The organism is Nocardia sp. NPDC004718, from assembly GCF_053601535.1.
The window spans coordinates 57,672-170,251 of the sequence record NZ_JBSGCA010000002.1; the positions used below are offsets into that span (position 1 = coordinate 57,672).

109 protein-coding genes, 1 pseudogene and 1 riboswitch (2 of these 111 cut by a window edge) are annotated in these 112,580 nt (G+C 68.6%); of the genes and pseudogenes, 42 read left to right on the plus strand and 68 right to left on the minus strand.

Going from position 1 to position 112,580, the window contains the following annotated elements; translation table 11 throughout:
• Together ACWEH3_RS02315 and ACWEH3_RS02320 are read left to right on the plus strand one after the other, a co-directional pair.
• Positions 1–209, plus strand: the end of a protein-coding gene (locus tag ACWEH3_RS02315; RefSeq protein ID WP_450019323.1) for a helix-turn-helix domain-containing protein. Its footprint begins 376 nt before the window's first position; 209 of the gene's 585 nt are visible here — the last part of the coding sequence; its start codon lies beyond the left edge, outside the window; the stop codon is at positions 207–209.
• Positions 210–345: 136 nt separating this feature from the next.
• Positions 346–651 carry a DUF6881 domain-containing protein gene (locus tag ACWEH3_RS02320; RefSeq protein WP_450019325.1) on the plus strand — a complete coding sequence of 102 codons (306 nt, stop codon included), beginning with the start codon at positions 346–348 and terminating at the stop codon, positions 649–651.
• A 16-nt stretch (positions 652–667) separates the two neighbouring features.
• Here ACWEH3_RS02320 and ACWEH3_RS02325 read toward each other — a convergent pair whose 3' ends face one another.
• Positions 668–865 carry a type II toxin-antitoxin system VapB family antitoxin gene (locus tag ACWEH3_RS02325; protein ID WP_355079063.1) on the minus strand — a complete coding sequence of 66 codons (198 nt, stop codon included), beginning with the start codon at positions 863–865 and terminating at the stop codon, positions 668–670.
• A gap of 107 nt (positions 866–972) precedes the next feature.
• Here ACWEH3_RS02325 and ACWEH3_RS02330 point away from each other — a divergent pair, with 107 nt between their 5' ends.
• Positions 973–1,494, plus strand: coding sequence for a DUF4396 domain-containing protein (locus tag ACWEH3_RS02330; RefSeq protein WP_450019327.1), 522 nt, complete (start codon positions 973–975; stop codon positions 1,492–1,494).
• 128 nt (positions 1,495–1,622) lie between these two features.
• Positions 1,623–2,519 carry a phenylalanine 4-monooxygenase gene (locus ACWEH3_RS02335; protein WP_450019329.1) on the plus strand — a complete coding sequence of 299 codons (897 nt, stop codon included), beginning with the start codon at positions 1,623–1,625 and terminating at the stop codon, positions 2,517–2,519.
• Positions 2,520–2,535: 16 nt separating this feature from the next.
• On the opposite strand, the gene ACWEH3_RS02340 is transcribed toward ACWEH3_RS02335, so the two are convergent.
• Positions 2,536–3,147 (minus strand): TetR family transcriptional regulator, encoded by a 612-nt coding sequence (locus ACWEH3_RS02340; protein WP_450019331.1) that lies wholly within the window; start codon positions 3,145–3,147, stop codon positions 2,536–2,538.
• Positions 3,137–4,651, minus strand: coding sequence for an MFS transporter (locus ACWEH3_RS02345; RefSeq protein WP_450019333.1), 1,515 nt, complete (start codon positions 4,649–4,651; stop codon positions 3,137–3,139). Before ACWEH3_RS02345 ends, ACWEH3_RS02340 begins: the two co-directional genes overlap by 11 nt.
• A 120-nt stretch (positions 4,652–4,771) precedes the next feature.
• On the opposite strand from ACWEH3_RS02345, the gene ACWEH3_RS02350 reads away from it, so the two are divergent.
• A complete protein-coding gene (locus ACWEH3_RS02350) occupies positions 4,772–6,073 on the plus strand; it encodes a D-alanyl-D-alanine carboxypeptidase family protein (RefSeq protein ID WP_450019335.1) in 1,302 nt (433 codons plus the stop codon).
• 4 nt (positions 6,074–6,077) lie between these two features.
• On the opposite strand, the gene yhjD is transcribed toward ACWEH3_RS02350, so the two are convergent.
• The 3 genes from yhjD to ACWEH3_RS02365 all read right to left on the minus strand — a co-directional run bounded on the left by yhjD (position 6,078) and on the right by ACWEH3_RS02365 (position 9,172).
• Complete coding sequence (yhjD, locus tag ACWEH3_RS02355) at positions 6,078–7,106, minus strand: inner membrane protein YhjD (RefSeq protein WP_450019379.1); 1,029 nt, start codon at positions 7,104–7,106, stop codon at positions 6,078–6,080.
• A gap of 80 nt (positions 7,107–7,186) precedes the next feature.
• On the minus strand, positions 7,187–8,218 hold the full coding sequence (gene trpS / locus ACWEH3_RS02360) for a tryptophan--tRNA ligase (RefSeq protein WP_450019337.1): 1,032 nt from the start codon (positions 8,216–8,218) through the stop codon (positions 7,187–7,189).
• A 21-nt stretch (positions 8,219–8,239) separates the two neighbouring features.
• Entirely contained in the window at positions 8,240–9,172 is a 933-nt protein-coding gene (locus tag ACWEH3_RS02365) for an oxygenase MpaB family protein (protein ID WP_452358256.1), read from the minus strand.
• A gap of 143 nt (positions 9,173–9,315) precedes the next feature.
• Here ACWEH3_RS02365 and ACWEH3_RS02370 point away from each other — a divergent pair, with 143 nt between their 5' ends.
• On the plus strand, positions 9,316–9,951 hold the full coding sequence (locus tag ACWEH3_RS02370) for a TetR/AcrR family transcriptional regulator (protein WP_450019341.1): 636 nt from the start codon (positions 9,316–9,318) through the stop codon (positions 9,949–9,951).
• A 9-nt stretch (positions 9,952–9,960) separates the two neighbouring features.
• Here ACWEH3_RS02370 and ACWEH3_RS02375 read toward each other — a convergent pair whose 3' ends face one another.
• The 6 genes and pseudogenes from ACWEH3_RS02375 to ACWEH3_RS02400 all read right to left on the minus strand — a co-directional run bounded on the left by ACWEH3_RS02375 (position 9,961) and on the right by ACWEH3_RS02400 (position 11,948).
• On the minus strand, positions 9,961–10,455 hold the full coding sequence (locus ACWEH3_RS02375; protein ID WP_450019343.1) for a barstar family protein: 495 nt from the start codon (positions 10,453–10,455) through the stop codon (positions 9,961–9,963).
• On the minus strand, positions 10,455–10,949 hold the full coding sequence (locus ACWEH3_RS02380; RefSeq protein ID WP_450019345.1) for a ribonuclease domain-containing protein: 495 nt from the start codon (positions 10,947–10,949) through the stop codon (positions 10,455–10,457). Before ACWEH3_RS02380 ends, ACWEH3_RS02375 begins: the two co-directional genes overlap by 1 nt.
• Positions 10,946–11,074 (minus strand): annotated as a pseudogene (locus ACWEH3_RS02385) (exodeoxyribonuclease III); the annotation flags it as partial. The gene ACWEH3_RS02380 and the pseudogene ACWEH3_RS02385, both read right to left, overlap by 4 nt.
• Positions 11,075–11,246: 172 nt before the next feature.
• Positions 11,247–11,417, minus strand: a complete 171-nt coding sequence (locus ACWEH3_RS02390) for a hypothetical protein (protein ID WP_450019347.1) — start codon at positions 11,415–11,417, stop codon at positions 11,247–11,249.
• A gap of 247 nt (positions 11,418–11,664) precedes the next feature.
• Positions 11,665–11,796: a hypothetical protein gene (locus tag ACWEH3_RS02395; RefSeq protein ID WP_450019349.1), complete on the minus strand. Its 132-nt coding sequence runs from the start codon at positions 11,794–11,796 to the stop codon at positions 11,665–11,667.
• Positions 11,796–11,948, minus strand: a complete 153-nt coding sequence (locus tag ACWEH3_RS02400) for a hypothetical protein (RefSeq protein WP_450019351.1) — start codon at positions 11,946–11,948, stop codon at positions 11,796–11,798. Before ACWEH3_RS02400 ends, ACWEH3_RS02395 begins: the two co-directional genes overlap by 1 nt.
• A 247-nt stretch (positions 11,949–12,195) precedes the next feature.
• On the opposite strand from ACWEH3_RS02400, the gene ACWEH3_RS02405 reads away from it, so the two are divergent.
• Genes ACWEH3_RS02405 through ACWEH3_RS02415 form a run of 3 tightly spaced genes read left to right on the plus strand, consistent with a single transcriptional unit; the run spans position 12,196 to position 13,902 of the window.
• The gene (locus ACWEH3_RS02405; protein ID WP_450019353.1) at positions 12,196–12,561 is read left to right on the plus strand and encodes a hypothetical protein; all 366 of its coding nucleotides are present in this window, start codon (positions 12,196–12,198) and stop codon (positions 12,559–12,561) included.
• Positions 12,542–13,063, plus strand: coding sequence for a DUF6879 family protein (locus tag ACWEH3_RS02410; protein WP_450019355.1), 522 nt, complete (start codon positions 12,542–12,544; stop codon positions 13,061–13,063). Before ACWEH3_RS02405 ends, ACWEH3_RS02410 begins: the two co-directional genes overlap by 20 nt.
• Positions 13,060–13,902 (plus strand): helix-turn-helix domain-containing protein, encoded by an 843-nt coding sequence (locus ACWEH3_RS02415; RefSeq protein ID WP_450019357.1) that lies wholly within the window; start codon positions 13,060–13,062, stop codon positions 13,900–13,902. Before ACWEH3_RS02410 ends, ACWEH3_RS02415 begins: the two co-directional genes overlap by 4 nt.
• Here ACWEH3_RS02415 and ACWEH3_RS02420 read toward each other — a convergent pair.
• The gene (locus ACWEH3_RS02420) at positions 13,830–14,720 is read right to left on the minus strand and encodes an exodeoxyribonuclease III (protein WP_450019359.1); all 891 of its coding nucleotides are present in this window, start codon (positions 14,718–14,720) and stop codon (positions 13,830–13,832) included. The genes ACWEH3_RS02415 and ACWEH3_RS02420 overlap by 73 nt on opposite strands.
• 62 nt (positions 14,721–14,782) lie before the next feature.
• On the opposite strand from ACWEH3_RS02420, the gene ACWEH3_RS02425 reads away from it, so the two are divergent.
• Positions 14,783–15,673, plus strand: a complete 891-nt coding sequence (locus tag ACWEH3_RS02425) for an alpha/beta fold hydrolase (RefSeq protein ID WP_450019361.1) — start codon at positions 14,783–14,785, stop codon at positions 15,671–15,673.
• 404 nt (positions 15,674–16,077) lie between these two features.
• On the opposite strand, the gene ACWEH3_RS02430 is transcribed toward ACWEH3_RS02425, so the two are convergent.
• The 5 genes from ACWEH3_RS02430 to ACWEH3_RS02450 form a co-directional block, all read right to left on the minus strand.
• Positions 16,078–17,328 carry an acyl-CoA dehydrogenase family protein gene (locus tag ACWEH3_RS02430; RefSeq protein ID WP_450019363.1) on the minus strand — a complete coding sequence of 417 codons (1,251 nt, stop codon included), beginning with the start codon at positions 17,326–17,328 and terminating at the stop codon, positions 16,078–16,080.
• Positions 17,329–17,354: 26 nt separating this feature from the next.
• Positions 17,355–18,230: an SDR family oxidoreductase gene (locus tag ACWEH3_RS02435; protein ID WP_450019365.1), complete on the minus strand. Its 876-nt coding sequence runs from the start codon at positions 18,228–18,230 to the stop codon at positions 17,355–17,357.
• 75 nt (positions 18,231–18,305) lie between these two features.
• Positions 18,306–19,181: a MaoC/PaaZ C-terminal domain-containing protein gene (locus ACWEH3_RS02440; protein WP_450019367.1), complete on the minus strand. Its 876-nt coding sequence runs from the start codon at positions 19,179–19,181 to the stop codon at positions 18,306–18,308.
• Positions 19,182–19,401: 220 nt separating this feature from the next.
• Positions 19,402–19,839 carry a type II toxin-antitoxin system Rv0910 family toxin gene (locus ACWEH3_RS02445; RefSeq protein WP_450019369.1) on the minus strand — a complete coding sequence of 146 codons (438 nt, stop codon included), beginning with the start codon at positions 19,837–19,839 and terminating at the stop codon, positions 19,402–19,404.
• Between the two features lie 32 nt (positions 19,840–19,871).
• Positions 19,872–21,089, minus strand: a complete 1,218-nt coding sequence (locus ACWEH3_RS02450) for a lipid-transfer protein (protein ID WP_450019371.1) — start codon at positions 21,087–21,089, stop codon at positions 19,872–19,874.
• A gap of 356 nt (positions 21,090–21,445) precedes the next feature.
• Between ACWEH3_RS02450 and ACWEH3_RS02455 the strand changes: the two genes are divergently transcribed.
• A complete protein-coding gene (locus ACWEH3_RS02455) occupies positions 21,446–22,075 on the plus strand; it encodes a TetR/AcrR family transcriptional regulator (protein WP_450019381.1) in 630 nt (209 codons plus the stop codon).
• Positions 22,076–22,181: 106 nt separating this feature from the next.
• On the opposite strand, the gene ACWEH3_RS02460 is transcribed toward ACWEH3_RS02455, so the two are convergent.
• Together ACWEH3_RS02460 and ACWEH3_RS02465 are read right to left on the minus strand one after the other, a co-directional pair.
• The gene (locus ACWEH3_RS02460; RefSeq protein WP_450019373.1) at positions 22,182–23,402 is read right to left on the minus strand and encodes an MFS transporter; all 1,221 of its coding nucleotides are present in this window, start codon (positions 23,400–23,402) and stop codon (positions 22,182–22,184) included.
• Positions 23,399–23,575, minus strand: a complete 177-nt coding sequence (locus tag ACWEH3_RS02465) for a hypothetical protein (RefSeq protein WP_450019375.1) — start codon at positions 23,573–23,575, stop codon at positions 23,399–23,401. The genes ACWEH3_RS02460 and ACWEH3_RS02465 overlap by 4 nt, the downstream gene beginning before the upstream one ends.
• Positions 23,576–23,634: 59 nt before the next feature.
• On the opposite strand from ACWEH3_RS02465, the gene ACWEH3_RS02470 reads away from it, so the two are divergent.
• The gene (locus ACWEH3_RS02470) at positions 23,635–23,763 is read left to right on the plus strand and encodes a hypothetical protein (RefSeq protein ID WP_450019377.1); all 129 of its coding nucleotides are present in this window, start codon (positions 23,635–23,637) and stop codon (positions 23,761–23,763) included.
• Positions 23,764–23,935: 172 nt separating this feature from the next.
• Here ACWEH3_RS02470 and ACWEH3_RS02475 read toward each other — a convergent pair whose 3' ends face one another.
• Positions 23,936–25,153: an NADP-dependent isocitrate dehydrogenase gene (locus ACWEH3_RS02475; protein ID WP_450015120.1), complete on the minus strand. Its 1,218-nt coding sequence runs from the start codon at positions 25,151–25,153 to the stop codon at positions 23,936–23,938.
• A gap of 354 nt (positions 25,154–25,507) precedes the next feature.
• Positions 25,508–27,052 carry an MFS transporter gene (locus ACWEH3_RS02480; RefSeq protein WP_450015119.1) on the minus strand — a complete coding sequence of 515 codons (1,545 nt, stop codon included), beginning with the start codon at positions 27,050–27,052 and terminating at the stop codon, positions 25,508–25,510.
• Positions 27,053–27,133: 81 nt separating this feature from the next.
• Between ACWEH3_RS02480 and ACWEH3_RS02485 the strand changes: the two genes are divergently transcribed.
• Positions 27,134–27,847 (plus strand): TetR family transcriptional regulator, encoded by a 714-nt coding sequence (locus ACWEH3_RS02485; protein ID WP_450015118.1) that lies wholly within the window; start codon positions 27,134–27,136, stop codon positions 27,845–27,847.
• A 52-nt stretch (positions 27,848–27,899) separates the two neighbouring features.
• Positions 27,900–28,010, plus strand: a riboswitch (SAM riboswitch).
• Between the two features lie 217 nt (positions 28,011–28,227).
• The gene (metX, locus tag ACWEH3_RS02490) at positions 28,228–29,385 is read left to right on the plus strand and encodes a homoserine O-acetyltransferase MetX (RefSeq protein ID WP_450015117.1); all 1,158 of its coding nucleotides are present in this window, start codon (positions 28,228–28,230) and stop codon (positions 29,383–29,385) included.
• A 225-nt stretch (positions 29,386–29,610) separates the two neighbouring features.
• Here metX and ACWEH3_RS02495 read toward each other — a convergent pair whose 3' ends face one another.
• Positions 29,611–29,856, minus strand: a complete 246-nt coding sequence (locus tag ACWEH3_RS02495; RefSeq protein ID WP_355079114.1) for a DUF3017 domain-containing protein — start codon at positions 29,854–29,856, stop codon at positions 29,611–29,613.
• Between the two features lie 217 nt (positions 29,857–30,073).
• Between ACWEH3_RS02495 and ACWEH3_RS02500 the strand changes: the two genes are divergently transcribed.
• A complete protein-coding gene (locus tag ACWEH3_RS02500) occupies positions 30,074–30,538 on the plus strand; it encodes a tRNA (cytidine(34)-2'-O)-methyltransferase (protein ID WP_355079013.1) in 465 nt (154 codons plus the stop codon).
• 12 nt (positions 30,539–30,550) lie between these two features.
• Here the strand turns inward: ACWEH3_RS02500 and ACWEH3_RS02505 are convergent, their stop codons facing one another.
• The 4 genes from ACWEH3_RS02505 to ACWEH3_RS02520 all read right to left on the minus strand — a co-directional run bounded on the left by ACWEH3_RS02505 (position 30,551) and on the right by ACWEH3_RS02520 (position 35,685).
• Entirely contained in the window at positions 30,551–30,814 is a 264-nt protein-coding gene (locus ACWEH3_RS02505; protein WP_450015116.1) for a DUF167 domain-containing protein, read from the minus strand.
• Positions 30,741–31,733, minus strand: coding sequence for a DUF4349 domain-containing protein (locus ACWEH3_RS02510; protein WP_450015115.1), 993 nt, complete (start codon positions 31,731–31,733; stop codon positions 30,741–30,743). Before ACWEH3_RS02510 ends, ACWEH3_RS02505 begins: the two co-directional genes overlap by 74 nt.
• A gap of 88 nt (positions 31,734–31,821) precedes the next feature.
• Positions 31,822–35,175, minus strand: a complete 3,354-nt coding sequence (locus tag ACWEH3_RS02515) for an error-prone DNA polymerase (protein WP_450015114.1) — start codon at positions 35,173–35,175, stop codon at positions 31,822–31,824.
• Positions 35,176–35,229: 54 nt separating this feature from the next.
• Entirely contained in the window at positions 35,230–35,685 is a 456-nt protein-coding gene (locus ACWEH3_RS02520; protein WP_450015113.1) for a hypothetical protein, read from the minus strand.
• A gap of 226 nt (positions 35,686–35,911) precedes the next feature.
• Between ACWEH3_RS02520 and ACWEH3_RS02525 the strand changes: the two genes are divergently transcribed.
• Positions 35,912–36,868: an SDR family NAD(P)-dependent oxidoreductase gene (locus ACWEH3_RS02525; RefSeq protein ID WP_450015112.1), complete on the plus strand. Its 957-nt coding sequence runs from the start codon at positions 35,912–35,914 to the stop codon at positions 36,866–36,868.
• Positions 36,869–36,906: 38 nt separating this feature from the next.
• On the opposite strand, the gene ACWEH3_RS02530 is transcribed toward ACWEH3_RS02525, so the two are convergent.
• Positions 36,907–37,662, minus strand: a complete 756-nt coding sequence (locus tag ACWEH3_RS02530; RefSeq protein ID WP_450015111.1) for an alpha/beta fold hydrolase — start codon at positions 37,660–37,662, stop codon at positions 36,907–36,909.
• Positions 37,663–37,858: 196 nt separating this feature from the next.
• Here ACWEH3_RS02530 and ACWEH3_RS02535 point away from each other — a divergent pair, with 196 nt between their 5' ends.
• Positions 37,859–38,557: a class I SAM-dependent DNA methyltransferase gene (locus ACWEH3_RS02535; protein WP_379252044.1), complete on the plus strand. Its 699-nt coding sequence runs from the start codon at positions 37,859–37,861 to the stop codon at positions 38,555–38,557.
• Positions 38,558–38,563: 6 nt separating this feature from the next.
• Here the strand turns inward: ACWEH3_RS02535 and ACWEH3_RS02540 are convergent, their stop codons facing one another.
• Positions 38,564–40,150 carry a DNA polymerase Y family protein gene (locus ACWEH3_RS02540; RefSeq protein WP_450015110.1) on the minus strand — a complete coding sequence of 529 codons (1,587 nt, stop codon included), beginning with the start codon at positions 40,148–40,150 and terminating at the stop codon, positions 38,564–38,566.
• A 25-nt stretch (positions 40,151–40,175) separates the two neighbouring features.
• On the minus strand, positions 40,176–40,862 hold the full coding sequence (locus ACWEH3_RS02545; RefSeq protein ID WP_450015125.1) for a hypothetical protein: 687 nt from the start codon (positions 40,860–40,862) through the stop codon (positions 40,176–40,178).
• A gap of 529 nt (positions 40,863–41,391) precedes the next feature.
• Here ACWEH3_RS02545 and ACWEH3_RS02550 point away from each other — a divergent pair.
• On the plus strand, positions 41,392–42,513 hold the full coding sequence (locus ACWEH3_RS02550) for a serine/threonine-protein kinase (RefSeq protein WP_450015109.1): 1,122 nt from the start codon (positions 41,392–41,394) through the stop codon (positions 42,511–42,513).
• 28 nt (positions 42,514–42,541) lie between these two features.
• On the opposite strand, the gene ACWEH3_RS02555 is transcribed toward ACWEH3_RS02550, so the two are convergent.
• Complete coding sequence (locus ACWEH3_RS02555) at positions 42,542–43,177, minus strand: response regulator (RefSeq protein WP_157111826.1); 636 nt, start codon at positions 43,175–43,177, stop codon at positions 42,542–42,544.
• A 96-nt stretch (positions 43,178–43,273) separates the two neighbouring features.
• Positions 43,274–44,593, minus strand: coding sequence for an ATP-binding protein (locus ACWEH3_RS02560; RefSeq protein ID WP_450015108.1), 1,320 nt, complete (start codon positions 44,591–44,593; stop codon positions 43,274–43,276).
• Between the two features lie 211 nt (positions 44,594–44,804).
• On the opposite strand from ACWEH3_RS02560, the gene ACWEH3_RS02565 reads away from it, so the two are divergent.
• The 3 genes from ACWEH3_RS02565 to ACWEH3_RS02575 all read left to right on the plus strand — a co-directional run bounded on the left by ACWEH3_RS02565 (position 44,805) and on the right by ACWEH3_RS02575 (position 46,962).
• A complete protein-coding gene (locus tag ACWEH3_RS02565; RefSeq protein ID WP_452358257.1) occupies positions 44,805–46,523 on the plus strand; it encodes a PspC domain-containing protein in 1,719 nt (572 codons plus the stop codon).
• Positions 46,516–46,734 carry a hypothetical protein gene (locus ACWEH3_RS02570; RefSeq protein ID WP_450015106.1) on the plus strand — a complete coding sequence of 73 codons (219 nt, stop codon included), beginning with the start codon at positions 46,516–46,518 and terminating at the stop codon, positions 46,732–46,734. Before ACWEH3_RS02565 ends, ACWEH3_RS02570 begins: the two co-directional genes overlap by 8 nt.
• Before the next feature lie 93 nt (positions 46,735–46,827).
• Complete coding sequence (locus tag ACWEH3_RS02575; RefSeq protein WP_450015105.1) at positions 46,828–46,962, plus strand: hypothetical protein; 135 nt, start codon at positions 46,828–46,830, stop codon at positions 46,960–46,962.
• A 54-nt stretch (positions 46,963–47,016) separates the two neighbouring features.
• Here the strand turns inward: ACWEH3_RS02575 and guaA are convergent, their stop codons facing one another.
• Entirely contained in the window at positions 47,017–48,591 is a 1,575-nt protein-coding gene (gene guaA, locus ACWEH3_RS02580; protein WP_450015104.1) for a glutamine-hydrolyzing GMP synthase, read from the minus strand.
• A 119-nt stretch (positions 48,592–48,710) separates the two neighbouring features.
• Here guaA and ACWEH3_RS02585 point away from each other — a divergent pair, with 119 nt between their 5' ends.
• A complete protein-coding gene (locus ACWEH3_RS02585; RefSeq protein WP_355078982.1) occupies positions 48,711–49,511 on the plus strand; it encodes an alpha/beta fold hydrolase in 801 nt (266 codons plus the stop codon).
• Between the two features lie 208 nt (positions 49,512–49,719).
• Here ACWEH3_RS02585 and ACWEH3_RS02590 read toward each other — a convergent pair whose 3' ends face one another.
• Both ACWEH3_RS02590 and guaB read right to left on the minus strand, forming a co-directional pair.
• Positions 49,720–50,883 carry a GuaB3 family IMP dehydrogenase-related protein gene (locus ACWEH3_RS02590; protein WP_450015103.1) on the minus strand — a complete coding sequence of 388 codons (1,164 nt, stop codon included), beginning with the start codon at positions 50,881–50,883 and terminating at the stop codon, positions 49,720–49,722.
• Positions 50,884–51,173: 290 nt separating this feature from the next.
• Positions 51,174–52,718 (minus strand): IMP dehydrogenase, encoded by a 1,545-nt coding sequence (guaB, locus tag ACWEH3_RS02595; protein ID WP_355076308.1) that lies wholly within the window; start codon positions 52,716–52,718, stop codon positions 51,174–51,176.
• A gap of 224 nt (positions 52,719–52,942) precedes the next feature.
• On the opposite strand from guaB, the gene ACWEH3_RS02600 reads away from it, so the two are divergent.
• Positions 52,943–53,356, plus strand: coding sequence for a DUF5319 domain-containing protein (locus ACWEH3_RS02600; RefSeq protein ID WP_039795739.1), 414 nt, complete (start codon positions 52,943–52,945; stop codon positions 53,354–53,356).
• 234 nt (positions 53,357–53,590) lie between these two features.
• Here the strand turns inward: ACWEH3_RS02600 and ACWEH3_RS02605 are convergent, their stop codons facing one another.
• The 3 genes from ACWEH3_RS02605 to ACWEH3_RS02615 all read right to left on the minus strand — a co-directional run bounded on the left by ACWEH3_RS02605 (position 53,591) and on the right by ACWEH3_RS02615 (position 56,341).
• Entirely contained in the window at positions 53,591–54,763 is a 1,173-nt protein-coding gene (locus ACWEH3_RS02605; RefSeq protein ID WP_450015102.1) for an anti-sigma-D factor RsdA, read from the minus strand.
• A complete protein-coding gene (locus tag ACWEH3_RS02610; RefSeq protein ID WP_039795737.1) occupies positions 54,756–55,334 on the minus strand; it encodes a sigma-70 family RNA polymerase sigma factor in 579 nt (192 codons plus the stop codon). The genes ACWEH3_RS02605 and ACWEH3_RS02610 overlap by 8 nt, the downstream gene beginning before the upstream one ends.
• Before the next feature lie 134 nt (positions 55,335–55,468).
• Entirely contained in the window at positions 55,469–56,341 is an 873-nt protein-coding gene (locus tag ACWEH3_RS02615; RefSeq protein ID WP_450015101.1) for a hypothetical protein, read from the minus strand.
• Between the two features lie 627 nt (positions 56,342–56,968).
• On the opposite strand from ACWEH3_RS02615, the gene ACWEH3_RS02620 reads away from it, so the two are divergent.
• The 3 genes from ACWEH3_RS02620 (at position 56,969) to ACWEH3_RS02630 (ending at position 58,521) form a co-directional block, all read left to right on the plus strand.
• Positions 56,969–57,262, plus strand: a complete 294-nt coding sequence (locus tag ACWEH3_RS02620) for a WhiB family transcriptional regulator (RefSeq protein WP_355076302.1) — start codon at positions 56,969–56,971, stop codon at positions 57,260–57,262.
• A gap of 430 nt (positions 57,263–57,692) precedes the next feature.
• Entirely contained in the window at positions 57,693–58,268 is a 576-nt protein-coding gene (locus ACWEH3_RS02625; RefSeq protein ID WP_355076300.1) for a sigma-70 family RNA polymerase sigma factor, read from the plus strand.
• A 1-nt stretch (position 58,269) separates the two neighbouring features.
• The gene (locus ACWEH3_RS02630; protein WP_355076299.1) at positions 58,270–58,521 is read left to right on the plus strand and encodes an RskA family anti-sigma factor; all 252 of its coding nucleotides are present in this window, start codon (positions 58,270–58,272) and stop codon (positions 58,519–58,521) included.
• Between the two features lie 209 nt (positions 58,522–58,730).
• On the opposite strand, the gene groL is transcribed toward ACWEH3_RS02630, so the two are convergent.
• A complete protein-coding gene (gene groL, locus ACWEH3_RS02635; protein ID WP_450015100.1) occupies positions 58,731–60,341 on the minus strand; it encodes a chaperonin GroEL in 1,611 nt (536 codons plus the stop codon).
• A gap of 177 nt (positions 60,342–60,518) precedes the next feature.
• On the minus strand, positions 60,519–60,821 hold the full coding sequence (groES, locus tag ACWEH3_RS02640; protein WP_028479292.1) for a co-chaperone GroES: 303 nt from the start codon (positions 60,819–60,821) through the stop codon (positions 60,519–60,521).
• 587 nt (positions 60,822–61,408) lie between these two features.
• Between groES and ACWEH3_RS02645 the strand changes: the two genes are divergently transcribed.
• Positions 61,409–62,947, plus strand: coding sequence for an Hsp70 family protein (locus tag ACWEH3_RS02645; protein ID WP_450015099.1), 1,539 nt, complete (start codon positions 61,409–61,411; stop codon positions 62,945–62,947).
• Between the two features lie 88 nt (positions 62,948–63,035).
• Here the strand turns inward: ACWEH3_RS02645 and tsaD are convergent, their stop codons facing one another.
• The 7 genes from tsaD to ACWEH3_RS02680 form a co-directional block, all read right to left on the minus strand.
• Entirely contained in the window at positions 63,036–64,079 is a 1,044-nt protein-coding gene (gene tsaD, locus ACWEH3_RS02650; RefSeq protein WP_450015098.1) for a tRNA (adenosine(37)-N6)-threonylcarbamoyltransferase complex transferase subunit TsaD, read from the minus strand.
• Entirely contained in the window at positions 64,076–64,579 is a 504-nt protein-coding gene (rimI, locus tag ACWEH3_RS02655; RefSeq protein WP_355076292.1) for a ribosomal protein S18-alanine N-acetyltransferase, read from the minus strand. The genes tsaD and rimI overlap by 4 nt, the downstream gene beginning before the upstream one ends.
• Before the next feature lie 5 nt (positions 64,580–64,584).
• Positions 64,585–65,301, minus strand: a complete 717-nt coding sequence (gene tsaB / locus ACWEH3_RS02660) for a tRNA (adenosine(37)-N6)-threonylcarbamoyltransferase complex dimerization subunit type 1 TsaB (RefSeq protein ID WP_450015097.1) — start codon at positions 65,299–65,301, stop codon at positions 64,585–64,587.
• A 55-nt stretch (positions 65,302–65,356) separates the two neighbouring features.
• A complete protein-coding gene (gene tsaE / locus ACWEH3_RS02665; protein WP_355076288.1) occupies positions 65,357–65,809 on the minus strand; it encodes a tRNA (adenosine(37)-N6)-threonylcarbamoyltransferase complex ATPase subunit type 1 TsaE in 453 nt (150 codons plus the stop codon).
• Entirely contained in the window at positions 65,802–66,890 is a 1,089-nt protein-coding gene (locus ACWEH3_RS02670; protein ID WP_450015096.1) for an alpha/beta fold hydrolase, read from the minus strand. The genes tsaE and ACWEH3_RS02670 overlap by 8 nt, the downstream gene beginning before the upstream one ends.
• Positions 66,887–68,014, minus strand: coding sequence for an alanine racemase (gene alr, locus ACWEH3_RS02675; RefSeq protein ID WP_450015124.1), 1,128 nt, complete (start codon positions 68,012–68,014; stop codon positions 66,887–66,889). Before alr ends, ACWEH3_RS02670 begins: the two co-directional genes overlap by 4 nt.
• Positions 68,015–68,119: 105 nt before the next feature.
• Positions 68,120–69,628: an NAD(P)H-hydrate dehydratase gene (locus ACWEH3_RS02680; RefSeq protein WP_450015095.1), complete on the minus strand. Its 1,509-nt coding sequence runs from the start codon at positions 69,626–69,628 to the stop codon at positions 68,120–68,122.
• A 42-nt stretch (positions 69,629–69,670) separates the two neighbouring features.
• Between ACWEH3_RS02680 and ACWEH3_RS02685 the strand changes: the two genes are divergently transcribed.
• Positions 69,671–70,096, plus strand: coding sequence for a cupredoxin domain-containing protein (locus ACWEH3_RS02685; protein WP_450015094.1), 426 nt, complete (start codon positions 69,671–69,673; stop codon positions 70,094–70,096).
• Positions 70,097–70,199: 103 nt separating this feature from the next.
• Here ACWEH3_RS02685 and ACWEH3_RS02690 read toward each other — a convergent pair whose 3' ends face one another.
• Positions 70,200–70,682, minus strand: coding sequence for a MarR family winged helix-turn-helix transcriptional regulator (locus tag ACWEH3_RS02690; RefSeq protein WP_355076279.1), 483 nt, complete (start codon positions 70,680–70,682; stop codon positions 70,200–70,202).
• 139 nt (positions 70,683–70,821) lie between these two features.
• Here ACWEH3_RS02690 and ACWEH3_RS02695 point away from each other — a divergent pair, with 139 nt between their 5' ends.
• A complete protein-coding gene (locus tag ACWEH3_RS02695) occupies positions 70,822–72,009 on the plus strand; it encodes an MFS transporter (RefSeq protein WP_450015093.1) in 1,188 nt (395 codons plus the stop codon).
• Between the two features lie 57 nt (positions 72,010–72,066).
• Here the strand turns inward: ACWEH3_RS02695 and glmS are convergent, their stop codons facing one another.
• Positions 72,067–73,950: a glutamine--fructose-6-phosphate transaminase (isomerizing) gene (glmS, locus tag ACWEH3_RS02700; protein ID WP_450015092.1), complete on the minus strand. Its 1,884-nt coding sequence runs from the start codon at positions 73,948–73,950 to the stop codon at positions 72,067–72,069.
• A gap of 36 nt (positions 73,951–73,986) precedes the next feature.
• Between glmS and ACWEH3_RS02705 the strand changes: the two genes are divergently transcribed.
• Positions 73,987–74,844, plus strand: coding sequence for a poly(ethylene terephthalate) hydrolase family protein (locus tag ACWEH3_RS02705; RefSeq protein ID WP_450015091.1), 858 nt, complete (start codon positions 73,987–73,989; stop codon positions 74,842–74,844).
• Between the two features lie 27 nt (positions 74,845–74,871).
• Here the strand turns inward: ACWEH3_RS02705 and ACWEH3_RS02710 are convergent, their stop codons facing one another.
• The 5 genes from ACWEH3_RS02710 to ACWEH3_RS02730 form a co-directional block, all read right to left on the minus strand.
• Positions 74,872–75,222 (minus strand): hypothetical protein, encoded by a 351-nt coding sequence (locus tag ACWEH3_RS02710; RefSeq protein WP_355076272.1) that lies wholly within the window; start codon positions 75,220–75,222, stop codon positions 74,872–74,874.
• A gap of 47 nt (positions 75,223–75,269) precedes the next feature.
• Positions 75,270–77,060: a hypothetical protein gene (locus ACWEH3_RS02715; protein ID WP_450015090.1), complete on the minus strand. Its 1,791-nt coding sequence runs from the start codon at positions 77,058–77,060 to the stop codon at positions 75,270–75,272.
• A 57-nt stretch (positions 77,061–77,117) separates the two neighbouring features.
• The gene (locus ACWEH3_RS02720) at positions 77,118–77,429 is read right to left on the minus strand and encodes an ESX-1 secretion-associated protein (RefSeq protein WP_450015089.1); all 312 of its coding nucleotides are present in this window, start codon (positions 77,427–77,429) and stop codon (positions 77,118–77,120) included.
• A 128-nt stretch (positions 77,430–77,557) separates the two neighbouring features.
• Complete coding sequence (locus ACWEH3_RS02725) at positions 77,558–77,866, minus strand: DUF6802 family protein (protein WP_450015088.1); 309 nt, start codon at positions 77,864–77,866, stop codon at positions 77,558–77,560.
• 99 nt (positions 77,867–77,965) lie between these two features.
• Positions 77,966–78,157, minus strand: coding sequence for a PspC domain-containing protein (locus ACWEH3_RS02730; protein WP_039795694.1), 192 nt, complete (start codon positions 78,155–78,157; stop codon positions 77,966–77,968).
• 147 nt (positions 78,158–78,304) lie between these two features.
• Here ACWEH3_RS02730 and ACWEH3_RS02735 point away from each other — a divergent pair, with 147 nt between their 5' ends.
• Positions 78,305–79,960, plus strand: coding sequence for an ABC-F family ATP-binding cassette domain-containing protein (locus ACWEH3_RS02735; protein ID WP_450015087.1), 1,656 nt, complete (start codon positions 78,305–78,307; stop codon positions 79,958–79,960).
• A 28-nt stretch (positions 79,961–79,988) separates the two neighbouring features.
• Here the strand turns inward: ACWEH3_RS02735 and glmM are convergent, their stop codons facing one another.
• The 5 genes from glmM to ACWEH3_RS02760 form a co-directional block, all read right to left on the minus strand.
• Positions 79,989–81,365, minus strand: coding sequence for a phosphoglucosamine mutase (glmM, locus tag ACWEH3_RS02740; RefSeq protein WP_450015086.1), 1,377 nt, complete (start codon positions 81,363–81,365; stop codon positions 79,989–79,991).
• 201 nt (positions 81,366–81,566) lie between these two features.
• Positions 81,567–82,076, minus strand: coding sequence for a 30S ribosomal protein S9 (rpsI, locus tag ACWEH3_RS02745; protein ID WP_450015085.1), 510 nt, complete (start codon positions 82,074–82,076; stop codon positions 81,567–81,569).
• Positions 82,073–82,516 carry a 50S ribosomal protein L13 gene (rplM, locus tag ACWEH3_RS02750; protein WP_067803768.1) on the minus strand — a complete coding sequence of 148 codons (444 nt, stop codon included), beginning with the start codon at positions 82,514–82,516 and terminating at the stop codon, positions 82,073–82,075. The genes rpsI and rplM overlap by 4 nt, the downstream gene beginning before the upstream one ends.
• Before the next feature lie 174 nt (positions 82,517–82,690).
• Complete coding sequence (locus ACWEH3_RS02755; RefSeq protein WP_450015084.1) at positions 82,691–84,322, minus strand: hypothetical protein; 1,632 nt, start codon at positions 84,320–84,322, stop codon at positions 82,691–82,693.
• A gap of 100 nt (positions 84,323–84,422) precedes the next feature.
• Positions 84,423–86,915 carry an FHA domain-containing protein gene (locus tag ACWEH3_RS02760; RefSeq protein WP_450015083.1) on the minus strand — a complete coding sequence of 831 codons (2,493 nt, stop codon included), beginning with the start codon at positions 86,913–86,915 and terminating at the stop codon, positions 84,423–84,425.
• Between the two features lie 158 nt (positions 86,916–87,073).
• Here ACWEH3_RS02760 and ACWEH3_RS02765 point away from each other — a divergent pair, with 158 nt between their 5' ends.
• A complete protein-coding gene (locus ACWEH3_RS02765; protein WP_450015082.1) occupies positions 87,074–88,468 on the plus strand; it encodes a metallopeptidase in 1,395 nt (464 codons plus the stop codon).
• A gap of 7 nt (positions 88,469–88,475) precedes the next feature.
• Here ACWEH3_RS02765 and ACWEH3_RS02770 read toward each other — a convergent pair whose 3' ends face one another.
• On the minus strand, positions 88,476–89,795 hold the full coding sequence (locus ACWEH3_RS02770; protein ID WP_450015123.1) for an FHA domain-containing protein: 1,320 nt from the start codon (positions 89,793–89,795) through the stop codon (positions 88,476–88,478).
• 145 nt (positions 89,796–89,940) lie between these two features.
• Here ACWEH3_RS02770 and ACWEH3_RS02775 point away from each other — a divergent pair, with 145 nt between their 5' ends.
• From ACWEH3_RS02775 to ACWEH3_RS02800, 6 genes are all read left to right on the plus strand, one after another.
• Entirely contained in the window at positions 89,941–91,146 is a 1,206-nt protein-coding gene (locus tag ACWEH3_RS02775) for a DUF7373 family lipoprotein (protein ID WP_450015081.1), read from the plus strand.
• Between the two features lie 112 nt (positions 91,147–91,258).
• Complete coding sequence (locus ACWEH3_RS02780; RefSeq protein ID WP_450015080.1) at positions 91,259–92,458, plus strand: DUF7373 family lipoprotein; 1,200 nt, start codon at positions 91,259–91,261, stop codon at positions 92,456–92,458.
• Positions 92,455–93,684 (plus strand): DUF7373 family lipoprotein, encoded by a 1,230-nt coding sequence (locus tag ACWEH3_RS02785; RefSeq protein ID WP_450015079.1) that lies wholly within the window; start codon positions 92,455–92,457, stop codon positions 93,682–93,684. The genes ACWEH3_RS02780 and ACWEH3_RS02785 overlap by 4 nt, the downstream gene beginning before the upstream one ends.
• Before the next feature lie 82 nt (positions 93,685–93,766).
• A complete protein-coding gene (locus ACWEH3_RS02790) occupies positions 93,767–95,302 on the plus strand; it encodes a serine/threonine-protein kinase (protein WP_450015078.1) in 1,536 nt (511 codons plus the stop codon).
• Between the two features lie 410 nt (positions 95,303–95,712).
• Positions 95,713–96,030, plus strand: a complete 318-nt coding sequence (locus ACWEH3_RS02795; protein WP_039795679.1) for a WXG100 family type VII secretion target — start codon at positions 95,713–95,715, stop codon at positions 96,028–96,030.
• A 36-nt stretch (positions 96,031–96,066) separates the two neighbouring features.
• On the plus strand, positions 96,067–96,369 hold the full coding sequence (locus ACWEH3_RS02800) for a WXG100 family type VII secretion target (protein WP_355076245.1): 303 nt from the start codon (positions 96,067–96,069) through the stop codon (positions 96,367–96,369).
• A gap of 101 nt (positions 96,370–96,470) precedes the next feature.
• On the opposite strand, the gene ACWEH3_RS02805 is transcribed toward ACWEH3_RS02800, so the two are convergent.
• Entirely contained in the window at positions 96,471–97,898 is a 1,428-nt protein-coding gene (locus ACWEH3_RS02805) for a type VII secretion-associated protein (RefSeq protein ID WP_450015077.1), read from the minus strand.
• Entirely contained in the window at positions 97,898–101,929 is a 4,032-nt protein-coding gene (gene eccCa, locus ACWEH3_RS02810; RefSeq protein WP_450015076.1) for a type VII secretion protein EccCa, read from the minus strand. Before eccCa ends, ACWEH3_RS02805 begins: the two co-directional genes overlap by 1 nt.
• 170 nt (positions 101,930–102,099) lie before the next feature.
• On the opposite strand from eccCa, the gene eccD reads away from it, so the two are divergent.
• Both eccD and mycP read left to right on the plus strand, forming a co-directional pair.
• Positions 102,100–103,566 carry a type VII secretion integral membrane protein EccD gene (gene eccD / locus ACWEH3_RS02815; RefSeq protein ID WP_450015075.1) on the plus strand — a complete coding sequence of 489 codons (1,467 nt, stop codon included), beginning with the start codon at positions 102,100–102,102 and terminating at the stop codon, positions 103,564–103,566.
• A gap of 47 nt (positions 103,567–103,613) precedes the next feature.
• Positions 103,614–104,972 (plus strand): type VII secretion-associated serine protease mycosin, encoded by a 1,359-nt coding sequence (gene mycP, locus ACWEH3_RS02820; RefSeq protein ID WP_450015074.1) that lies wholly within the window; start codon positions 103,614–103,616, stop codon positions 104,970–104,972.
• A 176-nt stretch (positions 104,973–105,148) separates the two neighbouring features.
• Here mycP and eccB read toward each other — a convergent pair whose 3' ends face one another.
• Positions 105,149–106,633, minus strand: coding sequence for a type VII secretion protein EccB (gene eccB, locus ACWEH3_RS02825; protein WP_450015073.1), 1,485 nt, complete (start codon positions 106,631–106,633; stop codon positions 105,149–105,151).
• A gap of 112 nt (positions 106,634–106,745) precedes the next feature.
• Here eccB and eccE point away from each other — a divergent pair, with 112 nt between their 5' ends.
• Positions 106,746–108,389 carry a type VII secretion protein EccE gene (gene eccE / locus ACWEH3_RS02830; RefSeq protein ID WP_450015072.1) on the plus strand — a complete coding sequence of 548 codons (1,644 nt, stop codon included), beginning with the start codon at positions 106,746–106,748 and terminating at the stop codon, positions 108,387–108,389.
• A gap of 15 nt (positions 108,390–108,404) precedes the next feature.
• On the opposite strand, the gene ACWEH3_RS02835 is transcribed toward eccE, so the two are convergent.
• From ACWEH3_RS02835 to ACWEH3_RS02845, 3 genes are read right to left on the minus strand one after another with little or no spacing between them, the layout of a single operon-like run.
• A complete protein-coding gene (locus ACWEH3_RS02835) occupies positions 108,405–108,965 on the minus strand; it encodes an NADPH-dependent FMN reductase (RefSeq protein WP_450015071.1) in 561 nt (186 codons plus the stop codon).
• A 9-nt stretch (positions 108,966–108,974) separates the two neighbouring features.
• Complete coding sequence (locus ACWEH3_RS02840; RefSeq protein ID WP_450015070.1) at positions 108,975–109,181, minus strand: hypothetical protein; 207 nt, start codon at positions 109,179–109,181, stop codon at positions 108,975–108,977.
• A gap of 5 nt (positions 109,182–109,186) precedes the next feature.
• Positions 109,187–109,996 (minus strand): S-methyl-5'-thioadenosine phosphorylase, encoded by an 810-nt coding sequence (locus ACWEH3_RS02845; RefSeq protein ID WP_379252010.1) that lies wholly within the window; start codon positions 109,994–109,996, stop codon positions 109,187–109,189.
• Between the two features lie 198 nt (positions 109,997–110,194).
• On the opposite strand from ACWEH3_RS02845, the gene ACWEH3_RS02850 reads away from it, so the two are divergent.
• Positions 110,195–110,518 (plus strand): metal-sensitive transcriptional regulator, encoded by a 324-nt coding sequence (locus ACWEH3_RS02850; RefSeq protein ID WP_450015069.1) that lies wholly within the window; start codon positions 110,195–110,197, stop codon positions 110,516–110,518.
• Positions 110,519–110,523: 5 nt separating this feature from the next.
• Here ACWEH3_RS02850 and ACWEH3_RS02855 read toward each other — a convergent pair whose 3' ends face one another.
• Together ACWEH3_RS02855 and ACWEH3_RS02860 are read right to left on the minus strand one after the other, a co-directional pair.
• Positions 110,524–111,459, minus strand: coding sequence for a TAXI family TRAP transporter solute-binding subunit (locus ACWEH3_RS02855; RefSeq protein WP_450015068.1), 936 nt, complete (start codon positions 111,457–111,459; stop codon positions 110,524–110,526).
• Positions 111,456–112,580, minus strand: partial view of a sensor histidine kinase gene (locus tag ACWEH3_RS02860; RefSeq protein ID WP_450015067.1) — the 3' portion only. Its footprint extends 297 nt past the window's final position; 1,125 of the gene's 1,422 nt are visible here — the last part of the coding sequence; its start codon lies off the right edge, out of view; its stop codon occupies positions 111,456–111,458. Before ACWEH3_RS02860 ends, ACWEH3_RS02855 begins: the two co-directional genes overlap by 4 nt.

Genomic DNA, 112,580 nt, shown 5'->3' on the forward strand with positions numbered 1-112,580 from the left:
ACCTGCGCGCCACCAAGGAGTGGACCGGCCCGGCCGGGTGGGCCCAGGTGCACCGCAGCAATACATACCTGACCCATGAGCAGTGGATGGAGTTCATCGCCGAGTACGGCGCGCTGGTAGCGCGCTACTCGACCCAGCGAACCGATGCGACCGAAGGCGCGCGCCACATGCTGATCCGCTTCTTCGCCGCACCCGCCGAGTCGGAGTAGTCCGTCCCCGAAGAACGCGCCGTGGAGGCGGACGTCCAGCCGAGATGTCCCGACGCGGCACCGCCTGCCGAGTTCCAGCCCATATGCTGGCTGGTGTGCGGTTCGGTAGCCGAGTCGGTCGCAAGCTGGGGAGCTGATGGCGATGTGGTACCTGAAGGCGCAATGGCACCACGATTTCGAGGACGAGCCGGTCGAGTTGCTCAGCGAGATCGGCGACGATGGTTTCGAGGTGCGCAAGGTCGAGGTGTTCCGCGACGGGCACCGCGACTGGGCCGATTCGGGCCGTGGCACCGGCACGACCGAACTCGGGCAGATCCCGGTTCCGACGCCGGACGAACTGAGTGCGCACACCGAGTTCACCGCGCTTCGAATCGACGCCGAGGAGTTCGACGAGGTCTGGCAGCGCGCTCTCGAGGAGCGGCGGCCCACTTCTCCCAGATAAACCGGTTCGAGAAGGCCTAGCGGTCCACCACCGCGACGTCCGGTAGCCCGACGAACATCTTCGCGGCGAGCCGCTGCAGATTGTGCAGCTGGCGCTCGTGCACGACGATCCGGCGCAAGGCCTCGTTGACGGTGGCGTCACTGGTCGACGTGCCCATGATGGCGGCGGCCGCGGCGAGCAGGTCCTGGTCGAGATCGATCCGCACGGATTTCATGCGCCCTCCTTCATACTTTCGCCATCTTGCGGCATAACGCCCGCTCATGTCCGGCAAATCGCGAACTCGAACTTGCGCATATACCCTACGGGGGTATAGTTCCAGTCATGGAACACAGGCACCACCCGTCGGGCGAACACGTCTCCCACGCCGCACACGCCGGACAGCGCAGCGCGCACCACGGCCCCGCTACCTGGCGGATGGCGGCGATGGCGACCCTGCACTGCCTCACCGGCTGCGCCATCGGCGAAATCCTCGGCATGGTGGTCGGCACCGCGCTGGGCTGGAACAACACCTCGACGATGGTGCTGGCCATCGTGCTGGCGTTCGTGTTCGGCTATGCGTTGACCATGCGCGGCGTGCTGCGCGCGGGCCTGCCGTTGGCGGCTGCCGTCGGCACCGCGCTTGCCGCCGACACGGTGTCCATCACGGTGATGGAAATCGTGGACAACGCCGTGATCCTCGCCGTCCCCGGCGCGATGGACGCCCACCTGGACACGGTGTTGTTCTGGATCACCCTCGCCTTCGCCTTGGCGGTGGCCTTCGTGCTGACCACGCCGGTCAACAAGTGGATGATCGGACGCGGTAAAGGCCACGCGGTGGTGCATTCGTTGCACGGCGCGCACTGATCAGCACGCCGTCCGATCCCCGCCTTCGGTTGTCAGGACGGCCCGGGGAAAGCCCGTTCAGCTAGGCAGATTGCTCAGCTGAACGGGCTTTTGTTGTCGGCGGGTGCCTGCGGTGCTTGCATCGAGTCATGTTCAGCGAGGCGCAGTTGTACTCGCCGGTGACCCGCACCGGCGACGGCGACGTGACCGTGCACCTGAGCGATGAGCACCCCGGTGTGCACGATCCGGAATATCGGGCCCGGCGCAATGCCATCGCCGCGCTGGCACTGGACCACGCACCGGGAAAGCCGCTACCCCATATCGCCTACACCGACGAGGAGCAGCAGGTGTGGCGGATCGTGTCGGCCGAACTCGCGCGCAAACATCGCACCTATGCCAGCGCGGAGGTGCTGACGGCCGCCGAAGCGCTGTCGTTGCCCACCGATCACATCCCGCAATTGGACGAGGTGTCCGCGGCGCTCGCCCCGCTGACCGGATTCCGGTACGCACCGGCCGCCGGACTGGTGCCGCTGCGACAGTTCTTCGGCTCCTTCGCCGATCGGATCTTCCACTCCACGCAGTACATCCGGCATCATTCCGCACCGTTGTACACCCCGGAGCCGGATGCCATCCACGAGATCATCGGGCATGCCACCCAGATCGCCAGCCCGCGCTTCGCGGCGATCTACGCGACCGTCGGCGCGGCGGTGGCGCGCCTGAGCACCGATCGCGCGTTGAAATTCCTTGCCGACGTCTTCTGGTTCTCGATGGAATTCGGCGTCGTCCGGGAGCGCGGCGAGGTTCGGTGCTACGGCGCGGGCCTGCTGTCGTCCTACGGCGAGATCGAGGAGTACCGGCACGCCGAACTACGCCCGCTCGACATCGCCCGGATGGGTACCGCGACCTACGACATCACCCACTATCAGCCGACTCTCTACTGCGCGGACTCGATCGCCGAGATCGAGGACGTGATCGGCGGCTTCTTCGCGACCATGGACGACGACACGCCCGACCGTTTGCGGCAGGCCAGTCCCGCGAGCGCGTAACAGTACGGCCGGTACTTCAGCACTCGCGCTTCGGCACGAGCGGCATGCCCGCGTCCAGAAAATCCAATGTGCGGGTGAGGTTCTCCACGTTCAACGGCGTCATCGTCGCCATGCCCAGAGCCGCGCCCGCCATCGCGCCCGCCGCCACCCGCACCTCGAAGTCGTCGGCGGCCCGGCCGAGATGATCGGCCAGCAGGCCCGCGATGAGATCGATGCTGCGGATGATCTCCAAGCCGATGGCCGACCGCAGCTCCGGCACGTGATAGAGCAGCGCCTGCCGCTCCTGCTCGAACGCCAGCTCGGCGTCGGACAGATTGCCGAAGACCTCGAGCATCGCGTCGCGGAAGGCCGCCATCGGCCCGATGTCGCGCGGCTGACGCCGCAACGCCTCGATCATCGGCGGATCGAGGTCGTCGGCGAGCACCAGCTGTTCCTTGGTCGGGAAGTAGCGGAAGAAGGTGCTGGGCGAGACGTCGGCGGCAGCGGCGATCTGTTCGATCGTCGTCTCGTTGTAACCCTGCTCGCGGAACAGCCGGAAAGCCTCGAGGCGAATCGTCCGGCGGGTCCGTTCCTTCTTCCGCTCGCGCAGACCCTGCGCCGTCCCGCCCGCGGGTAGCTCAACCGACATGGATCGATTCTGCCGCACCCGGCTCCGGCGCCCGTGCGGGTTGCCGCGTGCGCACCAAGGTCGCCGTGAGTACCGCCGCCAGCACGCATAGCGCGGCGCAGGCCCACAGCATCGCGCCCATGCCGCCGAGGAAGGCCACCTGCACCTGGTGCAGCATCGACGGATCGCCGAGCTTGCCCGCCGTGGCGACGCCCGCGTTCACGCCGTCGGAGATCGGTTCGCGGTTCAGCTCGCCCAGCTCCGACCGGTACCGGGTGGACAGCACGGTGCCGAGCATCGCGACGCCGATGGTGCCGCCCGCCTGGCGCAGCGCCTGCAACAGCGCGGAGCCGGACCCGGAGCGCTCGGCATCCAGATCACCCATCGCCATGCCCATGGCCGCGGGCATCACCAGCCCCATACCGGCGCCGAGCAACGTCAACCACAGTGCGGCGAAGCCGTAACCGCTGTCCACGGTGGTCAACGCCCCCAGGGCCAGCGAGCCGGCCAGCAGCGCGAATCCGGCGGCCACCACCACGCGCACGCCCAGTTTCGGCAGCACTTTGTCGACCAGCCTGCTGCCGACCAGCAAACCGGCGATCAACGGAAGCAATCGCAGGCCGCTGCCGAGCGCGTCCACGCCGAGCACCGCTTGGAAGTACTGCGGAACGGTGAAGAACATGCCGAACATGGCGAAGTTCACCACGATCGAGAAGGCCGTCCCCCAACGGAACCCGTCGGCGGCGAAGAGCCCGAGATCGACCAACGGATGCGTGGTCCTGCGCTGCCAGAGCAGGAACGCGCCGAGCAGCAGCACACCGGCCGCGATGATCGCCCAGGCCGGGCCGTCGCCCCAGCCTTTCTCGCCGATCCGGATGAAGCCGTAGGTGAGCCCGAGCATGCCCGCGGCGGACAGCGCGACGCCGGGCAGATCGATCCGGAAGCGCTGGGCGCTGCGCGATTCGGGCACCAATGCGGCGACGGCGCACGCACCGATCACGACCATCGGCACGTTGATCAGGAACACCGAACCCCACCAGAAGTTCCGCAGCAACCAACCTCCCACGATCGGGCCCAACGGTAGGCCGATCGCGGTGGAGGTGATCCAGATGGTGAGCGCCCGCTGGAGCTCGGCCGGTTCGGGGAACATCGCGGGCAGCACCGACATCGACAGCGGCATCATCGCCGCGGCCGCGATGCCGAGCACGACGCGCGCCGCGACGAGTTCGCCGGGCGAGGTAGCCACGGCGCACGCGATGGACGCCACACCGAACAGCACCAGCGCGGCGAGCAGGAACTTCTTGCGGCCGTAGCGATCGCCGAGCGCGCCCGCGGGCAGCATCACGGCGGCCAGCGCCAGCGTGTAGGCGCTGCTGAACCATTGCAGCGCGGCGGTATTCGCATTCAGGTCGACGGCGAGCGTGGGCAGCGCCACGGTCAGCACGGTGACATCGAGCCCGATCGTCAGCATCGCCACGGCCAGCGCGCCGAGGGCGAACCAGCGACGGGACGAGTCGTTCCTCATGACGCCTCCAGAGATGGTAGCTACATCTTTTTGATAGTAGCTCTCACTTAGTAGATACTGTCAATATCGGCGCGGGGATGGACTGCCCGATCACCGGACCGCTCGCTAGGCTCATCGGCGATGAAGATCACTCGCCGTGCCTTGCTCTGCGCAGGCGCCGTCCTCGCCGTCGCCGCGATCGGAGCGACGGCCGCGCCGTCTCTTGCGGCACCGAGCACCACCACCCCGTTCACCACCCCGAACACCGACGGGTGCCCGCAGAAGACATCGCCGCCCGCACCGATCGACACCTCCGAAGTGCCCGCGCCCGGACAGCCGACTCCTACGCCTTTGTCGATCCCTTCCCCGCCGATCGGGGGAACCCGCCTCGGCGAGTGCGGAGTCGTACTTCCCAAAGCCGCGCCGCCCGCTCCACAGGACATTTCGGCGACGGCCTGGCTGGTGGCGGATCTGGATACCGGAGAGGTTCTGGCCGCGAAGGACCCGCACGGTCGCTACCGGCCCGCGAGCACGATCAAGGTGCTGCTGGCCACGCTGGCGCTGCGCACGCTGAATCTCGACAAGGTGGTCGTCGGCACGCAGGCCGACGCCGACGCCGACGGCACCCGGGTCGGCATCGGCCCCGGCGGCCGTTACACCAACCGGCAGCTCATGCAGGCGTTGATCATGGCTTCGGGCAACGACGCGGCGCATGCCATCGCGGCGCAGCTCGGCGGCGACGCCGCGACCGTCGCGAAGATGAACGACCTGGCGAAGTCGTTGCGCGCCATGGATACTCGCACGGCCACTCCGTCCGGGCTGGACGGCCCCGGCATGAGCACCTCGGCCTACGACCTCGCCGTGCTGTTCCGCGAGGCCATGACCGTCCCGCTGTTCGCCGAGCTGATCCACACCGAGCAGGTCGACTTCCCCGGCTACCCCGCCGACCCGGCCGTTCCGGGCGACACCGACCGCCCCGGCTACCCGATCGGCAACGACAACCAGCTGCTCTACAACTACGACGGCGCCCTCGGCGGCAAGACCGGCTTCACCGATGACGCGCGCCAGACCTTCGTCGCCGCCGCCCAGCGGGGCGGCCGCAGGCTCGCGGTCACTCTCCTCAAGGCCGACGTGCAGCCGGTGCGCCCGTGGGAGCAGGCCGCCCGCCTGCTCGACTACGGATTCGCGCTGCCCCGCGGCGCCTCGATCGGCAATCTGCCCGGCGCGGTGGTACCCCAGCGCGACCAGAGCGGAGCCACCCTCGCCGCGCCGCCCACATCGGGAAACGACCCGGCGGTGTCCTCGTCGCCGGGCAGCGACCCCTCCGCCATGCCACACACCGGAGATCGCCGCACGGGCGCGCGAACCGTCCTGATCATCGGCGGTGTCCTCGTGATCGCCGCGCTCGTCCTAGGGGCACGGCGGGCCACCCGGCGACGCTGATCGATCACCGCCGGTCCGACCTGCGCAATCCGGAAAGAGTCAGGGCGGCAAGCGCACCCGCGCCGAAGAAGGCGGCGCCCACCCCCATCGAGACGTCACGCGCACCGACCCGCGGCGCGATCACGGCCGGCCCGGGGGCGGGAATCTCGGCTTCCGGCTCGTTCTCCGCGGCGGTGGCGGCCCAGGCCGTGGCGAACAGGATGATGCGGTAGGTGACGTAACTGAACACCATCAGACCGATGATCGAGCCGAAGGTGGCGCCCGCCGGACTGCTGAGCACCGATTGCAGGTAGATCGAGGCGACGATCTTGAACACCTCGAAGACCAGCGCGGCCAGACCGGCCGCCTTGGCGGCACTGGCCAGCGTTACCGGTTCCCGGGGCAACCGCGCGATGACCCAGGCGAACACCGCCCAGGAGGCGAGGAACCCGAGCGCGATCGACAACAGCGACAACAGCAGGTCCGCGCCCGGCAAATCGCCCAGGCCCAGATTGTCCAGCAGTTGACTGCCGAGCGAACTCGACGCCAAGGCCGACAACCCCAGCGAGACCGCGAACGCGAGGCCGAGACCGACCAGCGCACCCAGATCGGAGAGCTTGGTCATCAGCCAGTTGCCGTCCGGAGACTTCTGGTCCCATTGCTCGGTGAGCGCGGCGCGCAGGTTGGCCATCCAGCCGAGGCCGCTGTAGACGCCGGTGATCAGGCCCAGCGCGCCGACCGTGCGCCGGGAGTCGACCGCCTGATCGATCAAATCGTTCAGCTGGGTGCCGAACGAGCCGGGAATGTTCTCGACAATCTTGGCCTGCAACTCCCCGAGCAGATCCGGATGGCTGGACAAGATCACGCCCGCGACCGCGAAAGCGATCATGAGCAGCGGAAACAACGACAGCACAGTGAAATACGTGATGCCCGCCGCGTAGTAGTCGCCCCGCTGCCGCTGATAGCGTCCCGCCGCGCGAACCAGATGGTCCAGCCACGGCTGCGCCTGGATCCGGCGTTGGATCCCGGCTTTGACGTTGTCGATCACCTGCACCATTCGCCCCTTCGACCGAGAGACCTCGCACCGGTGATACCCGGTCGGGCGAACGGCAACCGCCCAGACCAGCGGCCCGCCTAGCGACTCAGCAAGCCGACCCGGTCGTAGACCTGTGCGAGGGTGTTGCCTGCGATCTCTCGCGCACGCTCGGCGCCGGCCGCGAGTATGCGGTCGAGTTCACCCTGATCCGACATGTACTCTCGCACCTTGGCCTGCAACGGCGTGACAAATTCGACCAGCGCGTCGGCCACGTCGGCTTTCAGCTCGCCGTAACCCTTACCCTCGAAATCCTTTTCCAAGGTGACGATCGGCGCACCGGTCAGCGAACTCAGGATCACCAGCAGGTTGCTGACGCCCGGCTTGAGCTCCGGGTCATAGCGGATCTCGCGTTCGGTGTCGGTGACCGCGGATTTCACCTTCTTCGCGGTGACCTTCGGGTCGTCGAGCAGGTTGATCAGACCCGCGTCGGTGGAGGCCGACTTGCTCATCTTCGAGGTCGGGTCCTGCAGGTCGTAGATCTTCGCCGTGCCCTTGACGATGTGCGCCTCCGGCACCACGAACGTCTTCTTGAACCGAGTGTTGAAGCGCTGGGCCAGGTTACGCGTCAGTTCCAAGTGCTGACGCTGGTCCTCACCGACGGGCACCTGATGGGCGCGGTAGAGCAGGATGTCCGCGGCCATCAGGATCGGGTAGGTGAACAGGCCGACGGTCGCGTTCTCCGCGCCCTGCTTCACCGACTTGTCCTTGAACTGGGTCATCCGGCTGGCCTCGCCGAAACCGGTGAGACAGCTGAGCACCCAGGTCAGCTCGGCGTGCTCGGGTACCTGGCTCTGCACGAACAGGGTCGACTTCTTCGGGTCGATGCCCAGCGCGAGCAGCTGAGCGGCGGCGGCCTTGGTGCGGAGCTTCAGCTCCTTGGGGTCCTGCGGCACCGTGATCGCGTGCATGTTCGGGATGAAATACAGCGCGTCGTAGTCGTCCTGCATGGTCACCCAGTACTGCAGCGCGCCAAGGTAGTTGCCTAGATGGAACGAGGAGCTGGTCGGCTGGATCCCGGACAGAACCCGCTGTTTGCGTTCGGCGGCCGGGCTGGGCGCAGGACTCGACATACTCCGATTTTCGCATGCGGCTCAAGCCGAATTTCGCTGCACCCAGTTGCGCGGGTCCACCCCGGGCATGCTCGGCCGTCCGCCGCTGACCAGTTCGTGTTCCCGCTTGGACAGCATCTTGTAGACCGGCGCGCTCGGCCCGGCGAGCGTGCCACGCAGCACCGGGGGCACCAGCGGAACCGACACGTGCGCGGTGCGGACCGCTCGGGACAGTCCCTGGTAGGCGACCTCCTCCGCCACACCCCAGCGCATCCCGTACATCCGGCGGATGCGTGTCGGCAGGCTACCCTGCACCAGCAGGTAGAACGCAGAGGTGACCTGCTGCAACGGCACACCCTGCGAGTAGGGGACGCGCTGTCCGGCCAGGTAGGAGCCGACCAGCCGCGCCTCGTCGGTGAGGAACAGTTCGTCGGAGGCGAGGTAGCCGTCGAAGAAGGCGCGAAACGCCGGATAGCTGGCGGGCGCCGCGTCCGCGGGCATGCCGAACAGCTCGCCCCAGCGCACGTAGTCCTGGTAGAGCCCTTCGCGCTCACCGTCGGTCATGGTGCGCACCAGCAGGTCGTACATCACCTCGGCCGAGTCGAACGTGAAGGCCATGGTCATGAACATGAGGTGCGGGTCGAGCGCGGAGTATCCCGTCCCCGCCGGGTGCTGGTCGCCGGCGTCCTCCGGCAGCGTCCCACGTACCTTGACGTGCCGTTTCCTGGTGAACGCCAGCGCGCGGTCGGCCTCGGCTCTGCTACCGAGGAACACCGCCTCGAACAGGCGGCCGGTCAGCGCCAGCCGGGTGTAGGGGGTCATGCGGTGCTCGGTGTTTTCCGCCGTGCCGACAAAGAGCAGCGGGTGCACCGCCCCGATCACCAGCGCGCGCAAGCCGTAGGTCAGTCCCACCGCCCGCTTGCTCATCACCCGCCGGACCATCGAGTGGTCACTGAAATAGCCGGGCTCGGACATCGCCGCCTCCTCATCGAGCACATCTGGCAATAGCATCCACCAGAACCGACCTTTCTGGCAATACTCCATGCCAGAATGCTGCGCGCGGGTCGATCGGGCGACAACCAAGCTTCGGTGTGCAGCGGACCTGTAAGAATCGAAGGGTGACGGCGCAGCGGACTTACGGGGGCATCTCCGCCGAGGAGCGCCGGGCGCAGCGGCGTGCGGCGTTGCTGGAGGCCGCGCTGGAGATCATCGGCACGGAGGGGCTGGGCAAACTGACCGTGTCGGGGTTGTGCGCGCGGGCGGGTCTCAACGAGCGGTACTACTACGAGAACTTCGACAGCCGCGACGCCGTGCTCACCGCCCTGATCGACGGGATCGCCGCGGAACTGGCGGTGGCCATCCTCGCGGCCGTGCGCACCGCCGCGCCGGACACGCGCGCGACCGCGCACGCCGCGATCACCGCGGGCGTGCACCTGCTCACCGATGACCCTCGCAAGGCGAAAGCCGCCCTCATCGCGGGCATGGCGACGCCGGAACTGCGCGCCCGCACCACCGAGACGGTGCGAGCGTTCGCCCGGATGGTGGCCACCGAGGGCACGGACTTCTACCGGATCCCGGATTCCGGCTCGGCCGCGGTGGTCGACTTCCGGGCTCTCTACCTGGTCGGGGGGCTGGTGCAGACGCTGACCGCCTGGCTCCAAGGCGACCTGGATCTCACGCGCGACGAATTGATCGAGCAGACAGTCGACGTGTTCGTCCTGCTCGGCGAGGACATGGCCGGCAAACTGCGGTAACAGCCCTGGTCACAGCCGCAGGGACACGTCCTGCAGATCGGGCGCGTCGCCTTGCAGGACGACCCGGAAGAGCACGTCCCGCCGCGACCAGTAGGCCGCGCAATCACGCATGGCCTCGGCGAACCAGTCACGCTCGACGGGCTCGTCGGCGAGCAATCCGGCCGAGTCGCGCACCACGGCAACGTATCCGGCCCCTTCGCCGACGAAATCGTCCAGATCACGCAGGCACTCGTCGAACGCGTCCTTGTTCTCCCCGAAGTAGTACGGAAACTGGAACGCGGCGGCGAACTCGTCGAACAGGCGCGCGGTGGTGGGCATCTTCGCGCCGCGCAGTTCACGCACCAGGTAGCCCGTGGGCGCTTTGTCCCGCACCCCGCTGAATTCGGCGGCGTCCACCGCGAGTGTGCCGAACGTGACACGCGGCGGGGCGAGTGCGGCGCTGGACGGCGCGTCGGCGGCGTCGGAGCGGGCAAGGAACTGCGACAGCGTGACGGTCTTTGTCATCAGCGCATCCTCATGAAGGTCTTGTAGTGGTCGCCGGTGTACCAGGCCGAACCGTCGCTACCGGTGACGATGCGTTCGGCGTCGCGGGATCGGCCGGACTGCTTGGGATTGACGTCCCATTCCTGATAGGTGATCGGCTTACCGGAGCCGTCGGCGGCGGGCAGGTTCCCGCCGCGGTTCTGCCATCGCTCGCCCCCTTTGGTGCCGGGGGCGTTCGCCGAGGCGGGCCACCGGCCGGCGTCGATCTCCCGCAGCGTGACGTACGCGCGCTCCGGGACACCGGACGCCTGATCGACCGGCGACGCGCTGTCCGCACCGCGTGGCGCGGCGGCGGTCGGGGTGACCGCGCTCGTCGCGACGGTGGTCGCGCGACTCGCCGGGGTAGATGTGGTGGTAGCGCCACCGTCGTACAGCGCTAGCACCGCGGCGAGCACCACCAGGGCCACCGCGACCAGCAGGCCGACACCGCGCTTGATCGGGCGCGCCCGGTTCATCGGTACTGCACCGTGACTGGCGCGTGGCCCGGCCAGCGCTGATCGTAGGTGGCGGCGCGCCCCACCACCGCGTCCTCGGCTCGGGTGGCCGGACCGCGTCGGGCGAGCTGATGGTCGACGCGCCATCGGATCGACTCGGTGAGCAGACGCAGATAAGGAACCGAAATGTAGACCCCGTTACGCGCCTTGCCGGTAGCGCGGCTATCCGTCATGACTGACGAATGTACGTCACCTGCCCGGCAGCTAGAGCACGGACGCAACACCGTCCAAGCTCGTGGAGGAACTGAAGTAAGGACATCACTCGTCCGGCGTGTACTCGGCGTACTGCCCCGACCTGGGGAAGGTGACTACCGCCAACTCTTTCTGCAACTGATCACGGACCACCACCGAAAGCTCTCGAGGCAGCTTTCCGGGAAACTCCGGCGGGTTATCAGGATCCATCGGGTACTCGCTCGGTTCGGGTGTCACGACTCTGGCTCCTTCAGAATCGGGCAGTGCTGAGTTCGATGTCAGTCCGGACTTGAATCGCTCTAGAAGATCGGGCATTGGAGGTTCCCACTCGTCGAAGCTGGAGAGAAGAAAAAGTACCAATCTCGTACCGGGATCACGTTCTGAAAGATTTTCGGCGTGTACTCGGCGTACCGCCCCGACGACTTGGGAGAAATAGGCGGGATCTCGTACCGGGATCACGTTCCGGAAGATCCTCGCCAGTCATCTAGATATCGCCTCCGCGTTCGATCCGTTCGCGGATCGCGTCTACGGTCCGTTCCTTCGGAATCCGTTCCGGCCAGAACACCACAGCGAAGAACGCGACCAGAGGGACAGCGAACGCCACGAACAACCCCATCACGCGGGCTCCGTCTCGTCGTCCACCGAACCGAGTTGTTCCGCTTCACCAGGGCCGAACGCCCGAGCGTCGTTACTCGACTGCCGGGGGTGGTGGAACTCGACATACACGCCCGGCTCTGCGTCGTCGGTGTCGTTCCACCGTTCGAACACACCACCAGGGAACGGGTAAAGCTCTGTGCGCCTGCGTGGTTGGTCTCCGTCCGCGGTCATTTCAACCCCCTGTAGTAGGCCAGTGGTAGGCACCCCGTGACCGGTTCGCGGCACATGTCACGGGGGCCAGTTCGGACGCTAAGGACCGGAAGCCAACGATGTCCATACTCATGCTCGAACATGCTCAGATTCACATATTGGCTCGCAGAACGGTTGCGTTTGCGGCATTGTCGAGGGTGTTCGAAGCATGAACGCGCATCATCCGATCGGAGGCCCAACCATGCGGTTACAGTTTCTCGGCAAAGGCGGCACCGAAGGCGGAGGCTGCCCGAGCCTCTACGCCACTGACAGAGGTACTTACGCAGTGCAGGGATGGAAGACGAATAATGTTGGGACAGTGGAGATTCCCCATCTACTGACCGGATACGCCGAGCCGGACACGTTCATAGGTGCCACCATGACGGATACCGGCCGAGGGACGTTCATCCTGTCGGGTTCACCGATCACGGACCTAGAGGCATTGGGACAGATGGACATCTACCCCAACGAAACGGCTATCGAGGTGGCCAAACTGGAAAGGACTTTCTACGGCAATGCTGCTAGCGCAGGGTGAGGCATTCAACGATCTGTTCCGACAGGCCAAGCGCGAAGCGTTCCACCTCGAAGTTCGGGACGACTACTACCCACCGGACTACCCGCCACTCGTCCGATTCTTACGTAATGAGCCCGAAGACTACGCATGGTTTCAGCCGTGGCTGAACCAGGTCAGGGAAACGACCGGCCGAGGCGTGGCAGTCAACCGGGCACGGGTGGTCACCGTGCCACACAACGACTACACCCGGTATGCAAAGCACGTTGCTCGGCTCAATGTAGAGGCGGGCGAAGATGTGCGCTACCTGCCGCGTCACCTGATCAACCCTGCCGAATTGACGGTAGACGACTGGTGGATATTCGATGATTCGGTTGTAGCATTCACCATATTCGAACCCGGCGAAAATGGTAAATGGCTCGGTGGCGCTGTAACCACCGATCCGCGAATAGTCGAGTACATCGTCACAGTCAAACAACGGGTGTGGTCCATGGCCACCCCGTTGGCTGAATACAGTGAGTCGTGACGAGTTCACTGAATCAGGCCAAAGAAGCTCTCGGGGCACGGCTCCGGGAGCTTCGCCTAGATGCAGGTATCAGCGGCACCGAGCTTGCCCGCCGTGCTGGATGGCATCAAACCAAGGTATCGAAAATCGAGTACGGCAAGACCAAGCCCACTGACGACGATATACATGTCTGGTGTGCCCATACGGGCAATGAAAATCAAGTACCTGATCTGATAGCTACCCTGCGCAATATCGAGGCTGCATGGCTTGAATGGAGGCGCGTATTAGGCACCGGCACCAAGCGGCGGCAACAAGCTGCTATCAAGCTGGAATCCGAAACCGAGGTCATGCGGGTCTATCACCCGTTCTTGGTACCGGGCTTACTTCAGACAGCGGAATACGCCGAGGGTGTGCTACGCAGCGTTGTCGAATTTCAGCAGGTGCCGAACGATATTGACGAAGGTGTATCCAAGCGGATGGAGCGGCAACAAGTTTTGTATCGCCGTGACCACCGCTTCCATTTTGTGGTAGCTGAGCAAGCCCTACGTACCACCGTCGGCAATGATCAGACCATGATCGGACAGCTAGACCGACTCCTGGCTGTAATCGGTATGCCCAGAGTCGTTCTCGGGATTGTTCCGACTGATGCGCCGTACCGAGTATCAATGACGAACTTCTCGATCTTCGACAAAAACAGGGTCATGGTCGAGACCGTGACGGCGGAGCTTACGGTCACCCAGCCACGGGAGATTGCCCAATACGGCCGGGCATTCGACGTGCTGGCCGGTCAGTCCGTGACCGGCGAAGCAGCACGGGAGCTGATCCGCAAGGCGCTGGACGACCGTACGCCCCGACCGTGACCATGTAGGGGGTATTCGCTGGTCAGCGGTGCGGGAACCTTCTCCGCGAACTCCACCGTGACCGGGGCATGGTCGGACCAACGCTCGGCGTACGTCGCCGCACGCTCCACCCGTGCCGACACCGCGCGGGATGCGATGCCCTCTCTCGCGTAAACCGCGTCGATGCGCCAGCCGCTGTCGTTGTCGAAGGCGCGGCCCCGGTAGGACCACCAGCTGTACGGACCGTCGACCTCGGGATGCAGGTGGCGCACCACGTCGACGTATCCGGCGGCCAGCAGCTCACCGATCCACGCCCGCTCCCGCGGCAGGAACCCGGCCGACTTCAGATTGCCCTTCCAGTTCTTCAGATCACGCTCGGTGTGGGCGATGTTCCAGTCCCCGGCGACCACGAAATCACCGGTTCGCGCGGCGAGGTGGGCGCCGAGTTCGGCCATGAAGCGATACTTCTCGTCTTGACGCACCGTGCCCGCCTCACCGCTGTGCACGTAGACGCTGGCCACGGTGACATCGTCGAAATCGGCCTCGAGATAGCGGCCCGCCGCCGCGAACTCACCGCTGCCGAAGCCGACTCGCACGGCGCTGGGCGCCCGCCGGGACAGGATGCCGACACCGGCGCGGCCCTTGGACTCCGGTTCGGCGTGCGACAGCTGCCATCCCGCGTCCAGCGCGGGCGCCAGCGCGGCCCGGACCTGCTCGTCGGTGGCGCGAGTCTCCTGCACGCAGACGATGTCCGCCTCGGTGGCCGCGAGCCAGGCGAGCAGCCCCTTGCCCGCGGCCGCGCGGACACCGTTCACGTTCACTGTCGAGATATACGGCACACCACGACCGTACAATGCTGGTCAGATGAAGTCCCTTGGACACTGCCGTCCAGGAAGGGGTGATGACGATGTCGTCCGACACCTCCCAGTCCTCCTCCGCCCCCGCGCGCGGATCCACCCGGGCGAAACAGCCCCAGCCGATCAAGGCATTGCACGTGGGATCCGGCGATCCCCTGCTGTTGCTGCACGGATTCATGATGTCGCCGCACTGCTGGGAGCAGACGGCGGCGCGGCTGTCGACGCACTGCGAGGTGTTCGCGCCCGCGTTCGCGGGCCACTGGGGCGGCGCGCCCACCGGAGGCCCGTCGGTGGACGTGCACTCGCTGGCCGACCGGATCTGCGAGCAGCTCGATGAACTGGGTTGGCGCACTTGCCATATCGCGGGCAACTCGCTCGGCGGACTGGTCGGCGTCGAACTCGCCCGCCGCGGACGTGCCCGCACCCTGACGCTGATCGCGCCCGCGGGCGGCTGGCACGCGCCCTCGCTGACCCAATGGCGGGTCAACCTGAAATTCCTCTCCCTGATACCGCTCGTCGAAATCGGCAAGCGCATGGGCGGATTCGTGATCGGCAACCCACTCGCCCAGCGGGTCGCATTGCTCGCGCTGAGCAAACATGCCTCCGCGGTGTCCCGGCGCGACGCCGCGGCCGCGCTCGCCGCAGCGCTGCACTGCCCGGCGATGGTTCCGATGATTCTCGGCGCGATGCGGGCGCCGGCACAGGACGACCTGTCCACCCTGCGGACGCCGGTCCGGCTGCTGCTGTCGGAGTACGACCGGGTCATCCCCAACCGCGTCTACGCGCGGCGCTACCTGAAGGAACTGCCCGAATCCGCCGACCGCATCCTGGTCAACGGCGTCGGTCACGTGCCGATGCTGGAAGCGCCCGACCGCATCGCCACCCTCATCGCCGAACACGTCTACGCCAGCCGCACCCGGCTACGCGCTGTGTGATTCGGCCGCGACTTCGTCGCGGCGTGTGCTGTGTTGATCTTTCCAGCGCCTGCGGCGCTGGGTGTTCGCGGCCCTCCTATGGCTCGCGAACGGAACAGGCTCTGTCTCGCTTCGCTCGAAAGACGTAGTTATGGTGCGCTGAGCACGTCGGCTTTCGAGTTCAGGACCAAGTGCACGCGGCCTCCCGAGTGCCCGTTCCGACACGCCCGAACGCGGCGACGGTGGGCGATGATGACCGCTCTATGGCCAGCCGGCCACTGATGCAGTGGACAAACCGGGCACGAGCCGGATCGTCAACCGGCTGGGCTCGGTCTCCCCGCCCACGACCGGTGGTCGGGCCGACTTGGTTGCGCGCGGCCGTAGCTCACCGCGCAGTGCGTACGGCGAGCCAGCTGATTCGAAAACTACTGCGCGAGCAACCCTTTCGCGATGTGGGTCACCTGGATCTCGTTGCTGCCCGCGTAGATCATCAGTGACTTGGCGTCGCGGGCGAGTTGCTCCACGCGGTACTCGGTCATGTAGCCGTTGCCGCCGAACAGCTGCACCGCTTCCATGGCCACCTCGGTGGCGGCCTCGGAGGCGTACAGCTTCATCGCGGAGGCCTCGGCCAAGGTCGGGGGTTTGCCCGCCCGGCCCCGCTCCAACGTGTTGAACACCATGTTCTGCACGTTGATCCGCGCGATCTCCATCTTCGCCAGTTTCAGCTGGACCAGCTGGAACCGTCCGATCTCCTGACCCCAGAGCTTGCGGTTCTTGGCGTATTCCACGCACAGCCGATGACACTCGTTGATGATGCCCAGCGCCATGAAGGCCACGCCGACGCGCTCGGCGGTGAAGCTGGACCGGGCGCTCTCCCTGCCGTCGCCGCCGGTGTGTTCTTCGGTTTCGCCGAGCAGGCGGTCCCGGCCCAGGCGCACGTTGTCGAAGAACAGCTCACCGGTCGGTGAGGAGTGCAGGCCCATCTTCTTGAACGGCTTGCCCTGGGTGAGGCCGGGCATGCCCTTGTCCAGCACGAAGGCGAGCACCTTGCGGTCGCGCTTGTCGCCGCCCGCGCCGTCGTCGAGCTTCGCGTAGACGATCATCACGTCGGCGAAGGGGCCGTTGGTGATGAACGTCTTCTGGCCGTTGAGCAGGTAGTCCTCGCCGTCGCGCTTGACGTAGGTCTTCATGCCGCCGAACGCGTCGGAACCGGAGTCCGGTTCGGTGATCGCCCAGGAGGCGACCTTCCGCATGGTGACGATGTCCTCCAGCCAGCGCTGCTTCTGCGCCAGCGTGCCCCGCGACATGATCGTGGTCGCGCCCAGGCCGATGCTCACGCCCATCGCCGAGACCAGGCCCATGCACACTCCGGACAGCTCGCCGATGAGCACCGCCATCAGCGATTCCTGTCCGGCGAACGGGCTGGAGCCGGATGACTTCGGCTTCCGTTCCGCTTCGGCGGGAGCGCTCTCCCGCGCCGCCTGCTTGGCCAGCATCTTCTGCACGGCCTCGCCGCCCATCACGTCGATCCCGAACTCGCGAAACAACTTCCGGATCACGGGGTACGGCGGCAGTTCACCGCTGTCGAGCGCGTCCAGATTCGGGCGGATCTCCTTGTCGATGAACGCCCGGACGGCATCGCGGATCATGACATCGGTCTCGGACCATTCGAACATCGTCGTTCTCCTCACATTCCCCGAGGTCAGGGCAGCCGAGCGGCGATGTCGTCGATCAGCCAGGGCCCCTCGGTCTCGATGGTCTTCACATCGTGCCAACCGGCCAGCTCGGAGATCGCGCCGCCCTGCACCGCGAACACCTTGCCGGTGATCGGGCAGTCTGCGGCGGCCAGGTAGGCGACCAGCGGCGCGATATTGGCCGGGGCGAAGGCGTCGAACCCGCCCTCCGACTCCTCCGCCTCGGCCGCCAGCATTTCGCCCATGCCGGGCGTGGCCAGGGTGAGCCGGGTGCGCGCGATCGGCGCGATCGCGTTGACCCGCACGCCGTAGCGCGCCAGTTCGTCGGCGGCCACCAGGGTCAGCGCGGCGATCCCGGCCTTGGCCGCGCCGTAATTGGCCTGTCCCGGGTTGGGCAAGGTGGTGCCCGACGCCGATGCCGTGTTGATCACGGCCGCGTTCGGCTGGTTGCCCGCCTTGGACTGCTGCTTCCAGTATGCGGCGGCATGGTGCAGCACCGCGGCGTGGCCTTTGAGGTGCACGGCGATCACCGCGTCCCATTGCGACTCGTCCAAGCCCGCGATAAACGCGTCACGCAGGATGCCCGCGTTGTTGACGACGACGTCCAGGCCGCCGAACTCTCTGACCGCCTGCTCGACCAGTTTCTGCGCACCGTCCCAGGTGGCGACGTCGTCGGTGTTGGCCACCGCCTTCCCGCCCGCGGCGACGATCTCGCGCACCACCTCTTGGGCGGGACCGGCATCGGTCCCCTCGCCCGCGTTGCTGCCGCCGAGATCGTTGACGACCACGGCGGCGCCCTCCTTCGCGAACAACAATGCGTGCTCGCGGCCGATGCCGCGACCCGCGCCGGTGATGACGGCGACCCGCCCGGCCAGTACGCCCATGTGTTGTCTCCTGTAGTCGTGCCGAATCCGGCGAAGGGGAAAGAGCGCGGCGGACACCGTGCCGCCGCGCGATGGTCAGTCGGCGATCTCGGCCAGTCCGTCGCTGAGCACGACATCGTCGCCGCGCACGGTCTCGAAGGCGTAGCGGGTGACGCCGTCGGCGGAGCCCGCCTTCCAGATGCGGGTCTCCAGATCGTCGCCGGGAAAGACCAGCTTGGCGAAGCGCACCGCGAAGCGCCTGAGCCGGTGCACATCCGACTCCGCGACCTCGGTCAGCACCGCCCAGGACGCGAACGCCATGGTGCACAGCCCGTGCGCGATGATGCCGGGCAGTCCGGCGTCCTTGGCGACCTGCTCGTCCAGGTGCAGCGGCACGGGATCGCCGGACGCCGGTGCGTAGCGGAAGGTCTGGTCGTGGTCCACGTGCTGCGCCACGACGGCGACCGGGTCCTGCTCGCGCAGCCGTTCGTCGAACTTGTGCGCCGGAGCGGCCGCGCCCACCGTCTTGCCCGCATCGATGTTGCGGAAGAAAGCGGTCAGGTATTGGTCGTTGACCGGTTCTCCCGCCTCGGTACGGCATTCGATGCGAATGGTGATGGTCGTGCCGTTGGGGCGGCTGGTGTAGCCGATCGCCTTGGCGCGCGACACCAGCCGGTCGCCGGGGCGGATCGCGCGGTGGAAGTGGAAGTCCTGCTCCCCGTGCACGACCCGGCCGAAGATGTCCATCGGCGCGACGTCGATGACGGGCATCATCATGGCCTCGAAGACCGGGACGATGGCGAAGACCGGTCCGGCCACCGTACCGGCCAGGTGCGCGGCGATCGGATCGTTCGTCGCGGCGGCGTACTCGGCGACCCGCTCGGCGGTGACCGCGAAACGGTCCTCGCCGGACCACGTCTCCAAGCCGCTGTCGTCGAACTCGACTGTGCGAGCGCTGGTTTCGGCGCTCATGCCGCATCCTTTCCGGCACGAGCGTGGCCCTGCGTGGTCACGCTCCGCTGCCGCCTCCGGGCCTGACCGCTCATGCCGTGTCCGATTCCGGCACGAGCGGGGCCCTGCGTGGTCACGCTCCGCTGCCGCCTCCGGGCCTGACCGCTCATGCCATGTCCGATTCCGGCACGAGCGGGGCCCTGCGTGGTCACGCTCCGCTGCCGCCTCCGGGCCTGACCGCTCATGCCGCCGAGGCCAACGTGTCGAGTTGGTCGAGCGAACGGTCGAGCTGTTTGATGCCGTCCTTCTCCACCGCTTTGCCGAGCGCGCCCTTGATCAACGCGCCCTCGAAGTCACCCGACACCAGGATGGTGCTGCCCTCGCCGTTGGGCCGGATGTCGAAGGTGAACTCGGTCCGCACGCCGGCCATGCCGGTGCCGCCGAGTGTCAGCTTGTTCGGCGCGTCCACCGAGACGATGGTCCATTCCAGTTTGTTCTCCATGCCGAGCATCACGATCTTGGCTACCAGCTTGGCGCCCGCGCTGAGCACGGCGGGCGGCTCCTCCATGAAGCGTTCGTGGATGGTGAACCACTTGTCCCAGGTCTGCGGGTCGGAGACGACCGCCCACAGGGCTTCGGGGGCGGCGTTGACGTCCTTGGTGGCTTCGATATGTCCCATGTGTCGTACTCCTCGTCGAGTCGGTCGGCGGTTCAGCGGTCGGCGCGCTGGTAGGCGGTGACGACGGCCGCGCCGCCGAGGCCGATGTTGTGTTGCAGGGCGGCGGTGACGCCGTCCACCTGCCGCTTGTCCGCCGCTCCGCGCAGCTGCCAGGTCAACTCGGAGCACTGCGCGAGACCGGTCGCGCCGAGCGGGTGCCCTTTCGAGATCAACCCGCCGGAGGGATTGACCACCCATTTGCCTCCGTAGGTGGTCTTGCCGTCGTCGATCAGCTGCCCCGCCTCGCCCTCGCCGCACAGGCCGAGCGCCTCGTAGAGCAGCAGTTCGTTGGCCGAGAAGCAGTCGTGCAGCTCGATGACCTGGAAGTCCTCCGGGCCCAGCCCGGACTGCTGATAGACCTTCCTCGCGGCCTGCACGTTCATGTCGTAGCCGATCAGGTTCTTGGCGGTGTCGTCGAAAGTCGAGGCGAAGTCGGTGGTCATCGCCTGGCCGACGATCTCCACCGCTTGCCCGGCGAGATCGTGGGCGTCGACGAAGTGCTCGCTCGCGAGGATCACCGCGCCGGACCCGTCGGAAGTCGGCGAGCACTGCAGTTTGGTCAGCGGGTCGTAGATCATCCGCGAGGCGAGGATGTCTTCGAGGGTGTATTCGTCCTGGAACTGCGAATACGGGTTGTTCACCGAGTGCTTGTGGTTCTTGTGGCCGATCTTGGCGAAGTGCTCGGCGGTGGTGCCGTACTGCTTCATGTGCTCGCGCCCGGCCGCGCCGAACATCCACGGCGCCACGGGGAACAGCACCTCGGAGATCTCGGCCAGCGCCATGATGTGCTTGGCCATCGGCTGCTCGCGATCGTCCCAGGTCGAGCCCAGCGAACCGGGTTGCATCTTCTCGAAGCCCAGCGCCAGCGTGCATTCGGCCAACCCGCCCCGGATCGCCTGGGCCGCGAGATACAGCGCCGTCGAACCGGTGGAGCAGTTGTTGTTCACGTTGACCACCGGGATGCCGGTCATGCCGAGTTCGTAGACGGCACGCTGGCCCGAGGTGGATTCGCCGTACACATAGCCGACGTAGGCCTGTTCCACCAGGTCGTAGGTGATGCCCGCGTCCGCGAGCGCCTTGGTGCCCGATTCCCTGGCCATGTCCGGGTAGTCCCAGGCGCGAGTAGTGCCGTCGGCTTCCTCGACCAGGCGGCGGCCCGGCTTCTCGAACTTCGTCATGCCGACACCGACGACGTAGACCTTGTTCGCCATCGAACTCCCCAGATTGTGCGTACGCCGCGAGCGGCCGAACGAGTGAAAACAAACATACAAGGTTGTATGTAAGTCAACAAGAGGTCCGTGTGGAAGCAGGACCACGACCCCGGTAACCAGCCGATTGCATCTCACTTGCTACATACAGTGAGACATGCATGTTTTCGTAGAACCACCTGCGGATGCGCGCGCTCGGCCGCAGTCGGATGCCGTCCGCCCCGGCAGCCTCGATATCGCCCATGTCCCCACCGAAACGGCGGAACATACAGCACTGTATGTAAGTGTAGGATCGGACGGTGGCCAGGAGCGTAGTCGTGAAGCAGCAGCGCCGGACGCAGGAACAGCGCAGCACCGAGATGCGCACCCGGCTGCTGGACGCGACGGTGGACTGTCTGGTCGAGTACGGATACTCGGGCACCACGACGCCGCGGGTGGCCGAGCGCGCCGGGGTGACCCGCGGGGCGCAGGTCCATCACTTCGGCTCGAAGACCGATCTGGTGGTGGCCGCGATCAGCCACCTGGCGCAACTGCGCGCCGAGACCGCCATGCGGGAGATGTCGCGGGTCGAAACCGGCGACGATCCGGTGGCCGCGGCGCTGGAGTTCCTGTGGGACCTGCACCAGGGTCCGCTGTTCATCGCGACCGTCGAACTGTGGGTGGCGGGGCGGACCGACCCGGTGCTGGCCGCGGCGATGGAGAAGGTCGAGCCGTTCGTCAACAACGCCGTCTTGCTGGCGGTCGCCCGCTTCGTGCCGGACGACGTGCGCCGCAAGGAAGCGCGCGACTTCATCTACACGGCCATGGACGCGCTGCGCGGAATCCTGATCTCGAATTTCATCGACCCGGACGACGAGCGCGCCCGCCGCCGGTGGCGACGCGCCTCGGCGCACCTGCACGACATCGCGGGCCGCGCCCTGGCCGCCCGCCCCGCCGGACAGTCCGCGCTCGACCCGGCGAGTCCGGATTCCGACAAGCACAGTGGGTGAGGACCCGCGCGAACGTAGTCACGCGCTTTTGTCCCGCATCGGGAAGCCTGACCGTTGTCTTGTGATGGCCCCTACGCCGACAACCTCGGGGCCTGCTTCGGCATCGCTACCGCGTCGCTCGCTGCGGGCGTGATCTCCGCGCGGTCCAAGCGGTCACTGTGAACAACGCGACGCCGATCGCCGCGAGGGCCGCCCCGACCACGGCCGGAGCCGTGTAACCGAGGCCCGCGGCGATGACCAGGCCGCCGAGCCAGGCGCCAGCGGCGTTGGCGATGTTCAAGGCGGCGTGGTTGAGGGCGGCGGCGAGGGTCTGGGCGTCGGCCGCGACGTCCATCAGGCGGGTTTGCAGTGCCGGCGCCAAGGCAGCTCCGGACGCGCCGACCAGCAACGCGCCGAAGGCCGCGGTGTACGGGTTGTGCGCGGCGGCGACGAAGCCACCGAGGATGGCGGTCATCGCGACCATCGACACCGAGATGGCTCGGTCAACGCCGCGGTCGGCGAGCACACCGCCGACGATGTTCCCGATCACCATGCCCACGCCGAACAGCATCAACACCAAAGGAACCGCACCGGCCCGCAGACCGGCCACGTCGGTGAGTATGGTCGCGATGTAGGTGTAGACGGCGAACATGCCGCCGAACCCGACGGCGCCGACCAGCAGCGTCAGCAGTACCTGCGGGCGACGCAGCGCGCCGAGTTCGGTCATCGGGTTGGTCACCGTGATGCCGGTGAGCTCCGGCACGAAGCGCAGCAGCGCCGCCACGGTGGTAGCTCCGATGAGCGTGACGACCACGAACGCATCGCGCCAGCCGAGATGCTGGCCGAGCCAAGTAGCGGCGGGAACGCCGACAACATTGGCGGCGCTCAATCCCAGCATAACCGCGGCAATCGCCTTGGCCCGCTGCCCTACCGGGGCGAGAGTGGCGGCGGCCAACGAGGCGACACCGAAGTAGGCACCGTGTGGCAGACCTGAGACGAATCGCGCGAGAACCAGCGTCTCGAACGAGGGCGCCAGGACGGTCGCCGCATTTCCCAGGGTGAACGCCACCATGAGCGCGACGAGCAGGCGCTTGCGCGGCATCCGCGCGCACAGCGCCGCGATCAGTGGCGCGCCGATCACCACACCGAGCGCATAGGCCGATACCGCGTGCCCCGCGGTCGGCTCGGAGACCCGCATGGCCGACGCGATGTCCGGCAGCAAACCCATGGTGACGAATTCGGTGGTCCCGATCCCGAATCCGCCGAGGGCCAGGGCGAGCATCGCGGGCACGTGCCAATCGGTTCGTCCGGGCGGCGCGGTGGTACTGGGGGTCGGGGCGGTGGTCACGTGTTCATGTAACCGGCCTCGGTCTGCGATCGCTTCCCCAGCGAAGGTGAGTTCGCCCACCGCGCCGGCACCGACTCCCGCTGCCTGAAGGTGCGCCGATACTCGGCGGGCGACACGCCGACCACACCCGAGAAGTGGCGGCGCACGTTGGTCGCGGTGCCGAGGCCGGACATCCGGCTGATCCGCTCGATGCCGTAATCGGTCGATTCCAGCAGGGAATGGGCATGAAGGCGTGGCGACCGATCTGCTCGATCCCCTGCTGCGACTGTTCGAAGCGGAGGTCGAACGCGACAATGGGGCGGCCAGTTTCACCCGCGCTTTCGCGGGCCTGCTCGATCCCACCGGAGTCGGCGCGAGCTGACAAGCGGCGACATCGCGAGGCATGCGCGACGGGCCGACGCTCCCAGCGAATCGGTCGCGAACAGTCCGGGCACCCGTTCCACCGAGGGTGGGGCGGGTGCCCGTGGTTCGGCCCGGCGCTGGGTGACCACCCAGCGCCGGAATCGGCCGAGCGACGCGGCTCGGCCCCGCGATCAGCGCAGCGCGCGAGCCAGGTTGGCGTCCAGCGCGCCGAGGAACTCCTCGGTGCTCAGATAGCCCTGGTCACCGCCGACGAGCAGCGCGAGATCCTTGGTCATCTGGCCGCCCTCGACGGTCTTGATGACGACGTCCTCCAAAGTCTGCGCGAAGCCGATGACCTCGGGGGTGTTGTCCAGCTTGCCGCGATGCTCGAGCCCGCGGGTCCAGGCGAAGATGGACGCGATCGGGTTGGTCGAGGTCGGCTTGCCCTGCTGGTGCTGGCGGTAGTGCCGGGTGACGGTGCCGTGCGCGGCCTCGGCCTCACAGGTGCGGCCGTCCGGGGTCAGCAGCACCGAGGTCATCAGGCCGAGCGAGCCGAAGCCCTGCGCCACCGTGTCGGACTGCACGTCGCCGTCGTAGTTCTTGCACGCCCAGACGTAGCCGCCCTCCCACTTCATCGAGGAGGCGACCATGTCATCGATCAGCCGGTGCTCGTAGGTCAGGCCCGCGGCGTCGAACTGGCTCTTGAACTCGGCGTCGAAGATGTCCTGGAACGTGTCCTTGAACATGCCGTCGTAGGCCTTGAGGATGGTGTTCTTCGTCGACATGTACACCGGGTAGTTCTGCTGCAGGCCGTAGTTGAACGACGCCCGCGCGAAGTCCTCGATGGACTTGCGGAAGTTGTACATGCCCAGGACGACACCGCCCTCCTCGGGCATCTTCACGACCTCGTGCTCGATCGGCTCGCTGCCGTCGTCCGGGGTGAAGGTCACGGTGACGGTACCGCCCTGGAACACCTTGAAGTCGGTGGCGCGGTACTGATCGCCGAAGGCGTGGCGGCCGATGATGATCGGCTTGGTCCAGCCCGGCACCAGCCGCGGAACGTTCGAGATGATGATCGGGGCCCGGAAGATGGTGCCACCCAAGATGTTGCGGATGGTGCCGTTGGGCGACCGCCACATCTTCTTGAGGCCGAATTCCTTGACTCGCGCCTCGTCCGGAGTGATAGTGGCGCACTTCACACCGACGCCGTGCTTCTTGATGGCTTCGGCGGCGTCGATGGTGACCTGATCATCGGTCTTGTCGCGGTACTCGATGCCGAGGTCGTAGTACTCGAGGTTCACGTCGAGGTAGGGGTGGATCAGCTTGTCCTTGATGAACTGCCAGATGATCCGGGTCATCTCGTCGCCGTCGAGTTCTACGACGGTGCCTTCAACCTTGATCTTGGACATGGATCTTCGTGTCCTCCTAGGATGGTGCCCTCATTGCACGGCCAGGCGAACACGCTTGTGAGCGGACCCCAGCTGTTCCAACAGACAACGTATATGTCCCGCGTTGTCGGCGGGACATGTGGTGCAAACAAGACAAGCGTACTGCTGCCGAAGTCCTCACCGCACGGGCAGCCCCCGGTGTGAGCTGGACCACCTTTGTTACCGATTGGTAGGCAATGCCTTCCAGCGCCGCGGCGGCACCCGCGCAACCGCCGTCGCCGCCATGATCCGCCTTCCGTTCCAGCACGGCAACCGCCTGGCACACGACGAGGCCCGCGCGGCGTGAGCACGCCGCCCGGACCTCGTTCCGGTGGATCAGACCGCGACCGGAAGCCGTGCCCCGTCCTCGGAACCTTCGATCAGGTTCTCCGGCCGGTCCCGGATCATCAGCGCGATGATCGGGATGGCCGCCAGGAAGAACCCGGCGCCGACGTAGAAGGCCACATCGTAACTGTGGATCGCGGCCCGCGCGGCCAGGTTGTCGATGCCGGGATTGTCGTGCGCGAAGGTCTTGGCGACCTGCACCGAGATGGTGGTCAGCAACGCCGTGCCGACCGCGCCGCCGACCTGCTGCGCCGCGTTCAGCAGCGCGGAGGCGACGCCGGAGTCCTCTTCCTCCACCTGATGCAGCGCGACCGTCTGCATGCCGACGAACAGCGGACCCATACCGAGCGCGATGAGCACCTGAGCGGGCAGCACACCGGCGAGGAAGCTGTCACCGAAGCTCAGTTGAGCCAGCAGCACCAGGCCGATGACGCCCAGCACGGCCCCGGCCAGCATCAGCGGACGCGGGCCGAGCTTCGGCAGCAGAGCACTGGTGACACCCGCCGAGATCGCGATGCCCGCCGGGAAGGGCAGGAACGCGAAGCCCGCCTTCAGGGCGGAGTAGCCCAGCGTGATCTGGAAGTAGAAGCTCAGGAACAGGAACATCGCGAACATCGCGATCGGGATGAGCAGCGCGGCGAGGAACGCGCCGCCCCGGTTGATCTCACCCGGGATGTGCAACGGCAGCAGCGGGTTCGCCGAGCGCCGTTCGATCGCGACGAAGGCGACGAGCAAGGCCAGCCCGGCGACCAGCAGCGCCAGCGTGCTGCCTGCCAGCCAGCCGTCATCGGCGGCACGACTGAAGCCGTACACGATGGCGATCAGGCCGAGCGTCACGGTGACGGCTCCTGGCACGTCGTATCCCCCGCTGCGCGGCGCGGGCACGTCCTTCGCCACCCAGGCCAGCGCGCCGAGCAGCGCGATCAGCGCGATCGGCGTGTTGACCAGCAGGCACCAGCGCCAGGAGGCGTATTCGGTGAGCGCGCCACCGGCGATCAGGCCCAGCGCCGCACCACCCGCGGAGATGCCCGCGAACACACCGAACGCGGTGGCCCGCTCGCCGGGCTCGGTGAAGGTCACCGACAGCAGCGACAGCGCGGCCGGAGCCAGCAGTGCGGCGAACGCGCCCTGCAACGCGCGTCCGGCGAACAGTTCCGCACCGGTCTGCGCGAGACCGGCCAGCGCCGACGCACTCGCGAAGCCGATCAGGCCGACGATGAAGATCCGGCGTCGGCCGAGGTAGTCGGCCAGCCTGCCGCCGAGCAGCAGCAGACCACCGAAGATCAGCGTGTAGGCGGTGAGCATCCATTGCCGGTTGCCGTCGCTGATGTCGAGATCACGCTGCGCGAACGGCAGCGAGATTGTCACGATGGTGGCGTCCAGCACCACCATGAGCTGGGCTAACGCGATCACTCCCAGCGCGAGCCAACGCGCTGAACCGCTCGCCCGCTGCGGCGCGTGCACCGCTGTCGCGGTCTCGGTCACGGTCTTCTCCTCGTCCTCGATGTCCGGAGCAATCCTGTCATCTAGCGACATTTGTCGTCAAGCGCAAAATGTCGCGATACGACATTTGACCGTTACGGACAGGAAAACGGCAGGTTGCGTTAACATGGGGGCATGCTCGAGTTATCGGCGCCGACGGGCGCGGGCGCAGCGGCCGACCGCGCCGCCGGCGGCCCGGCGACCCAGGGCCTGCGCGAACGCAAGAAGCAACAGACCAGGCTGCGGATCATCGCCGCGGCCCTAGACCTGTGCGACACACAGGGCTTCGACGCGACCACGATCGAGCAGATCGCCAACGCGGCGGACGTCTCGCCGCGCACGATCAACCGCTATTTCGACAGCAAGGAAGACATCGTCCTGGGGCCGGTGCAGGATTTCGGGCAAACCATCGCCGAGACGCTGCGCGAGTTGCCCCGCACGGGCAACGAACTCGGGGCGCTGCGCCAGGCCTTCCTGCACGTGGTCGATGAAGCCGCCGCGGCGGGCGAGGCGGATCCGCTGTCGTTCCGGCAGTTCCAGAAGATGCAGCGGATTCTGCGCAGCAGCCCGTCGGTCAGCGCGCGCAGCATGGAGCACGCCGACGACAAGAACCACGCGATCGCCGCGGTGGTCGCCGAGCGCCTCGGCACCACGCCGGACGCGCGCCCGGTGCGACTGATCGTCGGCGCCTGGCAACTGATCGGCCACATCGGCATGGAGTGCTCCGACGATGTGTTCCTCGATGACGACCTCGCGGTCGCGGCCAAGGCGGGGCGGGCCGCGTTCACCGAGGCCTACGACGAGTTCGTGCGCACCTGCTGTGGTGCGCCGACCGCCGCGGACCAGTGAGTTCGATGGAGGATTTCGGGCGCTGACCGCCCGCCGGTTATGATGCCGGACAGGTCATGAGTACCAGCGTCAAGCCCCGGCTCGCTGGTCGGCAACCCTCCAGCCGCGGTGGGGTGCTCCGGGTGATGACCTGGCTCCCGAGAGCCGGGAGCAAGCGCGTAACAGGAGGTCGCCGCCATGTGTTGTTGTTCGTCACCCACACACCGCTAACCCCTGCTGTACCGGCGAACACCTGCTTGGGAGCAAACCATGAGTGAATTCACCGCGCCCGGGGCCGAGCGAGGCCCGGCGCAGTCGGCCCCGCACATCCGTGGTGCCGAGTTCGGGATCGTACGTTTCCTCCCGGATCCTCCGCCCCCCGGTTTCGCGGCGGCGGCGACATGACCGTGAACACCGAACCGAGCGCGCGGACCTCCCGCATCGCCCTGCCGCCCCCGGATGGACAGCTCGGCACCATCGCCATCGGGGACGTGCGACTGGAGAACGGCGCGGTCATCCCGGACGTCCACCTCGCGGTACAACGCTGGGGTGAGCTCTCCCCCGGCCTGGACAACGTCGTGCTGGTCGAACACGCGCTGACCGGCGACTCGCACGTCGTCGGCAAGCCCGACGGCGTGCACCAGCTGCCCGGCTGGTGGGACGGCATGGTCGGGCCGGGCGCGCCGCTGGACACCGACGAATGGTGTGTGATCGCGACGAACGTGCTCGGCGGCTGTAAGGGCAGCACCGGGCCGTCCACCACGGCTCCGGACGGAAAGCCTTGGGGCGCGCGTTTTCCCGAGATCTCCATCCGAGATCAGGTGACCGCCGAAGCCGCTCTGCTCGACCTTGTCGGTGTCGAGCGGCTCGCGGCCGTGGTCGGCGGGTCGATGGGCGGTATGCGGGTGCTCGAGTGGATGGTCGGCGCACCGGATCGGGTCGCCGCGGCGCTGGTGCTCGCGGTCGGAGCCCGCGCCACCGCCGATCAGATCGGCACCCAGACCACCCAGATCGCGGCGATCACGTCCGATCCGGACTGGCAGGGCGGCGACTATCACGGCACCGGCCGCGCACCGACGACGGGGATGGCGCTGGCCCGGCGGATCGCGCACCTGACCTACCGCACCGAGTTCGAGCTGGATCACCGGTTCGCGAACAAGCCGCAGGGCGACGAGGACCCGTGGAACGGCGGACGCTACGCGGTGCAGAGCTACCTGGACCATCAGGCCGAAAAGCTCTGCAAGCGTTTCGATCCCGCCACGTACGTGCTGCTGACCGAGGCGATGAACCGCCACGACGTCGGCCGCGGCCGGGGCGGCATCGAGGCGGCGCTCTCGGCGACGCCGGTGCCGTGCGTGGTCGGCGGCGTCGACTCCGACCGGCTCTATCCGCTGCGGACCCAGCAGGAACTCGCCGATCTGCTGCCCGGATGCGACGGACTGGAGATCGTGCACTCCCGCGACGGGCACGACGGATTCCTCACCGAGGCGGCGGCGGTGTCCAAACTGCTGACCGAGACCATGCGCCTGGCCCGCGCCGGTGTGCGCCCCGAACGCTGAAAAAGTGCGCTTCCTCTCCCGCCCGCACTGATCGGTGCCTCGCGCCGTGATGCCGTCCACTCGCAGAGCGCTGCGGTTCGCCGCGCCGCTTCGATGCGGTTGATGTTGGTCTCGATCCACTCCCGCAGCGCCGCTATCGGCGTGCAGTCCGCGCGAACGGACGGTCTTCGCCGAGCGATACGCCGCTGCATCAGGGCGACCCGGCCATCGCTGGGTCGCCCGCCCTCAGCCGACGCCGAGCGTGTTGATCGTGGCCGCGAGGAACAGGATGCTCGACCCCAGCAGCGTCAGCGCGCCGACGTCGAACGGCTTGCTGCGCACCGCCAGCAGCCCCACCCGGGTAGTCGGCAGGCACAGCCGGAATGCCGCCGCCAGCAGGGTGGCACCGCCGAAGAAGAACGTCCCGCGCCGCCAACGATCGGACGCCACGAATACCACCGCCACCACGATGACCAGCGTCACGACGACCATCGGCAGATGGGAACGCAAGAACTCCGCTCCCGAACCGCGGCGTCCGGCCCGGGCGATAGGCGTATCGGCATCGGTCACCTTCCCGATTCTTGCAGACCGGTCCGGTGGTCGACGAGTGGCGCATGCCTGCGGCGAATCGCGAGTACTTCCCGCGGCGGTGTGCCACTCGTGTGGGGTGCGGGCGGACGGCTCCGGCGACCTGGTTGACTGATGCGTCGTGTTCCATCTGATGTTCCATGAGCCGTGCATTCCGCCGAATACCGGCAACGCGATCCGGTTGGTCGCGGGGACCGGGTGTCATCTGCATCTGATCGAGCCGTTGGGATTCGATCTGTCGGAGCCGAAGTTGCGCAGGGCCGGGTTGGACTACCACGATCTGGCGTCGGTGACGGTGCACCCGAATCTGGCGGCGGCATGGGAAGTACTGCGCCCGGAGCGGGTTTTCGCGTTCACCACCCAGGGCACCACTCGGTTCACGGACGTGGCCTATCGCGAGAACGACGTGCTGCTGTTCGGCACCGAACCCACCGGCCTGCCCGCGGAGGTGCTGGCCGATCCGCGCATCACCGACCGGCTGCGCATCCCGATGCTGCCCGGCCGCCGCTCCATGAACCTTTCCAACGCGGCCGCGGTGACCGTCTACGAGGCATGGCGCCAACTCGGCTTCCCCGGCGGCATTTGATCTGCGGCGGCGTCAAGGCACGTCGATTTCGAATCGTTTGAAGCGGGAGGTCGCGCCCGCCGTCAGCCGGACGGCGGACTTGGGGACTGCGTAGTGGCCTGCGAGCAACGCGATGGCGGCCTTGTTGGCCCTTCCTTCGACGGCGGGAGCCCGCACGTACAGTCGCAGGCTGCCGTCGTCGAGGGTCTCCACCAGCGGTCCCTTACGGCTGTTCGGCTTGATCGTCGCCCTTACCACCGTCGGCACTCTTGCCTCCTGCGCTGGTCTCCGCGCCATCCGAGGCGCTGCTCTCCGGCTCCGGTGCCGATTCTCCCGCAGCAGGCGTGGGTTTGCGCCGCCGCGCCAGGCGCACGATCCCCCACAGCACGGCGGCTACCACCGCGAGGAAGCCGAGCCACGGAATCGCTTTGCCGCTGAACACGATCGCGTCCTGCAGCCAGTCCACCAGCGAGTTCCAGCCGGCGACGATGCCGTCCCAGAAGTTGTCGGGGTCGTCGCCGGAGTTCTTGTGATCGGTGGTGACGTCGATGGTCAGCGTGGACAGGGCGACCTGGTCGTCGAGCCTGCGCTTCTGCGCGGTGAGGCTGTCCAGCTCACCCTGGCGGCTGGACAGCGCCTGCTCGGCGGCGATCAGGTCGGAGGTGGTGGTGGCGCCCGCGATGAGTCCGCGCAGCCGGTCGACCGAGGCTTGCAGTGCCTTGATCCGCGCGTCCAGGTCCTCCCAGTGCATGGTGACGTCGTCGCGGTTGGTGGTGACCCGGGTGATCTGTCCGACCCCGCCGAGGCCCGCGATGAACGCGTCGGTCTTGTCCGCGGGCAGCCGGACGACGAGCGTGGCGCTGGGCTCGTTGTCGTCGGTGCCGGGCTGTTCGGTGCGGCTGTCGACTCGGCCGCCCGCGGCGCGCACCTGGTCGATGATCGTGCCCGCCGCGGTGACCGGCGCGTCCGCGGTGATCTCGACGCTGCCGGTGACCACCTCCTTGCGGGTGGACGTCGGTTCGGCGCCGGAGTTGTCCTCCCGCTTGGGCGGCGCCTGCTCGTGTAGCCCCGGCGGCACGAGCGCGGGAGCCGCGGGTCCCGGACCGGTGACGATCGTCGGCGTCCGATCCCGCGCGGGTGCCGCGTTGTCGTCACCGCAGCCGGTGAGCAAGATCAACCCCAGCGCGCCGACGCACAGCACAGCAAGCTTCCTCATGCCTGGCACAGTAGCCGTTCGCACTGCGCGAAAAGCCGCGCATAACGGTTCTCTAGAACGCTTCTAACACTTCCTTGAAGCAACCGGCTCAACGGAAGTCGCGCGATTTGGACGCCATCCGCAGATCCATGCGCTGCAGATGTTCGGCGACCACGCTGACCACGCCCTCGGCATTCTGCACCCGCCCGCGGATGAGCAGCGCGGCCGCGCCTTGGGCCAAGCGCCGGTAGCGCCGCCACAGCCCCAGCGAGCAGACGATGTTCACCATGCCGGTTTCGTCTTCCAGATTGAGAAAGGTGATGCCCTCCGCGGTCGCGGGACGCTGCCGGTGCGTCACCGCGCCGCCCACCAGGACCCGCGAGCCGTCGGGCACGGTGCGCAGGCCGGAGGCGGGTATGACGCCGAGGGCGTCCAGGTGGGAGCGCAGGAACTGCGTCGGGTAACTGCCCGGCGAGACGCCCGTGGCCCAGACGTCGGCGGCGGCCGTCTCCAGATCGCTCATCCCGGGCAGGACGGGCGCGGTGGTGGACGCGCCGGTGCCGGGCAACCGGTCCGGGCGCTCACCCGCGGCGGCGCCCGCCGCCCAGAGCGCTTCCCGGCGGGTGCTGCCCAGGCTGCCGAGCGCGCCCGCCGTGGCGAGCGATTCCGCTTGCGCGACAGTGAGTTCCACCCGTCCGGTCAGGTCGAGAAAAGACGTGTAGGGCCGCTCACCCCTGGCGGCGACGATGCGCTCGGCGAGGTCGTCGCCGATCTGGCGGATCGCGGCGAGACCGAGGCGCACCTCGGCGCCCTTCGCCTCGAGGGTGGGCTCGGCGCGGCTGGCGTTGACGTCGGGACCGTGCACCACGACCCCGTGCCTGCGCGCGTCGGCGACCAGTGATTGCGGCGAGTAGAACCCCATCGGCTGGGCGCGCAGCAGACCCGCGCAGAAGGCGGCGGGGTGATGCAGCTTGAACCAGGCCGAGTAGTACACGATCGAGGCGAAGCTCTGCGAATGACTCTCGGGAAAGCCGAAATTCGCGAAGGCGTAGAGCTTCTCGTAGATACGGTCGGCGACCTCGCCGGTGATGCCGTGCCGCTCCCGCATGCCCTGGTAGAGCCGCGCTTTGAGACGCTCCATGCGCTCCGGTGACCGCTTGGAGCCCATGGCGCGGCGCAGCTGATCGGCCTCGACGGCGGTGAATCCGGCGACGTCGACGGCCATCTGCATGAGCTGCTCTTGGAACAGCGGCACGCCGAGCGTGCGTTCCAGCGAATTCTGCAGCGCCGGATGGTCGTAGACGACGTCCTCGGCCCCGTTGCGCCTGCGGATGTAGGGATGCACCGACCCGCCCTGGATCGGGCCGGGGCGGATCAGCGCCACCTCGACCACCAGGTCGTAGAAGCTGCGCGGGCGCAGCCGGGGCAGGGTGGCCATCTGCGCACGCGACTCCACCTGGAAGACGCCCACCGAGTCCGCGCGCGAAAGCATCTCGTAGACCTCGGGTTCGGCCAGGTCGAGCGCGTGCAGCTCGACGGTCTCGCCTTCGTGCTCGCGCACCAGGTCGATCATGTAGTGCAGCGCGGAGAGCATGCCGAGGCCGAGCATGTCGAACTTCACCAGATCGATGGCCGCGCAATCGTCCTTGTCCCACTGCAGGACGCTGCGGCCGGACATGCGCGCCCATTCCACCGGGCAGACGTCGGCGATCGGCCGGTCGCAGATCACCATGCCGCCGGAATGGATGCCGAGATGCCGCGGCAGCCCCTCGATATCGGCGGCCAGTTCCAGCACCTCGGCGGGGATGTCGGTGTTCGTCTCTGCGCCCACGCCGGTCCAGCGGCTCACCTGCTTGCTCCACGCGTCCTGCTGGCCGGGCGAGAAGCCCAGCGCCCGTGCGGCATCGCGCACCGCGGACTTGCCGCGATAGGTGATCACATTGGCCACCTGCGCGGCGTACTCGCGGCCGTACTTGCGGTAGACGTGCTGGATCGCCTCTTCCCTGCGGTCGGATTCGATGTCGACATCGATGTCCGGCGGGCCGTCGCGCTCCGGGGAGAGGAAACGCTCGAACAGCAAGTGGTTGCGCACCGGGTCGACATTGGTGATGCCGATCGCATAGCAGACCGCGGAGTTGGCCGCCGACCCGCGGCCCTGGCAGAGGATGTCGTTGTCCTTGCAGAAGCTGACGATGTCGTGCACCACCAGGAAGTAACCGGGGAATTCCAGGTCGTTGATCACCGCGAGCTCGTGCTCGATCTGCCGGTAGGCCTCCGGGTTCTCCTGGGGAGTCCCGTAGCGCGCCGCGGCGCCCGCCATGGCGAGTTCGCGCAGCCAGGACTGCTCGTCGTGTCCGGCAGGCACGTCGAAGGGCGGCAGGTTCGGAGCGATCAACCGCAGGTCGAAGGCACATTCGCGAGCCAGGGCCGCCGCGTTCGCCACCGCCTGCGGGCAGTCGGCGAACAACCGCGCCATCTCCGCCCCGGACCGCAAGTGCGCACCACCCGCAGGGGCCAGCCAGCCCGCTATCTCGTCCAGGCTCTGCCTGGCCCGGATCGCCGCGAGCGCCATGGCTCGGCGACGCCCGCTCGGTGCGGCGAAATGCGCTCCGGTGGTGGCGAGCACGGGCAGGCCGAGACGATCGGCCAGGGCGATGAGATGCGCGTTGCGCTCGTCGTCCTCCGGGATGCCGTGATGGGTGAGTTCCACGCTCACCCGATCGGCGCCGAAGCGGTCGGTGAGTTCCCGCAACGCGGCTTCCGAACGCTCGAGCCGGGCGCTGCCCGCGCGCGAGTCGAGTTCGAGCGCCTGGCGCAGGTGACCCTTTCGGCATCCGGTCAGGATGTGCCAGTGCCCCTCGGCCGCCGCGGTGAGCGTGTCGAGGTCGTAGCGCAGGATGCCCTTCGCCCCCGCGGCCATGTGCGCGGCGGCGATCTCTCGGGAAAGCCTGCGGTAGCCCTCTTGGCCGCGGGCCAGCACCAGTAGATGCGGCCCGGCCGGGTCCGGCGCGCCGGTGCGCGGCGCCGAGTCGGGGACGGCGGCGTGCCCGCGCACGGTGCCCGGCACGTGTGGTTCGAGTGCCGTGCCGAGCGACAGTTCGGCTCCGAAGACGGTGGGCATGCCCCATTCCTTGGCCGCCTCGGCGAAACGGACGGTGCCGTAGAAGCCGTCGTGATCGGTGAGCGCGATCGCCGTCAGGCCGAGCCGCACCGCCTCCTCCACCAGTTCCTCCGGCTGGCTCGCACCGTCCAGGAAGCTGTAGGCCGAATGCGCGTGCAGCTCCGCGTACGGGACCGTCGGTTCATCGACAGGGCGCACCGGCTCGGGCCGGTACTCGCCGCGCTTACGCGACCACGCCGGACTGTCGCCGCCGTCGCCCGGATACGTCACATCGGGGCTCGGCCGCCCGGACAGCACCCGCTCCATCTCCGCCCAGCTGGGCGGACCGTTTCCCCAACCCACGACTCACCTCCTCGACTCGAACATACATTCGAAGGCGGGCGATGTACAGGCAGGTCAGGACGCCCGGAGACGCTCCACGGAACCGGCGGACAGAGCGGCCTCGACACCCTTCAGACGGGTCCGGATTAGCGCGCCGTAGGCATCGGAGGCGAGGACGTCGAGATGCCCGCGCGCGATGGCCAACTGCATCCTGGCCACTTCGAACTCGCCGACCCGGCGATGACTGTCGGCCAGGTTCAAGTAGAGCGACGGCAAGAAGCCGCGCAGGCCTTCATCGAGCGGCACACCTGGCCCGAACACCGCGGCCAGCGCGCGCTGATCCCAGCGCAGCGCCTCGGCGGGCTCCTCCTGGAGATCGGCGAGATGATGTGCGACCACGCAGCGCTGCAACGCCCCGCCGTGTTCGCCGAGTTCGCCCCAGAGCTTTTCCAACGCCCGTCGCCCCGCCGCGGGGTCGACGCCACCGAGCCGCACCGCGGCAAACACCTCCGCCATCCGATCGTCCGACATGCGCTGAGTATCGCACATATGTTCGAACGTTTCGAGAGTTGCTCGATCCGTTTCGCGCATTCGCAAATCCGCAGGCCGCGTGCGGTTCTCGAACCGACGGGCCGCACCGGCGCGACACGCCGCGACGACCGGGGGCAGCCGATCCCGGACGCGACCGAGAGCACTTGGCAGGGAACTTACTTTGGAGTAAGTTCATGACCACCAGACCTGCAAAGGAGCAGCAGCGATGACCGACGCCTCCGCTGAGCCCGCCCGCCGCCGGCGCCACAATCGTGACCTCACCGGGCGGCATGTCCTCATCACCGGGGCATCCTCCGGGATCGGGCGGGCGGCCGCGCTCGCGGTCGCAGGCAAGGGCGCCACCGTGTTCCTGCTCGCGCGCCGTGGTGAGGAACTCGCCGTGGTCGTCGACGAGATCAGGGCGGCGGGCGGCGCGGCCTACGGGTATTCCTGCGACATCACCGATTCCGATTCGGTCGATCAGGTGATCAAAACCGTCCTGGACGAACACGGTCACGTGGACATGCTGGTGAACAACGCGGGCCGCTCCATCCGCCGCGCCATCCACCGCTCCACCGACCGGTTGCACGACTTCGAACGCACCATGGCCGTCAACTACTTCGGCGCGCTGCGGCTGACGCTGGCCCTGCTGCCGCAGATGCGGGAACGCAAGTTCGGGCACGTCGTCAACATCAGCAGCGCGGGCGTGCAGGTGGCCACGCCGCGGTTCTCGGCATATCTGGCCAGCAAGGCGGCACTGGACAAGTTCACCGAGGTGGCAGCCGTCGAGACCATGGCGGACGGCGTCACGTTCACCACCATCCACATGCCGCTGGTGCGCACGCCCATGATCACCCCGAGCGGCGACCAGGGCCCCGCCGAGTCGCCCGAGTGGGCGGCCGCGACCATCGTGCGCGCCCTGACCGAGCGACCCAAGCGCATCGACGTGCCCTTGGGCACCATCGCCGAATACGGCGCGCTGCTCACCCCGAAGATCCGCGACCGCGTCCTACACCGCTACTACCGCGCGCTACCCGATTCCCCCGCAGCCAAAGGCGAGTCGACCACCCCCGAAGAACCGGCCGAACCACTCCCCCAGCCCCGCCCCCGATCGACCACACGCCGCGTCACCGGCACGGCCCTACGCCGCGCCGCCCGCTGGGTCCCCGGCACTCACTGGTAAGGCGTCCGTGACCGGCACGACCATGTGCCGCTCGCGGTTCAGCCCGCCAGGAATGGGCGGACGGTTGCGGCGAAGTCGAGGTAGCGGTCGCGGTGGATGCTGTGGCCGCAGGTGAAGGTGGTCACCGTGCAGTCGATGATGCTTTCTTGCAGGATGGCGAGTTTCTCCGGATCGACCATGCCGCCCGGTCCGCCGCACAACACCAAGGTGGGCGCGGTGATATCGGAGAGTCGGTCCCACCATTCCGGGTTCGGCTTACGGAACTGCTCCAGCGCGGTCTTCGTCATGGAGCGGTCGAAGGCGAGCACCGCGCGCGGGTGCCGGACCAGGCTGGAAGTGGCGTGCCACAGTTCGGGCGCGGTGGGAAACCGGCGGGTCAGGCGCAATTCCTCGGCGCCGGACCGCAGCGGGAGCGGGCACTCCTCGATGACCAGCCTGCGCACCAGTTCCGGGCGCTCCTGCGCGACGCGCGACACCGCGTAACCGCCGAGCGAATGCCCGACCAGATCCACCACGGGCAGTTCCAGGTGGTCGCACAGGCGCAGCAGATCGTCGCCGAACTCGTCGAAGAGATAGGAATCGGTGTGTGAACTACGGCCGTGTCCGCGGAGGTCGGGGATGATCACGCGGCGTCCGGATCGCACGAGAACACGCGCGAACCGGTCCCAGGTGTACCCGTCCCCGCCCATGCCGTGCACGAGCAGCACAGGGATGTCGCTGACCGCGCCCACCCCCGAATCCCGATAGGCGATCCGCACGTCTCCGAATGTCACCTGGCCAAGCGTCAGATCCACGACATAGGAGGATACCGGCAGTCATGCCATGCCCCGGCGTGGTGTAGCGCTGATCACCCAACGGCGAAAACGCAGTTCGAACGGCACTTACCGGGTCCGATACCCGCGCCGTCGCGAAGTTCGTTGCCCACATCGGTGTTTCGACCAGCGCGATAAATCCCTGGCGCGTGGGCGAACTCGGGGCAATACTCGCCGCATGCCCTCCTTCGCCGATTTCGATCGTCGCGACTACCGCACCGTCGACGTGGCCACGGGGTACGACGGTTGGGCCCCCACCTACGAACAGACCGTCCTGGACGAGATGGATCTCGCTCTGCTCGGGCGACTGCGGCTGGACCTCGGCCGGGTGCGGCGCGCGGCCGACCTCGGCTGCGGCACCGGGCGAACCGGAACCTGGTTGCGGGACCGCGGAATACCGCACATCGACGGCGTCGACGTGAGCCAGGGGATGCTGGCGTTGGCGGCCGAACGCGGCGCCCACACCACGCTGACCCGAGCGGATGTGCGAGCCACCGGTCTGCCGGAAGGCGCCTACGACCTGGTGATCGCGTCGCTGATCGATGAGCACCTACCGGAGCTGGCGCCGTTCTACGCGGAGGCGTGGCGGCTGGCCGCACCGGGCGCGCGCTGCGTACTGGTCAGCTACCACCCGCAATTCATCATGGTTTCCGGAATGCCGACGCACTACACCGACCCTTCCGGCGAACCGGTGGCGATCAGCACCCACCTGCACTTGATCAGCGAGCACCTGTCGGCCGGTTTGGCCGCGGGCTGGGTCCTCACCGAGGTGGCCGAGGCACTGGTCGACGACGCGTGGCTGGCCCGCAAACCGAAATGGGCCGCCCTGCGGGGACATCCGTTCACATTGGCGACCGTGTGGTCGCGCCCGGAATGAGGCCTCTCAGCCGTAAATCCCTTCGGCGTGCCAGGTTTCGTCGTGATAGACCAGCAGCAGCACTCGGCTGGCGGCGGGGGCGTCGTCGAGTTGGACCTGTGCGCGGGCGGTGAATTCCGCGTCGTCCGCATCGGGGGCCCACCAGCGTTCGTCCACCGGCCACGGGCCGGCCCAGCCGGTGAGCCGCCATTGTTTGCTCCCCCAGCGCAGCAACGCGGGATCGGCGTCGAACAGGGCGCGGTCGGTGACCTTGACGGGCGCGCCGTCGGCGGCTTCCAGTCGCACCAGCGGACGGTTCATCAGGATCACGGCGGGGGCGGGCTCGGGCAGCCGGCCCGGCCATGGCTGCGCGGGGTCGGCCGCGGGGACGAGTTCGTCGCCCAGCGTGACCATGGTGATTCGTTCGGCGGGGCCGCGTCCGCCGCTCAGCACGCCGACACGCACCGCTTCCCCGCCGAGCAGACCCTGCACTCGGATGAGCGCGCGGCGGGCACGTTCGTCCTCTTCCCCGTCCCCGCCCCACAAGCCGAGCTGCAGCGCGCCCGCCGTGACCACCTCGACCGGTTCCAGCCGCAGCACGGTGATCGGCGCGGTGGGCCGCGCACCGTCGCGCCGGGTGAGCCAGCCGTCCAGCTGCCAGCGCACCCGATCCGCCGTGCCCTCCGGCGTGAGCGGCTCGGCGCAGCGCCAGATTCGCGAAAGGTCTTCCCCCGCCGCGGTTTCCGCGTGCACCGAAAGCCTGGCGCAGGCCAGCCCGGCATCCGCGAGCGCGCTGTGTAGCCGGGTGGCGAGCAGGCGACCGGCGAAAGCGGCCGCGTCGACCCGCTCGATCGGCGGATCACAGCGGTACTCCACCACCAGATCCGGCGGGGGCTGCCGCGCGGACGGCGGACGCTCCGGCTCGGCCCTGGCACAGCGATGCGCGAGCACGGCGTCGGTGCCGAACCGGGAGGCGACCTCCGCCGCGGAGAGCGCGGCGAAATCGCCGATCCTGCGTAGACCCAAGCGATGCAGCAGATCGACCAGATCGGCGCGTTCCGGGGCGGCCAGGCTCGGTTCGACCGCGAGTTCCCCCACCGGTAGCGGTGCGAGAAACCGTGCCCCCTCCCCCGCCGACACGATCGCGGCGCGGCGGGCGGCGATCACCGCCGTGGACAGTTCGTCGGCGATCCCGATCTGCGCTTCCGCCCCGGCCGCTGCCACCGCGTCGACCAGGCGCTCGGCCGCCGCCTCCTCGGACCCGAAGAACCGCGCCGCGCCGCGCGCGCCGAGCACGAGCAGCCCGGGGCGCAGCACCTCCACACCGGGCACCGTCGCGGCCACCGCGGCGACCAGCGGTTCGAACAGTCGCGCGTCGCGATCCTGATCCTCTTGCGCGAGGAACAGCTCGGGGCAGCGGGCCTGCGCCTCCCTGCGCTTCAGGCCGCGGCGTACCCCTTCGGCTCGCGCGATCGCCGAACAGGCCACCACCCGGTTGGCGAACAGCACCGCCACCGGCCGCGTCGCGGGCAGGCCTGCCACCGCCGCCGCGGCGACGGCGGGCCAGTCCGGGCACCACAGGGCGAGCACCCGCTTCGCTCCCGGCCGGATCACGGCGCCGCGTCGCGGGCCGCGGCACTCACGACACCGCCTCCTGTGTGTCGACGGCTTCGACTGGCGGAGCCGCCTTTTCGCGCAGCACCCATTCCACGCGCCCCGCATTCGGGCACAAATCCAGCCGCCCACGCCGTGGCGGTCCCGCCTTGCCGCGCACTTCGACCGTCAAACCGAGCGAACGCAAGCGTCCGCGCCCGCGGCCGAGACCGGCATACCCCGCGATACGGGCATCGAGCTGGAGGGACGCGCCGGGCCAGCGACCGTCGGCGACCACCAGGGTGGCGCCCTTGTTGCGGGCGCGGGCGGCGATCACCCGGCTGCGAGCGGGCGCGACGGCGGCGCCCCCGAGTCCGAGTACGACCAGATCGAGCCCGTCGAGCAGCACCGCGGCCACTTCCACCGGGTCGGGGCCGGGATCGGCGATCACGGCCAGCCGCCGCAACTGCGCCCCCATCTCCACCGCGGCGAGCAGACCGAGCCGGGGCATGCCCACCACCGCGGCGTGCCCACCACCCTCGGTCACCGCGGCGAGCAGACCGGCGAGCAACGAACTCGCTCCCGTGTACGCCACCACGGAACCCGTGACCAAGCCACCGTCGGGCAACAGCGGTGCGAGCGCAGCGGGCACCGGCAAAGCCGCTCGGCGCGACTCGGCGCCGAGCGGGACCCGCTGCGTTGCCGATTCACCCCGCCCCGGCACCGCGGCCATGCGTCTGCGCAGCTCAGCAAGGGAGGGAGCATCCTCCCGCCCACCACCGCGCGACAGCGCTCCCCGATTCACCCCTCCCTGCGATATCGCATCCGAACCCATCTCAACCACCCACTTCCCGCGATGGACCCGAGGCGAAGCATGCGGAGCGACCCTCGATTCGAGCGTCAGCACCGATTCAGCTATCGATTGGTATCGAATATACGTTCGATATCGACTCAGTAGAAACCGACCCCCGGGTTTCGTCAAGATGCGGCGACTCGTGTCGCGGACAGCGGGCCCACCGGCATAGACCCGATGCGGGACTCGACGGGGACGGACCCGGCGCGCGCCCGGCTACCGCACTCGGCACCCATTCACCGGTATGGTGGCGCGCGTCCGGCCACCACGCCCGGCGCCCAGTCATCGGTATGGTTTGCGGCACACATCCGAACCCGGGGCGGGCGCAACACACGATCGTGCCGGATGTCTCGCCTATGCGCGAACACGAATCAGGCCAGCTAGCCCCATTTTCCGTTACCCTGCACCCGTGACCGAACGCGCTCGTCCCACTGTCGGCCCCCAATATCTCGTCGCAGGCCGCTACCGCCTCCAGTCGAAGCTGGGTGGCGGCGGCATGGGCGCGGTATGGCTGGCGCACGACCGCCTGCTCGACCGGGACGTCGCGATCAAGCAGGTGCTCACCACGGCCGGCCTCGATGAGGCCGAAGCCGACGCGGTCCGCAACCAGATCATGCACGAGGGCCGGGTCGCCGCGAAGCTCTCGCACGACCACGCGATCGCCGTGTACGACGTGGTGCTCGAGGCCGGTGAGCCCTGGCTGGTGATGGAGCACCTGCCGTCGCGCAGTGTCGCGAAGGCGCTCGCGCTGGTCGATACACTGCCGCCGATCGAGGTCGCGCAGATCGGCGCCCAGGTCGCCGACGCGCTGGCCGCCGCGCACGCGGTCGGCATCGTGCACCGGGATATCAAGCCGGGCAACATCCTCGTCGCCGACCGTGGCACCGGCGTGGGCATGGCGAAACTCAGCGACTTCGGCATCTCCAGCGGTGCGGGCGACCTGCTCGACGAACCGGACGGCGTGATCACCGGCACCCCCTCCTACCTGCCCCCCGAGGTCGCGCGCGGAGCGCAACCGACCAAGGCCAGCGACGTGTTCTCCCTGGGCGCCACGCTCTACACCGCGATCGAAGGACAGCCGCCGTACGGCTTCGACGAGGACAGCGACGTCATCGTGCACCGCGCCGCCATGGCGCAGATCATCCCACCGACCCGCAGCGGCATGCTCACCCAGGCGCTGCTGCACATGATGGAGCCCGCGCCGCAGCGCCGCCCCACCATGGCCGAGGCGCGCGACGAAATCCTCACCGCCGCTTTCGGTCCCGGCACCGGACCGTACATTCTCGGCGCGCCCGTCCGCACCGAGGACGGAACCATCCCGTTCTGGGCCGCGCGCAATTCGGCATCGGGGATCCGCAGCCAGCACTCCACGCCGCTCCCCCGCCCGCACCGCAACCTCGCGGGAGCGGCCGCGGCACCGCCCCCGCAGCGCACCAGGAATTCTCAGCCCGGCAACGCGCCCCTGGCCATCGCCGTCGGCCTGCTGATCGGCCTGGTCATCATCATCGGAATCATCGTCGCGGTCCTCTGACCTCCGGGCACCCGGAGCCGAACGGCAGTCAGTCGATGCGGCGGCGGTGGGCCCATCGGGTCAGGGCGTTGCGGTTGGACTGCTGGGTCTTGCGCAGGACGTTGGAGGCGTGCGTCTCCACGGTTTTGACCGAGATGAAGAGTGATTCGGCGATCTCGCGGTATGTGTAGCCGCGCGCGAGCAGGCGCAGGACCTCGAGCTCACGCGGGGTCAGGGAGTCGAGTTCGGGATCCAGGGGCGGCTCGGGTACCGGGGACCTCCCGGTGAACGAGTCCAGGACGAAACCGGCCAGGCGCGGGCTGAAGACCGCATCGCCGCCCGCCACCCGGCGGATGCCATCGGCCAGCTCGGCTCCCGAAATCGTCTTGGTGACATACCCTCTGGCCCCGGCACGGATCACCGCGATCACGTCCTCGGCCGCGTCGGACACGCTCAGCGCCAGGCACACCGGCCCCGGCTCGATACCCGCCAGCACCGCCACCCCGCCTCCGTCGGGCATGTGCACGTCGAGCAGGACGACGTCCGGTCGCTCGGCATTGATCCCGGCTACCGCCTCCGCGACCCCGCCGGCCTCACCGACCACCTCCATATCCGCCTCCCGGCTCAATTCAGCACGCACACCCGACCGAAAAACGGCGTGATCATCGACGAGAAAGACCCGCACGGTCACCTACTTCTCCTAACCGACCCTTGACCCCCAACCCGTACCACACTCGTCCCCCACACGCCTGTCTCGTCCTGGCAGGTGCGGAACACGTGCCTAGTGGGCGGCCGGAGCGGGCTCTTCGTCCAAGGGGGCGCAGCCGGAATCGGTCCGCGGCATGGTGATTCGGACCTCGGTGCCGCGACCCGGCGTCGACAGGATGTCCACCTGGCCGCCGCGGCGCTCGATCCGGCCGCGAACGGACTTCGCCAGGCCGCGGCGATCCTCCGGCACGGACGCGAGGTCGAAGCCGGAGCCGCGGTCACGGACGAAGATGCTCACCTGATGCGGCTCGACCTCGGCGAACAGATCGATCTCCGGGACACCCGCGTGCTTGGCGGCGTTGACCAGCGCTTCCCTGCTCGCGCCGAGCAGGGCGGTGAAGTGTTCCTTCGGCAGACCCGATCCGGAGCCGTCGACGTCCATCGATACGTCGCCGACGGTCACCGGCGCCACCTTCACGCCGTGCTGGTCCTCCACCTCGCCCGCGATGGTCCGCAGGGCCGCGGCCAAGCTCGACTGCGCGGGCCCGGAATCCTCGAACAGCCATTTCCGCAGTTCCCGCTCCTGGCTGCGGGCCAACCGCAGCACTTCCTGCGGGTCGTCGGCCTGACGCTGGATGAGCGCGAGTGTCTGGAGCACGGAATCATGCAGGTGCGAGGCGATCTCCTCGCGTTCCTCGTTGCGGATGCGGGCGGCGCGCTCGGCGTTCAGCGCGCGCATCATGCGCAGCCACAGCGGAACCGTCAGCAGTCCCGCACCGATCAGCGTGACCGCCACCGCCAGCAGCGCCGATCCGATCGAGCTCAAATTGATCCTGGCCAGCACCACGACACCCAGACCGGCCACGATCAGCGTCGCACCGGCGACGATGCGCGACCAGGTGATCACCGATGGCCGCGCGGGCAGCCCGAGCAGCGAACGCGGCCCGTCGACGTCGTACTCCCGCCACACCAGCGCCGCGCCGACCGCCACCACGATGATCGGCGCGATCACCTTCGCCGCGGTACCGCTGAACACCCAGGACACGGCGATCGCGAGCCCGAGCCCGAGCATCGCGAGCCCGATCGCCTGCCGCCGCTCCGTACCGGAGGGTTTCGCCTGATCCGACCCACCGGGCGTGAAGATCCACAGCAGCCCGTACGCGACGATGCCCGCCCCGGCCAGCGCGGACAGCAGCACGAACGCCATCCGCACCTTGAACACGTCGACGCCGAGATGGTCGGCCAGACCGCCCGCCACTCCGCCGACGATCCGGCCGCCCGACCGGCGGAAGATCCGCGCCTGCGGCGGCCATGGGACCGGCGCGGGCGCGGGTCCCAGCCCACGTGCAGCGTCGAACCCCCGGGTGTCGAACGCGGGAACAGACGGGTACATGTCTTCGATACTGGCACGGCGACGAAGCCGCCAGCATCGGGATTCACCCTGATCTTGCTCGACCACACCCGCGCCGACCAGGGCGGACGCGGCCGGGCCCCGCCGAACCCGTGCATAGCTGAAAGTTTGCTGCATCAGTGGATCGGTCCAAAGTGTTCAGGCTGTTTTTCAGGGTTCCCCCCGATGCGCCGATTCCACGGATCGGCACACCATGGGAAACATGACGAAAACGAGCTTCGGCGACCAGGTCCAGCAGATATGGCAGACCCGGCCGGTCCGATTGCCGCAGCAGGGGCCCGTCGCGGGTGTCGCGGCGGGGTTCGCGCGCCGCTACGAGATCGATCCGGTACTGGTTCGGGTCGCGTTCGTCGTCTCGACGATCTTCGGCGGCGCGGGCATCGTGCTCTACCTGCTGGCCTGGCTACTGCTCAGCGCGGCGGGCGACCAGGCATCCGCGGCCGAGTCGCTGGTCGGCAAGGGCCACAGCTCGCAGTCGCAGACCAAGACCATCGTGTTGATCGTGGCGCTCGCCATCGCGGTCAGCACGATGGGACCGGTCGGTGTCGGACTCGGCGGGTCCGGCCTGATCAGCCTCGCCCTGATGCTGGCGGGCTGGTGGATGCTGCACCTGCGCACCCCCAACCCGCCACCCGGGACCACCGAAGTGTTCGGCGGATTCGCCCCCGAGAGCGGGATCAACGCCACCGGCTACCCCGGCGCGGTCTTCCCGCAAGGAGCGACCCGGACGGTCGGCGATCTGTACGTGCCGCCGACCGCCGTGTACACGCCGTACACGAAACTGCCGGATTCCTACGTCCCGGAGCCGCCCGCGCCCGCCGCGGACAGCTCGACGGTCCCGCTGCACAAGCCCGCGGCCGATGACGCGACCGTGGTGCCGGACAACGTCGCCATGCCCGCTGCCGCCGGATCAGCGACGAGTTCGGTCGCCGACGAGAGAGAAACGGACGCGCAGATCACCGGCCGGACCGATTCGCCCGCCACGGTCGGCGATCAAGACGGCCCGGCAGCGGTCGGCAGCGGCCGGATCGATTCGGTCGGCGGAGCCGGATCGGACACGACTCACACCGACCGAGCCGATTCGGCCGGATCGGACACGACTCATGAAGCTCGAGCCGAAAGCGGACCAGGCACGAGACCGTCATCGTCCGACGCTCCGATCTCACTCGGCAAAGACGTTGCGGCCCCGGGCCGCGCTCCGAGTTCGCGTGGCCCCGCGGCCGCTCACCCGGCGATCATCGGCGGCCCGACCCCGCCGTCCTGGGATCCGCTCGGCGTAGCTCCACTCGCCTGGGACCTGCCGGAGCCCACCCCGGCCCGCACCGTCGTCGCCCCACCGCAGAAGCGTCCGCGCTCGCGCCTCACGCCGGTGGTGATCGGCTTGGCCTTCCTCGCGGCGGCGGGTGCCGGTGCGGCGGCGGCCTCGGGTGCGGAATGGATGACACCCGGCCGGATCGCCGCGGCGGCGCTGGCCGTGATCGGCCTCGGCCTGGTGGTCGGCGCGTTCCTGCGGCGCGGCTACGGCTTGCTCGTGCTCACCGCGCCGCTCGCCGGGTTCGTCCTGCTCGCATCCGCGATCGGCCCGGTCGAATCCGATCAACTGGGCGACCGCACCTGGGTGCCCGCCTCCGTCGCCGATCTGGCCCAGAACTACAAGCTGACCATGGGCACCGGCACGCTGGACCTGCGGTCGCTGAAACTGACCGAGAACCGCACCGTGGACATCGACGTCCGGATGGGCGAAGCCCACATCCTGCTGCCCGCCGACATGACCGTCCGCACCACGTGCACGGCGACGATGGCCGAGGCCCTCTGCCCGGAGGGCATCAGCGGTCCCGGTACTCCCGGCGCACCGGTGCTCGATCTGAACGTCGACGTCCGCGTCGGCAACGTGAAGGTGCAGCATGGCTGAGAAAGAGAAGAAGGAGACGACCGACTCCCGCCGCGGCCCCGCCGCCTCGCTGCTCATCGCGGGACTGCTGTCCCTCGCGATCAGCGTGTGGGCTTTCGTCGGCCCGGCATCCTGGCCCGCGGCCGGCATGATCTCGATCGGTTGGATCGTCGTGCTCGCCGCCATCGTCATCGGCATCCTGCTGGTGATCTCCCCCCGCAGACGACGATGAGCGTGCGGCCCGTCCACCTGGACGGGCCGTTCGCGTTCAGCCCCGAGCCACCGCCGCCGTAGCCGGGCCGCATTCCGACGACAGGACAACCGCATGAAGCGCGACGAACCCGCCGATCAGACGCCACCCACCACCCGGACCACACCGCCCGATCCCAGACCCGGCACCACGAACGGCGTACTTCTCGGCCGCGTGATCCTGTACAGCGCTTTCCACCGCCCCCGCTGATCTCGCACGCGATGACGGCGGCGAGTAGTCACCGCCAGCTGGGCGGCCGGGAGTTCACTCCCACTCGATGGTGCCCGGCGGCTTGCTGGTCACGTCCAAGACCACGCGATTGACCTCCGCCACCTCGTTGGTGATGCGGGTGGAGATGCGTTCCAGCACCTCGTAGGGCAATCGGGTCCAGTCGGCGGTCATGGCGTCCTCGCTGGAGACCGGGCGCAGCACGATCGGGTGTCCGTAGGTGCGGCCGTCGCCCTGCACGCCGACGCTGCGGACCTCCGCGAGCAGCACGACCGGGCACTGCCAGATCTGGGCGTCCAGACCGGCCGCCGTCAGTTCCTCGCGGGCGATGGCGTCGGCCCGGCGCAGCGTCTCCAGCCGGTCGGCGGTGACTTCACCGACGATGCGGATGGCGAGACCGGGACCGGGGAAGGGCTGGCGGGCGACGATTTCCTCCGGCAGCCCGAGTTCGCGTCCGACCGCGCGGACCTCGTCCTTGAACAGCAACCGCAGCGGTTCGACGAGTTCGAACTCCAGATCGTCGGGCAGACCGCCGACATTGTGATGACTCTTGATGTTCGCGGTGCCGCTGCCGCCGCCGGACTCCACGACGTCCGGGTAGAGCGTGCCCTGCACCAGGAACTCGACCTTCGGCGTCGCGCCGTCGGCCGCACCGTGCTCGAGCACCGCCTCGCCCACCGCGTCCTCGAAGGACCGGATGAACTCCCGCCCGATGATCTTGCGCTTCTCCTCGGGATCGGTCACGCCCTTCAACTCACCGAGGAACTTGTCCACCGCGTCGACGGTCACCAGTTTGGCGCCGGTCGCGGCGACGAAATCCTGCTGCACCTGCTCCCGCTCGCCCGCCCGCAGCAGGCCGTGGTCGACGAACACACACGTCAACCGGTCACCGATGGCGCGCTGCACCAGGGCGGCGGCGACGGCGCTGTCCACCCCACCGGACAGTCCGCAGATCGCGTGTCCGTCACCGATCTGCTCGCGTACCGAGGCGATCAGCGAATCGGCGATGTTCGCCGGGGTCCAAGTGGAGGGGATGCCGGCGAGTTCGTGCAGGAACCGGCTCAGCACCTGCTGCCCGTGCGGCGAATGCAGCACTTCCGGGTGGTACTGCACACCGGCCAACCGGCGCGCGCGGTGCTCGAAGGCGGCGACCGGCGCGCCCGCGCTGGTGCCGGTGACCTCGAAGCCCTCCGGCGCGTCGGTGACCGCGTCGCCGTGGCTCATCCACACCGGCTGGATGGTGGGCAGGCCGCCGTGCAGCAAACCGCCGTCGATGTTGAGTTCGGTGCGTCCGTACTCACGGGTGCCGGTGCGCGCGACCGTTCCACCCAGCGCCTGGGCCATCGCCTGGAAGCCGTAGCAGATGCCGAAAACCGGCAGCCCCAGATCGAACAACCGCGGATCCAGCCGCGGCGCGCCCTCGGCGTACACGCTGGCCGGACCGCCGGACAGGATCACCGCGAGCGGCTGCTTGTCGGCGATCTCCTCCACCGTCGCGGTGTGCGGAACCACCTCCGAGTACACGCTCGACTCGCGAACCCGCCGCGCGATCAGCTGGGCGTACTGTGCTCCGAAGTCGACGACGAGGACCGGTCTCTGGGTTTGTGCCACCCGCCCAGTTTAGTGAGCGGCGAAACGAGCGAATCATCGGCACAGCGGCCCCGTCTGGGAGGCGAGCCGACCGCCCGAATCGTCACCCGCGGCCCGGCTCGCTGGTTATCCTTCTGCTCGTGCCCTTCGCCCGCGCGATCGATGCCGACATCCACTACGAGGACAGCGGCGGGGACGGCCCGGTGGTACTGCTGGCGCACGAGTTCCTCATGGACCGCACCATGTTCGCCGCCCAAACGGCCGCTCTCGCACCGGAATTCCGGATCGTCTCCTGGGATGCCCGCGGCCACGGCCGCACCAGGGACGAGGGCCTACCCTTCACCTATTGGACGGCGGCCAGGGACGCGCTGACCGTCCTGGATCATCTCGGCGCCGAGCGGGCCGTCGTCGGCGGTACCGCGCAGGGGGGTTTCACGGCACTGCGCACCGCGTTGATCGCACCGGAACGCGTCTCCGCGCTGATCCTGATCAGCACCGAAGCACACGGTCCCACCCCGGAGCAGTCCACCGCGACGCAGAAATTCCTCGACGAGTGGTACGACGACGGCTCCCGCGAACGAGCCGTGCACCAGCTGGCTTCCTGGCTGATCGGCGACGACGAGTGGTACCGCTCGATCTGGACCCAACGCTGGCTGGTGCGCGACCGCCGCGGCATCGAGGTGGCGGCGGGCTGCCTGCTCAGCCGGGATTCGGTACTGGACCGACTCCGCGAAATCGCTTGCCCCGCTTTGGTGATCCACCCCACCCACAGCGGCATGGACCGCGAGCGCGCCCAGGAACTGGCGCACGGGCTGTCCGGCGCCACCTTCATCGAAATCGCCGAAGCCCGACTCGCGGTGACGATGACCCACCCCGAGCCGGTGAACCACGCGATCCAGCAATTCCTGCGCGCACGAACGAAACCGACCCGCGTGCGCTGAACGCTGTATCCGATTTGCAGCGCCTGCGGCGCTGCGTGTTCACGGCCCTTTCATGGTTCGCGTTCCAGCGGTCGAGACTCGCGCCTGCGGCGCATGCGCTTCGACCGCTGGAACGCGAGCCGGGCCGCGAACGGCGCTCGTAAGACTCGCTTCTCCGGTGATCGCCGGGTGATGGGGAGGGTGCCCTACAGCAGGCTCAGGCCCACCTTCAAGCACGCACGCTCAAGCCGACCTTCTGGAATTCCTTCAGATCCGAGTACCCGGCCTTGGCCATCGAACGACGCAGGCCGCCGACGAGATTCAGCGAACCGAACGGATCGTCGGACGGGCCGAAGAGCACCCGTTCCAGGCTGGGGCGCACCGTGTCGCCGACCGGCTCGCCACCGAGATCCCACGGATCGTCGACGTGCAGCATCGACCCGCGCGGCACCGACGGGTGCGCGGCCGCCGACGGCCAGTACCAGCCGCGGCCCGGCGCCTCCGCGGCCACGGCGAGCGGGACGCCGAGCATGGCCGCGTCCGCGCCGCACGCGATCGCCTTGGCCAGCTGCCCCGACGTGGAGATGTCGCCGTCCGCGATGACGTGCACGTAGCGACCGCCGGTCTCGTCCAGGTAGTCGCGGCGGGCGGCGGCGGCATCCGCGATCGCGGTGGCCATCGGCACGCCGATGCCGAGTACCTCGCCGGTGGTGGTCGCGCCGGGGTAGGAGCCGTAGCCGACGATCACGCCCGCCGCTCCGGTGCGCATCAGGTGCAGCGCGGTGCGGTGATCGCTCACGCCGCCGGCGACCACGGGCACGTCCAGCTCGGCGATGAAGGTCTTGAGGTTCAGCGGCTCACCGTCGCCGACATGTTCGGCGGAGATGATCGTGCCGTGCACCACGAGCAGGTCGATGCCCGCCTGCAGCAGCGCCGGGGTGAGCGTGCGCGCGTTCTGCGGGCTCACCCGCACCGCCACGGTGACGCCTGCGGCGCGGACCTGCGCCACCGCGGCGGCGAGCAGATCCGGCTGCATCGGCGCGGCGTGCAACTCCTGCAGCAGCGCCACGGCGCGCTCGTAACCGCCCTTGCCGACCAGCTCGAGCAACTGGTCGATCTTCGCGCCGACATCCGCGTGCCGCGCCCACAGTCCCTCGCCGTTGATCACGCCGAGCCCGCCGAGGCGGCCGAGTTCGACGGCGAACTCCGGGGACACCAGGGCGTCGGTGGGGTGCGCGAGAAACGGGATCTCGAAGCGGTAGGCGTCCAGCTGCCAGGACAGCGAGACCTGCTTCGACGAGCGGGTCCGGCGCGAGGGGACGATGTCGACGTCGTCCAACTCGTAGGTACGCCGGGCGGTCCGGCCCATGCCGATCTCCACCATGTCGCGCACGCGAAATCTCCTTAGTTTTTCGGCAGCGCTTACGGCGCTGCGTGTTCGCGGCCCCTTGATGGCTCGCGTTCCAGCGGTCGAGACTCGCGCCTGCGGCGCATGCGCTTCGACCGCTGGAACGCGAGCCGGGCCGCGAACGGCGCTCGTAAGACTCGCGCCTCCAGTGGTTACTTGTGGGGGCAGGTGGGCAGCACAAAGCCGCCAACTCGCCGCAGGTCGCTCACCGCCACAGCCGGTGGGCAAGCTCCATCATGCACGGACCGGTTGGTCCTGTACATGAACCTAGTGGGCTAACCCCGTCCGGTGTAGTTAGGGGCCTCGACGGTCATGGTGATGTCGTGCGGGTGGCTCTCCTTGAGACCGGCCGCGGTGATCTGCACGAACTGGGCTTCCTGCAGATGCGCGATCGACTGCGAGCCGGTGTAGCCCATGGCCGCGCGCAGACCGCCGACCAGCTGGTGGATCACCTGGTTGACCGGGCCGCGGAACGGCACCCTGCCCTCGATGCCCTCGGGGACCAGCTTGTCCTCGGCGAGCACGTCGTCCTGGAAATAACGGTCCTTGGAGAACGACTTCGCCTGGCCGCGGCCCTGCATGGCGCCCAGCGAGCCCATACCGCGATAGCTCTTGAACTGCTTACCGCCGACCAGGATCAGCTCGCCCGGCGACTCGGCCGTGCCCGCGAGCAGCGACCCGAGCATCACCGTGGACGCGCCCGCCGCGATGGCCTTGGCGATGTCGCCGGAGAACTGGATGCCGCCATCGGCGATCACCGGGACGCCTGCCGGCTTGCACACGGCGACCGCCTCCAGGATCGCGGTGATCTGCGGCGCGCCGACACCGGCGACCACGCGGGTGGTGCAGATCGAGCCGGGGCCGACGCCCACCTTGACCGCGTCCGCGCCCGCCTCGACGAGCGCGGCCGCGCCTTGGCGGGTGGCCACGTTGCCGCCGACCACCTGGATCCGGTCGCCGACCTCGGCCTTGACCTTGGTCACCATCTGCAACACCTGCACCTGGTGACCGTGCGCGGTGTCCACCACGAGCACGTCGACGCCCGCGTCGGCCAGTGTCATGGCCCGCGACCAGGCGTCCTCGCCGACACCCACCGCGGCGCCGACCAGCAGGCGGCCGTCGCGGTCCTTGGTGGCGTTGGGGTACTGGTCGGTCTTGACGAAGTCCTTGACGGTGATCAGGCCGCGCAGGCGCCCGTTGCCGTCGACGATCGGCAGCTTCTCCACCTTGTGCCTGCGCAGCAGTCCGAGCGCGGCTTCCGCGGTGACGCCCTCCTGCGCGGTGATCAAGGGGGCTTTGGTCATGACGTCGGCGACGCGGCGGTTCTGATCCACCTCGAAACGCATGTCGCGATTGGTGATGATCCCCACAAGCGCACCGGTCTCGTCCACCACGGGAAGACCCGAGATGCGGAACCTGGCGCACATCGCGTCGACCTCGGCGAGAGTGTCGGTCGGACGACAGGTCACCGGGTCGGTGACCATACCGGCCTCGGACCGCTTGACCGTCTCCACCTGGGCGGCCTGGTCGGCCGTGGAGAGGTTGCGGTGCAACACGCCCATGCCGCCCGCGCGCGCCATCGCGATGGCCATCCGCGCCTCGGTGACCGTGTCCATGGCCGAGCTGACCAACGGCGTGCGCAGGCGGATCTCCCTGGTCAGCACGCTGGAGGTTTCCACAGAACTGGGGATGAGATCCGAGGCGGCAGGCAGCAGCAGCACATCGTCGAACGTGAGGCCGAGCATGGCGATCTTGTTCGGATCGTCGCCACCCGTAGGAGGGCGGACTGCGATTCGTTCGCCCGATACGGGATTACTCATTCGGATCGACCCCTCCTGGACGTCGATAGCGACCGGCGCCGGTGTCACCGGCGCCGTGACGGCTGATGGGATGGACGTGGTTCGGCGGCGGTGCGATCGGGACCCGCCGTAGCCTGTGCTCCATCGTATCTGTCCGGTGAACTCGCCGACGAAGTGAGCCCACCACCGAAACTGGCAGGCCGCATAGCTGGCGCAGACCACCCTGTTCTGCGTAACGTGGGGATGTGCGTGACCATCTACCACCTGGCTTGCCGCCGGATCCGTTCGCCGGAGACCCCTCCGACCCGTCCGCCGCGCTCGATGCCATCGAGCCCGGCGAACCGCTGGATCCCCACGAGCGCCTTGCGGTCGAGGAGGATCTCGCCGACCTCGCGGTGTACGAGGCACTGCTGGCCCACCGCGGCATCCGCGGACTCGTGGTCAGCTGCGAAGACTGCAGGCAGGACCACTACCACGACTGGGACATGCTGCGCGCCAACTTGCTTCAGTTGCTGGTCGACGGCACGGTCCGCCCGCACGAGCCCGCCTACGACCCGACGCCGGAAGCGTACGTCACCTGGGACTACTGCCGGGGCTACGCGGACGCGTCGATGAACGAGGCTTTCCACGGCGACGGGTTCGACGGATTCGACGGCTGATACCGGATCGAACCGTACGCGGGCCCTTTCGAGGCTCGCGCACCTCGCGTTTGCCGCTGTGATTTTCGACGCACACGATCACTTCGGCAGACGCACCGCGAGGTTCCGTCGCGGGCGGACACGCCCATGAGTCACCACCCTATGGTCACCACTGGCTGGACCGGCTTCTCCCGGAAAGACAAAAAGCCGACCGCCTGGCTGGCGATCGGTTCTTGCCTGGACCGTTTTCTTCTGTCAGCGGCCGGGCGGCACGAACGAGCCCGGGTTGGGAATGCCGGGGACGCTGAAGGTCGGCGGCGGATTGTTGTTGCTGTTGTGGGTATTGGTGTTGCCCTGCGTCGGAGCCGTGGGCGGCTGCTGCGGCGCCGTCGGATTACCGGTGTCTCCCGTGGTTCCGCCCGTCGGCGGCTTGACCTCGGTGACCGGCGGCTCCTGCGGAGCCGTCGGTTCCACGGTGGCCGGCGGCTGGGTGGTCGCGGGCGGCGGTGTGGTCACCGGCGGCACCGTGGTCGGCGCGCCGCCGCCGTTCGTGGTTCCGCCGCTGTTCGACGTTCCACCATTGGGCGCGGTGGCCTCGGCCGAGGGCGTGGGCTTGTTCGTCGGCTCACCCGGCTGCTGCACGATCGTCGAGGTCCCGCTACCTGGCGTCGGGCTGGGCTTCGTGGTCGCGCTGCCCGGGGTGGCACGCGGGTCGGTGGTCTTGGGCACCGTCGAACCCAGCTGATCGGCCAACGCCGGATTGACCTCGTGCAGCTTCGCGAGCAACTGTTCCCACTCGGTCATCAGCTCGGCGCGCTTGTCCGGATCGCTGACCTGCGCGGCATTCTCCTTGGCCCGCTCCAAGCGCACCTTGGCCTGCGTCGGGTTCTGAGTGACCAGCGTGGAAGCCTCGTTCAGGTCGTCGCCCGCCCGCTGGACCACGGTCGTCTGGGCCTGTTCGCTGAACACGACCTCTTTGACCCGCCACAGTGGATCGCCCGGCTCGGCGTTGTACGAGAACGCCGTCATGCCGCCGATGACCAGGGCCAGCGCGGCCGCGGTGCCCATGATCGGACGTAGTAGCCGCAGTCGCCCGCCGCCGCCGTGCGCCCCGATGCGAACCTGCCGCGCGCCGATCTCCTGGTTGACCGCGGCCACGATCGCGTCCAGGTCCGGCTCGGCCGGCATCGGAGGCGCGATCAACTCCGCTCGCCAGTCCGCGAGCAACGTCGCGAGCTGATACTCCTCGGCGCTGTCGGTGTGCACCGGACCATCGCTGGCGATGGCATCGATCAGAGCATCGTCGCGGCGTACCGCGGCGATGTCGACCGGGCCGGTGTCACCGGACGCCTCGGCGTAGGGACCGCTGTTCCGCGATCCAAGCCGCGCCTTCCAGTCACCCCGACCGCGCTCGCCATCCCTAGCCATACATTTCACCTGCCCTCGCCACTTGTGACTTGAGTTTCGCGAGTGCCCTGTGTTGGGCGACCCGTACCGCGCCCGCCGTACTGCCCACGGCGACCGCGGTTTCTTCCGCTGACAAACCCATGACCAAGCGCAGGATCAAGATCTCTCGATGCTTCTCGGGAAGCGTCGCGAGCAGACGGTTCATCTGCCTGCTCGTCTCGGACTCGAGAGCTCGTTGTTCCGGTCCCTGGTCGGTGGATATGACATCTGGTACTTCGGCCATCGCCTCCGCCTTGTTACGGGCGGCGTTGCGATGCGCGTCGGCGACCTTGTGCGAAGCGATTCCGTAAACAAAGGCCATGAAGGGCCTGCCCTGGTCTTGGTACCTGGGCAAGGCTGTCATCACAGCCAGGCAAACCTCCTGCGCAACGTCGTCCGCGGAGAGCTGCCCACGCTCCGCGGCTCCGATCCGCGCGCGGCAGTAGCGCACCACCAGCGGGCGGATCATCTCCAGTACCTGAGCTAAAGCGGATCTGTCGCCCTGCGCAGCGGCAGCGACGGCGAGGTCCAACTCTTCGCCCGTGTGCGTCATCGTCAGAGATATTCCCGGCGTTACAAAGTGGCATGGTCAGGTGACGACCAATGCTTCCACCGAAGGGGCGGAACGGATCTAACAATAGCGACCCGTTGGCCGGAACTGGTCAACACGGTGGACTCCGTGATCACCTACCACCCCGCCATGGGGCGCAACACGCCGCCGGAGCGGGCGATGGCCGCAGCACATTCGGCCGCCTCCGCCGCCGCGTCCCGCGCGCCCGATCCGGCGCGGAGCATGGCACAAGCCCAGCGCAACGGCAGCAGGCCGTGCTCACGGCACTGCTCGGCGACATCCTCGGCCGAGACGCCTGATCTTCCCCGCGCGTCGAGCGCCACGTCGGCGGCGGCGACCAGCAAGCGTGACTTGACCCGGTGGCGCACCGACGGGGATCGCTCGGCCAGCTCCAGCGCGGCCGCCGCGTGCGCCGCCGCCACCTCGAAATCGCCTGCCGCCAGCGCCGTTTCCGCGGACACCCAGCGCAAGCGGATCGCGGGACGCCAACCGGCCCGATACTGCTGTGCCGCCGACGCGCTGCGCCGCAGCAAGCGGTCGGCCAGCGCGAGCCGCCCGGTTCCGAGCGCGTCGGCGGCGAGTCCGGTGAGCGCGTCGCAGATCGCGTCGCCGCGGCTGGGACGGTAGCCGCCGAACTCCTCGGCGCTGTCCGGCTCCGCCCCGGCGCCCGCGGTGAGGATCAGCGCGGCCGCCCGCCCGTCGAACGCCGCGGCGCGTTCGTGCCAGCCGAGCTGGCGAAGAAAAGAACCCTCGGTACTTCCCGCCAGTGAGAGGAGAACGGGGTCGTTGCTGTGGTTGCATACCCTTCGCAATTCGGCACGCGCCGCCGCATAACGGCCCTGGCCGCCGAGAACCACCGCTCGATACCACCGGCCGAGCGCGTCCGACGCGGACGGAAGGTGGGCGGCGGCGCGCCCAGGAGCGGCGCCGAAGGCGGCCTCGGCGAGGACCGCGAGGTGAGGATCTCCGAGCGGAGCGGGCGCGACCACGGGCGCACTCTATCCCGTGCGGCACCCGGGCTCCGGCGAGGAAAGGTGAGCGACGGCCGACCGGCGGCACTCGGGATTTCCGTCGCCGAGCGGATGTTGCCATTAGGTAAATCTCGTCCTGGCTATCGCCGAGCGGCCACGCCGGGAATTCATGCGTGTTTCGCGTAATTAACCTGTCCGCCCCGTTGCCGCCATCTTCGGATCCACACCCCACGAACGCCCACGGCCGCGGCAGTGACCGACATCATCGGCACGAGATCGGCGTCACGTCGGCGCTACGAGGATGAAATCGCCTCTACCAGCGGAAATTGGGTCAGTTGCGGCACATGCGGCAGCCACGGACCTCCGGCCAACCGAACAGTATCGCCGGAACCAGCACGAAAAGTAAACAGTTCGGAGGTTAAATTTGGCAGCGCGAGATTTGGAAAAGTGCTGCGCCGAACTATTGACGGAATTTCGCGGCTGGACCTAACGTAGCTCATCGCCACGGACGGCGCCGCGCGAAATTGCAGCGACCACGAAGGGCGAGCCCCCCGGGCACCCCCGCCGACACGGCGTCGTGGCCCACAACTGTTGCAGAACAACTGCTCGACAACGCTGACGAGCTCGCACCACGAGGAGTTCACCATGCCCATGCCGACCCACCTCCCGGGACCCAACGCCGATGTCTGGGATTGGCAGATGCGAGGATCGTGCCGCGGGCAGGATTCCGCGGTGTTCTTCCATCCCGATGGTGAGCGTGGCCGAGCCCGCACGGCACGCGAGATGCGCGCCAAGGAGATCTGCCGCACCTGCCCGGTGCTCATGCAGTGCCGCGCACACGCGCTGAAAGTCAGCGAGCCCTATGGGATCTGGGGCGGCATGTCGGAGACCGAGCGCGAGATGCACGCGCGGCGCAGCCGCCGCCGCATGGCCGTCTGAATCAATCCCCTCCCATCCGCACGCCACCGGGCGTCGAATTCCTAGCAAACAACGGGCCACTGCAACACGCTTCGGCCGAGCCGCTCACGCGACACGGTGACCGGTTCCGCGCCGAAGGCCGGCGCGTGGGTTCCGATCGTCACCATCGATCGGCCGGCCGCCGAGCGAGGCCGGAGGCCGTGCACCCGGCGTTTCCGGCACGGTGCGAGGGTTCGGCGTGTCACGGCGTGTCTCTCCCGAGATGTCCGGCGTATCGGCGCTTTCCGCAACGCGGCGCCGGTCCACGACGAGCCTTGTGGCCACCCCACCGGAAGGGAGGTCATAGCGGCGCGCTACGGTAGTGACCGATGACACAGAATGGAGCGTTGTGACAACGCGGCCGTCGGCCGCAGAGGGCGACTCGTTCCGAAGAGCAGCCTTCCCACCCACGGTGGATTCTGCGGTTACGGCACGCGCAGCCGAAAGTATCGAGCTCGCCGCGCTTTTGCATCGATGCGGTCGAGCCGACCAGGAAGCATTCGCCGAGTTGTACGACCGGACGTGTGCGCGCGTCTTCGGTCTGGTGTTGCGCGTTCTGCACGATCCGGGATACGCGGAGGAGACCACGCAAGAGGTCTACCTGCAGGTCTGGCGCATGGCATCGAGTTTCGACCCGGCGAAAGGTTCCGCGGTCACCTGGTTGATGACGCTCGCCCACCGGCGCGCCGTGGACCGGGTCCGCGCCGAGCAAGCCCACACCCAGCGCGAGGTCGCGTACGGGATCCGGGTGCTCGGCAACGAATTCGACGAGGTCACCGAAGAGGTCGAGCGCAGGCTCGAACAACAGGCCGTCCTGGCCGGTCTGGCCACACTCACCGAAACCCAGCGGGAAGCCATCTCGCTCGCCTACTACGGCGGACGCACCTATGCGGAGGTAGCCACCTACCTCGACGTAGGGTTACCTACGGTTAAGTCCCGGATTCGGGACGGATTGACACGACTGAAGAAAAGTTTGGGGGTGACGTGAGATGAACGAACGCCGTATCGATCTCGCGCACACCGTCGCGCTCGGATCGATCGACGACGAAGACCATCAGGAAGTGCAGGAGCTGTTCGACAGCGAGGACCCCGTGCTACGCGCGGAGTTCATCCAGGAAGTCAGAGACACGAAAGAAGCGCTCGCCGTTCTCGCCACAGCCACGGCGGCCACTCCGCCGCCGTCGCTGCGTGCTCGCCTACTCGCGGCCATCGCCGCCGAGCAGCCACCGGTCGCCAGCTGAATCCGGCGTCTCCCCAGGCCTTCCCGCCCCGCGCGTACCGACCCCAGCGGTGCTGACCTTCCCGCGGCCTCCCTCCAGCTCCGCCGCAGACAGCGTGTCGAGCTTCGGAACCCTTTCGGTCCAACCGGTAGTCGAGACCGCATGCGGCAAGGCCCCCGAACCGCGTGGTTCGGAGGCCTTGTCCGTGCGTTGTCCCGAGAAAACCGGGCTCAGTGCGCGTGGCCGTGATGGCCGTGGTCGTCCTGCTCCTCGGCGGGCTTGTCCACCACGGCGCTCTCGGTGGTGAGCACCATGCGCGCGACCGACGCCGCGTTGACGACGGCCGAACGGGTCACCTTCACGGGGTCGACGACGCCGTCGGTGAGCAGGTCGCCGTAGGTGAGCGTGGCGGCGTTGAAGCCCTCCTTGCCCTCGGCGACCTTGCTGACCACCACGGCGCCGTCCAGGCCCGCGTTGGTGGCGATCCAGTACAGCGGCGCACGCAGCGCGGTGCGGACCACCTCGACGCCGACGGCCTCGTCACCGGACAGCGAATCGCGCAGCTCGACGAGCTTGCTGCTCGCCTGCACCAGCGCGGTGCCGCCACCGGGCACGATGCCCTCTTCCACGGCGGCCTTGGCGGCGCTCACCGCGTCTTCGACGCGGTACTTGCGCTCCTTGAGCGCGGTCTCGGTGGCCGCGCCGACCTTGATCACCGCGACGCCGCCGGCCAGCTTGGCCAGCCGCTCCTCCAGCTTTTCGCGATCCCAGTCGGAATCGGTGGCCTCGATCTCGCGGCGCAACTGCGCGACGCGCGCCTCCACGTCCGCCGCGGAACCGGCGCCATCGATGATCGTGGTGTCGTCCTTGGTGACGACGACGCGGCGCGCCTTGCCGAGCACGTCCAGGCCTGCCTCGCGCAGGGTGATGCCCAGATCGGGGTTCACCACGGTGCCACCGGTGACCACGGCCAAGTCGTCGAGGAACGCCTTGCGGCGGTCGCCGAAGAACGGCGCCTTGACCGCGACGGCCTTGATCGTCTTGCGGATGGCGTTGACCACCAGGGTCGACAGCGCCTCACCTTCGACGTCCTCGGCGATGATCAGGACGGGCTTGCCGCTCTCGGCGATCTTCTCCAGCAGCGGCAGGAAGTCCGGCAGCGAGCTGATCTTCTCGCGGTGCAGCAGGACGAACGCGTCCTCCAGGATGGCCTGCTGGCTGTCGGGGTCGGTGACGAAGTAGGGCGACAGGTAGCCCTTGTCGAACTGCACGCCCTCGGTGACGACGAGTTCGGTCTGCAGCGTCGAGGACTCCTCGACGGTGACGACGCCGTCCTTGCCGACGGCGGTCAGCGCCTTGCCGACCATCTCGCCGATCTCCTCGTCCCGCGAGGACACGGTCGCGACCTGCGCGATGGCCTGCTCGCCGGAGACCGGGGTGGCCAGCGCGAGCAGCGCCTCGGAGACCGCGTCGGCGGCCTTGGCGATGCCGGAGCCGACCACGATCGGGTTCGCCCCGGCCGCAACGTTCTTCAGCCCGGCGCGGACCAGCGCCTGGGCCAGCACGGTGGCGGTGGTGGTCCCGTCGCCCGCGACATCGTTGGTCTTGGTGGCGACGCTCTTGACCAGCTGCGCGCCGAGGTTCTCGAACGGGTCTTCCAGCTCGATGTCGCGCGCGATGGTGACGCCGTCGTTGGTGACGGTCGGGCCGCCGAAGGACTTCGCGAGTACGACGTGCCGTCCGCGCGGGCCCAGGGTGACCTTCACGGCGTCGGCGAGCTTGTCGACGCCGCGTTCCAGAGCCCGGCGAGCCTTCTCGTCGAACTCGATCTGCTTTGCCATGGGGATTCGCTCCTGTAGTGGATTGCGGCGCTCCCGGGTCCCGTCGTCGTCACGCAGGCTGCCGCCTCCGGGCCCGTCGCTCGCACCGCGTGTTTCAGTGCCGTGGTGTCGGCGCCGAACGCACTCCGCCCCGGGTCACGAAAGACACCGGGGCGGAACGCATGCGTGCCTGATCGGCTACTTGGTGACGACGGCCAGCACGTCGCGCGCCGACAGGATGAGGTACTCCTCGCCCTGGTACTTGATCTCGGTGCCGCCGTACTTGCTGTAGATGACGGTGTCACCCTCCTGGACATCCAGCGGGATGCGCTTCTCGCCCTCGTCGTCCCACCGGCCGGGACCGACGGCGACAACGGTGCCCTCCTGCGGCTTCTCCTTCGCCGTGTCAGGGATGACCAGGCCGGAGGCCGTCGTCGTCTCGGCCTCGTTGGCCTGGACGAGGATCTTGTCCTCGAGCGGCTTGATGTTCACGCTCGCCACGTTGAGCCCTCCACTTTCAGGGGATTCGGTCGTCCGGAACTCGTCGCTCCGAACTCGTCGGTTGGTCACGATGCTGACCCTGCGCATAGCCCCGTCGTCGCGGGTGCCGGGACCCCTGCCCAGTGGTCAAGCTGCTGGCACAAGCACTACACACAGTGCCGACTAGCACTCTATACATGAGAGTGCCAGCGCTCAAGGCTGAGCGGTGCCAACTTTGCCCGGCGCGCCCGGCGACACTGCGAGCTTGGCGATAAGTTCGGGAAAACAGTAACGTTCGGATAACGGATTGTGACACTATTGACGACGGTTGCGGTCCGGCCGCCGGTTCGTCGCTCCTCCGAGCGGCGGCCAGGCGGCACAGAGGTACCACAGCGTCGCCGAACCCGCAGCGCCGCAAGCACGATCGTTGCACCACCAGCTTCACCAGAGAGCAAGACACACGTGATCCATGGCCGGTCCCCGCGACCCACCCGGACGAGGGGCCGGTTCGTTTCCCGGTCCGGGTCGCGCGTCATCCATACGGCGGTCCGGCAGTCCATTCGAGATGGTCGGCGACACCATGACCATCCGCTCGAAGGGAGGTGAACATGCGAACATCCCTCGGCATCTCGGCCGGGGCAGAGGTCGTGTGCTCGGCGTTGGTCTCCACCGCGCCGAACGGCACGCAGAGCTTCGATTACCGCGTCGTGTCCGCCGACGCGGCTCATTCCGATCTCGGTGACCTGGTGTCGTCCTCGATCGAGCTGATGACGACCCAGCTGCCGACCACACAGCCGCCGCGCGAGATCATCCGCCCGGTCGGGGGCCGTTTCGCGGGCGGGCCACGCGACTTCGAGCCGGTGACGGGGCACCCGCCCACCAGCGTCGCGGTCGCCTACCGCACCAAGGAGCAGGCCCAGATCATCCGCTCGGCCACCGGAAAACAGCGCGACCTGCGGCTGATCCAGGAGGGCACCGCCGCGCTGACCTACTTGCGGCACACCGGCCTGCTGGACCGCTACGACACGGTCGCCATCGTCGATCTCGGCGCATCCGGGCTCGGCGTCACCGTCGCCGACCGCGCCGACGGCTCCCTGCTCCGTTCCGATCGCACCGCGACCATCAGCGGCAAGGCGATCGATGATCTCATCTACCACCATCTGGTGGATCTGCACTTCGCCCGGCGCGGTACCCGCCCGAACCGCGGCATGCTCACCAACCGGGGCCGCGCGGCGAAGGAGCACCTGTCCATCGCGCCCGCGGTCACCATCGACCACGTCGCCGGTCGTCCGCTGAAGCTGACCAGGGCCGACTTCGAAGAGTTGATCGCCGAGCTGCTGCGCGACCTGGCGCGGTTCGTCACGATGTCGTTCGCCCGGGCGCCCAGGCAGCCGCAGGCGGTCGCGGTCATCGGCGGCGGCGCCAACATCCCCGCGGTGCTCGACACGCTCACCGCCGCCTTGGACATCCCCGTGTTCACCGTGCCGGATCCCGAGGCGGTGACCGCCAAAGGCGCGGCGCTGGTCGCCGATTCGATGCAGCCCTCGGTGTTCCCGGTCGCCGGGCTCGGCGGCGACGCGCCCGCGGGGACGGTAACCAAGGTGTTCGGCACGCTCGCCGGTGCGATCGTGGTCGTCGGACTGATCGTCGGTTACGGGGTAAAGACGTTCGCGCCGACCTCGGATGACGAGGTCTCTCCCGCGGGGACCACGAGCAGCGCGTCGCAACTGCCCAACCCGGCATCCGTGCCGCCCGCGACCACGGCGGCCGCCACGCCGCACAACCGCACGCCGGACAACACCGGCATCGCCCCGACGACCACGGAACGCGGACCGCAGAGCACGACCGGCGGGCCGTCGTCCACGCAGGTGATCGCACCCACGCAGCCCACGCTGCGCCCGGATCCGAACCTTCCGCCGATTCCGTTCCCCGAACTGCTCGGCCCCCTGTTCGGGAATCCGAATGCGGCACCGAATAGTTCGCCCCAATCGCCATCGAGCCGGACGTGGTATCCCGCGGCGCCGACCGCTACTGCGCCCGGCACGACCCCGACGCCCACCCAGGCGCCCGCGCAGTCGAGCCTGCCGCTTCCGCTCCGGGGGAATTCGGGGTCGGCGGCGCATCCCGGACTGCTCGCACCGAACTGATCCAGCCGCACGACGGCCCTTCGCGGCGATCTCACCGGAAAGAAAACCGGTGCGGCCGCCGCCGCTTCGTGCGCTGAGTCCGAGCCGGTCAGCGAACCATACTGACCGACACCGGCAGACCCGGATCGGTGGCGACCGTCAGCGGCGAAGCGGCCGCGCCACCAGCGATGACGTGCGCGCCGAGCGCGGCGATCATCACCCCGTTGTCCGTGCACAGCCGAGGCTTGGGCACCCGCAAGGTCAAACCGGCCGCGGCGCAGCGTTCCTCGGCCATCGAGCGGATCCGCGAGTTGGCGGTCGCGCCGCCGCCGAGCACCAGCGTGCCGACGCCGACATCCTGGGCCGCGCGAACCGCCTTCATCGTCAGCACATCCGCGACCGACTCCTGGAAAGACGCCGCGATATCCGGGATGGGCAGATCCTCCGCGGCGACGCCGTCGCGCTGGGCCGCCTCCACGTAACGGGCGACCGCGGTCTTGAGACCCGAGAAGGAGAAGTCGTAGCGCGGGTCGCGCGGGCCGGTCATGCCGCGGGGGAAGGCGATGGCGCGCGGATCACCGGCCGTCGCGGCGGCATCCAGCGCCGGACCGCCGGGAAAGCCCAACCCGAGCAGCCGCGCCACCTTGTCGAACGCCTCGCCCGCCGCGTCGTCGACGGTGCTGCCCAGCTCGACGATCGGCTCGGCCAGATCCGTGACGTGCAGCAGATGCGTGTGCCCGCCCGACACCAGCAGCGCGACGCACGGCGGCATCGGCCCGTGCTCCAGAGTGTCCACCGCGACGTGCCCGCCGAGATGGTTGAGCGCGTAGAAGGGCACATCCCACGCCGCCGCATACGCTTTCGCCGCGGCGACACCGACCAGCAGCGCACCGGCCAGGCCGGGGCCGATGGTCACCGCCAGCGCGTCCGGTTTCGCGATGCCCGCGGCCGACAGCGCGCGGCGCATGGCGGGCACGATCGCCTCGAGATGCGCGCGCGAGGCGATCTCGGGGACGACGCCGCCGAAGCGCGCGTGCTGGTCGACGCTGGAAGCGACCTCGTCGGCGAGCAGTTCGCAGGTGCCGTCGGGGTGCCTGCGGACGATGCCGACTCCGGTTTCGTCGCAGGAGCTTTCGATGCCCATGACGATCACGACAACACCTCGTCCCGTGTGCGCCAGCGCTCCCCGCTGGTCAGCGCGGGGCGACGCATCGTGTACGCGTCCGCGCCACTGGGGTGGTAGTAGTTCTTGCGCAATCCGATGATGTGGAAGCCGTGCTTGGCGTACAGCGCGATCGCCGGCGCGTTGTCGGTGCGGACCTCCAGGAACACCGGTCCACCGCGCCGGTCCGCCTCGGCGAGCAGCGCCTCCAGCAGGAGCGTGCCGACACCTGTGCGGTGGCAGCCGGGGTCGACGCCGATGGTGTGGACCTCGGCCTCGGGGTGTTCGGCATCACCCAGCAGGGCGATACCCGCGTAGCCGACCATTCGCCCGTCGTCGTCGCGCGCGGTGATGTAGCGGTTGTGCCGCCCGGCCAGCTCGGACTGGAAGGCTACGGCGGCCCACGGGTCGTCCTCCGGAAAAAGCAATTGCTCCAGCTCGACGCAGCGCGTGATGTCGGCGGCCACCATCGGCGCGATTCGGAAAGTCACCGGCTTCACGCCCCCGTCCGGTCGAGTCGGCGGTAGGCGTTCTCGACCGCGTCCGGCCTGCGCAAGTACAGCGGAACCAGCGGCTCCGGCACGCTGCGGGACAGCACCTCGGCGGCGACGACGCGGACCAACCCGGCGGGCGAGGGCGTCTCGGCGGGGAGCACGGGCAGATCGAAGAAGTCGACGTGCGAAGCGGATCCGGCGATCGCCGTGGCCTCCCCCGCGTCCAAGTCCGAGGGCTTGCACACCTCGGGTCCGGCCACGCGCACACCCTCCCGGTACCGCGCCCAATACACCTCGCGCCGCCGGGCATCGGTCACCACGAGCAGTTCGGCTTCGGGCGGGAGCTCGACGGGGGGCGGCACCGCTGGGTCGACGGCGGCGTCGGCTGCGATCGCGTCGAGGCTGCACGCGCCGTACACCGGGATCCCGAGCGCGTCGCCGAACGCGGCCGCGGTGGCCATGCCGACGCGCAAGCCGGTGAACGGACCCGGACCGACACCGACCACGATCGCGTCGATCTCGGTCCTGGAACGGCCTGCCTCGGTGAGGCATTCGAGTATCTGCGGAGTGAGTACCTCGGCATGGGCACGGGGGTCGACCCGCACCCGGGAGGCGACGGTGCGTACCCGGACCGGATTCGCCGCGTCGGCGCCCTGCTCCAAGTCCACCAGTCCCGCTGTGACGGCGGGTGTCGCGGTGTCGACGGCTAGTACAAGCATGATTGGGCCAACGATACCGGGTGGTAGGTGAGGCCGACGCAGAGCTACCCGGTAGCTAATTCACCCATTCCCAGCTGGCGGTGCGCACATCCGAGTCCGGCGCCCGCGACAGCACCACACGCAGATGCCGATCCGCGAGGTGCTCCACCACGCCGCGGCCCCATTCCACCACGACGACCGCCTGATGCAGATCGGTGTCCAGGTCCAGCGCGTCCAGCTCGTCCAGGTCGCCGCCGAGCCGGTAGGCGTCCACGTGCACCATGGGCACCGACGGCCCGCCGGCGCGCTGCCCCGCGCGGTGCTGGCGGGCGATGATGAACGTCGGCGAGCTGACCCGCCCCTGCACGCCAAGACCTTCGGCGATGCCGCGGGTCAGCGCGGTCTTGCCCGCGCCGAGCGGACCGTCCAGCACCACGAGATCCCCGGCACGCAGATCGGTGGCCAGTTCCCGGCCCAGCGCCTCGGTGTCGGCGACGGTGGGCAGCACTCGATGCCCCGGATCAGCCACGGGCCACCTCCGAGCCCTCCCCCTGCGCCGGGTCGACCACGCCCGCACGCACCAGCAAGCGATCCAGCGCGGCGTTGACTATGTCCGGGTATTGCAGATGCGGCATGTGCGCCGCGCCTTCCAACCGGATGAGTTCGCTGCCCGGCAGAGCGGCGGCGAGCGCACGCGAATTCCGGAACGGGATCACCAGATCGTGCCCGCCGCCGAGTACCAGGGCCGGTATGCCCGCCAGCGCGGGCAACGCCGCCGACTCGTCGTGCAGCTCGATGGCCTGAAGGAACTTCACTACGGTCTCCACCGGCGTCTGGTCGATCATCAGCGTCATGAAGCGCGACAGCGTCGGGCTCACCGGTCCGTGGAACGAGCTGACGTGCAGGATCGGCGTGATCACCCGCCGCGCGGTGACGCGGCCGGCCTGCACCAGCGCGGGCGCGGTGTATACGGCCATCCGGAACCCGTCGATCGCGGGATTGCGCAACAGTTGCCCGATCCCTGCCGCGGTGACCTCGGCGGCCGCGGTCGACAACAGTGCGATCCCGATCACTCTGGCCGCGAACAATTCCGGGAATCGCGCGGCCGCGGCCAGGATCGCCATCCCGCCCAGCGAATGCCCGACCAGCACCACCGGCCCCGCCGGAGCGGTGGCGTTCAGCACGGCGGCGAGGTCGCTCCCGAGCTGGGCGACGGTACAACTCGCGGCGCTCGGCACGCCGGAACGGCCGTGCCCGCGCAGATCGAACAGCACCATGCGAAGTCGTGCGCCGTAGCGCTTTTCCAGGTCACGACGCTGAAAGTGGAAGGAAACCATGCTGTTGCAGAAGCCGTGCACGAAGATCACCGTCACCGGTGCGTCGTCGGGGCCGCAGATCCGCGTGGCCAACGGCACGCCGTCGTCGGCGAGTACCGTCCCCGCGCGGTCGGCATCGATCAGCGCGAAATTCTCGTCGCGGTAGTCGTCGCCCCGCGCGGGCCACAACACCCGCGCACCGGCGCGACGCAAGGCGTGGGCGCCGGCCAGCGCACCGACGAAACCAGCCGTGGCCAGCCCGCCGCGCAGCGGGGTCAGCCGGAAGCGGCTCATCGAACGCCACCGACATAGCGCCGGGTGACCCGGCCGCGCGGTGAACACACCACTTCGTAGTGGATGGTGTCGAGCAGATCCGCCCACTCCTGGGCGTGCGGTCGCGCACCGAAGAGAATCGCGGTGTCGCCTTCCTGAACGCCCGCCGCGTTGTCACCGAGGTCGACGACGAACTGGTCCATACACACCCGCCCCACGTTCCTGCGCGGCGCCCCGCCGAGCCAGACATCGAAACGTCCGCTCAGGGGGCGGAAAACGCCGTCGGCGTAACCGGCGGGGATCAGCGCGACGGTGGTGTCGCGCGGCGCGATCCACTGGTGCCCGTAGGAAACGCCTTCGCCCGCGGCCACTCGTTTGACCAGGGCGACCTGTGCCTGGAACGTCATCGCGGGCCGCAGGCCGAAATCGTCGTCCGGTATCGGGGACAGGCCGTACATGGCGATGCCCGGCCGGACCAAGTCGAAGGCCAGGTCAGGGCGGGTCAGGGTCGCGGCGGAGTTGGCGATGTGCACCAGCTCCGGTTCCAGGCCGTGCTCCTTGGCCGTGGCGATGGCCTCCAGGAACCGGGCGCGTTGCGCGTCGTTGTTGGGATGCTCGGGTTCGTCGGCGTGCGCGAGGTGGGAGAAGATCGCGCGAAACCGCACCACACCCTCGTCGACCAGAGCGCGCAGCGCCGTCAGGACTTCCGGGTACACGACCGGCGACACGCCGTTGCGGTTCAGGCCGGTGTCCACCTTCAGGGTGACCGTCGCCGGACGGCCCAGGTCGCGCGCCGCGGCCTCGACCGCTCGCAGATGAGCCGCCGAAGAGATCCCGATCTCGACGTCGGCGGCCACCGCAGGCGCGAAGTCGGTGTCCGTGCTGTGCAACCAGCACAGGATGGGCGCGGTGATCCCGGCCGCACGCAACTGCACGGCCTCGCCCACCGTCGTGACACCCAGTTCCGCCGCGCCCGCCGCCAGAGCGGCCCGGCCCACCTCGACCGCGCCGTGGTTGTAGCCGTCGGCCTTCACCACCGCCATCACCGCGGCGCCACCCGCGTGCTCCCGCAGAATCCGCACGTTGTGCGCGATGGCGTCCAGGTCGATGACCGTTTCCACTTGCGCTGTGCCGCCTCTCCGCATATTCGGGCCGGACCAGTCGGGCACGCAAGACTCACATTCGGATCCTGCGCTTGATGCCGCCTTGATTTCGGGCGTGCCCGACGAGTTACCCATGTGCTCTCGAGATCAGTCGTTGCGTCGATTCCGGTCGAGTCTATTGGCGCGCTCGGTGCTGGTTCCAACCGGTTTGTGTGGCGCGTGAGCGAGACCACGGAGAACGCCGATGGCGGGGCGGACGTGAGCTGCCAGCAGGCTTGCCGAGATGGGGGTTCCCGCGGGGGCGGCGTCATGTGCGGCGAGGTTCGCGGACAGCGCGTGCACGCGCGCGGCCGCCGCGGCCGACCACGCGGGTTCCCGGCCCGCCGCGAGCAGCGCCCCGATGATGCCGGAGAGCACGTCGCCCGCACCCGCGGTCGCCGCCCAGGAACCGCCCGCCTCGTTGACCAGCACGGGACCGCCCGGGGCGGCGACGAGCGTGGCGCGGCCCTTGAGCAGCACCGTGACCTGCCAGGAAGCGGCGAAGTCGCGGACCGCTGCCACCCGGTCGGGACCGACCTCGTAGCCGGTGAGGCGGGCGAACTCGCCCGCGTGCGGAGTCAGGACGGTCGGAGCCGCACGACCGCGCACCAGGTCCGGCTCCGCGGCCAGCATGGTGAGGCCGTCGGCGTCGATCACCACCGGGAGGTCGGTGGCCAGGATCTCGCGCAGGCGTTCCCCGGCGGCGGAGTCGGTGCCAGCGCCGGGACCGAAGACCCAGGCCTGGACGCGACCGGTCGCGGCGACCTCCTTCGCGGCGATCACTTCGGGGAAGTGGTTCAACACCTCGGCCGCCGCGGTCCCGGCATACCGCACCATCCCCGATGTCGCCGCGACGGCGGCGCCCGCGCACAGCACCGCGGCGCCCGGATACGTTGCGCTACCCGCGCATACGCCCGTCACACCCTGCGTGTACTTGTCGTCCGCCGGGCCGGGGACCGGCCACGCGGCGCCGATCGACGCGGGCTCCAGCGCGAGGAGACCCGGTTCCGGGAGACGTAAACCGATGGACACCAATTCGATTCGCCCGCACTGCGGCGCGGCGAGCGCGTGCACCGGCTTGTACGCGCCGAACGCGACCGTGACGTCCGCGCGGACCGCCGGGCCTTCGATCGCGCCGGTGTCCGGGTCGACGCCGCTGGGCAGGTCTGCCGCGACGACCGGAGCCTCCAGCGCCGCAACGATTTCCGCGGCACGCGGCCGCAACGCACCGCGACCGGAGATGCCGACGATGCCGTCGATCACCAGATCCGGGCGGCCCACGTCGTCGGCGACTCGACCGCCCGCTCCGCGCAGCGCGGCGAGTCCTCCGGCGTGCGCCCGCTCCGGGCTGAGCAACACCGCGGTGACCGCGACACCGCGGCGGCGCAGCTGCGCTCCGGCCCAGAGCGCGTCGCCGCCGTTGTCCCCGGAACCGACCAGCAGGGTCACCGCCCGCCCCGCGATACCGCCGGTACGCTCCCTGAGTTCGCCCGCCACCACCGTGGCCAGGCCGTGCGCCGCCCTGCGCATGGGCACGCCGTCCGGCACCCGGGTGAACAGCTCGGCCTCCGCCGCGCGCACTTCGTCTACCGTGAAATAGCCCCGCTGCGTGGACATCGCCGCTCCCTCCGTCGGTATGGCCTACTACGCTTGGCCATCATGCCAAGCGTCCGCCGCATCGGGATCGTCCGCGTCGTCACGGGAGTCGCCCTGGCCTGCGCGCTCCTACTGTCCGGTTGCGGCGGCGACGAATCCGGTTCGGCCGCCACCACGACCAGGAAACCGGCCGGGCCGACCACCACCGCACAGCAGACCGGTGACCGCAAGCCCGCCGCGGCAACCGTCGTGGCGCACGACATGAAATTCTCCCCCGCCGAGGTCACCGTCGCGGTCGGCGACACGGTCACCTGGAAATTCGACGACAAGGTCCCGCACACCGTGCAGGGCATCGGCGACAAAGCCATGGGCATCAACAGCCCGATCTTCGACAAAGGCGAGTGGAGCTACACCTTCACCACGCCGGGCACCTACCGCTATCTCTGCTCACTGCACCCGGAGATGCGCGGCTCGGTCACCGTGCAGTAGACCGCGAGGTACGGACCCTCGGGCCTACCGGGGCGTTCCACCGGCGAAGCGCTCCGGACGTCGCCTCGGCGAGGTCCAGCCGAGACACCGAGCCGTCTCGCGCTCACACCGGACGGTAGTCGCGGTGCCGTGCGCCGTGGGTGTTCAGTGCTTCGACCGCGGCCACGAGCGGAGCGAGTTCGGGGTTGGCGGCCGCCTGCCCGAGTGCTCCGGCCAAGGCGGCGTCGTGCGTGGGCCGCGCCTGTTCGAGCAGGTCCAAGCCCGCCGGGGTGACATCGGTGTAGATGCCGCGACGGTCGTCGGGGCAGAGGTAACGCTGGAGCAGACCGCGATCTTCCAGCCGGGAAACCAGTCGGGTGGTCGCGCTCTGGCTCAGCACCACGGCCTCGGCCACCTGGTTCATCCGCAGGTGCCCGCCCGGCCCGTCGTGCTGGCGGCTCAGCACGACCAGCAGGGAGTACTCGCGAACGCTCAAGTCGTGGCCGGATTGCAGGGCCCGCTCGATGTGCGCCTCGATCCGGTCGTGCAGCAGCGACAGTGCGTACCAACCATCGGCGAGGCCGGTCAAGGCGGCATCCGCGGTCATCGGCGTTCCTTCGTCGTCGGGGGTTGTGCCTCCAGGATAGCCAGAGATCACAATAGCCCGCGCTTGCAATTAAAGAGCGTCTGCAATTATTGTTTCCGCTTGTAATAGTTTGAAGCAACGTCATGTGGAGGCTTCGTTCATGCCCCTCGCACTCCTCGCCCTGACCCTCGGGGCATTCGGAATCGGGACGACGGAATTCGTCGTCGTCGGACTGCTACCCGACATCGCGAGCAGCTACTCGGTGTCCATCCCCACCGCGGGCCTGCTGGTCACCGGCTACGCGCTCGGCGTTGTCGCGGGCGCGCCGCTGATGACCGGGCTGGGTACCCGCTTGTCGCGCAAACGGATGCTGCTCGGCATGCTGACGCTGCTCGTCGTCGGCAACCTCCTGTCCGCCGCGGCACCGACCTTCGCGCTGATGCTGACCGGACGGATCGTCGCGTCGCTGGCCCACGGCGCGTTCTTCGGGATCGGCGCGGTCGTCGCCGGAACCCTGGTCAGCGCCGATCGGCGCGCCGGTGCGATCGCGATCATGTTCACCGGGCTCACCGTCGCCACGGTGGTCGGCGTACCGCTGGGGACGCTGCTCGGCCAGCACTTCGGCTGGCGGCTGACCTTCGTGTTCGTCGCACTGGTCGGGTTGATCGGCCTGCTCGGCGTCGCGGCGCTGGTCCCGGAACAGCCCGCCGCGGCGAACGCCGCGCTGCGCACCGAGCTGGCGGTGTTCCGCAATCCCCAGGTGCTGCTGGCGATGGCGATGACGGTGCTCGGCTTCGGCGGGGTCTTCGCCGCGATCACCTATCTCGCGCCGATGATGACCGAGGTCACCGGCTATGCGGAGAGTTCGGTCACCTGGCTGCTGGTCCTCTTCGGCCTCGGCTTCTTCGCGGGCAATCTGATCGGCGGCAAGTTCGCCGACCGCCATCTGATGCCGATGCTGTATCTCACACTCGGCGGGCTCGCGCTCGTTCTCGCGCTGTTCACCGTCACCGCGCACGACAAGACAGCCGCCGCCGTCACGGTCGTGTTGATCGGTGCTCTGGGCTTCGCGACCGTGCCGCCGTTGCAGAAGCGCGTCCTCGACCAGGCCGCGGGCGCACCGACCCTCGCGTCGGCGGTGAACATCGGCGCGTTCAACCTCGGCAACGCGGTGTCGGCCTGGCTCGGTGGCGTGGTGATCGCCGCAGGCTACGGCTACACCGCACCCAACTGGGTCGGCGTCGGTCTGGTGCTGGTGGCGCTACTGCTCGCGATCCTGTCCGGGCGGCTCGAGCGTCGCGCGACACCCACCGTCCCGGAGGAGCCCCTGGCTACCGTGCCGGTATAGCCGCCGGTCGTCCCGGCGGAACAGCGGCCGCGCACTGCGAAGTGCGCGGCCGCCGAACTATTCCACGGTGACGGATTTCGCCAGGTTGCGCGGCTTGTCGACGTCGTAGCCGCGCGCCTGCGCCACCTCGGCGGCGAAGATCTGCAACGGCACCGTCGACAACAGCGGCTGGAACAGCGTCGGCGCGCTCGGGATCTCGATGAGGTCGTCGGCGAACGGACGCACCGTGTCGTCGCCCTCCTCCGCGATCACGATGGTGCGCGCGCCGCGAGCCTGGATCTCCCGGATGTTGCTCAGCAGCTTCGAGTGCAACACCGCGCGCCCCTTCGGCGACGGCATCACCACGATCACCGGCAGGCCGTCCTCGATCAGGGCGATCGGACCGTGCTTGAGCTCGCCCGCCGCGAACCCCTCGGCGTGCATGTAGGCCAGTTCCTTGAGCTTGAGCGCGCCCTCCAAGGCCACCGGGTAACCGACGTGCCGCCCGAGGAACAACACGGTCGGCACCTGCGCCAGCTCCCGCGCGATGGCCCGCACCTGCGGCGCGGTCTCCAGCACGCGTTCCACCAGCTTCGGCATCGCCTCGAGCTCGGCGAACTCGCGGGCCACCTCGTCCGGGTACTTGGTGCCGCGCGCCTGCGCCAAAGCGAGCCCGACCAGGTAATTCGCGGTCACCTGGGCCAGGAACGCCTTGGTGGAGGCGACGCCGATCTCCGGCCCGGCCCTGGTGTAGAGCACCGCGTCGGACTCGCGAGGGATCTGCGCGCCGTTGGTGTTGCAGATCGCGAGGACGCGCGCCTTCTGTTCCTTCGCGTGCCGCACCGCCTCCAGCGTGTCGGCGGTCTCGCCGGACTGGGAGATCGCCACCACCAGCGTGGAGCGGTCCAGCACCGGATCGCGGTAGCGGAACTCGCTGGCCAGCTCCACCTCGACGGGCAGCCGCGTCCAGTGCTCGATGGCGTACTTCGCCAGCAGACCGGAGTGATAGGCGCTGCCGCACGCCACGACGAAAACCTTGTCGAAATCGCGCAGCTCTTGATCGGCGAGGCGCTGCTCGTCCAGCACGATCCGGCCCGCGCCGTCGTGGTCGGTGCTGAAATGCCCCATGAGGGTATCCGCGACCGCGGCGGGCTGCTCCTCGATCTCCTTGAGCATGAAGTAGTCGTGGCCGCCCTTCTCGGCGGCGGCCAGGTCCCAGTCGATCGTGAACGGGCGGGTGCGCGAGCTCGCGTCCTCGCCCGCGAAGTCGGTGACCCGGTAGCTGTCCAGGGTGATCACCACGGCTTGGTCCTGACCGAGTTCGACCGCCTCGCGGGTGTGCTCGATGAATGCCGTGACATCCGAGGCGATGAACATCTCGCCCTTGCCCACGCCCACCACCAGCGGGGTGGAGCGGCGCGCCGCCACGATCGTGTCCGGATGATCGGCATGCGTGAAGACCAGCGTGAACGCGCCCTCCAGACGGCGCAGGACGGACAGCGCGCTGGCCGCGAAGTCGCCTGCGGTCGGGCCATGGGCGTACGCGCGGGCCACCAGGTGCACCGCGACCTCGGTGTCGGTGTCGCTGTTCAGCTCGACCCCGGCGTCCTCCAGTTCGCGACGCAGCGGGGCGAAGTTCTCGATGATGCCGTTGTGTACGACGGCGACCTTGCCGGTGTGGTCCCGATGCGGGTGTGCGTTGCGGTCGGTCGGCGCGCCGTGCGTGGCCCAGCGGGTGTGCCCGATGCCCGTGGTGCCGACGAAGCGATCTATCCCGGTTTCGGCGAGCTGGGCCTCCAGGTTGGCCAGGCGGCCCGCCTTGCGTTCCACCGCCAGCGTGCCCGCGCCATCCAGGATCGCCACACCCGCGGAGTCGTATCCGCGATATTCCATGCGGCGCAACGCGTCAACGACGACGCCGAGCGCGTCTCGGTACCCGACGTACCCCACGATTCCGCACATGGCTCACCACACTACTTATCGGATAACGTTCACGTCGTGTCGGCGTCTGTGAAATCGCTATTGAGCACCCTGACCAGCCGGGGCCCGCACCGCGTGTTGCGTGGCAACCTGGCCATCGCCGGCCAGCCGGGGGTGGTGTTCACGCCCGAGACAGGGCGGAACCTACCTGCCGTCGCGTTCGGACATGGCTGGTTGACCGGGGCGAACCACTACCGCACGCTGCTCGAACACCTCGCTTCCTGGGGAATCGTGGCCGCCGCGCCCGACACCGAGCGCGGGCCGATTCCGTCACATCTGGGGCTGGCCGCCGATTTGCTCACCACACTCGACATCTGCACCGGCGTGCGGCTCGGGGACGGCGAGATCAGCGTGCATCCGGAGCGCCTGGCTCTGGCCGGGCACGGCATGGGAGCGGGCGCCGCGGTCATCGCCGCGGGCCGCCGCGACGTCGCCGCCGTCGCGGCGTTGTTCCCCGCGCCGACGGCGCCTGCCGCCGAAGCCGTCGCCCCGGAGCTGGACGTTCCGGCGTTGATCCTGGCCGGCGCGACCGACATCGCCTCGGTCAGCTCCAACGCCATCCCACTGGCCACCGCCTGGGGCGGCCCGGCGACCCTGCGCGTCGTCGACAAGGCCTCGCACAACGGCATCATCGAGGGGCGGCGCGTCCTCGCCGCCGTGGGTGCGGGTAAGCACGAATCGAAGACCTCCCGCACCACGCGCGCCCTGCTGGCCGGTTACCTGCTCGCCACGCTGGCGGACGACAAGACCTATCGCGCCTTCACTGATCCCGACCAAGTCATCCCGCACACCACCGTCGTCGACCCCGCGGCGCCGCAGGAGAAGGAGCCGCCGAAGCTGAAGGTCGGCCAGCTCGCCGCGCTGCTGCGGCGGTAGCCGACCGACCGGCCCGCGGAGCGTCGGTCAGATCAGCCAGCTCTTGCGTTGGTAGAACTTGGCCTCCTCGTCCTCTTCATCGACCGGCGTCACCGTGTGATTGGCCCGGCGGGCGGCCATCGACCGTGCGATGGCCGCGCGCTGCTCTTGTGCTTCCTCTTGCAGTCGCTGCCGCTCCTCCGCCTCGGCGGCGGCCTTGTCCAGGTCGGCGGCGTGCGTCACCCAGAACTCGTCCATCTCGGCGGTCAGCCGGTCGGCGATTTCCCGGCCGGTCGCCGCGGTCTGCTCGTTGATCGCCTGGATCTCGTCGAGCAACAGCGACATGCGGCGCTGGTTCTCGGCGGCGAGTTGCCTCGCTTCCTCGGCGTAGTCGACCATGCTGCGCCTCCTCGCTCATGCGGTGTGCGACCTCGTCCCGGACGGGCTCACAGTGGACCCGCCTCGGCGAACCCCGCGTCCAGCGGCCCGGCTTCGGCGAGTTCCGCGCCACTGTCCACTGGAACGTCCGGCTCCCGCTCGTCCTGCTCCGGCATAGGCTTCGGGTAGTGCTCGCCGTCCTCTTCGCGCCGGGTGCGCGGCAAGGTTCCGCTCGGCAGCCCGGGCCGATCGTCCTCGGTGTCCGGTTCCGAACCTGGAGCGGGCGTTTTCCCTTCTTGCTGAGGTTCCGGTGCCGGAGACTCCTCGTTCCGAGACTCCGGCGTAAGAGCCTCAGGCGCCGGGGGCTGCGCGTTGTCGGCGTCCGGCTCGATCGTCGAGATGACCGGTATGCCGTGCTCGTTCAGCTCGACGGTGAACACCTGCTCCGCACCCGTGGTATCGGAGAGGACGAGTCTCAACCGGCCGTCCGGCCCCATCTCGAACTGCACATGCTTACCGCCGATATCGAATTCCGCCTCGGCGCGCGGCTTTTGGTTCTGACCTTCGTCGTCTCGGTCGTCGGCTTCGGCGTTCTGCGGATCGATGCTGTGCGTGAGCTTTTCGATCGCGTCGTCGACTCCGCTTTTGATGATTCCGCTCAACGCGGACACGCCCTGCTCCACCGCCTGACCGAGACCGGTTGCCAGCGGCGCGAATTCCCGCGCCACCTGGCTGAGCGCGGCAAGTCCGTCCAGCGCGGGCATCCTGGGCGCGGGGGCGGTCGGGGTACTCGGTGTGGTCGGGGTACTCGGCGTGGTCGGGGTACTCGGCGTGGTCGGGGTACTCGGCGCGGTCGGGTTGTCCAGCGTGGTCGGTGTGGTCGACGCGGGGACTGTGCTCGGTGTCGTGCTCGCCGGGACCATGGCGGCGGGCGGGCCGGGAGCACTGGTCACCTGGGGTTTGTCCTGGTCGACCGGTGTCCCCGGTTGTGGTTCCGACGGACCTTCCGGGCGCGGGTAGCCATGCTCGGCCACCCGCGTCAGCGCATCGGCCAGGTTCTTGTACTGGTCCTTGAACAGTCGATCGACCTCGGTACAGACGTCGATATAGAATGACAACTTCCGGTCGAAGTCCGGCTTGAACGTCTTGGTCAGCCACTCATCGGTGACGCTGCGCACTCGGTCGCCGTACGCGCCGGTGAGCAGATTCTCGCTGTCGGAGTTGATGAAGCCGAGTACGCTTTTGTTGATCTTGTCCTCCGGCACGGCGAGTGCGGGGAAGATGCGGCCCAGCTCGCGGACCTGGTCGGCGTCGATCCATTCTCGCGCGTTGTGCACGTCGACGATGACCTTCACCTCCGCCGGGGTCTTACCGTCGATCTCGACCACCTTCCTGCCGCCCACCGGTCCCGCGAGCAACTCTCGGGTGGCGAACGCCTTCGCGGCCACCGCCGACCGCAGCGAACCCGCCATATCGGCGATCACGGTAACGGCGGCCCTGACGTGCTGCCGGTCCTCGTCGGCCAGGACCGACTGTTTGCCGAGCATGTCGAGTGCGGCGGCGGCCGCCGTACCCTGCCACAGTTCGGGTAGCCGACGGGTGTAGCCCTGCTGCGCGTCCCATTGCCGATCCACTTCCGAGAGTGCGGCTTTCAGCGCCTCGCCCGTCTGCTCCAGTCTCTCCAACCGGGTGCCGCGCTGCTCGTCGTACATCGCCAGCAGCTTGCCGACGCCGACGCGTCTCTCGTTGTCGCCGAACGCCGCCTCGTACAGCGGCGTGAACTCGATCCAGTACCGCAACCCCGCGCTGCCCTCGTCCAAGAGGGTGTCGATCGCCTTGCCCTGCCAGGAAACCGTCATGATTCCGACTCCTCGAATGTCTGGCGTCGCCGGTGCGAGCACGGGTCATCGGCGGTCTCATGTCTTGTTCGTCTCGGAAGCGCGCTGCTGGTCGGTTTCGGTGTAGGCCACCACGGCGGCCCCGAGCGCGTCGGCGGTCGCGGTGGTGGCCTCACTCCAGATCCGCAGCCACGCACCGACCCGTTCGAGGCCCTGATGCACCGCGATCCCCTGCGCCGCGTAATTCCGGCCCGCCTCGGCACTGCTGCCGAACAGGTGATCGGCAACTCGCTTCGCCTGGTCGCGGATGACGTCCGCCGATCTGCGATAGTCGCTGCCGAGCGCACCGAGCTCCCCCGTCCGCACGCCGACCATTTCCGACCCGCCCACGAATCCCCTCCGTCCTCGTAGTGTCGTTGCGCCGACGCGAATTCGTTCGCGCCGAATGCCGCCCTACTTCCTTCGACGCAACACGCCGACACTCGGTTCCCTCGAATTTCCGCCCCCCGCGGATTCGGTCAGCTGCCGATTCTGCCTCGGTCGGTGCGGACCCACTCGGAGGTGCCGTCGGGATGGCGGTGGAATTCCCATGCGGCGTAGTCGCCGTCTTTCTCCACCACGGTGACGTGGTCGGCGAAGCCGTCGTGGTCGTAGTCGGTCCAGACCTGCATCGCGTCGTCACCCGTGGTGGTGATGGTGTCGAGCGAGCCGTCGCCGTCGATGTCCTGCGTCGGGTGGTGCAATTCGATCGCGCCCAGGCCGTCGAGCGACGAGGACGCGTCGATGCCGGGTATATCCAGGCCTGGGAATTCGCTCGAGGTGATCATGACCCCTCCTCAGCAGGACTCGTACCGGTGGTGCGATGCCGCCCGAGCGGCATCGTTCCATCCTGTCACCCGCGCCGGCTCGACGCAGCCCCCGCGGGTTCACTTCTTGGGCATCAACAGCCACAGCACCAAGTAGATGACGAACTGCGGGCCGGGCAGCAGGCACGACACCACGAACAACAGACGGACGACGTTGGCGTTCCAGCCGAGGTACTCGGCGATGCCACCGCAGACGCCTGCGATCCACTTGTCGTGGGTGGAGCGGGTGAAACGGCGGGTGGGGGCGGTCATTGGTCTTCCCTCTCGTGCGGTGATCGCTACGTCCTCCACTGTGCCCGTCGTCGCGGGCCCCGCCATCGGCCCGGCGGCCGATACCGACCCTGATTTCTCCCGGGGTCGACCTCAGGGTCCGACCCCGAGCACGGCAGACTCGTGCTGGTGAGCACCACTCTGCATGCCCGCGGCCTGTCGGCCGGTCACGGCGAACGCACACTGTTCGCCGACTTGGATCTGACCCTCGCGCCGGGCGACGTGATCGGCCTGGTCGGCGTCAACGGCGCGGGCAAGTCGACGCTGCTGCGCATGCTCGCCGACCGGCACGCACCGACGGGCAGCATCACGCTCAGTCCCCCGGACGCGACGGTCGGTTATCTGGCCCAGGAGGCACAACGGGTCGAAGGCGAGACCGTCTTCGAATTCCTCGGCCGCCGAACGGGAGTCACCGAGGCGCAGCGAGTGATGGACGCCGCGGCCGAGCGCCTCGCCGACGGCGGGCCGGACGAGTACTCCCACGCGCTGGAACGCTGGCTCGCCCTCGGCGGGGCCGATCTGGACCAGCGCGCCCACGAGGTCGCCGCGGATCTCGGCCTCGCGGACAGTCTGCCCAGCGGCCTGGACACACCCATGACCGGTTTGTCCGGCGGTCAGGCCGCGCGCGCCGGGCTGGCCTCGGTCCTGCTGTCCCGCTTCGACATACTGCTGCTGGACGAGCCGACCAACGACCTGGACCTGGACGGCCTGACCCGGCTGGAACAGTTCGTCGCCGGTGTGCGGGTCCCGTTGATGGTGATCAGCCACGACCGGGAGTTCCTGGCGCGCACGGTGAACCGCGTCGTGGAGCTGGATCTCGCGCAGCAACAGGTCGGGTCGTACGACGGCGGCTACGAGTCGTACCTGATGGAGCGCGAGATCGCCCGGCAGCACGCGCGCGAGGCGTACGAGGACTACGCCGACACCAAGGCGGGCCTGGAGGCCCGCGCGCAGATGCAGCGCAACTGGCTCGAACACGGTGTCCGCAACGCCCGCCGCAAGGCGCGTGATCCCAGGAAGCTGGACTCGGACAAGGCGGGCCGCAAGATGCGGGCCGAGTCCACTGAGAAGCAGGCCGCCAAGGCCAGGCAGACCCAGCGCCGCATCGAACGGCTCGAGGCGGTCGAAGAACCCCGCAAAGAATGGGACCTGCGCATGAGCATCGCCGCGGCGCCGCGCAGCGGCTCGGTGGTGGCGACACTGTCCCAGGCGGCCGTCACCCGTGGCGACTTCACGCTCGGCCCGATCACCACGCAGGTCGACTGGGCCGACCGCATCGTGCTCACCGGGGCGAACGGCTCTGGGAAGTCGACGCTGCTCGCCCTGTTGCTGGGAAAGCTCCAGCCCGATACCGGGACAGCGAGCCTGGGCTCCGGCGTCGAAGTCGGCGAGGTCGACCAAGCGCGCGGGCTGTTCCGCGGGACCGCGGCCCTGGCCGCCACTTTCGGCGGCGAACTGCCGGACTGGCCGGAGGCCGAAGTGCGTACCCTACTGGCGAAATTCGGCCTGCGTGGTCCACACGTACTGCGGCCGTGCGACACGCTCTCCCCCGGCGAACGCACCCGCGCCGCCCTCGCGCTGCTCCAAGCCCGGGGCGTGAACCTGCTCGTGCTCGACGAGCCGACCAATCACTTGGACCTCCCCGCCATCGAACAACTGGAGCAGGCCGTCGAATCCTTCACCGGCACACTCCTGCTCGTCACTCACGACCGCCGCATGCTCGACACCGTCCGCGCGACCCGCCGCTGGCACATGAACGCGGGCGTACTCACCGAAACCCACTGACCCACGGCCGCGGCACGACCTCAACCCGCTATACCCCTGCGACCCGCTTCGCCAGATCGTCCGCCAGCTGGCGCGCCTGCGCCGGGTCGGTGGCCTCCACCATCACTCGCACCAATTCCTCCGTGCCGCTCGGTCGCAGCAGCACACGGCCGGAGTCGCCGAGTATCCGCTCCGCCTCCAGCACGGCTTCGCGAATCTCGGGTGCGCGCGCGACCACGGATTTGTCGTTGACCGGCACGTTCACCAGAATCTGCGGCACGGTGCTCAGCACGCTCGCCAAGTCGGCGAGGCTGCGCCGGGACTGCGCCATCCGCGCCATCAGGCGTAGGCCGGTGAGAATGCCGTCGCCGGTGGTGCCGTATCGCGGGAACACCACATGCCCCGACTGCTCGCCGCCCAGCGTGAAGCCGCCACGCCGCAACTCCTCGAGCACATAACGGTCGCCGACAGCGGTGGTGCGCACGGTGATTCCGGCCGTCCGCATCGCGATGTGCAGGCCGAGGTTGCTCATCACGGTGGCGACCAAAGTGTCTTCGGCCAGCTCGCCCGCCTCGTGCATGGCGAGGGCCAGGATCGCGAGGATCGCGTCCCCGTCGACCACATTGCCGTAGGCGTCCACGGCCAGGCAGCGGTCGGCGTCGCCGTCGTGCGCGAGACCGAGATCGGCGCCGTGCTCCAGCACCGCGGCCCGTACCTGCTCGAGATGGGTCGAGCCGCAGCCGTCGTTGATGTTCAGCCCGTCCGGCTCGGCGTTGATGGCGATCACCGTCGCACCGGCCTCACGATAGGCGGCGGGTCCGACTTCCGCGGCGGCGCCGTGCGCGCAGTCGACCACGACGGTCAACCCGGATAGGTCCTGCCCCGTCGCCTCCACCAGATGTTCCACATAGCGTTCGTGGGTGCCCGCGAGGCTGTACTGATCGGGCACGGACAGCCCGTGATCGCGCGCGCCCGCGGCGTTGCGGACCCGGCCGATGCCCGCGCCGGTCGGCCGGAACGGCGTCTCCGCGGCCATGAGCGCCTCGATCCGGTCCTCGATCGCGTCGTCGAGTTTGTGCCCGCCCGCGGCGAAGATCTTGATCCCGTTGTCGGGCATCGGGTTGTGCGAGGCGGAGATCATCACGCCCAGACAGGCGTCGTACAAACCGGTGAGGTAGGCGACGGCCGGTGTCGGCAGCACCCCCACCGACAACACGTCCACTCCCGCCGCGGTCAGCCCCGCGGTCACCGCGGCCTCGAGCATCTCCCCGCTGGCCCGCGGGTCGCGCCCGACCACCGCGAGCGCGCGCTTCTTGCCCCGGCTCAGGATCTGCGCGGCCGCGCCGGAAACGCGCAACGCCAGCTCCGGACTCAGTGACTCGTTGGCAAGCCCGCGGACTCCGTCGGTGCCGAACAACCGTCCCATACCTCGCCCCTCATTGGTGATCTGTGGCGTGGGCGCACCGGCCCGTGCACCACGAAGGCCCCGCTGACGCCGCATCTTCATACAGCGCGAGAGCAGGCGACCAGCTGTTCGCTGGAGCCTGCTCTCGTACAGCTGCCGCGTCGACCGTACCGCGTCCGGCACCGCGAGGGTGCCGGATGCGGAGGGCCGACGATGCCGAAATCAGCGCTTCGAGTACTGCGGCGCCTTGCGCGCCTTCTTCAGACCGTACTTCTTGCGCTCGGTGGCGCGCGGGTCACGGGTCAGGAAGCCGGCCCGCTTGAGGGCGGGACGATCCTCCGGGGTGACCTCGATCAGCGCACGGGCGATGGCCAGCCGCAGAGCGCCTGCCTGGCCGGACGGGCCGCCGCCGACCAGGCGGGCGTGCACGTCGAAGGACTCGGTGCGCTCGACGGTCACCAGCGGCGACTTGACCAGCTGCTGGTGCACCTTGTTCGGGAAGTAGTCCTCGATGGTGCGTCCGTTGAGCACGAAGTTGCCGGAGCCGGGCAGCAGGCGCACGCGCACGACGGCCTCCTTGCGGCGGCCGACGGTCTGCACCGGGCGGTCGATCACGATCGGAGCGTAGGACGCCGAGGACTCGGAGTCCTCGTAGCCCGCGCCGTCCTCGACAGCCTCGGCAGCGTCGAATTCCTCGACGTATTCCTCGTTGAATTCCTCGGGAGCGGTCACTGGGCCACCTGCTTGATCTCGAACGGAATGGGCTGCTGGGCGGCGTGCGGGTGCGTCGGGCCCGCGTACACCTTCAGCTTGCCCGCGATCGCGTTGCCGAGCTTGTTCTTCGGGATCATGCCCTTGACGGCCTTCTCCACGAGCCGATCGGGGCGGCTCTCCAACACCTGACCGACGGTCCGCGACTTGAGGCCGCCCGGGTGCCCGGAGTGGTGGTGGATCAGCTTGTCCTGCCGCTTGTTGCCGCTGATGGCGACCTTGTCGGCGTTGATGATGATGACGAAATCGCCACCATCGACGTTCGGGGCGTAGGTCGGCTTCGTCTTGCCACGCAGCAGATTCGCTGCCTGGACGGCGAGACGGCCGAGCACTACGTCAGTGGCGTCGATGACGTACCACTTACGGGTCACGTCACCCGCCTTGGGGCTGTACGTAGGCACAGTGCTTCCCTGTCTGTCGTCGGTGTTGCCAGCCGAGCGTGCGGTCGAGGTGTTCCCGGCGGCCGGTGGAGACCCGGGACTCGGCGGACATCCGGACGATCACCAGGAGTCGGCCGGACGTTCCACACGCCAGCGAGCAACGATACCAGTGGGGTATCGCGGGAAGAAATCGCGTCAGATCTCGATCGGCGGGCCCAGGTCGATGGCGCCCGGCGGGCCGGGGACCAGATAGCGCAGAGTATCGACATCGGGCCGTCCGCACTCGGCGGCCCGTTCCCGCGCTTCCCGCTGGTTGCCCCGCGCGGCGGTGACCCCTGGCTTGGGCTGGATGATCGCATCGGGCGCGGTCGGACAGCCGACCGGCTCGCCATCGACCCCTTCCTCCGCGACGACCGACGCCGTGTCGAGGACGACCGGCTGCGCGGTCAGCTCCACGCCGTGATTCCCGGAGGGAAGCGCGACCACGGCCAGCGCCACCGCCCCGACGACGGTGTTGGCCCCGAACAAGTTGCCCTTCATCTTGTTCCACAGCTTGCCCTTGGGGTGCCGGTCCTCGTCGTCGGAGTCGGCGCCCGAGTCCCGCCATGGCCCCTGGCGCTGCTGACCGGGGTACGACTGTTCCGGCCCGCCCGGATAGGGCGGACGCGGGCCGAGGGGCGGCACCGGCCCACCGGGACGACCGCCGTCTTGCTGCTCGTCCGGCGCGCTCGGCGGCCTGGTGAAGCGGCTACCCAGCTCGGCGAGATTCGGCGGCAGACCACGCGGCGCTTCGTCGCGACCGATCCTGGTCGTCGCCTCTTCGGGTTGGGTCGGGTATCCCGGGCCGTACTGCACACCGGGCACCGGCCGCGCCGACCGCTGACCCGCGTCCGCCTGCTGTGGGAGGTGCTGCGCGTCCACCGGGCGCTGCGGAGCGGGCGCGGGTTCGGCGTGCCTGCCCGCGGGCTCCGGCTCGTCCGCCTCCGGATCGCTCACCAGCAGGTGCGCCGCGCCGAGGACGAGCGCGTGCATCGGATGATCGGCCACGTGCAGGCGGTGTCCGAGATGGTTCTGGAAGGCCAGGCGCAACGCGTCGTTGAAGCGCACGTTGCCCGACAGCAGGACCGTCGAGGTGTCCGCGCCGATCGAACGGGCCGCCGCCATGACCTCGATCACGACGTCGTCCGCCGACCTGGCGTCGCGCATGGCCTCCGCGTCCACCGGAACGTCGACCGACTCGGTGGGCTGCTCGTCGTCGCCGTGCACCGCGACCACCAGCATGCCGCGGCCGTCGGAGTACACACCCGTCGCGCCGACGCCGTTCGGCCTGGACCGGTCCGGCGGGTGCACCAGTCCGAGGGCGCGGACGTAGCCGGACAGCGCGACGCTCTCCGGCAGCGGTTCCACGACGACATCGAGCTGTTCCACCATCGAGGCGTAGACGTCGATCTTCTCGTCCGGCCAGCTGTCCGGGTAGGGCAACGCCACCAGGTCCGGTTTGCCGCGCAAGTGCTTGCCGATCTCGGCGAGCGGGTTGTACAGGCGCGCGCGGAACACCAGCTCCGCGGGCCATGTCGCGCCCGCGACCACGATCTGCGGATGCCCGAGGATGTCGCGCACGTCGGCGATCGCCATCCCGAGATCGGGTCTGTTGCGTTCCACGCCTGCCGTGTGCAACCGGCCCGACGAATCCGCCAGCAGATAGGCCGGCGGCGTCCACATGCCCTCCACCTGCACGGGGCGGATGGGAACGCCACCGCCACCGGCCGCCACGGACACCACATCCCAGCCGAGATGCACTGCCCCTACTCGCACCGTCACAGGCATAAGTGTGCCCGGTTCGCGGCCGAGATGCTCGTCGTTGCCGTCCCACGCCGCTGGGCGCCGCCTCCGCGCACCGGGGCGTAGCCGGACCGTCCGGACCGCGTCACGCGGCCGACTTCTTCAGTCGCAACCGGCGCCAGGTGATGACGGCGAGCACCACGGTGATCAGCAACAGCACGCCGACGTCCAACGCCCAGATCTCCGCCTTGTGCTGCCAGAGCGTGTCGGCCTGCGCGTTCAGGAACAGTTCGCGGATGTTCACCGTCGACGCGCCCGTCGCGTATCCCCAGCGAGCGGGGAACAGCCAGGACACCTGCTCGAGCACCACCCGGCCGGTGACCGGGATCAGGCCGCCCGCCATCACCAGCTGGCACATGATGGCCACCACCAGCAGCGGCATCACCTGCTCGTTCGACTTGGCCAGCGACGAGAGCAGCAATCCGACGACCACACAGCAGATCGCGGTCAGTGCGATATCGATGTACAGCTCCGCGCTGCCGGACGCCAGCACCGCGCCCTGACCCGGACGCTTCTTGCCCGCCAGGACGATGCCGACCAGCACCGCCGATTGCAGCAGCGCGGTGAAGCTGAACACCGCGATCTTCGCCATCAGATACGCCGAGGGCAGCAACCCCACGGCGCGCTCGCGGTAAAAGATCGTGCGTTCGCCGACCAGGTCGCGCACTGTGAGCGTGGAGCCCATGAAGCAGGCGCCCAGGATCAGCACCACGAGCAACTGCTGTGTCTCACTTCCGCCTTCGGGCACGAATGTGCCGTCCGGCAGCGCTCTCAGCGCACCGCGCTGGAAACCGTTCTTCCCCGGCACCACCAGCGACAGGCCGCCGAGGATGAACGGCAGCAACACCAGGAAGGTCAGATATCCGCGGTCGGCCAGGATCAGGCGGACCTGCCTGCGCGCCAGGGTCGAGAACTGTTTGCCGCGGCTGGATTGCGGCGGACTGCCCGCGGGCCCGTACGGTTGCGCCGGCGGCGGGGGTGGCGCCGCGAACGCCTGCCGGGAGCGATACGCGGCGAACGCCTGATCCGGGTTGGCCGCGACGTTTGCGAAGATTTCCGCCCAGTCGCTGGTGCCCAGCGCCGCGCCGACACCGGCCGGATTGCCGCAGTAGGCGGTCTTCCCGCCCGGGGCGAGCAGCAGCACCTGATCGCACATGTCCAAGTGCGCCACCGAGTGGGTTACCACGATCACCACGCGGCCCGCGTCGGCCAGTTCACGCAGCATCACCATGACCTGGCGGTCCAATGCCGGGTCCAGGCCCGAGGTCGGTTCGTCCAGGATGAGCAGCGACGGGCCGGTCAGCAGTTCCAGCGCCACCGAGGCGCGCTTGCGCTGACCGCCGGAAAGGCGATCGACCCTGGTGTCGGCGTGCTCGGTGAGCGAGAGCTCTTGCAGCACACCGTCGATGACCTGCTGCCGGTCCTGCTTGCTGTTGTCCCTCGGCAGCCGCAGCTCGGCCGCGAAACCGAGTGCCTGGCGCACTGTGAGCTGGCGGTGCAGCACGTCGTCCTGCGGCACCATGCCGATCCGGGAACGCAGCGCCTCGTACTCGGCGTGCAGGTTGCGGCCTTCGAAGGTGACCACGCCGCCCGAAGGCCGGGTGGTGCCCGCGATCAGGCGCGACAGCGTGGATTTGCCCGCTCCGGACGGGCCGATCAGCGCGGTCAGGGTGCCGCGGCTGGCCGACATGTTCACGTCGACGAGCAGTTGCTTGTTGCCCTCGACGGTGAAGCCGACCCCGTGCACCGCGAGGCCCTGCTCGGCGACCGGCTTCTGCCGGTGCACCAGTGTGCCCTGCTGGACGACGAAGTCGACGTTGCCGATGGTGATGATGTCCCGCTCGCGCAGCACCGCCCGTTGCCGGCGGTGCCCGTTGACGAACGTGCCGTTCGCCGAGCCGAGGTCCTCGATGGCCAGCCCCTCGGCGGAGGCCACCAGGCGGGCGTGCTTGCGCGAGGCCAGCGGATCGTTGACGACGATCTGGTTGTCGGTGGTGCGGCCGATGCTCAGGCCGGTCTGCGGGATCCGGTCGGCGCGGGCGATGGGCGCCGTGCTCGCCCTGGCCCGGACCGGCGGCATGTTCGAGGTGTCCGCCCTGGTCGTCATGTTGATGTTCACCGCGGGCGCCGGTGCGTCCTGGGGCGGCGGATAGTGCGGATGCTGGAACTGCTGCACGGGCCGCCGGACCCCGTGCGGCGGCGGTCCCGGCTGCGGGACCGGAACCGGTTGCGGCGGGCGCGCGGACGGACGTTGCGGGGGTTGCGGGTTCGCTGGCAGCAGGTGCAACAGCGGGCCGCTGATCGCGTCACCCAGCCGGACCTGCGTGGGGCGGTCGATCGACACCGGCTGGGTCAGCCTGCGCGCATCCACGAAAACCCCGTTGGTGCTCTTGTTGTCGGTCAACACCCAGGCGCTGCCCTGCCAGGCCAGCGTGGCGTGCACACGCGAGACGAGTGGGCTGTCGACGAAAAGCGTCACCTCCGGCGCGCGGCCCATCGTGACCTGCTGGCTCGAATCGAATACTCGTTCGTTTCCATCATGGCGCACGGTGATGGTCTGCGCCCCCGGTGAAGACATGCAGCGGATACTATTCCATCACCCGGACATCGGCGGTGCCCCCGATGCGCCAAATGCCCCGATCCGGCGACCGACGTGAACGACCTAGCGGCCGACTAGGGGGAGCCTTGCCGAGAGTCCGAGCGACCGCGCTGGTTGCGACGCTGCTCAGTTTTTCAATGCTGATCGGCGGCTGTATTCGAGTGGTCGACGGCCGGGCCGTCTCCGTCTACGACGATCCGTTCAAGGTTGCCGGGCTGCCCACCACGAGCGGCCCCAGCGGCCCCCGCACCGGCGTCCCGGACAGCACGCTGACCGCGACCAACGGCGACGGCGGCGCCGTGGACACCCTGGCGCTCAACGCCGTCGACGACATCCAGACCTTCTGGCGCGGCGAGTTCGGCAAGGAGTTCCAAGGCGAGTTCAAGCCGGTCGAGAAGCTGCTGTCCTGGAGCGCGAAGGCCGGGCGTCCCGAGTCGGTCGAGTTCTGTAAGGAGAGCACCTACCGCTTGGTCAACGCCGCGTTCTGCCGCCTGGACAATTCCATCGGCTGGGATCGGTCGGTGCTGCTTCCCACCATGGAGGAGACCTTCGGGAAGATGTCCGTCGTGATGGTGCTCGCGCACGAGTACGGGCACGCGGTGCAGACCATGGCCAAGATCGTCGGCGCGAAGGACCCGGTGATCGTCAAGGAGCAGCAGGCGGATTGCTTCGCAGGCGCGTTCATGCGGCACGTGGCAGAGGGCAAGGCAAAGCACTTCACGATCAACACCTCCGACGGCCTCAACACCGTGCTCGCCGCCACCGTCGCCATCCGCGACTCCGACCCGGATGATCCGGAGAGCGTGCACGGCTCCGCGTTCGAACGGGTCACCGCCGTGCAGATCGGTTTCACCGACGGTCCCAAGGCATGCAAGGGCATCGACCAGGACGAGATCGACCAGCGCCGCGCCAATCTGCCGCAGAGCTTCAGCGACGACAACGGGCGCGGCGAGTACCCCATCACGAAACAGACCCTGGTCGAACTCACCAAAGCACTCGAAGCCATTCTGCCGATCAGCCACGAGCCGACATACGACTACTCACGGGCGAAGATCGATTGCCCCGACGGCGTCGTGACCGAACCGGTGTCGTACTGCCCCGCCGCGAACACGATCGCCACCGATATTCCCGGACTCGCCGAGCGCGGTACCTCGACGTCCGGCGCGGACGACCCGCTGCCGCTCAAGGTAACCGGCGACTACAACGGCTACATCGTGTTCATCTCCCGATACACCTTGGCCGTCCAGCAGAGCCGCGGTCAGAGTCTGGTCGGGGCCAAGACCGGCCTGCGCGCGGCCTGCCTGTCCGGAGTGGTCACCGGCAAACTCGCCGAGTCCGGGCGGCCGGTGGAACAGGGCGATATCAAACTCGCCGCAGGCGATCTGGACGAGGCGGTCTCGGGGCTGCTCACCGATGGCCTGGCCGCGAGCGACGCCCAGGGCAAGACCGTCCCGAGTGGCTTCTCACGAGTCGAGGCCTTCCGCGCCGGCGTCCTGAACGGCGAAAGCGTGTGCGCCGCGCGCTATTCGTAGCGCGGGCTCAGCGGCCGAACGGCGGCGGCGCGGCCAGTTCGAAGCGCAGCACGCGGTTGCCGAGCATGATCTCGGTGCCCGGCACGAGCGCCATGGACTGGCGCGGCGCCAGGCGCACCCAGTCGCGGTAGCCCGGCAGGCGGGTGCGGGTTCCGTTGGTCGAACCGCAGTCCACCACCGTCACATCCCAGTTCACCAGTCGGATTTCGGCGTGCGCCCTGGACATGCCACCGGAGGCGTCGTCGACCCGCAGCGGGACGAGTCCGCTGTCCGCGGCGGGCGAGCGCTCCGGATCGCGACCGATCACCGCGTCCGCGGCGAGCATGTAGGTCATGCCGTCGTCGAGGATCAGCATGCCCAGCGGCGGGCGGACCACTTCGATCAGCGCTTGGGTCTGGTCGACCGGCATACCGCAGACGGTGCAGAACGCCGCCCGCGGATCGCTGGGATGTGCTCGCGCGCATTTGAACCCCATCACCTTGACGGTCAGCGCGGTGGCCTTCGCGGTCGCCTCGAGCCGACGCTGCAGCTCCGGGTCGGGCCGCGGCGCGGGATTGGTGCCGCCCAGCTGCGTCGGCGCGTGGTGCGGGTCGATCGGCGTCTGTTCGGTCTGGGCGTCGAGCATCGCGGTCGACGGCGCCGTCGGGTATCGCGGCGGTCGCGGCTCCTGCCGTCGCGATTCGGCGGACGGCTCGGGTTCGACGCGCGGCGTCGGCACCGGAGGCGTCTCCGGGCGGCCGTGCGCGCCAGCGGAACCGGGCTCTCCGCCGTTCGTCGGCAGACCCCTGCGGGAGCCCTCCGTCCAGACGATCGCGCCACCTGCCTGAGCGATGCCCTCGACCAGCCTGCCGATGCCGCGCTCGGGTGGCAGATCCGGGATGCGGCCCTTCGCGTCGTCGACGAACAGCGCCGCCGCCCGCGCCGGAACCGCCGCGACCCGATCCACCGTGAAGGCGGCGTCGCTGCCGCGGTATCGCTCGAGCACGCCGTCACCGGCCAGCACGGCGGTGATCGCCCCGTGCAAGAAGATCGCCACGCCCCCGTGCTCGGCGGTGGACAGAATGCCGAAGTCGATCGGCTCGCCCGGGCTGATCTGCTCGGCCTGTTTCATCAGCCAGCGCGTCGCGTGCCGGGCCACCAGAGCGCCGGGGCCACCCGGCTCCCGATCGGTCGCGTCGCGCACCAGTTCGGCCAGTGATTCCAAAGCGACGACGGCGGTCGAGTCCGGGGTGGGCCTGCCCGGCCTGCGGTGCGCGACGACGACGACCGCGCCCGCGACCCTGGCCACGGCGTGGCTGCCGACGACGACCTCGACCTGCCGATCCATCACCGGTATCGGCCTCCACCGGGATTGCAGTGCAAGGTCGTCGCCACACCGACAAGGGTATTGCAATACGACGACCATCGGTCCCCCTACCCGGCGTCCGTCGGGTAACTTCAGTGTCAGCAACGGGAGGAACGAGGGGCCTGAGATGGTTCGGACGCAACGGATCGCGCTCACCGCGTCTTGCCTGGCACTGGCGGGGGTGCTGGCCGGTTGCGCGGGTGTGCACGGCACGCCGACCGCGGGTGAGATCGATGTGCGCAAGCTGGAAGTCGGCACCTATCTCGTCGACAAGCATGAGTACAACCAGGATTCGGCGGGCAAAGGCGCGCTGCTGGAAGGCATGCGGATGTCCGACGCCGTGGCTCCGACCGTGCGCATCGACTCCGCGCTGAAATTCGGCCGCGGCAGCACCGTCGTCAAGGACGCCGAGCAGGCGCTCGACTTCGTGGCCAAGGTGTCCAGGCCGGTCTTCGACAATCGCAAGCTGGTCGTGGGATACGCCGCCAGCGGCGCCGACCGTCCCGATCCGGCCGGCCAGTCCAATCCGGCGCCGCAGGCCACCGCGGTCACGAACGCGTTGTTCCGCTTCCCCGACGAGGCCACCGCGAAGCTCGCCGCCCGTGAACTCGAGGACGTCGACATCGCCGTTTCGCCGGACAATCGCAAACTGTCGTCCACGAAGTATCCCGACTCCTACATCCACTGGCGGCCCGGCGTTCCCAACGTCGGCACGTTCATGGCGTACAAGGAATTCGTCATCTCCTTGTTCATCCAGCGTCCGACGGCGGATGGCGACGACCTGGTGAAGTGGGTCGACAAGACCTTGGCCGCCCAGGTCGCGCAGCTGGACAAATTCACCCCGACCCCGGTGAACAAGCTCGACACCCTGAAGGCCGATCCCGACGGCCTGCTCGCCCGCGTCGCGGTCGCCGACCGCAAGAACCGCGTGCCGGATCCGGCGACCTTCGCCGTCTACGGCGGCTTTCACACGGTGCACCGCGCCGACGACGAGTCGGTACACCTGCGCCTGGTCGAGGAAGCCGGCGTCGATCACATCGGGTTGCTCGACGACAGTTACGTCGCCCGCACCCGCGACGCGGCCGCCGCCCAGAAACTGGTCACCGGCCTGTTGGACAGCGAAGGCGCGCACTACGACCCGCTGGGCGCTCCCAAGGACGTCCCAGGCGCCAAGTGCCTGCAACTCAACAGCAAGGGCGACCCGGACCGGGAGTACAAATACCGGTGTTACGTCGCGTACAAGCGGTACGTCGGAGTCGTCACCAGTGATAAGGAACCGGACGTGCGACAGAAGGTCGCCGCGGAGTACGCGCTGCTGGCGAACAGTTTCTGAGATCGACGGCGGTAAGCGGCCAGCGCTTTCGCGATCCTCGGCCGCGGGTGGGCCGAAGTAGGATCCGGCGCAACTACCGCAGTCAGGGGAGGGAAGAGTGCAGCACGGCGCGATGTCGAGACCGATCCGAACCGCCGGTGCCCTGATGCTGGCCTGCGCCGTCGCCCTCGGGGGCGGCGCGTGCGGCGACCCGGCGGCCGGAACGGACAAGTCCGCGCAGCCCGTCGATCTGGCGCAGCTCGACGTGGGCAATTACGCGACGACGCCGCGCGCGTACGGAACAGCGAAGAATCCCGAGCAGGCACGCATGATCGAGGCGGAGCGGCTCGCGAACTTCCTCCCGCCGCCCTCGGACATCGACCCTGGGTTCGTCTTCCAGAATCCGTCCTTGTCCAAGGTGTTCATCGAGCCGAAGAACTCGCTCGGGCGGATCATGGATGTCTCCCGGTTCGCCGAGGCGGCGCCGGATTTCGTCGCGGGTTTCTTCAGCAACGCGGGCAATGCGCCGGACAACCGGGGCACCGACCTGGTCAACGCCGTCATGATCTTCCCGGACGAGCAGAAGGCGGCGGCCGCGGCGGACGCCCTGGAACGCGTCGACTTCGAGGCCAACAACCGCAACACTCCCGTCCAGATCGCGAAGTACCCAGCCGCGCACGCGCATTGGCAACCCACGGATCAGTCCATCGGATCATGGTTCGCCACGGGTAAATTCGTCGTCTACACCTGGGTCTACGACTATGTGAAGGTCTACCTGGAGAAAGTCGACCTCGCCGAACTGCTCGCCCTGGTCGAGAAGAGCCTGGACACCGTGGTCCCGGCGATCGGCCGGTTCACGCCCACGCCCGTCGACCAACTGATGACATCGCCGGTCGATATCGACGGCATGCTGAACCGGGCGCTGCCGCGTCCCAGGGAAGACTCCTGGATCGACCCGCCCGGCGCGTACACCGAGCGCGGCGCGCTGCACTTCACCATCGATTCGGCCGACGACCGCCGGATCATCGAAGCGGCGGGAGTGGATCGGTACGCCGCCGACGGCACCCATCTGTTCCGCGCGCGCGACGCCGGCTCGGCCGCACGACTACGCGAGGAACTCGGCGGACTCACGAAGAAATTCCGCGGAGCCGAGTCACCGAAGGGCCTTCCCGCTGCCCAGTGCAAGGAGTACATCGGCAACAAGACGGTCGTCGTCCGGTTCTATTGTTCGGTGTCCTACGACCGCTACGCCGCGTTCGCCTGGTCGCATCAGCTGCTCGACGCGCAGCAACGCATCTCCGCCCAGTACGCATTGTTGGTGAATGCCGCATGACAGGATTCCGCACCGCCGCTCTCGCTCTAGCGTGCACGCTGGCCGCCACGATCGTCACCGGTTGTGGTTCGACGCTCGCGGGAACCGCGCGGCCGGGTGAGATCGATATTCGCGGTCTCGACACCGGCAACTACCCCACCGAGCCGCCGAACGCGCACGACGACGACTATCAACCGCTGTTCATCGACATGGGAAAGGTCGCCGCCATGCGGCTGGCCGATCACGTCGCCTCGGCCTACGACATCGATCCCAGGATGAAGTACGGCTGGACGCCGTCGAGTATCAGCAAGGGAACGCTGCCCGATGAACTCGGTCGCCAGGAGGACATGCGACCGATCGCGGAACGGAACCGCATGATGTACGGGTTCCACACCAACGGCTCGGATCAGAATGTCAGCCTGATCGCCTCCGGGTGGCCGGCCAAGCCCCGGCCCAATTCCACCACGATCGGCACGATCGTCATGCAGTTTCCCGACCCGGACCGCGCCCGTCAGGCCGCGAACGAGTTCTACGACGCCGATCTCGGCGCCTACCGCGACCAGAACGAGCCGGTCACGCTGCCGCGGCAACCGCAGGCGCGAGCGCACTGGCGCCCCGGCTCGCCCTTCCTGCGCGCGATGCTCGCGCACGGCTCCTACGTGGTGGCGTTCCTCGTCTCGGCCAACGCTCCCGACCGCAACGCCCTTGTCACTCTCGCGGAAAAGGCGTACGACGTTCAGCTTCCGCTGCTCGATCAGCTGGCTCCGCTGACCGAGGAGGAGATGCTGCGGTTGCCCTGGGATCCCGATCATCTGCTGAGCCGCACCCTGAATCCGGCCGGGGTCCGATCGCCCAGCTACGACGATTCACACGCCTTGTTCGGCCTGCGCGGAATCATGCAATACGCCGAAGACCTCGAGTACGCGAAACAACGTTTCACGGCGATGGGGGCCGAGAAATTCGCCATCTCCGGAGACACATTGGTGATCCGCACACCGAACCAGGAAACGGCCCGGCGGATAGCCGCGGAACGTATCACCCCCACAGTGGTCGCGGGTCCGGCCGATCCCCCGCAGCACCTGCCCGATTCGGCGTGCGTGGAGAACCGGAGCGGACTTTTCGACGACAGGCGATTCACCTGCGTCGTCGCGTATAAGGAATACGTCGGATTCGTCGCGGCGAATCAACTGCTGGACGCGCAACAGCGCGCCGCCGCACAGTATTCCGTTTTCGCGAACAGCCGATAATGCCGCACTTTCGTCGCGAATTCGGTCGAGTATGCTGCGTGGCGAACGCCAGCGGCCCGCGTGGAGTCAGGAGATCGTGCACATGGCGATGAGCCCCGGGACCATCGTCGGCGGGTACCGCATCATGCGGGTGCTCGGCGCGGGCGGCATGGGCACGGTGTATCTGGCCAAACATCCCAGCCTGCCCAGGACCGACGCGCTGAAGGTGCTCGGCGGCGAACTCAGCCGCGACTACGAGTTCCGTACCCGCTTCGAGCGCGAAGCCAATCTCGCCGCCGGACTGGATCATCCGAACATCGTCTCGGTCTACAACCGCGGTGAAGAACACGGCCAGTTGTGGATCGCCATGCAATTCGTGGACGGCACCGATGCCGCCGCCGAACTGGCCCGAGACCCGCATGCGATGAATCCGCTTCGCGCACTCCGTATCACGACCGAAGTCGGCAAAGGTCTCGACTACGCGCACCGCAAGGGCTTGCTGCACCGCGATGTGAAACCGGCGAATTTCCTGCTGTCCGCACCTGTCGACGGCGAGGAAGAGCGCGTGCTGCTCACCGATTTCGGCGTGGCGAAAGCCAATGACGACACCACCGAACTCACGCAGACCGGTAGTTTCGTCGCGACCATCGCCTACGCCCCACCCGAGCAGCTCACCGGCAGCCCGCTCGACCACCGCGCCGACGTCTACAGCCTCGCGTGCTCATTCTTCAAATTGCTCACCGCGCGCAACCCTTACCCGGGAACGCAACCCGCGCTGGTGATGATGGGGCATCTTCACGAGCCCCCGCCGCTGGCCACCGCCGTCAACCCCGGCCTGCCGCCCGCCATCGACCACGTTTTCGCCCGCGCCATGGCGAAGAACCCGGCCGAAAGGTTCAACAGCTGCCGGGAATTCACCGATGCGGCGGCGAGCGCCCTCATTCCCGGCTACAATCCCGTCGCCACCAACACCTCCCCGACCTATCCCATCCAGGTCTTCGATCCGCGGCCGGGGACCGACCCCCGAGTAGCCGTCTCCGGTCAAGGGAGCGCCGCCGCGCGACCCGCGCGCAAGAACTGGCTGCTCGCGGCGGCCGCGGGCGTGGTGACCGTCGCACTCGCCGCGGGGATCGGTATTTGGGCATCGAATCGCGAAGGGCAAGTACCCGATCCCGCTGTCGCCTCGCCGAGCAGCACGGCAGCGCTGTCGCCGCTGGACCGCGCGCGAGCGGACAACCCGGTATTCCGGGGCAAGACGATCACGATGGTCGACGTGCCGCGCGGCTCGCAGGTCTCGATCTTCCTCGGCGGCACCCCGCAAACCGAGTTCCTGCAAAATCTCGGATTCGTCTACAACCTCAACTACCGGCGCGCGGGCGACGAGGCATCGCCTCGCGAACTGACCGGAACCAACCGGCTGGAAGTAGCGGCGGACGGCTACGTGCTGGCCGTGCGCAGCGACGAAAAGGCGGGCGGCGGTGGCCTGCTCGGCCTTCCGTACCAAGTGGCGGGCACCCGTGCCACGGTGATTCCGCTGGACGATCCCGCGGCCGTCGCCGCGGTCCGCGACTGGAGCGAGTCGTCCCAGCAGACGTTGCTCGACCGTCTGGTGCCGGTGCTGCGCAATCGCGTGAAGTGATTCGGTCGCGTCCGCTGAATTCAAGGCTCAGTGCGGTTTTCGGTTCGCGAGACCACCGGCTTTCGTCAATCTGCTGGTAGCGGCGGACTTAGGCGTTCGGTAAGGTGTACCGCAGCCAGCCCACTCGCCGATCATTACAGCAGCGAGCAGGGGGAAGGAGGGGAGCCGAGCGCTGGCGTTACAAGTCATGCAGACCCGGATCGCATCGCGGTCTTCCGAGCAGGCCCGTGCGCGGCCGCCGAAAACTACGGACGAGCCGGGCTGAGGGGCGCAGGGCCCTGATCCCGTGGGGCGATGCCGAACTTTCTCGAGTCGGATGGAACCGATCAGACCCGCACCGCGTCCAATCAGATGTACAGGCCAACTGAGGCTTCCGCCGTTGGCCGAGACGGGAACCGAAAGGAGCCGAAATGGCAGGACAGCTCGAAGCGAGCGAAGAGGCGATCTCGAAGTTTGTGGACAACTGCCGGCAGCGGCACCAGGATCTGCAAACCGCGATCACCGCACTGAACAGCAAGTCGGATCAGACCACCGCCACCTGGAGCGGTGCGGCTCGTCAGGCGTTCGACACGTTCATGGACAGCTACTTCGCCCAGGCGCGGAAGCTGAACGACCAGCTGGACCAGACGTCGGACAAGCTCGCCCACGCCGGACGGAAGTTCGCCGATCAGGACCAGCAGTTCGCCCAGCAGGTGGCCGCGCAGGCCTCCAGCCTGGACCTTCCCTGATCCGATAGCCGAACCACAGACAACAAGGAGCTCCCCATGGTAGCGAACGATCCCGGTCGGATTGCTTCGAACTTCGGCGAGGTCGAGGCGGGCGCCCAGGCCATCGTGTCCGAAGCGCGCAGCGTCATGACCATGCTCGAAGATTTCCACAAGCAGGTCACCGACTTCGTGACCAACTACTGGAAGGGTGACGCGAACGACGCGTTCGCCTCGCTGCAGGCCCAGTGGAACACGCAGGTCACCCAGCTGAACACCACGCTGGAAAGCGCGGGCAAGCTGGTCAGCAGTGGCAACTCGGACCTGCAGGGCACCGACACCGCGCTGGCGGGCCTCTTCTGAGATCCCGTCTCGGCTGATTCGAGCCCCCGGTACTTCGGTGCCGGGGGCTCGAATCGTTCTGCGCCGCAGCGGAGTCGGCTAGGTATACGTGCCCGCGCCCATCACGGCACGACGCGGACCGTATCCCCGAAATGCGAGCACGGGGCTTCCAACTGCCCCCATTCGTCTCCTGCGTACTGGCATCCGATGCTCAGCTGAATTCCGAACTCCAACAGAACATGCCAGCGAACGGTTGATCCGTCTCCGGGATGTTCCAGGTAGGCCAAACCGGAACGGCCACCGAACATCACATCCTGCTGCAAGTCGGTCAGTACCCCTGGCGGGCGCTGCGCGATCTGCGCTTCCAACTTCGCCGCGACCTGCGCGTAACTGGACGACGCGGTCAGCGGTACCTGCATTACCGTAATCCGTTGCCGCGCAGCCGCGTCGGGCACCAAATCGACACGAGCACGCCCCGTGTCAGGCGACTGGGCAATCCGCCAGCCGGGAGGGACACGGAATCGGATTCGGCCGAAGGCCTCCGGTGCCGCCTCGGCCGGCGGGCCGACCGGCGGCGGTGCGGCGATCGGCGACACCGCTTCCGTGCTGGGCGCCGCTACCGTCTCTTCGCCGCGGCGACCGGACCAGACAACCGCACCGACGATCGTCAACGCGACGACCACCACGGCCGCGATCGCGGCGACCGCGATACGCGCGGCGCCATGTCGAGGCTGTCGTGTCGCGGCGCGCTCGCGGAGCGGTCGCATCCACTGTGTCTGCGCGGCGTGGACTTCGCGTTCCTCGGTCCGCCGCCTACGGACGAGATCGGGACCGCCGACCGCACGCAGCTCGACATCGGCACCTGTGGACTGCTGGACCGCCGCACGGAGCGAGTCCAGTTTTCCGGTATCACTGATAGCCGCCACTTGCACGAGGTCGATCGGGCCGCTGTCGAGCAACCGAGTGATCAGGCTGCACAGAGCGGCGAAGCCCGCGGATCCGCTCTCGATCTCGGCCAACGCGAGCGTCGGCTCGTGCTCACAGGATTCGATATGCACGCCGCGATGGCTTCGGATGACCGCCGACGCCGTGGTGGCCAGCGTGCCGAACTCCAGTACCAGCGTTCGCCGACTGTGGCTGGTGCCCTCGTCCGACGCGACCGAACGGACCGCGATGTCCTCGAACACGACATCCGAGGCCACGCGGCGCGCCGCCTGAGCAAGCACGCCGCGACGGGGCGCGCCCCATTCGGTCGGGCAGACCAACGTCATCCGGGCACACGGGGTCGCGACACGAAGATGCTCGAGCACACTCGCGAAAACGGCGCTCATCGCGTCCACCACCGAGGGTGTGCGGGGTGGCAAAGCTATGGCATCGGCGGGCACGAATTGCACCACCGAACCGACGTGGGTAGGCGGACTCAGCGATTGCCCCACGATGAGATCGAAGCCGTTGCTGCCCAAGACCACCGACGGCGGCGCGTCCCAGTGCTTGTCGGCGCCACGCGCCCAGATACGCGCCTCGGTGACGACGATCTCGACCTCGGACATCAGGGCAACGGCATCCACGCCGTCTGGACCAGGCCCTCGACATTACGGGTGACGTAGGTGCCTCGGCCCGGCGGCATCGGGCTAGGTCGCTTGGTGCCCATCAGGACGCCCTCGTCCTTGCTGCAGCTCAGAATCAGGCCCGCCGAGCCCAGATCACGCATTCGAGCCAACGTCGCCTCGAACATCGCCCTGCTCGCACCACCCGAGCGCCGGGCGATGATCACGTGGAACCCGAGGTCTCGGGCGTGTGGCAGATGTTCGAGCAGCGCTTGGACCGGGTTGCCCGCGGAGGTGGCGACCAGATCGTAATCGTCGATGATGACGTACAACTCCGGCCCGCTCCACCACGAACGCTCCCGCAACTGCTGCGGCGTGACGTCCGAGCCCGGCGTGCGCTTGCCGACATAGGCGGCCAGGTCGTTCATGTTCTGGGTGAACTGCGGCGCCGTGGAGCCATAGCCCGCGAGATAGCCCTCCGGAACCAATCCGAGCATGCCGCGTCGGTAATCGCCGATGATGAAACGAGCCTGATCGGGGGTGTTGGACGCGGCGATACCCTCGATCAGCGAACGCAGCAGCGTCGTCTTTCCCGATTCGGTGTCGCCGATGATGATGAAGTGCGGGCTCTCCACGAAGTCGATGTAGACCGGCGCGAGCTCGGACTCGTTGATACCGAATGGGATTCGCAGGCACTTCGCGTTCGGGTCGACCTGGGCGGGCCAATCGCCCGCCAGATACAGCAGCTGCTCGCGCGGGAGCTGTTCGGGCAGCATGCGAACCTGCGGCGCGTGCCGGCCCGGCGTCAGCCTGGCGATGGCGGCGACCGCGTCCGCGACGGCCTGGGTGAGGTCGGTCGGGTCGGAGCTGCCGTCGATGCGGGGCAAGCCGGTCAGCATGTGCAGGCACTCCGGGGTCATACCGCGGCCCGGCCGCCCCTGCGGAACCAGTGAGGCGAACTTGCGGCCCAGATCGGAGTCCATCGGATCACCGAGACGCAACTCGATCCTGGTGCCGATCTGATCCTTGAGCGCGGGCCGCGCCTCCGCCCAGCGGTTCAGCGCGATGACCACGTGCACACCGTAGGACAGACCCTGCACGGCGAGGTTCATGATGGTCTGCTCGAGCATCTCGAAGTCCTGGCGGATCGAGCTGAAACCGTCGACAACCAGGAAGACGTCACCGAACGGATCCTCGTGCGCGCCAGCGGCGCCCGGGCTACCGGCCGGGTCCATCGCGCGCAGCCTGCGGAAATCGGTCATCGATTCGATGCCGAGCTGGCGGAAGCGCGCCTCGCGCTGCCGGACGATGGTGGTCATCTCCGCGATGGTGCGGCGGACCTGGTCCTCGTCCAACCGGCTGGCCACCGAGCCGACGTGCGGCAGCCCTTGCAGGCTCGCCAGAGTGCCGCCACCGAAGTCGAGACAGTAGAACTGCACCTGTTCGGCGGTGTGCGTCAACGACATCGCCATGATGAGTGTGCGCAACGCCGTCGACTTGCCGGACTGCGGGCCACCGACGATGGCGACATTGCCGCGGGCGCCGGACAGGTCGATGACCATCGGGTCGCGACGCTGGTCGTACGGGCGGTCGACGATGCCGATCGGGGCACGCAGCGTGGACACCGGGGAGTATTCGCCGGTGAGAATGGAGCGCGGGACGAGCTGGTCGAGCGTCGGCGCCTCGTCCAGCGGCGGCAGCCAGATCTCGTGCGCCGGGCGGCCGTGGCCGCGGATCCGGGCGACCAGCATGTTCAGGTTGGACAGCTGCTCGCCGTCCTCGTCCTGTTCCGGTTCCAGGCTCGGTTCGGGTGGCAGCGGAACGCGGTCCGCTGCCCGGAAGTCGACATGGGTAGCGGTGAACGCCCGTGCCCTGACATCGATTTCACCGGACTGCGTGGCAACGGTCATGTCGCGCTGCGAGCCGCCGCCGACATACGCGCCGGAGACATAGGAAGCCTGGAAGCGCTGGATCTCTCCGGAGTCGGCCTTCAGATAGCCGCCACCGGGATTGTTCGGCAGGTTGTAGGCGTCCGGCACACCGAGCACCTGGCGAGATTCGTTGGCGGAGAAGGTCTTCAGGCCGATCCGGTAGGACAGGTGAGATTCCAGGCCCTTGAGCTTGCCTTCCTCCAGTCGCTGCGAGGCGAGCAGCAGGTGCACGTGCAGCGAGCGGCCGAGGCGGCCGATCATGACGAACAGTTCCGCGAAATCCGGGTGCTGAGTGAGCAGCTCGGAGAACTCGTCGAGCACTACGAACAGGGCGGGCAGCGGATCCAGGTCGGCGCCCGCGGCCCTGGCCTTTTCGTACTCCAAGACGTTGGCGAAGTTGCCCGCCGCCCGCAGCACTTCCTGGCGGCGGTTCATCTCACCGGCCAGGGCGTCCTTCATGCGGTCGACGAGATCGGCCTCTTCCTCCAAGTTGGTGATGACGGCGGCGACGTGCGGAACGCCCTCCAAACCGAGGAACGTCGCGCCGCCTTTGAAGTCGACCAGCACCAAGTTCAGCTGGTCGGGCGAGTGCGTGGCCAGCAAGCTGAGCACGAGGGTGCGCAGGAACTCCGACTTACCGGAACCGGTGGCGCCGATGCACAGACCGTGCGGGCCCATGCCGTTCTCGGCGGCCTCCTTGATGTCCAGTTCCACCGGAAGGCCATCGGCGCCCACACCGAACGGGACGCGCAGGCGCTCCCGTCCGTAGCGCGGCCGCCACGCGTGCTCCGGGTTGAAAGAGCCGATGTCCCCGAGGCCCATCAGCTGCGCCCACGTCGAGATCGCGTCGGCGTCATCGGTTTCCACGTCGCTGCTGCGCTGCGTGGCGGCACGGTACGGGGCCAGCCTGCGCGCCACCTGCTGCGCCTGCTCGGGACTGATCCGGTCGATCAACGCGAACCGCTCCTGATTGCCGGTCGCGCCGCGGCCGACGCACTCGCCGTTCTCGACGATCATCTTGATGCCACGCGACACCGCCAGGCGCGGCGCGTAGCCGCACAGGTCGATGATGGTGACGCCCTCGTAGCCGGATTCGCGCAACTGATCGTCCTCGGCCTCGAGCAGACCGCCGTCGACCACGATGACGATATGCACCATGTTCGCGTTGGCGGGCTGGTTGCGCGAGTACCGGACCCGGTTGCCGAGCAACGGATGCAACCCCGCCATCGCCTCCCGGATCGAGCCGTAGAACATGCGCTGGGTACCGATGCCGTCCTGCGCGTCGGGGTGCTGGGTGTGCGGCAGCCACTTGGTCCACTCCCACTCCGGCGCGGTGTCCGGCCCGCAGACGACCGCGACGAGCACCTGGTCGGGAGCCTGGAACATGCACAGCTGCACCAGCATCGCGCGGGTCATGTCGCGCGCCTGGCCGCGGTCGCCGTCCAGCGCGATGGTGGCGAAGCCCTTGACCGCGATGGCGGTCGGCAGATCGGGCACGGTCGAATGGGCGCGCACGAAGCGGCGCAGCGAGACCGCGGCGATCGGTTCGAGCTCCTCGACCGGACCGGTCTCCGGAGCGACCAGCCTGGTGGCCAGGCGCTGACCGCCGAGACCGATACGCGCGTGGCAGAAGTCCTTGTCCCCCGCGCGACGCTCCCACATGCGGCTGGTGCCCGCGAGCATCCAGACCAGTTCCGGCTCCGGGTGGCTCCATTCGACGGAAGCGCGCTGCTGAGCGGCGGTCTCGTCGACGTCCTTGCGCACCTGGTCGAGGTAGCGCAGGTAGTCCTTGCGATCCTCGTTGGCCTCGGCGGCCTTCTGCCCCTTGCCCCCGCCCTGGCCCGCGAACATACCGACCATCGAGAACACCATCATGAGCGGGAACATCATGCTCATCGGGTTGGAGGCGATGCCGCCGCCCTGGGTGAACATCAAGGCCATCATGCCGACCATGCCGATCACCATCACAGCGGGCATGAGCTTCAGGACGAGGTTTCCCGGTGTGACCCGGGGGATTTCGGGCGGGGGTTGCAGCGTGACCTCGCCGCCGGGCGTCCTGGGCATCTCGCGGCGCGCACGGCGCTGGAAGCGGACAGTGCTCATCGACGAGATTCCCCCTTCGGCCAGCTGTGATTCGGCCTCAGTGTAGAGGTCACAGCCGACATGTCGTACAGTTCGACCAGCATTCTGCTGCCCGGACCGAGGGTTCGCAAGCTCGCCCCCGGCCCGCCGAGTCGTGGAATCACGAGGTAGAAGACCGAGTTGGGGGAAGCTTGACGCACGCGCGACTTGACCACATCGACGAAGAATCCTCGCGCGGGATCGTCCGCGCCCCCGACCTCGCCCGGGTGACGATTCTGGCCAAGCACACTCAGGTCGACATGGCCATACCGGTCGACGTGCCGGTCGCGCTGGTGATTCCGAGCGTGGTCGACATGGTCGCCCAGCACAGCCGCTCCAACGACTTCGACAACGAGGGTGAGCGTTACGAGCCCGCGGAGTGGGTGCTCGCCCGGATCGGCCATCCGCCGTTCTCCAACTCGCTCAGCCTCGGCGAGCACGGCGTCCGCGACGGCGAACTGCTGATGCTGGAGAGCGCTTCGCACACCGCGCCGACACCGCTGTTCGACGACATCATGTACAACGTCGCGATCGCCGACGCCGACCATTACCGCAGCTGGACCCCTCGGGTCGCGCGGATCACCGGCTCGGTGCTCGCGGCGCTCACCATGATGGTCGGCTGTCTCGGGCTGCTGCTGTCCCCCGGCTCGCTGCCGATCGGGGTCGGCGGTTCGATCGCGCTGGTGGTCGCGATCCTGCTCGTCGTCACCGCGATGGTGCTGAGCAGGATGTACGGCGACAACGGCACCGCGCTGGTGCTCGGCGGCTGCGCGCTGCCCGCTGCCTTCAGCGCGGGAATGCTCTACGTGCCGGACGATTACGGCTGGGCGCACATCCTGCTCGGATCGGTCCTGGCCGGGGCGAAGGCGATTCTGGCGTGGCGGGTCACCGGCGTCGGGCTCGCGTTGTTCATCGGCGCGGCCGCGCTCGCCACCTACGCGGTGCCCGCGGCGCTGGTCGGCCTGCTCACCGACCAGCCGGAGCGGGCGATCGGCGCCGGCGCGGCGGCGCTCGGGCTCGGCGGCCTGTCCCTGGCCCCGCGAGTCTCCATGCTGTTGGCGAAATTACCGCTGCCACCGGTGCCTTCGCCGGGCACTCCCATCGATCCGACCGAGGACGACCCGGACGATCATCGCGCGCTGCCGACCATGGAAGTGCTGCGGGTGAAGTCGGAACGCGCCCGCATGTACCTCGCGGGCCTGGTCGCGGCGACCACGCTGGTCACCGTCGTCGGCGCACTCGGCGCCACCGACCCGGCGTCCGACGACCCGTACTGGCCGGGCATCGCGCTCGCCCTGGTCTGCGCCGTGGTGCTGATGTTCCGCAGCCGCACCTACGCGGGCGCGGAACAGGCCGTCGTGCTCATCTCCGGTGGCGCGTGCATCGTACTGATCATGTTGATCGGCGCGGGTTTCGCGATGCACCAGCCGCTTGCCGTGTTCGGCGCGGCGATGGTGGTCCTGATCGCGGCGCTCATCCTCGGCATCATCATCCCGAACCAGTCGGCCACCCCACCGATGCGCCGCGGCGTCGAACTGCTCGAGTACACGTTCGTCGCCGCGGTGCTGCCATTGGTCTTCTGGGTAGCGGACCTCTACGCCATCGTTCGCGGGCTGTGAACCGGGCGCTGCGCACCGGTGCGGCCGCAGCGGTGCTCTCTTTGAGCATGTCGATCGGAGTGGGTGCGAGCCAAGGCATCGCCTACGCCGACCGTCCGCCGCCGGTGGATCCCGGCCAATTGCCCGCAGGGGATCCCGCACGGCCGATGGACAAGACCGAGCGGCCGGGCAACACGCCCTGCTACTCGACCCAGCAGGGCGGCGACGGCCCCACCCCTCCCGCTCCACAGCGCTCCCTCGACCTGGCGCACGCATGGGAGTTCTCCCGAGGCGAAGGCCAACTCGTCGCGGTGATCGACACCGGCGTCGCTCGTCATCCCCGCCTGCCCGATCTCGAGGCGGGTGGCGACTTCGTGGCCGACGGCGGCGACGGGGTCAGCGAGGACTGCGATGCGCACGGCACCGTCGTCGCCGGCATCATCGCTGCGAAGCCACGGGCGGGACAGGGATTCTCGGGGGTGGCACCTGAAGCGCGGATCCTGTCGATTCGCCAGACCAGCGCGCTGTACGACTACGCGAACCGGCAGGATAGAAAGCCGGAAGATCCGCCCAAGGGGTACGGCAACGTCAATGCGCTCGCTGCCGCGATCCGGCGCGCCGCCGACCGGCACGCTTCGGTCATCAACATTTCGCTCGTCTCCTGCATGCCCAGCGGCGTGAGCTTCGGCGACGGAGCGGTCGGCGCGGCCGTGCGGTACGCCACACTGGAAATGGACGCCGTCGTGGTGGCCGCGGCCGGCAATACCGACGATAAATGCGCTGCGAGCAATCCCGGGATCGATCCGCTGAATCCAACCGGGGATCCATGGAACAACGTAACCACCAACGTCACGCCCGCGCGCTACGACGATTACGTCCTGTCCGTTGGTTCGGTCGACCAGAACGGCCTACCGTCGAGTTTCACCGTGCCAGGTCCCTGGGTCGGCGTGGCGGCACCGGGTGAGGACATCGTCTCGCTGGATCCGCGCGGAACCGGGACCATAACGGGAAAATACATCAACCAGAGTCTCTCTCCACTCAAGGGGACGAGCTTCGCCGCGCCGTATGTTTCCGGAGTTGTCGCCCTGGTCCGCGCTCGTTTCCCCGAGCTCAGAGCCCTCGACGTGATCAAACGCATCGAGGCGACGGCGCACGCGCCGGGTGAAGGCTGGAATCCCTCCGTCGGCTACGGCGCGATAGATCCGATAGCCGCCCTCACCGCCGAAATCCCGCGAACACTTCCGCCGAAACGACCGGCCGACGCCCTGAGCGTGCGCTTGCAGGTCCCATCACCGGCCCCACCACCCGACAATCGCGCCCGGGATGTGGCGCTGATCGGCAGCGGCGGCGTCGCGGCATTGCTGATCTTGGGCCTGCTCGCCTCGTTCCCGATCCGCCGCAGATTCGGCGTCCGCGACGACCAGTGAGTCAAGACCTGAGAGAACCATGATCAACGGCACATGGCTGTGCTGTTTCGCGACAACAAGTCACCGTCATGTGCCACTGATCTTGAAGACGAGGCGACGCCGCGGAGTTACTGGCCGTGTGCGGGCTCCATGAGCGCGGCGACGCGCCACAAACAGCCGATTGGGGCGGATTCAACTCAATTTTGGTTCTTCACAAGCGCTTTAGCCGGATTTGCGTCCGGCGCGACGCCGTCGTGGGCCACCATCGCTTCTTGGCGGCTGAGCGTCGGCCCGGAGGCAAGCAGCCCGACGATCGGCCATGGAGCCGGTTCCGGTTGTCGCACTCCGGACTCCGTACTCATGCCGAGCGCTTTGACTGCCTCGGCATCCCTGATGCCGTAGCGGACGCCGGTATCGGCGACATAGAACACGCTGTCCTTACGCTGGCTGTCCGGCTCGATGCCGGTGCCCTGGACGAATGCACCGGAACCGGGCTTGAAGTACACCGAGTCCACGTTGGGTCCGTCACCGTCGGCTTGGGCCAGCGGCACCAGGCGAGCGTCATCCCTCATCGGCAGACCCACGCCGGTGATCAGCGACAGCGCGGCATGATTGCCACCGCTGCCCTCCGCGGCGGCGATCGGCTTCCACGAAAGACAACTGACCGGCCGATCCTTGCTCTGCATGAGCGAGGGCGCGGTGGCCGGGTAATCCTTCACCGGCAGCGTCGTCGATATGGGCGAGTAGGTCTTCTCGTACGGGATGATCGTGGGATTCCGGCCCGCCGCCGGGTCGGAGTTGAGAATGATGTTGGCCGTCAGCTGCGCGATTTCCTGCCTGCCATCCTGCAGCACCACGAAGTACTGCTTCGTCGCGGCATCCTGCGCCACCTCGCCGATCCGATGATCACCGATGTTGTATCTCGGCTGCGCGCCACGATCGTCGATGTGCGGGACCTCGATCCGCTGCACCTCGGGAATCGCGTTGAGCAAGCCTTCGCTGATCGGCCGCGGTGTCACGTTGCGAATGCCGAGAGCCTCGGTCACGGCGTTGTTGTTCATGTCGACGCGGGCGCGCTTGTTGTCGTAGACGAGGTAAGTCGCGTCCTTGCCCTTGACGAGCAAGGCGTTACCCGGCTCCATCGCCGAAGCCTTGGCGCCGAGTTCGAGGTCGCCGATGAGCACCGAGGTGGTTGCCTTGTTGGTACCGTCGAGCTGCAGGGTGTCGCACACCGTCCAAGCGCGACCCTTGCCCTCCTTGTCGAAGGGCAGCGCGCTGGGAGCGCCTGGAATGCCGATCAATTGGCCGCGCGGCTTCTTCCCGAGTTCGGACTCCTTCACGGTCGCGGGCTTGGCGGCCTCACCCACGGCCAGGCGGGCCGAGGCGAGGTTGAGAGCCGGGTGCACCACGTCATCGATCACCGCGTAGACGGCGCCGGAGTCCTTGCCGATGAGGATCTTGTTGTCATCGCCGACTTTGCCCTGCGGGCGCAGCAACGCGAGCACGCCGCATCCGGCCAGTGCGACACACGCCAGGATCAGACCGGCCGCGTACGCGCGGGACTCGGAACGCATGGGGTCGTGCAGCATTCGCACATCCCTGCGCACCAAGGCGTGCTCCATCCGCCGGACCAGAAAGCGGTAACCGCTGACCTGCCAGCGAGTGGTAGGTTTCGAAGCCATTATTCCTCCCCCGAACAGTGCTCGCGTTCGCCGAACACAGTACAGTTCCCGGGGACTGTTGTTCAGCTCGGCCGCGGCGAACCGGCCGACATCGGGTACTTGGGGGACGACGATGGCGGAACCGGCGGGTGCGGGACCACGACCGCTTTTCGGGCGCGTCTCGATGCGGAACCTGCTGATCGCCCAGATCTTCGGGCTGATCGCCGCGGTCGTCGCATTGTTCGCCGGTTTGCCGGGGCTTCCCACGCTCGGCGTGGCGGTGGTCGTCGCGCTGATTCCGCTGATTCCGGTCGCCGGACGCACTGTGCTGGATTGGATCGCGACCTGGTGGCGCTATCTCACGCATCGGGACTACGAACTCGGCGACACCGTCGATTTCCGCGGCACCGATGGTCGCTCGCTCGGCCTGTACTGGGACGGCAGCCGCGTGGTGACGGTGGTCGAGGTACTGCCTCCCCCCGGCGGGCTGACCAGGATCGCCCGCACCACGGTGCACGCATCGCACCTGCTTCCGCTGCCGGAGCTGGCGAAATGCCTGAACCAGCACGACATCCTGCTCAGCGGCATCGACATCATCAGCCACGGGCATCGCAGCCGCTCCGGCACGCCCGCGGGCAAGATCTACGAATCGCTGCTCGGCCCGCTGCCCGCCACCGCGCACCGCACGGTGTGGCTGGCGATCGGTTTCGACGCGGTGGCCTGCCCGGAGGCCGCCGACCGGCGCGGCGGCGGAGCCGAAGGCGCGTCGCGCGCGGTCACCATCGCCACCCAGCGCATCATGCGCACGCTCGAGGACGCCGACTGCAACGCGCGCATCCTCACCGCGCCCGAGATCCGCAAGGCGGTCCTGCAGATCACCGGCGGCTACGATCCGCGCACGCTCGAACACAATTGGCGCTACGCGGAAATCGGCAACAGCGTGAACATCGGCAGCGCCTTGGATCCCAAGCGACTCGAATCAGACCTGCTCGCCCAGCTCTGGGTGGCCCCGTCACGCGGCACGACGGTGGCGGTTCGGCTGCGCCCCGGCAGTTCCGCCGACTCGGTGAGCGTCGGCGCCGCCTGGCGACTGACCGCACGCGAACTGCCCGAACGCTCCGAACTGCCGGGCATGATCTCGATGAACGGACGCCACCGTGACGGGCTGCTGGCCCATCTGCCGCTCGCGGTTCCCGGCGTGGACGACACCATTCCGATGATCGAGCACCTGATCGACATCGTCGACGATCTGCACCTGCCCTCCTCCGGCTGCGGCCAGCTGATCGGGTCCGATGACGAAGGCAACGGCGTGGCGGCTCGCATCGTCGGCGCGGGTATCTCCACGGTGTATGTCGCCGGTGAGCTGTACCTGGCGCAGCAGCTGGTTTTCCGGGCGCTCGCGGTCGGCGAACGGATCCTCATCCGCACCGACCGGGCACGGGCCTGGGAGAACCTGGTCACCACGATCGGCAATCCGGAACGCCTGACCATCGCGATCGAAACCCATCAGTCCGACGCGGGATTCACCGCCACGGTGGTGGACGGGGTGCTCGCGCCTGCCCCGCACGCGGGCGTCACCACCATCTACGTCACGGGCGATCCGATGGGCTGGCCCGCCGCCCGCCCCGACCTCGCCATCCACCAGCCCGGCGCGATCGGCAACCACGTGGTGCTGCGCACCGGCACGGCACAGGTCGACCTGACGCTGGTGTCCATCCCGAGCGAGGCGACCTACATCGGTCAGCCGCGCGGTCGGCGCGCGATGCAGCCGCAGTAAACGAGCGTGACAGCGCTAACCGGGATACGGGTCCGCCGTGCGCGCTGCTCGCAAAGTACGTGCCCACCAGGCCAATTGACGCAACATTCGTTCCGCGGCGTCGATGGCGGCCCCGTCGCGGGTGTCGCCTGTCTCGTCGAACCGCTTCTTGGCCTGGTGGAAACTGACCGTCTCGCGGACCGACACCATATGGATCTCGGCCACCACTTGCCGCAACTGCTCCACCGCACGCAAGCCACCGGAAAGGCCGCCGTAGGAGACGAATGCGATGGGCTTCGCGCGCCACTCGTGCTTCGCGGTGTCGAACGCCGTCTTCAGCGACGCCGGATAACCGTGGTTGTACTCCGAAGTGACGACGACGAACGCGTCCGCGTCCCGTAATCGCGCGCGATAGGCCGCGGTCTCCTCGTTGTCGGTGAGTTCGACCGGCAACGGCGTATGCGCGAGATCGATCACGCCGGTATCGAATTCGGGACGGGCGCGCACGGTACGTAGAAACCAGTCCGCGACCACCGGCGCGAACCGCTCCGGACGCACACTGGCCACGATGACCTCGAGCCGCAACGGGGTATCCACCGCGCGAGCCTAACTCGGGCCCCGCACGCCACCACGTACCGGCGTACCGGGCAGCGCACGCAACGGGCCGCTCTGCGCGCCGCGATAGCGGCCTTCGCCGTAGACCGCGACGGACGAGGCGAGCATCAAGCGGCCGACTCGCGCCCGCCCCATGGCACCGAGCAGCACGGCGGTCCCGCCGAGGAACCCCGCCGCCCCGATGACCAGCACCCGCATCGGACTCAAGGCAATTCGAACGGCAGCGACACGTCCGCGTGAACACGGCACCGGTCGCAAGTGTCGGTGCCGTCCACCGCGGCCACCGCGCGACGGACGAGTTCCTTGAAGGGCACGAGGTTTCGCTTGAACTCGGCGAAGACGTCGACGGCGCGCACTCCCTCGCCCTCCTCCAGACCGGCGTCCAGATCGGTGACGAGGGCGACGGCGGCGTAGCACATCTCGAGTTCGCGGGCGAGCACCGCCTCCGGGTGGCCGGTCATGTTCACCAGCTCCCAGCCCTGGGCGGCGAACCACCGGCTCTCGGCGCGGGTGGAGAAGCGCGGTCCCTCGACCACGACCATCGTGGCCGCGTGCATCATGTGCAGTTCGTCGGACTCGGCCTTGATGGCCGCGGCCCGCAGTTCCTCGCAGTACGGGTCGGCGAAGGACACGTGGATGCCGCCGCCGTCGAAGTAGGTCTGCGGCCGACCGGAGGTCCGGTCGACCAGCTGATCGGGCACAGCGACCGTGCCGGGGCCCCAGTCCGCCCGCAGGCTGCCGACGGCACAAGGCGCGAAGATACGGCGCACGCCCAGCGAACGCAGGGCCCACAGATTGGCCCGGTAGGGCAAGGTGTGCGGCGCGAATTCGTGGTTCTTGCCGTGGCGCGGCAGGAACGCCACCGGCCGCCCCTCCACCTCTCCGACGGCGATGCCCGCGCTCGGTGCACCATAGGGGGTGTCGACCTCGACGATGGTCGCCTCGTTGTCGAAGAAATCGTAGAAGCCGCTGCCGCCGATGACGGCGAGCGCGGGCCGGGGGTGCGAACTCATACCTCAATTGTCTCGTCCCGGGGTGGCCGTCGCGCGCCGGGATCCGCGTTACCCCTGCTTTCCGGCGGAACACGGACCGTTCCGACCGAGCGGGGTCTGCCGCACCAGGTGGCCCGACCTGACAAGATGCCCCCGGAGCTGTACCCTAGGGGGGTATTGATCCGGTTCCGGCGACCGGCAGGCAGCGAGGAGATATCGGTGGCAGCTTCCCCCCACGACCCCACGGCGGCCGACCACGCCGCGCACGGCTACATCACCGCCAAGGACGACTACCTCAAGCGGCTGCGGCGCATCGAGGGTCAAGCGCGCGGTCTGCAGCGGATGGTCGAGGAGGAGAAGTACTGCATCGACATCCTCACTCAGGTGTCCGCCATGACCAAAGCCCTGCAAGCGGTCGCGATGGGCCTGCTGGAGGATCACATCAGCCACTGCGTCGTGGACGCGGCCGTCGCGGGTGGCCCGGAGGCCGAGGCCAAGATCAAGGAAGCGACCGACGCCATCGCCCGCTTGGTCAGGTCCTGACGGAACTATCCGTGCCAGCGGCGATAGACCGCGGCAGCTCCTGGGTGCAGCGGGATCGGGCCGGTACTGATCAGCGACCGGCCGTCGAGGAATTGGGTGCCCGCCGCCTCGGTGGGCACCAGCGCGTCGGCGTGCCACACCAGTAGTTCGACGATGGCCGCGGCCACCTCCTCGGACATAGTGCCCGCGGCCAGCAAGAGATTCGCCACCCCGATGGTGTGCACCGAGACCCCGCCCGGATAGGCATCCGCGGGGATCGCCACCCGGTCGTATACCGGCCCGAACCCGTCCCGCATCGGCGCGGCCAGTTCGCCCATGTCCACGAGCCGCATCCGGCTCGGCACCGCGAGCCGTGCCGTCGGCACGCCGCCCGCCCACAACAGCGCGTCCGCGTCGCCCGCGGTCAGAGCGGCCACCGCCTGCGCCAAGGGGCGATGGGCGATCACCACGTCGGCGCTCGGGTCGAGCCCCGCGACGCGCAATATCCGTTCGCCGGTCAAGGCCGCGCCCGATCCCTCCGCGCCCAGGCTCACCCGCGTTCCACGCAGATCCGCGACCGAACCGATCGGGCTGTCCGCGCGCACGACCAACTGCAGGTAGTTCTCGTAGACCCGGCCCAGCGCGAACACCTGATCGGCGCTGTCGCGCACCGAATCGGCGAGAGCGAGCGCGGCATCGACCTCACCGCGCGCCAGCAACGCCAGATTGTCCTGCGAACCCGAGGTGGTGACCCGCTCGATCCGCACCTCCCCGACGTCCTCGGCGGCCAGGCCGAGCAACCCCGCGAAGGCGTGATAGAAGCCGCCGACCTCGCCGGACGCCAGCCGCGCAGTGGCGCCCCGGCCGCCTCGCCCGCACCCCGCGAGACCCGCCGCGACGGCCAACGCGAGGAAACCGCGCCGACCGACGCCGCGCCGGACGATCGGCTCCCGGCCGGTCATCGGGCCTCCGCCGCGGGCAGGCGCACCGAGACCGCCAGACCATGCGGACGCACCGCGGCCACGGTGAGCACGCCGCCGCGCGCCTGCGCCAATGCGGCGGCGATCGGCAGGCCCAGCCCGGAGCCACCGGCCCCCGCGGCCGAGCCGCGGAAGAAACGGGTGGTCAGCTTGTCGAGCTCAGCGGGAGGAACACCGCTGCCGTCGTCGCGGACGGTCACCGTGACCCAGCCCGGCTCGGTCGCGACGACCAGATCGATGTGCGCGCCCGCGCCCGCATAGCGTGTCGCGTTGCTCAGCGGTACGTCGAGCATCTGCGCGAGAACGTCGGCCGGGACCGCGACGTCGGCGTGCCCGGCCACGGCCGCCACGCGCAATTGCTGTCCGGCCGCCTCGAATGCCGAGCACCAGGCGTCGAATCGGTCGGCGATCACTTGCACGGCGTCGCACTGGTCGTCGCCCTCGGCTGTGCGGGCGACGTCGAATGCCGCCGGGGTCTCGGCGACGGCCAGGCTGAGCAGGCCGTCGAGCAACGCGGTGAGCCGCTCGACCTCGGCGCCCGCGTTGTGGAAGATGCTCGCCGCACTCGCCGGGATCGCTGGTTCCAGGGAATCGAGGCGGATGGTCAGAGCGGCCAGTGGATTGCGCATCGCGTGTGCGGTGTCGGCGACCAGCTGGCGCTGCGCGTCCGCCGAATCGGCCACGGCCAGCGCCATCGCGTCGAACGACTCGGCCAGCGCCCGCATCTCCGGCGGCCCGCCGTAGCGGCCCGCGATCGATACCGGCGCGACGGTGTCGGCACGCGGCTTGGGCAGCGTCGCGGTCAACTCCGCCACACCGTGCGACAGCGCCGCGAGCGGCCGCAGCACCCAGCGGCCGATCGTCACCGCCAGCAGCACGAACAGCGCCATCGCGACCACGCCGCCGAGCACGATCACCGCCCAGTCCCGCGCGATGTCACCGCGGGCGCGGGCCGTCGACGCCTCGATCACCACGGCCCCGTTCACCTGCACGCCGGTGCCGACCGGACGCGCGACCAGCATGCTCGGCGCGCCCCACGGCGTCAGCTTGTCCACCGCGTGCGGACGCTGATTGCGGCGCGCGGCCGCCACCGCCGCGACGAT

Coding starts and splice junctions, on each gene's coding strand:
- ACWEH3_RS02320 (WP_450019325.1), top strand. CDS start 346: ATGGCGATGTGGTACCTGAAGGCGCAATGGCACCACGATTTCGAGGAC.
- ACWEH3_RS02325 (WP_355079063.1), bottom strand. CDS start 865: ATGAAATCCGTGCGGATCGATCTCGACCAGGACCTGCTCGCCGCGGCC.
- ACWEH3_RS02330 (WP_450019327.1), top strand. CDS start 973: ATGGAACACAGGCACCACCCGTCGGGCGAACACGTCTCCCACGCCGCA.
- ACWEH3_RS02335 (WP_450019329.1), top strand. CDS start 1,623: ATGTTCAGCGAGGCGCAGTTGTACTCGCCGGTGACCCGCACCGGCGAC.
- ACWEH3_RS02340 (WP_450019331.1), bottom strand. CDS start 3,147: ATGTCGGTTGAGCTACCCGCGGGCGGGACGGCGCAGGGTCTGCGCGAG.
- ACWEH3_RS02345 (WP_450019333.1), bottom strand. CDS start 4,651: ATGAGGAACGACTCGTCCCGTCGCTGGTTCGCCCTCGGCGCGCTGGCC.
- ACWEH3_RS02350 (WP_450019335.1), top strand. CDS start 4,772: ATGAAGATCACTCGCCGTGCCTTGCTCTGCGCAGGCGCCGTCCTCGCC.
- trpS (WP_450019337.1), bottom strand. CDS start 8,218: ATGTCGAGTCCTGCGCCCAGCCCGGCCGCCGAACGCAAACAGCGGGTT.
- ACWEH3_RS02365 (WP_452358256.1), bottom strand. CDS start 9,172: ATGTCCGAGCCCGGCTATTTCAGTGACCACTCGATGGTCCGGCGGGTG.
- ACWEH3_RS02375 (WP_450019343.1), bottom strand. CDS start 10,455: ATGACAAAGACCGTCACGCTGTCGCAGTTCCTTGCCCGCTCCGACGCC.
- ACWEH3_RS02380 (WP_450019345.1), bottom strand. CDS start 10,949: ATGAACCGGGCGCGCCCGATCAAGCGCGGTGTCGGCCTGCTGGTCGCG.
- ACWEH3_RS02395 (WP_450019349.1), bottom strand. CDS start 11,796: ATGGGGTTGTTCGTGGCGTTCGCTGTCCCTCTGGTCGCGTTCTTCGCT.
- ACWEH3_RS02405 (WP_450019353.1), top strand. CDS start 12,196: ATGAACGCGCATCATCCGATCGGAGGCCCAACCATGCGGTTACAGTTT.
- ACWEH3_RS02410 (WP_450019355.1), top strand. CDS start 12,542: ATGCTGCTAGCGCAGGGTGAGGCATTCAACGATCTGTTCCGACAGGCC.
- ACWEH3_RS02425 (WP_450019361.1), top strand. CDS start 14,783: ATGACGATGTCGTCCGACACCTCCCAGTCCTCCTCCGCCCCCGCGCGC.
- ACWEH3_RS02430 (WP_450019363.1), bottom strand. CDS start 17,328: ATGTTCGAATGGTCCGAGACCGATGTCATGATCCGCGATGCCGTCCGG.
- ACWEH3_RS02435 (WP_450019365.1), bottom strand. CDS start 18,230: ATGGGCGTACTGGCCGGGCGGGTCGCCGTCATCACCGGCGCGGGTCGC.
- ACWEH3_RS02440 (WP_450019367.1), bottom strand. CDS start 19,181: ATGAGCGCCGAAACCAGCGCTCGCACAGTCGAGTTCGACGACAGCGGC.
- ACWEH3_RS02445 (WP_450019369.1), bottom strand. CDS start 19,839: ATGGGACATATCGAAGCCACCAAGGACGTCAACGCCGCCCCCGAAGCC.
- ACWEH3_RS02450 (WP_450019371.1), bottom strand. CDS start 21,089: ATGGCGAACAAGGTCTACGTCGTCGGTGTCGGCATGACGAAGTTCGAG.
- ACWEH3_RS02455 (WP_450019381.1), top strand. CDS start 21,446: ATGCGCACCCGGCTGCTGGACGCGACGGTGGACTGTCTGGTCGAGTAC.
- ACWEH3_RS02465 (WP_450019375.1), bottom strand. CDS start 23,575: ATGTCCGGCCTCGGCACCGCGACCAACGTGCGCCGCCACTTCTCGGGT.
- ACWEH3_RS02475 (WP_450015120.1), bottom strand. CDS start 25,153: ATGTCCAAGATCAAGGTTGAAGGCACCGTCGTAGAACTCGACGGCGAC.
- ACWEH3_RS02480 (WP_450015119.1), bottom strand. CDS start 27,052: ATGTCGCTAGATGACAGGATTGCTCCGGACATCGAGGACGAGGAGAAG.
- ACWEH3_RS02485 (WP_450015118.1), top strand. CDS start 27,134: ATGCTCGAGTTATCGGCGCCGACGGGCGCGGGCGCAGCGGCCGACCGC.
- metX (WP_450015117.1), top strand. CDS start 28,228: ATGACCGTGAACACCGAACCGAGCGCGCGGACCTCCCGCATCGCCCTG.
- ACWEH3_RS02495 (WP_355079114.1), bottom strand. CDS start 29,856: ATGGTCGTCGTGACGCTGGTCATCGTGGTGGCGGTGGTATTCGTGGCG.
- ACWEH3_RS02505 (WP_450015116.1), bottom strand. CDS start 30,814: ATGGCGCGGAGACCAGCGCAGGAGGCAAGAGTGCCGACGGTGGTAAGG.
- ACWEH3_RS02510 (WP_450015115.1), bottom strand. CDS start 31,733: ATGAGGAAGCTTGCTGTGCTGTGCGTCGGCGCGCTGGGGTTGATCTTG.
- ACWEH3_RS02520 (WP_450015113.1), bottom strand. CDS start 35,685: ATGTCGGACGATCGGATGGCGGAGGTGTTTGCCGCGGTGCGGCTCGGT.
- ACWEH3_RS02525 (WP_450015112.1), top strand. CDS start 35,912: ATGACCGACGCCTCCGCTGAGCCCGCCCGCCGCCGGCGCCACAATCGT.
- ACWEH3_RS02535 (WP_379252044.1), top strand. CDS start 37,859: ATGCCCTCCTTCGCCGATTTCGATCGTCGCGACTACCGCACCGTCGAC.
- ACWEH3_RS02545 (WP_450015125.1), bottom strand. CDS start 40,862: ATGGCCGCGGTGCCGGGGCGGGGTGAATCGGCAACGCAGCGGGTCCCG.
- ACWEH3_RS02560 (WP_450015108.1), bottom strand. CDS start 44,593: ATGTACCCGTCTGTTCCCGCGTTCGACACCCGGGGGTTCGACGCTGCA.
- ACWEH3_RS02565 (WP_452358257.1), top strand. CDS start 44,805: ATGGGAAACATGACGAAAACGAGCTTCGGCGACCAGGTCCAGCAGATA.
- ACWEH3_RS02570 (WP_450015106.1), top strand. CDS start 46,516: ATGGCTGAGAAAGAGAAGAAGGAGACGACCGACTCCCGCCGCGGCCCC.
- ACWEH3_RS02575 (WP_450015105.1), top strand. CDS start 46,828: ATGAAGCGCGACGAACCCGCCGATCAGACGCCACCCACCACCCGGACC.
- guaB (WP_355076308.1), bottom strand. CDS start 52,718: ATGAGTAATCCCGTATCGGGCGAACGAATCGCAGTCCGCCCTCCTACG.
- ACWEH3_RS02605 (WP_450015102.1), bottom strand. CDS start 54,763: ATGGCTAGGGATGGCGAGCGCGGTCGGGGTGACTGGAAGGCGCGGCTT.
- ACWEH3_RS02610 (WP_039795737.1), bottom strand. CDS start 55,334: ATGACGCACACGGGCGAAGAGTTGGACCTCGCCGTCGCTGCCGCTGCG.
- ACWEH3_RS02620 (WP_355076302.1), top strand. CDS start 56,969: ATGCCCATGCCGACCCACCTCCCGGGACCCAACGCCGATGTCTGGGAT.
- ACWEH3_RS02630 (WP_355076299.1), top strand. CDS start 58,270: ATGAACGAACGCCGTATCGATCTCGCGCACACCGTCGCGCTCGGATCG.
- groL (WP_450015100.1), bottom strand. CDS start 60,341: ATGGCAAAGCAGATCGAGTTCGACGAGAAGGCTCGCCGGGCTCTGGAA.
- ACWEH3_RS02645 (WP_450015099.1), top strand. CDS start 61,409: ATGCGAACATCCCTCGGCATCTCGGCCGGGGCAGAGGTCGTGTGCTCG.
- tsaB (WP_450015097.1), bottom strand. CDS start 65,301: ATGCTTGTACTAGCCGTCGACACCGCGACACCCGCCGTCACAGCGGGA.
- ACWEH3_RS02670 (WP_450015096.1), bottom strand. CDS start 66,890: ATGAGCCGCTTCCGGCTGACCCCGCTGCGCGGCGGGCTGGCCACGGCT.
- alr (WP_450015124.1), bottom strand. CDS start 68,014: ATGCGGAGAGGCGGCACAGCGCAAGTGGAAACGGTCATCGACCTGGAC.
- ACWEH3_RS02680 (WP_450015095.1), bottom strand. CDS start 69,628: ATGTCCACGCAGCGGGGCTATTTCACGGTAGACGAAGTGCGCGCGGCG.
- ACWEH3_RS02685 (WP_450015094.1), top strand. CDS start 69,671: ATGCCAAGCGTCCGCCGCATCGGGATCGTCCGCGTCGTCACGGGAGTC.
- ACWEH3_RS02690 (WP_355076279.1), bottom strand. CDS start 70,682: ATGACCGCGGATGCCGCCTTGACCGGCCTCGCCGATGGTTGGTACGCA.
- ACWEH3_RS02695 (WP_450015093.1), top strand. CDS start 70,822: ATGCCCCTCGCACTCCTCGCCCTGACCCTCGGGGCATTCGGAATCGGG.
- glmS (WP_450015092.1), bottom strand. CDS start 73,950: ATGTGCGGAATCGTGGGGTACGTCGGGTACCGAGACGCGCTCGGCGTC.
- ACWEH3_RS02710 (WP_355076272.1), bottom strand. CDS start 75,222: ATGGTCGACTACGCCGAGGAAGCGAGGCAACTCGCCGCCGAGAACCAG.
- ACWEH3_RS02715 (WP_450015090.1), bottom strand. CDS start 77,060: ATGACGGTTTCCTGGCAGGGCAAGGCGATCGACACCCTCTTGGACGAG.
- ACWEH3_RS02725 (WP_450015088.1), bottom strand. CDS start 77,866: ATGATCACCTCGAGCGAATTCCCAGGCCTGGATATACCCGGCATCGAC.
- ACWEH3_RS02730 (WP_039795694.1), bottom strand. CDS start 78,157: ATGACCGCCCCCACCCGCCGTTTCACCCGCTCCACCCACGACAAGTGG.
- glmM (WP_450015086.1), bottom strand. CDS start 81,365: ATGGGACGGTTGTTCGGCACCGACGGAGTCCGCGGGCTTGCCAACGAG.
- ACWEH3_RS02755 (WP_450015084.1), bottom strand. CDS start 84,322: ATGCCTGTGACGGTGCGAGTAGGGGCAGTGCATCTCGGCTGGGATGTG.
- ACWEH3_RS02760 (WP_450015083.1), bottom strand. CDS start 86,915: ATGTCTTCACCGGGGGCGCAGACCATCACCGTGCGCCATGATGGAAAC.
- ACWEH3_RS02765 (WP_450015082.1), top strand. CDS start 87,074: ATGCTGATCGGCGGCTGTATTCGAGTGGTCGACGGCCGGGCCGTCTCC.
- ACWEH3_RS02770 (WP_450015123.1), bottom strand. CDS start 89,795: ATGGATCGGCAGGTCGAGGTCGTCGTCGGCAGCCACGCCGTGGCCAGG.
- ACWEH3_RS02775 (WP_450015081.1), top strand. CDS start 89,941: ATGGTTCGGACGCAACGGATCGCGCTCACCGCGTCTTGCCTGGCACTG.
- ACWEH3_RS02780 (WP_450015080.1), top strand. CDS start 91,259: ATGTCGAGACCGATCCGAACCGCCGGTGCCCTGATGCTGGCCTGCGCC.
- ACWEH3_RS02785 (WP_450015079.1), top strand. CDS start 92,455: ATGACAGGATTCCGCACCGCCGCTCTCGCTCTAGCGTGCACGCTGGCC.
- ACWEH3_RS02790 (WP_450015078.1), top strand. CDS start 93,767: ATGGCGATGAGCCCCGGGACCATCGTCGGCGGGTACCGCATCATGCGG.
- ACWEH3_RS02795 (WP_039795679.1), top strand. CDS start 95,713: ATGGCAGGACAGCTCGAAGCGAGCGAAGAGGCGATCTCGAAGTTTGTG.
- ACWEH3_RS02800 (WP_355076245.1), top strand. CDS start 96,067: ATGGTAGCGAACGATCCCGGTCGGATTGCTTCGAACTTCGGCGAGGTC.
- ACWEH3_RS02805 (WP_450015077.1), bottom strand. CDS start 97,898: ATGTCCGAGGTCGAGATCGTCGTCACCGAGGCGCGTATCTGGGCGCGT.
- eccCa (WP_450015076.1), bottom strand. CDS start 101,929: ATGAGCACTGTCCGCTTCCAGCGCCGTGCGCGCCGCGAGATGCCCAGG.
- mycP (WP_450015074.1), top strand. CDS start 103,614: ATGTCGATCGGAGTGGGTGCGAGCCAAGGCATCGCCTACGCCGACCGT.
- eccB (WP_450015073.1), bottom strand. CDS start 106,633: ATGGCTTCGAAACCTACCACTCGCTGGCAGGTCAGCGGTTACCGCTTT.
- eccE (WP_450015072.1), top strand. CDS start 106,746: ATGGCGGAACCGGCGGGTGCGGGACCACGACCGCTTTTCGGGCGCGTC.
- ACWEH3_RS02840 (WP_450015070.1), bottom strand. CDS start 109,181: ATGCGGGTGCTGGTCATCGGGGCGGCGGGGTTCCTCGGCGGGACCGCC.
- ACWEH3_RS02845 (WP_379252010.1), bottom strand. CDS start 109,996: ATGAGTTCGCACCCCCGGCCCGCGCTCGCCGTCATCGGCGGCAGCGGC.
- ACWEH3_RS02855 (WP_450015068.1), bottom strand. CDS start 111,459: ATGACCGGCCGGGAGCCGATCGTCCGGCGCGGCGTCGGTCGGCGCGGT.